92 protein-coding genes, 3 tRNA genes and 2 pseudogenes (1 of these 97 running past the window's edge) are annotated in these 115343 nt (G+C 58.7%); 58 read left to right on the plus strand and 39 right to left on the minus strand.

The features are described from left to right. Together ALQ04_RS04125 and ALQ04_RS04130 are read right to left on the minus strand one after the other, a co-directional pair. On the minus strand, positions 1-1302 hold a 1302-nt coding region (locus ALQ04_RS04125), incomplete at its 3' end, for a toxin VasX (protein WP_409077236.1). Continuing rightward, positions 1299-2168, minus strand: coding sequence for a DUF4123 domain-containing protein (locus ALQ04_RS04130; protein ID WP_122314592.1), 870 nt, complete (start codon positions 2166-2168; stop codon positions 1299-1301). The genes ALQ04_RS04125 and ALQ04_RS04130, both read right to left, overlap by 4 nt. 408 nt (positions 2169-2576) lie before the next feature. On the opposite strand from ALQ04_RS04130, the gene ALQ04_RS04135 reads away from it, so the two are divergent. Together ALQ04_RS04135 and ALQ04_RS04140 are read left to right on the plus strand one after the other, a co-directional pair. Continuing rightward, complete coding sequence (locus ALQ04_RS04135; protein WP_122314593.1) at positions 2577-2894, plus strand: SelT/SelW/SelH family protein; 318 nt, start codon at positions 2577-2579, stop codon at positions 2892-2894. A 108-nt stretch (positions 2895-3002) separates the two neighbouring features. Beyond that, complete coding sequence (locus tag ALQ04_RS04140) at positions 3003-3830, plus strand: UDP-2,3-diacylglucosamine diphosphatase (protein ID WP_122314594.1); 828 nt, start codon at positions 3003-3005, stop codon at positions 3828-3830. Between the two features lie 6 nt (positions 3831-3836). Here the strand turns inward: ALQ04_RS04140 and ALQ04_RS04145 are convergent, their stop codons facing one another. Both ALQ04_RS04145 and ALQ04_RS04150 read right to left on the minus strand, forming a co-directional pair. After that, a complete protein-coding gene (locus tag ALQ04_RS04145) occupies positions 3837-4148 on the minus strand; it encodes a DUF962 domain-containing protein (protein ID WP_122314595.1) in 312 nt (103 codons plus the stop codon). Positions 4149-4205: 57 nt separating this feature from the next. Then, positions 4206-5660 carry a TrkH family potassium uptake protein gene (locus ALQ04_RS04150; RefSeq protein WP_122314596.1) on the minus strand — a complete coding sequence of 485 codons (1455 nt, stop codon included), beginning with the start codon at positions 5658-5660 and terminating at the stop codon, positions 4206-4208. 153 nt (positions 5661-5813) lie between these two features. On the opposite strand from ALQ04_RS04150, the gene ALQ04_RS04155 reads away from it, so the two are divergent. Further along, on the plus strand, positions 5814-6374 hold the full coding sequence (locus tag ALQ04_RS04155) for a nitroreductase family protein (RefSeq protein WP_122314597.1): 561 nt from the start codon (positions 5814-5816) through the stop codon (positions 6372-6374). A gap of 33 nt (positions 6375-6407) precedes the next feature. Here ALQ04_RS04155 and ALQ04_RS04160 read toward each other — a convergent pair whose 3' ends face one another. From ALQ04_RS04160 to ALQ04_RS04185, 6 genes are all read right to left on the minus strand, one after another. Beyond that, on the minus strand, positions 6408-7748 hold the full coding sequence (locus ALQ04_RS04160; protein WP_122314598.1) for a HAMP domain-containing sensor histidine kinase: 1341 nt from the start codon (positions 7746-7748) through the stop codon (positions 6408-6410). An 80-nt stretch (positions 7749-7828) separates the two neighbouring features. Beyond that, a complete protein-coding gene (locus tag ALQ04_RS04165) occupies positions 7829-8293 on the minus strand; it encodes a Spy/CpxP family protein refolding chaperone (protein WP_122314599.1) in 465 nt (154 codons plus the stop codon). A 141-nt stretch (positions 8294-8434) separates the two neighbouring features. After that, a complete protein-coding gene (locus tag ALQ04_RS04170) occupies positions 8435-9112 on the minus strand; it encodes a response regulator transcription factor (RefSeq protein ID WP_122314600.1) in 678 nt (225 codons plus the stop codon). 7 nt (positions 9113-9119) lie between these two features. Continuing rightward, positions 9120-9533 carry a translation initiation factor 2 gene (locus ALQ04_RS04175; RefSeq protein WP_122314601.1) on the minus strand — a complete coding sequence of 138 codons (414 nt, stop codon included), beginning with the start codon at positions 9531-9533 and terminating at the stop codon, positions 9120-9122. Between the two features lie 144 nt (positions 9534-9677). Beyond that, entirely contained in the window at positions 9678-9977 is a 300-nt protein-coding gene (locus tag ALQ04_RS04180; protein WP_122314602.1) for a YciI family protein, read from the minus strand. A gap of 1 nt (position 9978) precedes the next feature. Beyond that, positions 9979-10578, minus strand: a complete 600-nt coding sequence (locus ALQ04_RS04185) for a septation protein A (RefSeq protein ID WP_122314603.1) — start codon at positions 10576-10578, stop codon at positions 9979-9981. A gap of 67 nt (positions 10579-10645) precedes the next feature. Here ALQ04_RS04185 and ALQ04_RS04190 point away from each other — a divergent pair, with 67 nt between their 5' ends. The 7 genes from ALQ04_RS04190 to nadA all read left to right on the plus strand — a co-directional run bounded on the left by ALQ04_RS04190 (position 10646) and on the right by nadA (position 16727). Continuing rightward, entirely contained in the window at positions 10646-11509 is an 864-nt protein-coding gene (locus tag ALQ04_RS04190) for a PHP domain-containing protein (protein WP_122314604.1), read from the plus strand. 13 nt (positions 11510-11522) lie between these two features. Next, positions 11523-12152 carry an L-threonylcarbamoyladenylate synthase gene (locus ALQ04_RS04195; protein ID WP_122314605.1) on the plus strand — a complete coding sequence of 210 codons (630 nt, stop codon included), beginning with the start codon at positions 11523-11525 and terminating at the stop codon, positions 12150-12152. A gap of 119 nt (positions 12153-12271) precedes the next feature. Continuing rightward, positions 12272-12970 carry a ScpA family protein gene (locus ALQ04_RS04200; protein WP_176767540.1) on the plus strand — a complete coding sequence of 233 codons (699 nt, stop codon included), beginning with the start codon at positions 12272-12274 and terminating at the stop codon, positions 12968-12970. A gap of 15 nt (positions 12971-12985) precedes the next feature. After that, a complete protein-coding gene (gene scpB, locus ALQ04_RS04205; protein WP_122314606.1) occupies positions 12986-13747 on the plus strand; it encodes an SMC-Scp complex subunit ScpB in 762 nt (253 codons plus the stop codon). Between the two features lie 101 nt (positions 13748-13848). Continuing rightward, positions 13849-14040, plus strand: a complete 192-nt coding sequence (locus ALQ04_RS04210; protein WP_122314607.1) for a DUF1289 domain-containing protein — start codon at positions 13849-13851, stop codon at positions 14038-14040. A gap of 185 nt (positions 14041-14225) precedes the next feature. Beyond that, positions 14226-15449, plus strand: a complete 1224-nt coding sequence (rluB, locus tag ALQ04_RS04215; RefSeq protein WP_122314608.1) for a 23S rRNA pseudouridine(2605) synthase RluB — start codon at positions 14226-14228, stop codon at positions 15447-15449. 219 nt (positions 15450-15668) lie between these two features. After that, on the plus strand, positions 15669-16727 hold the full coding sequence (nadA, locus tag ALQ04_RS04220; protein WP_122314609.1) for a quinolinate synthase NadA: 1059 nt from the start codon (positions 15669-15671) through the stop codon (positions 16725-16727). 64 nt (positions 16728-16791) lie between these two features. Here the strand turns inward: nadA and ALQ04_RS04225 are convergent, their stop codons facing one another. Then, entirely contained in the window at positions 16792-18225 is a 1434-nt protein-coding gene (locus tag ALQ04_RS04225) for a M48 family metalloprotease (RefSeq protein WP_122314610.1), read from the minus strand. 147 nt (positions 18226-18372) lie between these two features. On the opposite strand from ALQ04_RS04225, the gene ALQ04_RS04230 reads away from it, so the two are divergent. Further along, positions 18373-18624 (plus strand): sulfurtransferase TusA family protein, encoded by a 252-nt coding sequence (locus ALQ04_RS04230; protein WP_122314611.1) that lies wholly within the window; start codon positions 18373-18375, stop codon positions 18622-18624. Between the two features lie 22 nt (positions 18625-18646). Then, positions 18647-19717 carry an AI-2E family transporter gene (locus ALQ04_RS04235; RefSeq protein WP_122314612.1) on the plus strand — a complete coding sequence of 357 codons (1071 nt, stop codon included), beginning with the start codon at positions 18647-18649 and terminating at the stop codon, positions 19715-19717. A gap of 59 nt (positions 19718-19776) precedes the next feature. On the opposite strand, the gene ALQ04_RS04240 is transcribed toward ALQ04_RS04235, so the two are convergent. Then, on the minus strand, positions 19777-20250 hold the full coding sequence (locus tag ALQ04_RS04240) for a peroxiredoxin (protein ID WP_122314613.1): 474 nt from the start codon (positions 20248-20250) through the stop codon (positions 19777-19779). A gap of 9 nt (positions 20251-20259) precedes the next feature. Then, entirely contained in the window at positions 20260-20823 is a 564-nt protein-coding gene (locus tag ALQ04_RS04245) for a glycine cleavage system protein R (protein ID WP_122314614.1), read from the minus strand. 326 nt (positions 20824-21149) lie between these two features. On the opposite strand from ALQ04_RS04245, the gene dapA reads away from it, so the two are divergent. The 5 genes from dapA (at position 21150) to ALQ04_RS04270 (ending at position 24842) form a co-directional block, all read left to right on the plus strand. Next, on the plus strand, positions 21150-22028 hold the full coding sequence (gene dapA / locus ALQ04_RS04250; protein WP_122314615.1) for a 4-hydroxy-tetrahydrodipicolinate synthase: 879 nt from the start codon (positions 21150-21152) through the stop codon (positions 22026-22028). Between the two features lie 18 nt (positions 22029-22046). Next, positions 22047-23162, plus strand: coding sequence for an outer membrane protein assembly factor BamC (gene bamC, locus ALQ04_RS04255; protein WP_122314616.1), 1116 nt, complete (start codon positions 22047-22049; stop codon positions 23160-23162). After that, positions 23163-23921, plus strand: a complete 759-nt coding sequence (locus ALQ04_RS04260; protein WP_122314617.1) for an MBL fold metallo-hydrolase — start codon at positions 23163-23165, stop codon at positions 23919-23921. A 28-nt stretch (positions 23922-23949) separates the two neighbouring features. After that, positions 23950-24660 carry a phosphoribosylaminoimidazolesuccinocarboxamide synthase gene (gene purC, locus ALQ04_RS04265; protein ID WP_025261201.1) on the plus strand — a complete coding sequence of 237 codons (711 nt, stop codon included), beginning with the start codon at positions 23950-23952 and terminating at the stop codon, positions 24658-24660. Between the two features lie 92 nt (positions 24661-24752). Continuing rightward, positions 24753-24842 (plus strand) — tRNA-Ser (locus tag ALQ04_RS04270). Between the two features lie 154 nt (positions 24843-24996). Here ALQ04_RS04270 and ALQ04_RS04275 read toward each other — a convergent pair. After that, on the minus strand, positions 24997-26205 hold the full coding sequence (locus tag ALQ04_RS04275; protein WP_122314618.1) for an MFS transporter: 1209 nt from the start codon (positions 26203-26205) through the stop codon (positions 24997-24999). A 603-nt stretch (positions 26206-26808) separates the two neighbouring features. Here ALQ04_RS04275 and ALQ04_RS04280 point away from each other — a divergent pair. The 9 genes from ALQ04_RS04280 (at position 26809) to gvpU (ending at position 39731) form a co-directional block, all read left to right on the plus strand. Next, entirely contained in the window at positions 26809-27789 is a 981-nt protein-coding gene (locus ALQ04_RS04280) for a helix-turn-helix domain-containing protein (RefSeq protein WP_122314619.1), read from the plus strand. A gap of 196 nt (positions 27790-27985) precedes the next feature. Then, positions 27986-29617: a DUF1302 domain-containing protein gene (locus ALQ04_RS04285; protein WP_122314620.1), complete on the plus strand. Its 1632-nt coding sequence runs from the start codon at positions 27986-27988 to the stop codon at positions 29615-29617. 15 nt (positions 29618-29632) lie between these two features. After that, complete coding sequence (locus ALQ04_RS04290) at positions 29633-30985, plus strand: DUF1329 domain-containing protein (protein ID WP_122314621.1); 1353 nt, start codon at positions 29633-29635, stop codon at positions 30983-30985. Between the two features lie 35 nt (positions 30986-31020). After that, positions 31021-32091, plus strand: coding sequence for a YCF48-related protein (locus tag ALQ04_RS04295; RefSeq protein ID WP_122314622.1), 1071 nt, complete (start codon positions 31021-31023; stop codon positions 32089-32091). An 11-nt stretch (positions 32092-32102) separates the two neighbouring features. Next, positions 32103-34484 (plus strand): RND family transporter, encoded by a 2382-nt coding sequence (locus tag ALQ04_RS04300; RefSeq protein WP_122314623.1) that lies wholly within the window; start codon positions 32103-32105, stop codon positions 34482-34484. Positions 34485-34558: 74 nt separating this feature from the next. Beyond that, complete coding sequence (locus ALQ04_RS04305; protein ID WP_122314624.1) at positions 34559-36217, plus strand: amidohydrolase; 1659 nt, start codon at positions 34559-34561, stop codon at positions 36215-36217. Beyond that, positions 36214-37269 carry a GTP-binding protein gene (locus ALQ04_RS04310; protein ID WP_122314625.1) on the plus strand — a complete coding sequence of 352 codons (1056 nt, stop codon included), beginning with the start codon at positions 36214-36216 and terminating at the stop codon, positions 37267-37269. The genes ALQ04_RS04305 and ALQ04_RS04310 overlap by 4 nt, the downstream gene beginning before the upstream one ends. Before the next feature lie 56 nt (positions 37270-37325). Further along, positions 37326-38948: a methyl-accepting chemotaxis protein gene (locus ALQ04_RS04315; RefSeq protein WP_122314626.1), complete on the plus strand. Its 1623-nt coding sequence runs from the start codon at positions 37326-37328 to the stop codon at positions 38946-38948. A gap of 312 nt (positions 38949-39260) precedes the next feature. Continuing rightward, a complete protein-coding gene (gene gvpU, locus ALQ04_RS04320; RefSeq protein WP_122314627.1) occupies positions 39261-39731 on the plus strand; it encodes a gas vesicle accessory protein GvpU in 471 nt (156 codons plus the stop codon). A gap of 61 nt (positions 39732-39792) precedes the next feature. Here the strand turns inward: gvpU and ALQ04_RS04325 are convergent, their stop codons facing one another. Next, positions 39793-40440, minus strand: coding sequence for an HAD-IA family hydrolase (locus ALQ04_RS04325; protein ID WP_122314721.1), 648 nt, complete (start codon positions 40438-40440; stop codon positions 39793-39795). A 271-nt stretch (positions 40441-40711) separates the two neighbouring features. Between ALQ04_RS04325 and ALQ04_RS04330 the strand changes: the two genes are divergently transcribed. The 5 genes from ALQ04_RS04330 to ALQ04_RS04350 all read left to right on the plus strand — a co-directional run bounded on the left by ALQ04_RS04330 (position 40712) and on the right by ALQ04_RS04350 (position 46982). After that, positions 40712-42403, plus strand: coding sequence for an NAD-dependent malic enzyme (locus ALQ04_RS04330; RefSeq protein ID WP_122314628.1), 1692 nt, complete (start codon positions 40712-40714; stop codon positions 42401-42403). Between the two features lie 245 nt (positions 42404-42648). Continuing rightward, positions 42649-44301, plus strand: a complete 1653-nt coding sequence (locus ALQ04_RS04335) for a phosphoethanolamine transferase (protein WP_122314629.1) — start codon at positions 42649-42651, stop codon at positions 44299-44301. 215 nt (positions 44302-44516) lie between these two features. Beyond that, entirely contained in the window at positions 44517-45650 is a 1134-nt protein-coding gene (gene rnd, locus ALQ04_RS04340; RefSeq protein WP_122314630.1) for a ribonuclease D, read from the plus strand. Continuing rightward, positions 45647-45940 (plus strand): YcgL domain-containing protein, encoded by a 294-nt coding sequence (locus ALQ04_RS04345; protein WP_122314631.1) that lies wholly within the window; start codon positions 45647-45649, stop codon positions 45938-45940. The genes rnd and ALQ04_RS04345 overlap by 4 nt, the downstream gene beginning before the upstream one ends. 109 nt (positions 45941-46049) lie before the next feature. After that, positions 46050-46982 (plus strand): D-2-hydroxyacid dehydrogenase, encoded by a 933-nt coding sequence (locus ALQ04_RS04350; protein WP_122314632.1) that lies wholly within the window; start codon positions 46050-46052, stop codon positions 46980-46982. Between the two features lie 68 nt (positions 46983-47050). Here the strand turns inward: ALQ04_RS04350 and ALQ04_RS04355 are convergent, their stop codons facing one another. Next, positions 47051-47644 (minus strand): nitroreductase family protein, encoded by a 594-nt coding sequence (locus ALQ04_RS04355; protein ID WP_122314633.1) that lies wholly within the window; start codon positions 47642-47644, stop codon positions 47051-47053. 210 nt (positions 47645-47854) lie between these two features. Here ALQ04_RS04355 and ALQ04_RS04360 point away from each other — a divergent pair, with 210 nt between their 5' ends. Next, positions 47855-48304, plus strand: a complete 450-nt coding sequence (locus tag ALQ04_RS04360; RefSeq protein ID WP_122314634.1) for a YcgN family cysteine cluster protein — start codon at positions 47855-47857, stop codon at positions 48302-48304. A gap of 6 nt (positions 48305-48310) precedes the next feature. On the opposite strand, the gene ALQ04_RS04365 is transcribed toward ALQ04_RS04360, so the two are convergent. The 7 genes from ALQ04_RS04365 to ALQ04_RS04395 form a co-directional block, all read right to left on the minus strand. After that, entirely contained in the window at positions 48311-48688 is a 378-nt protein-coding gene (locus tag ALQ04_RS04365; RefSeq protein WP_122314635.1) for a DUF2892 domain-containing protein, read from the minus strand. 75 nt (positions 48689-48763) lie between these two features. Further along, the gene (locus ALQ04_RS04370) at positions 48764-49252 is read right to left on the minus strand and encodes an RNA methyltransferase (protein WP_122314722.1); all 489 of its coding nucleotides are present in this window, start codon (positions 49250-49252) and stop codon (positions 48764-48766) included. Positions 49253-49308: 56 nt separating this feature from the next. Continuing rightward, positions 49309-50151 carry a copper resistance protein B gene (locus ALQ04_RS04375; RefSeq protein ID WP_147466565.1) on the minus strand — a complete coding sequence of 281 codons (843 nt, stop codon included), beginning with the start codon at positions 50149-50151 and terminating at the stop codon, positions 49309-49311. Between the two features lie 43 nt (positions 50152-50194). Continuing rightward, entirely contained in the window at positions 50195-51910 is a 1716-nt protein-coding gene (locus ALQ04_RS04380) for a copper resistance system multicopper oxidase (protein ID WP_122314637.1), read from the minus strand. Between the two features lie 194 nt (positions 51911-52104). Then, a complete protein-coding gene (locus tag ALQ04_RS04385; RefSeq protein WP_122314638.1) occupies positions 52105-52476 on the minus strand; it encodes a YajD family HNH nuclease in 372 nt (123 codons plus the stop codon). Positions 52477-52544: 68 nt separating this feature from the next. Further along, entirely contained in the window at positions 52545-53021 is a 477-nt protein-coding gene (locus ALQ04_RS04390) for a cyclic nucleotide-binding domain-containing protein (RefSeq protein ID WP_122314639.1), read from the minus strand. 80 nt (positions 53022-53101) lie between these two features. Further along, the gene (locus tag ALQ04_RS04395; protein WP_122314640.1) at positions 53102-55159 is read right to left on the minus strand and encodes a S9 family peptidase; all 2058 of its coding nucleotides are present in this window, start codon (positions 55157-55159) and stop codon (positions 53102-53104) included. Positions 55160-55288: 129 nt separating this feature from the next. Here ALQ04_RS04395 and ALQ04_RS04400 point away from each other — a divergent pair, with 129 nt between their 5' ends. The 4 genes from ALQ04_RS04400 to ALQ04_RS04415 all read left to right on the plus strand — a co-directional run bounded on the left by ALQ04_RS04400 (position 55289) and on the right by ALQ04_RS04415 (position 57978). After that, entirely contained in the window at positions 55289-55759 is a 471-nt protein-coding gene (locus ALQ04_RS04400; protein ID WP_122314723.1) for an MFS transporter, read from the plus strand. A gap of 107 nt (positions 55760-55866) precedes the next feature. After that, complete coding sequence (locus ALQ04_RS04405) at positions 55867-56652, plus strand: class II glutamine amidotransferase (protein WP_122314641.1); 786 nt, start codon at positions 55867-55869, stop codon at positions 56650-56652. 29 nt (positions 56653-56681) lie between these two features. Continuing rightward, a complete protein-coding gene (locus ALQ04_RS04410) occupies positions 56682-57206 on the plus strand; it encodes a DUF2937 family protein (RefSeq protein WP_122314642.1) in 525 nt (174 codons plus the stop codon). A 181-nt stretch (positions 57207-57387) separates the two neighbouring features. Continuing rightward, entirely contained in the window at positions 57388-57978 is a 591-nt protein-coding gene (locus ALQ04_RS04415; RefSeq protein ID WP_147466561.1) for a hypothetical protein, read from the plus strand. Positions 57979-58000: 22 nt separating this feature from the next. Here the strand turns inward: ALQ04_RS04415 and ALQ04_RS04420 are convergent, their stop codons facing one another. The 4 genes from ALQ04_RS04420 to ALQ04_RS04435 all read right to left on the minus strand — a co-directional run bounded on the left by ALQ04_RS04420 (position 58001) and on the right by ALQ04_RS04435 (position 62366). Continuing rightward, positions 58001-58720, minus strand: coding sequence for a WbqC family protein (locus ALQ04_RS04420; RefSeq protein WP_122314644.1), 720 nt, complete (start codon positions 58718-58720; stop codon positions 58001-58003). Positions 58721-58912: 192 nt separating this feature from the next. Continuing rightward, complete coding sequence (locus ALQ04_RS04425) at positions 58913-60091, minus strand: VWA domain-containing protein (protein ID WP_122314645.1); 1179 nt, start codon at positions 60089-60091, stop codon at positions 58913-58915. A 39-nt stretch (positions 60092-60130) separates the two neighbouring features. After that, on the minus strand, positions 60131-60976 hold the full coding sequence (locus tag ALQ04_RS04430; RefSeq protein ID WP_122314646.1) for a MoxR family ATPase: 846 nt from the start codon (positions 60974-60976) through the stop codon (positions 60131-60133). A 319-nt stretch (positions 60977-61295) separates the two neighbouring features. Further along, positions 61296-62366: a DUF748 domain-containing protein gene (locus ALQ04_RS04435; RefSeq protein ID WP_122314647.1), complete on the minus strand. Its 1071-nt coding sequence runs from the start codon at positions 62364-62366 to the stop codon at positions 61296-61298. A 126-nt stretch (positions 62367-62492) separates the two neighbouring features. On the opposite strand from ALQ04_RS04435, the gene cysK reads away from it, so the two are divergent. Together cysK and ALQ04_RS04445 are read left to right on the plus strand one after the other, a co-directional pair. Further along, positions 62493-63467: a cysteine synthase A gene (gene cysK, locus ALQ04_RS04440; RefSeq protein ID WP_122314648.1), complete on the plus strand. Its 975-nt coding sequence runs from the start codon at positions 62493-62495 to the stop codon at positions 63465-63467. Positions 63468-63643: 176 nt separating this feature from the next. Then, the gene (locus tag ALQ04_RS04445) at positions 63644-64582 is read left to right on the plus strand and encodes an aspartyl/asparaginyl beta-hydroxylase domain-containing protein (protein WP_122314649.1); all 939 of its coding nucleotides are present in this window, start codon (positions 63644-63646) and stop codon (positions 64580-64582) included. Positions 64583-64712: 130 nt separating this feature from the next. On the opposite strand, the gene ALQ04_RS04450 is transcribed toward ALQ04_RS04445, so the two are convergent. Continuing rightward, positions 64713-66338, minus strand: coding sequence for a methyl-accepting chemotaxis protein (locus ALQ04_RS04450; protein ID WP_122314650.1), 1626 nt, complete (start codon positions 66336-66338; stop codon positions 64713-64715). A 209-nt stretch (positions 66339-66547) separates the two neighbouring features. On the opposite strand from ALQ04_RS04450, the gene aceK reads away from it, so the two are divergent. Next, positions 66548-68260, plus strand: coding sequence for a bifunctional isocitrate dehydrogenase kinase/phosphatase (aceK, locus tag ALQ04_RS04455; protein WP_122314651.1), 1713 nt, complete (start codon positions 66548-66550; stop codon positions 68258-68260). Between the two features lie 27 nt (positions 68261-68287). On the opposite strand, the gene ALQ04_RS04460 is transcribed toward aceK, so the two are convergent. Beyond that, a complete protein-coding gene (locus tag ALQ04_RS04460) occupies positions 68288-71761 on the minus strand; it encodes a PAS domain-containing hybrid sensor histidine kinase/response regulator (protein WP_122314652.1) in 3474 nt (1157 codons plus the stop codon). 198 nt (positions 71762-71959) lie between these two features. Here ALQ04_RS04460 and ALQ04_RS04465 point away from each other — a divergent pair, with 198 nt between their 5' ends. Together ALQ04_RS04465 and ALQ04_RS04470 are read left to right on the plus strand one after the other, a co-directional pair. Next, the gene (locus tag ALQ04_RS04465) at positions 71960-73837 is read left to right on the plus strand and encodes a membrane-associated oxidoreductase (RefSeq protein WP_259644897.1); all 1878 of its coding nucleotides are present in this window, start codon (positions 71960-71962) and stop codon (positions 73835-73837) included. 148 nt (positions 73838-73985) lie between these two features. After that, positions 73986-75860, plus strand: a complete 1875-nt coding sequence (locus tag ALQ04_RS04470) for an MFS transporter (RefSeq protein WP_122314653.1) — start codon at positions 73986-73988, stop codon at positions 75858-75860. Between the two features lie 49 nt (positions 75861-75909). On the opposite strand, the pseudogene ALQ04_RS27590 reads toward ALQ04_RS04470, so the two are convergent. From ALQ04_RS27590 to rdgC, 4 genes and pseudogenes are all read right to left on the minus strand, one after another. Further along, a pseudogene (locus tag ALQ04_RS27590) lies at positions 75910-76419 on the minus strand (methyl-accepting chemotaxis protein); the annotation flags it as partial. Between the two features lie 351 nt (positions 76420-76770). Beyond that, positions 76771-77871, minus strand: a pseudogene (locus ALQ04_RS27595) (nitrate- and nitrite sensing domain-containing protein); the annotation flags it as partial. Positions 77872-78148: 277 nt separating this feature from the next. Continuing rightward, the gene (locus ALQ04_RS04480) at positions 78149-79114 is read right to left on the minus strand and encodes a bile acid:sodium symporter family protein (protein WP_122314655.1); all 966 of its coding nucleotides are present in this window, start codon (positions 79112-79114) and stop codon (positions 78149-78151) included. An 88-nt stretch (positions 79115-79202) separates the two neighbouring features. Continuing rightward, positions 79203-80123 carry a recombination-associated protein RdgC gene (gene rdgC, locus ALQ04_RS04485; protein ID WP_122314656.1) on the minus strand — a complete coding sequence of 307 codons (921 nt, stop codon included), beginning with the start codon at positions 80121-80123 and terminating at the stop codon, positions 79203-79205. A gap of 161 nt (positions 80124-80284) precedes the next feature. Here rdgC and ALQ04_RS04490 point away from each other — a divergent pair. The 13 genes from ALQ04_RS04490 (at position 80285) to ALQ04_RS04550 (ending at position 92561) form a co-directional block, all read left to right on the plus strand. Next, positions 80285-80360: transfer RNA gene (locus tag ALQ04_RS04490), tRNA-Val, on the plus strand. Positions 80361-80379: 19 nt separating this feature from the next. Next, positions 80380-80456, plus strand: a tRNA-Asp gene (locus ALQ04_RS04495). A gap of 842 nt (positions 80457-81298) precedes the next feature. Next, positions 81299-83662, plus strand: coding sequence for a TonB-dependent siderophore receptor (locus ALQ04_RS04500; RefSeq protein ID WP_259644902.1), 2364 nt, complete (start codon positions 81299-81301; stop codon positions 83660-83662). 77 nt (positions 83663-83739) lie between these two features. Then, positions 83740-84711, plus strand: coding sequence for an amino acid ABC transporter permease (locus ALQ04_RS04505; protein ID WP_122314657.1), 972 nt, complete (start codon positions 83740-83742; stop codon positions 84709-84711). Beyond that, a complete protein-coding gene (locus ALQ04_RS04510; RefSeq protein WP_122314658.1) occupies positions 84704-85489 on the plus strand; it encodes an amino acid ABC transporter ATP-binding protein in 786 nt (261 codons plus the stop codon). Before ALQ04_RS04505 ends, ALQ04_RS04510 begins: the two co-directional genes overlap by 8 nt. Positions 85490-85517: 28 nt before the next feature. After that, positions 85518-86465 (plus strand): ABC transporter substrate-binding protein, encoded by a 948-nt coding sequence (locus ALQ04_RS04515; RefSeq protein ID WP_122314659.1) that lies wholly within the window; start codon positions 85518-85520, stop codon positions 86463-86465. Positions 86466-86487: 22 nt separating this feature from the next. After that, positions 86488-88071 (plus strand): FAD-dependent oxidoreductase, encoded by a 1584-nt coding sequence (locus ALQ04_RS04520; protein ID WP_122314660.1) that lies wholly within the window; start codon positions 86488-86490, stop codon positions 88069-88071. 24 nt (positions 88072-88095) lie between these two features. Continuing rightward, the gene (locus ALQ04_RS04525; protein WP_122314661.1) at positions 88096-88530 is read left to right on the plus strand and encodes a RidA family protein; all 435 of its coding nucleotides are present in this window, start codon (positions 88096-88098) and stop codon (positions 88528-88530) included. A gap of 95 nt (positions 88531-88625) precedes the next feature. Then, positions 88626-90014, plus strand: coding sequence for a DUF4329 domain-containing protein (locus ALQ04_RS04530; protein WP_122314662.1), 1389 nt, complete (start codon positions 88626-88628; stop codon positions 90012-90014). A gap of 177 nt (positions 90015-90191) precedes the next feature. Continuing rightward, positions 90192-90944, plus strand: a complete 753-nt coding sequence (locus tag ALQ04_RS04535; protein ID WP_122314663.1) for an FKBP-type peptidyl-prolyl cis-trans isomerase — start codon at positions 90192-90194, stop codon at positions 90942-90944. Between the two features lie 359 nt (positions 90945-91303). Beyond that, positions 91304-91756: a YkvA family protein gene (locus ALQ04_RS04540; protein WP_122314664.1), complete on the plus strand. Its 453-nt coding sequence runs from the start codon at positions 91304-91306 to the stop codon at positions 91754-91756. Positions 91757-91860: 104 nt separating this feature from the next. After that, positions 91861-92202, plus strand: coding sequence for a helix-turn-helix transcriptional regulator (locus tag ALQ04_RS04545; RefSeq protein WP_122314665.1), 342 nt, complete (start codon positions 91861-91863; stop codon positions 92200-92202). After that, a complete protein-coding gene (locus tag ALQ04_RS04550; RefSeq protein ID WP_122314666.1) occupies positions 92199-92561 on the plus strand; it encodes a hypothetical protein in 363 nt (120 codons plus the stop codon). The genes ALQ04_RS04545 and ALQ04_RS04550 overlap by 4 nt, the downstream gene beginning before the upstream one ends. An 89-nt stretch (positions 92562-92650) precedes the next feature. On the opposite strand, the gene ALQ04_RS04555 is transcribed toward ALQ04_RS04550, so the two are convergent. From ALQ04_RS04555 to ALQ04_RS04565, 3 genes are all read right to left on the minus strand, one after another. After that, on the minus strand, positions 92651-94423 hold the full coding sequence (locus tag ALQ04_RS04555) for a bifunctional diguanylate cyclase/phosphodiesterase (protein WP_122314667.1): 1773 nt from the start codon (positions 94421-94423) through the stop codon (positions 92651-92653). 116 nt (positions 94424-94539) lie between these two features. Continuing rightward, complete coding sequence (locus ALQ04_RS04560; protein WP_183142110.1) at positions 94540-96621, minus strand: carboxy terminal-processing peptidase; 2082 nt, start codon at positions 96619-96621, stop codon at positions 94540-94542. A gap of 455 nt (positions 96622-97076) precedes the next feature. Beyond that, positions 97077-98918, minus strand: a complete 1842-nt coding sequence (locus ALQ04_RS04565) for a hypothetical protein (protein WP_147466563.1) — start codon at positions 98916-98918, stop codon at positions 97077-97079. A 289-nt stretch (positions 98919-99207) separates the two neighbouring features. On the opposite strand from ALQ04_RS04565, the gene ALQ04_RS04570 reads away from it, so the two are divergent. The 4 genes from ALQ04_RS04570 to ALQ04_RS04585 all read left to right on the plus strand — a co-directional run bounded on the left by ALQ04_RS04570 (position 99208) and on the right by ALQ04_RS04585 (position 106895). After that, on the plus strand, positions 99208-100170 hold the full coding sequence (locus tag ALQ04_RS04570; RefSeq protein WP_122314670.1) for an NAD(P)H-quinone oxidoreductase: 963 nt from the start codon (positions 99208-99210) through the stop codon (positions 100168-100170). A 264-nt stretch (positions 100171-100434) separates the two neighbouring features. Beyond that, positions 100435-102354 carry a hypothetical protein gene (locus tag ALQ04_RS04575; RefSeq protein WP_122314726.1) on the plus strand — a complete coding sequence of 640 codons (1920 nt, stop codon included), beginning with the start codon at positions 100435-100437 and terminating at the stop codon, positions 102352-102354. Positions 102355-102436: 82 nt separating this feature from the next. Further along, entirely contained in the window at positions 102437-104365 is a 1929-nt protein-coding gene (locus ALQ04_RS04580; protein ID WP_147466564.1) for a hypothetical protein, read from the plus strand. A gap of 286 nt (positions 104366-104651) precedes the next feature. Next, positions 104652-106895: an autotransporter outer membrane beta-barrel domain-containing protein gene (locus tag ALQ04_RS04585; protein WP_409077237.1), complete on the plus strand. Its 2244-nt coding sequence runs from the start codon at positions 104652-104654 to the stop codon at positions 106893-106895. Between the two features lie 74 nt (positions 106896-106969). On the opposite strand, the gene ALQ04_RS04590 is transcribed toward ALQ04_RS04585, so the two are convergent. The 3 genes from ALQ04_RS04590 to ALQ04_RS04600 form a co-directional block, all read right to left on the minus strand. Continuing rightward, positions 106970-110344, minus strand: a complete 3375-nt coding sequence (locus ALQ04_RS04590) for an Ig-like domain repeat protein (protein ID WP_122314673.1) — start codon at positions 110342-110344, stop codon at positions 106970-106972. 61 nt (positions 110345-110405) lie between these two features. Continuing rightward, positions 110406-112034, minus strand: a complete 1629-nt coding sequence (locus tag ALQ04_RS04595) for a hypothetical protein (protein ID WP_122314674.1) — start codon at positions 112032-112034, stop codon at positions 110406-110408. Between the two features lie 30 nt (positions 112035-112064). Then, positions 112065-115343: the 3' portion of an Ig-like domain-containing protein gene (locus ALQ04_RS04600; RefSeq protein WP_122314675.1), read on the minus strand. The gene runs 2118 nt beyond the window's last position; 3279 of the gene's 5397 nt are visible here — the last part of the coding sequence; its start codon lies beyond the right edge, outside the window; it ends in the stop codon at positions 112065-112067.

A 115343-nucleotide genomic window follows, 5' to 3' on the forward strand; every position in this document is an offset into this window, starting at 1 on the left:
ATGGGTCATGACCGTTTGCAAGTACAGCAGATTGCTCGGGTTACAGGTATCGACAAACAACCTGAGTGGATCGTTGCCCAAATGCTCGGCCAAGGTCTGCAGGTCAGCCTGAGTGTCGCGTACCTGTTGCAGCAGGGTTTCGCTGGTGGGCAGGTGTTGGCGCAGATGGTCGCGGGCGCCCTTGAGGTCGACTTCACGACGCCATTTCTCGCGGGCTTGCCAGTCTTTTATGTCCTCAGCAGAGGGAGTCTGACCGTATCGAGCCTGCAGGCTCCGACGCATTTCTGCGCTCTGGAGGATGTGCAGCGTGGCCGGGGAGCTGCCCTGCGCATTGCCGTGCATGAGCAGCATTTCTTCCTGGTCAAGCTGCTCGAAATAGGCCTCAAGATCGCTCAGGTACTTCTGAGTGCCGGCGCTATCGTCGCGTACAGCCGCAGGCAGTGGGTGGGTTTCAGTCCTGGCGCCGCATAGCTGGGTCACGGTCTGGGCGATCTGCAGTTTGTGCTCATGTTCCTGTTGCCAGACCCGAAGCGCGGCCTGATCACCCGCCAGTTGCAGGCCCAGGTCGTTGAGAACACGCAGGTGATCGTCGAGGGCGATCAGCAGCGAACTGGCTTTGTCTGGAACGCTGCCCAGCCAGTACGCTTCCTCCACGACCGGAATGGCCGAATCGGCAAAGCGGTTGTCATCGACAGCCGTGCCCTGATCGATATCGGCGACTGCCGTGGCCAGTTCCAGAAGGTGCAAGGTATCTGGTTTATTGAATTCAGCGCGAGCGCGCGTCAGGTCCAGAGACTTCATCCAGCGGGCGCGGCTCTCGGCATGGGAGCGCATGTGTTCGCAGATTCGCCAGGTCCACTGCACGGAGGAATAGGCCAGATGCAGGTGGTTCTTGCGAGGGTAAAGCAGGTAAGGCCGGGTCTCGCCGCTGCCGGTGCGGACATCCTGGCCCCGATGTGCCTCAGTCCAGACGATGCGCTTCAGGCTGGTGTCGGACGCCGACACGACATACTCATGCAGGGTGCCTGCCGTTTCGTCGAACACGTAGACATAGCCGTCGTCGAGTTGACGCAGGGTATAGCTGCGGGTCTTGAGTGCGGGCAGTGCGCTCCACTTGCCGTGGGCGGGCAATGGCGTGAGCCGGGCGGGATCGACATCGTAGCGCGAGCGGTCCAGGGCGTAGCGCACCGGGACAATCGCAATGTCCGAGCCCTTGAAGGGGCAGACGCTGGTATCGCTGGCCGGTGTCTTGTCGAAGCGTGCGGCACGGCGTTGCTGGAGAGTTGCGCTTTTAGCGGTCATTGGCCGCGTCCGTTGCAAAACTCATCGAGCACTTCGACGCGCAGCTCGGCAGGCAGGCGCGCCTTGTCGGGAAATTGTGTCAACCAGCGTTGATAGGGGCCGTCAGTCTGCTCCATGAAGTCGAGGCCCCAGGTCTGGCAGATATCTGCCCATGCCACGAAGGCATAATCACTGGTCAGCCCCCAGGCGCGGCCTTTTTCCAGAGCCTGTTGCAGCCAGTTCTGTATCTGTTCGCCGGTTTGCCCGGCGAACGCCAGTGGATTTTTTCTGATCAGCCAGTCATGCAGTTGCTGCATGAACAGCCAGTCATAAGCCTGCTCGAATGCCTTCAACTGCGGTTCACCCAACAGCGCAAACCGTTGGTCCCAATCCTGAGCCGGACTGCTGCGGGTAAAGTGACTGAAAGGGAGTTCAGGTTCGGGTTGCCAGCGCTGAACCGGTGTCTGGGTCCATAAATCCGTGATCGGTCCCAGCACCGAATCCAGATGTTCCCGGCAATAACTCGATAACCAGAAGTGCATGACGAGCGGATCGGCAAAGCGCAGCAGGCTGTTATTGCCCAGATAGTCCGCTGGCTGAATGAAATGGCGCAGATGACTGGCGACTGTGCGCAGTGGTGCCGGGCTGGCGAAGACGCTGGCATACAGGTGCTGGGCTGGGGTCTGCTGCCATTCGGCAATCAGCGCGGTGCCGACCGCTGCATGGACCAGAATCGGCCCCTGTTCCATGAGTGTCGAAAGATGGGTGCCGAGGTAAAGCGGCTCTATTTCCAGAGCTTCACCGCGTTGATGCAGATGGCGAATGGCGTTCGGGTGCAAGGCACCGTCGAGCAGCATGTAATTGGCCTGATGGCTTGAGGTGAACATCCCTTGTTCCTTTGTGCTGATGAGCGAGACTGCCTCTTGAGTGGCAATTCAGGAGTCAAGAGTTGTGCCTGATTTGAGTTTTTATATTTAAATCAAATGGTTGAGGTTTTCAGGGATGGAAATTGCCTGTTTTTCGAGCAAAAACACCCGCTGAACTGCGCATAAGGCTGCATGCCTGCGCAATATCTTGCGTAGCTGGCCTGAGGCTTTATTCATAAGGGCTTTAGCGGTTTTTTGGGCGTTTTGACGATGAGCAGGATGCGCAAATACTTGCGCATCAAGGCTTGTGGCTACTATTGATGGACGGCAGGTAAAAATTGGAGCGTCTCAACCGTCATGAGAAACAAGGAATGTTTATCATGTGCCCCATTTTGGGGTTCCCGTTGATTTGTCTTGAAGAGTCCGTCCATGTCAGTCGAAAAAGCTGAAGTCGTCATTACCTATTGCACTCAATGCCAGTGGTTGTTGCGCGCGGCCTGGCTGGCTCAGGAATTGTTGAGTACGTTTTCCGGCGATCTTGGCAAAGTCTCCCTCGAACCGGGCACGGGCGGGGTGTTTCGCATCACCTGCGCCGGCGTGCAGATCTGGGAGCGCAAGGCCGATGGCGGATTCCCGGAAGCCAAGGTTCTCAAGCAGCGGGTGCGCGACCAGATCGATCCTCTGCGCGACCTGGGGCATAACGACAGGTCGGCACCGTCCGATACTCCACAAGCCGATACCCCATAAACATTGAAGGGTGTCGAGGCCGGTCATGTCACTACACGGTCATATCGGCGTCACATTCAGTTAACCCGCATGCCGCACTCTCTTGGAAAACCTGCCGGAGGTCTTCCCATGAGCAGTGCTCAGCGTGCTAAACCCAGCCATAAGCAACGTGTGCGGACCTTGTGGATTTCAGATGTGCATCTGGGCACTCGTGATTGTCAGGCTGAACATCTGTCGGCGTTCCTCAAGCGCTATCAGGCCGACAAGGTGTACCTGGTGGGCGACATCATCGACGGCTGGAAGCTGCGCAGCGGCATGTACTGGCCCCAGGCGCATACCAATGTCATCCGCCGCCTGCTGACCATGAGCAAGCGCGGCACCGAAGTGATTTACATCACCGGCAACCACGATGAATTCCTGCGCCGTTACTCGAAGCTGATTCTGGGCAATATCCAGCTTGTGGACGAGGTCGAGCACGTCACCGCAGACGGGCGCCGCTTGCTGGTGATTCATGGCGATCAGTTCGATGTCATCACCCGCTATCATCGCTGGCTGGCGTTTCTCGGCGATTCAGCCTATGAGTTCACCCTGACCCTCAATCGCTGGCTCAATCACTGGCGGGCCAGATACGGCTACGGTTACTGGTCGTTGTCGGCGTACCTGAAGCACAAGGTCAAGACAGCGGTGAATTTCATCAGTGACTTCGAGGAAGCGATTGCCCACGAATGCGTGAAGCGCGGGCTCGATGGTGTGGTGTGCGGCCATATCCACCATGCGGAAATTCGCATGGTGGGCGAAGTGGAATACCTCAATTGCGGCGACTGGGTGGAATCCTGCACCGCCTTGATCGAGCATCTGGACGGCACTATCGAGCTGTTTCGTCTGGCCGAAGCCCAGCTTCAGCAAAAGAGCGCCGCACAGCCGGAGCCGGAAGCTGTCGGTGAATCGGTCATCTGACCTGCTTCAGAACGGTACTTTGCCCAGCAGCATGTCCCGGTACATGACGAAGTCGCCGAGCAAACTGTAGAACGGATGCCGAAACGTGGCGGGCCGGTTCTTCTCGAAGAAGAAATGCCCCGCCCAGGCAAAGCCGTAACCGGCCACGGGCAATAGCCATAACAGCCACCATCTGCCACTGCCGACCCCGAACGCCAGCAGAAAGATCACCAGACTGGTGCCGATGAAGTGCAGGCGCCGGCTGGTACTGTTGCTGTGTTCCTGCAGATAGAAAGGATAGAACTCGGCGAAGCTGGTGAAGCGTTTGACCTGTTCCATGATGCTCACCCTCATGTCAGCTTGCAGCAGTCTAGCCGAGAGCGGGTGAGCGTTGCATCAGTGCCGCCAGAACGCCGGTACGCAAAGCACCAGAACGGTAATGATTTCCAGACGGCCGAGCAGCATGCCGGCGGACAGAATCCATTTCGCGGCATCGGGCAGTGTGGAGAAGTTGCCTGCTGGCCCGATGATTTCACCGAGGCCCGGTCCCACGCCGGAAACCGTGCTGGCCGCGCCGGTCAGCGCCGTCATCCAGTCCAGCCCCAGCAGTGAAAGCAGCAGCGCGATCACGCAGATGGTGATGGTGAAGAAGAACGAAAAGGTCAGGATCGAGCGCACGATCTCGTCGTCCAGCCGGTGGCCGTTGTACTTCTGCTTGATGACGGCGCGTGGATGGATCAACTGATTGAGGTTGGCCTTGAGCAGGATATAGGCGACCTGGAAGCGGAAGATCTTCACCCCGCCAGCGGTCGAGCCGGAACAGCCGCCAATGAAACCCAGATAGAAAAACAGCATCAGCGAGAAATTGCCCCAGAGGCTGTAATCGCCGAGGGCGAAACCGGTGGTGGTAACGACCGAGGTCACGTTCAGGGCGACATGACGCAGTGCGTCGCTCCACGGCAGATCGGTGGTCGCGCCGTACCAGAGGGTCATCATCAGCCAGGTTACCAACAGCAGCCCCAGCAGGCCCTGCACCTGTTCATCCTTGATCAGCGCCTTGCGATTACCGCGCAGGGTTGCCACGTACAGGGTAAACGGCAGGCTGCCGAGGATCATCACCACGATCGCCACCCAATGCACTGCCGGTTGCGGCCACTTGGCCAGCGACAGGTCGGAAGTGGAGAAACCGCCGGTGGAAATCGCCGACATTGCGTGGTTGATCGCGTCGAACAGGCTCATGCCTGCTGCCCAGAACGCCAGGCTGCCCAGAGCGGTAAAGCCGACGTAGGCCAGGACAATGTACTTGGCCACCATGTGCGAGCGCGGCATGACCTTTTCCGAGCGGTCGGAAGATTCGGTCTGGAACAGGCGCATGCCACCGATGCGCAGCAGCGGCAGGATCGCGACCGCCATGCCGATGAAGCCGATGCCGCCCAGCCAGTGCAGCATCGAGCGCCAGATGAGAATCCCCGGCGACATGCTGTCTAGATGGCTGAGCACGGTCGAGCCGGTGGCGGTAATCCCTGACATGCTCTCGAAGAACGAGTCGGTGTAGCTGATGTGCTGGGTCAGCAGGAACGGCAGGGCGGCGAAGATGCAGACGATGATCCAGCTGGAAACCGTAAGCATGTACATGTCCCGCGGGCGCAGATGCACATGTTCCGGACGTCCTGGCACGACCAGCGTCAGGCCGGCGATGAAGGTAATGGCGCTGGCCCACAGAAAGGAACGCAGGTCTTCAAAACGGTCGTAGATCACCAGTGTTGCCATGGGCACGATCATGGCGACCGCCAGAGTGATCAGGAATATGCCGATGATGAAACCGATGATGCGAAGGGTCGGCAACGCCATGAACTGCTCTGACTGAGATAGGGAGTGGCGGCCATTTTACCTGTGCCTGAAGGATAGGCAACGGTACAGGTTGTGTAAGTAATTGCTTGCGGTGCTCGTTATTGACTCTGAACACACTCTAGAATGCCCGATCAATTCTCAAGGAGGTCGCCCATGGAGGCTCTCGACGTTTTGCTCAATCGTGTTTCGGTACCGCGATTGGTCGATCCCGCCCCGGATGCTGCACAGCGGGAAATCCTGTTTGGTGCAGCCTTGCGCTCACCCGATCATGGCCAGTTGCGGCCGTATCGTTTCATCACGGTCGAAGGTGCGGCCCGCGAGCGCATGGGCGAGTTGCTGGTCGAGGCCCTGCAGCAAGGCGGCGGTGAAATCACGCCGCAGGCGCTGGACAAGGCGCGTCTCGGACCGCTGCGGGCACCATTGGTGGTCGTGGTGGTTGCGCGTTTGCAGGATCACTTCAAGGTGCCACGCAAGGAGCAACTGATCACCGCTGGCTGTGCCGCTCATGCAGTATTGCTGGCGGCCTATGCGCAGGGTGTCGGAGCGGTATGGCGTACCGGTGATCTGTCGTATTCGCCGCATGTTGCCAAAGGCTTCGGGCTGGCCGATGACGAAGAGGTGATCGCCTTCCTGTACCTGGGCACGCCACAGAATCCGCCACGTGAAGCACCGAAAGTGGATGTGGGCGGTTTTGTCAGTGAATGGCAGGGCTGATTGCCGGTCGCCCGGATGAGCGGCCCGGCTTGATCAGTTTGTCTGTGGGTTGACCGGCACCAGCGGGATTTCCAGCGTGGCCAGGAAACCGCCTTGTGGATGGTTGCCCAGCGTCAGGCTGCCACCGTGCCGTTCCGCCGCTCGTTTGGCGATGGCAAGTCCCAGGCCATGACCGGCAGCGGTCTGGCCCGGCGCGCGATAGAACGGCTCGCCCAGTTGTGACAAGTGTTCTTCAGCGACGCCCGGGCCATGGTCGCGCACGCTCAGTTGCACATGATTCTCCACGCGCACGGCCTGCAAATCGATGGGCTGGCCGGGCGGATTGAAGCGCAGGGCGTTGCGCAGCAGGTTGTCCACGGCTCGTTCGAGCATGTCCGGCCAGCCTTGCAGTTGCAGGTTGTCCTGCACCTGAACCTTGATACTTTGCTGGGCATCGTCCAGTTGCGTGTCGTTTTTCAGACGATGCAGCATGCTGCCCAGATCCACAGGCTCCGGGCTGCCGAAGTCGGCATCCAGGCGTGCCAGGGCCAGAATTTCACTGATCAGCGCTTCCAGGCGGTCGCATTCGCGGCTCAGGCGCGGCCAGAGTTTTTCCCGTTCGGCCGGTTCTGCACGCTCGGCCAGCGCCAGGGCAATGCGCAGCCGCGCCAGGGGCGAGCGAAGCTCATGGGACACGTCGCGCAGCAACTGGCGCTGGCTGCCGATCAGGCTTTGCAGGCGTGCGCCCATGCGGTTGAAGTCGGTCGCCAGTACGCCGAACTCGTCGCGCCGGTTGGCCAGTTGCGCCAGGCTGTGCTGCTGATAACTGGTTTGTCCCAGATCATGTACGGCTCCACGCAAGCGACTTAGCGGTCGGGTGATGGACAGCGTCACCAGCAGGCTGAACAGGGTCAGCACCACCAGCGCGATGCCCAGTGCGCTCAAGGGCCACATCAGGCTCTGGCGGTGCCATTCCTCGATTTCGGGATGCGGGATACGGAAGATAAGCAGGTAAGTGATGCCGGTACTGGCGCTGGTGTATTCAGTGGTCAGGCGGCGCCATGGCAACTGGCGTGAATCGTCCTGCTGACGGGCTTCAAAGGCCGCCGCGCGTGGGGGAAAGGTTCCCAGTACCACGGGCTCGCCGTTGTCATTGAGCACCTGGACGTCGATACGATGGCGACGTTTTACATTCTGCAGATAATCCTGGGCCGTAGCGGCGCCTTGCTCTTCATAGATCTGCACCCATTTTTGCGGCAGATCGTTGAGGACCGGATGACGGCTGAGAATCCACGCGTCCTGATTGAGCATATGCCCAAGCAGAATCGACAGGCCTGCAACCAGAGCTATGGCTAACCAGAAGCTGGCCAGGATTCGCCAGAACAATGAACGCACGGGATGACCTCAATGTAGAAACCCGACATGCGCTGGCATGTCGGGTCTTGGCTAAGTGAGCGGGCTCACAGTCGCGGCGATTATTGCGCCTTTTTTGCCTTTTCTGCTTTCCAGGCTTTGAATTCCGCCCATTCGGCGCGGCGCTCTTCCTGTTTCTTGCGAATCTCGTCGAACTGCTTCTGCTGATCAGGCTTGAGCAGGGCGCGGATCTCGCTCTCGGTCTTGGCCTTCTTGGCGTCCAGTTCATCCTTCATGGCTTTCTGGTCGGCGGCTGGCAGCTTGGCCAGATAGCGTTGGGTGACTTCGCGACGGTCGTGCATCTTTTCGCCCATCAGTTTGCCGATCTGATGGCGCTGTTCGCGGCTCAGGTCCAGTTCGGCGAAAGGACCGGGACCACGTTTCATGTCGAAGCCCGGGCCGCGATGATCACGTTCCTGATGCAGGGCTGGAGGAGCATCGGCGTCTGGGCCGCCCGGTGGTGGCACTGCCATCGCAACGGTAGGCAGGGCAGTGGCGAACATCAAAGCGATCAGGGTCTTGCGCATGGTGTATCTCCTTGTCTCTAGGCCGGCTCGATGCCGTTGGTGCCCAGTTTAGGGAGATCAAGGTCAAGGGCGGTCAGCCTTGGGTAAAGCTTGTGTAAAGCAAATCGGCACCTGAATTTACCAGGCGCCGGGCTTGCCGGTTCACAGGCTGTAGAAATAACCGCGGCTGCGCAGCGCCACGATGCGTGGCCGACCATCGGGGTGCGGGCCGATCTTCTTGCGCAGGTTGCTGACGTGCATGTCCAGGCTGCGGTCATAAAGGGTCAGCTTGCGGCCCAGCGCCAGTTGCGCGAGCTCCTGCTTGTCCAGCGGTTCGCCGGGTTGGCGCAGCAGCGCTTCGAGCAGGCGGCTTTCGGAAATGGTCAGGGTCAGCTCTTTTTCGTCGATGCTGACAACGCCGCGCACCGGGCTGAAACACAGGTCACCCAGTTCAAGCTGGCTGGGAGTGGCCACCGGATGGCTACGGCGCAGCACGGCCCGCAGTCTGGCCGTCAGCTCGCGTGGATCGCAGGGTTTGGCCAGATAGTCGTCGGCACCCAGCTCAAGGCCGAGAATCCGGTCCAGGGGTTCGCCGCGTGCGGAGAGCATCACGACCGGCAGGTCGGGGTGGTCGGTACGCAGTTGCTTGAGCAGTTCAAGGCCGCTGCCATCAGGCAGCATCACGTCCAGAACCACCGCGGACGGAGCGGTTTCAGCCAGTGCCCGGCGTGCGCTATGGCCGTCGTGGCAGGCGCGAACCTGAAAGCCTTCCTGGCTCAGCCAACTGCTCAGAAGCTCGCACAGCTCCTGATCATCATCAATTAGTAACAGCTCGCTCATGACTCACTCAATTTAGCCATTGCTGACGTCGCTTACGTCGGCCGCCGACAAATATACCGCACACCAGGGCAATCACCGCAACGCCACCGCCTGCGATGAACCATTGTTGCTGTTCTGTCAGAAGCCGCGAAGAGGCGACCGATTGAGCTTCTTTGAGCTGTAACTTGAGTCTTTGGTTCTCTTGCCGCAAACGCGCCAGTTGCGCGCTTTCCCGCTCGGCATCGGCACTCTGCGCCTGCTTGAGCTGTTCTTCACGCAACCGCTCGCTTTCCTTGAGTCGCTGCTGCAGTTCGGCAATCTGGGTGGCGGAACTGGGCAGATGCAAAGCCTGCACCGTACCGGAACCGCTGGTTTCCTCGGCCTGAACCTGACTGCTTGCCGCCAACACCATCATCAACAGACACAACGCACCTGAACGCATCTGAACTCCCTTGATAGAGCCGTATAAATTCAAAACATTGCGCAGGTTATCGGCAGGGGAGCGGGAATGATGAGCATTTGTGTGTGGCGGATTCATCCGCGAAGGGGTTGTCAAAAACCGTCTTCGCGGATGTACACAGTTTGTTTATGGCAGGACTTGCTTGAACGGCTTGACCACAACATTGGCATAAACGCCGGCTGCCACGAACGGATCGGCCTTGGCCCAGGTTTCGGCTGCGTTCAGTGACTCGAACTCGGCGACGATCAGGCTCCCGCTGAAACCGGCTGGACCCGGATCGTTGCTGTCCACGGCCGGATGTGGACCGGCCAGCACCAGACGCCCGGCATCCTTGAGCGCATTGAGACGTTCAAGATGCGCAGGACGTACGCTCAGGCGTTTTTCCAGCGAGTCGGCAACATCGGTGGCAATGATGGCGTAGAGCATGTCAGTCCTCGGTTTTAGTGGTGGAAGAAGGCGCGGGTTCACGCAGATGGCGGCTCAGGTAGATACCCTGAGCGACCAGGAACACCAGAGTCATGCCCAGGCTGCCGAAGACTTTGAAGTCGACCCAGAAGTCCTGATAGGTAAAGGCTACATACAGGTTGGCGGCACCGCAGAATACGAAGAACAGGATCCAGGCGATATTGAGCCTGGTCCAGACCGCTGCTGGCAGATTCAGGGCATGGCCCATGACCCGCTGGATCAATGGACGATCGCCAATGAAATGGCTGCCGGCAAAAGCCAGGGCAAACAGCCAGTTGACCACCGGCGCCTTCCATTTGAGGAAGGTTTCACTGTGGAAGGCCAGGGTCAGGCTACCGAACACCAGGCAGGCGATCAGGGTCAGCCACTGGCTCTTTTCCAGCTTGCGCTGCTTGACGTAAAGGATGCCGTAGACCACCACGGAGCTGATGATCAGCATGGCGGTGGCACTGAAAATCCCGCCTAGCATGTAACTGTGGCCCAGAATGTCGACGGCGCGAGGTTCGGTTTTATAGACGGCGAAAAACAGGAGCAGCGGGATGAAGTCTAGGAATTGTTTCACAATGGCAGCCAGAAGCAGGATGTGACGGCATAATAACAAACATCAAAGACAGCGAAAGCACCCCGATATGAATGTTGACCTGCACTGCCACAGCACCGCGTCGGATGGCTCGCTTGCGCCAGCGGCCGTGGTTGCTCGTGCCTATGAAAACGGCGTGCGCGTCCTTTCACTGACCGACCATGACACCGTCGAAGGCCTCGAAGAAGCCCGCGCCGCCGCGCATTCACTGGGTATGCAACTGGTCAATGGCGTTGAGTTGTCCTGCACCTGGGGCGGCGCAACCATTCATATTCTCGGCTACGGGTTCGATGTAAAGGCCCAGGCGCTGGTCGATGCAATCCACCGGTTGCACGAAGGCCGCTGGCTGCGCGCCGAAGAAATCAGCCGGAAATTGGCGATCAAAGGTATGCCTGGCGCGCTGGAAGGTGCCCGGGCGATCCAGAAAGAGCTGGGTGACAGCGGCAATGCGCCGGCCCGGCCACACTTCGCCGATTTTCTGGTGCGGGCCGGTTTCGTCAAGGACCGCGCCGAGGCTTTCCGCAAATGGCTGGGGGCGGGCAAGCTGGGTGATGTGAAGCAGCATTGGCCGACCCTGGAGGAAACGGTCGCTACTTTGCGGGCTTCCGGGGCCTGGATCAGCCTGGCGCATCCGTCGCATTATGACTTCACGCGCAGTAAACGGCGTAAACTGGTCGCCGATTTCATCCAGGCAGGTGGCCATGCCATCGAAGTGGTCAACGGCATGCAGCCTGCCGATCAGGTCGGGACCCTGGCCATACTGGCCCGCGAGTTCGGTCTGCTGGTCACTGCCGGCAGCGATTTCCATGGTCCTGGCGCCTGGTCCGAGATCGGTATATACCGGCCATTGCCCGAGGATCTGCCGCCCCTCTGGAGCAGATTCAAATATGAACAGCCTACAGTCTCCGTCTGAACAGGAAGTTACCGTGAGTCAATTTTTCCAGGTCCACCCGGAGAACCCGCAGCCGCGCCTGATCAAACAGGCGGCGGAAATCATCAAAGCCGGCGGGCTGGTGGTGTACCCGACCGATTCGTCCTACGCGCTGGGTTGCCAGATCGGCGACAAGAGCGCCATCGAGCGCATTCGTCGCCTGCGCCAGCTGGACGACAAGCACAACTTCACCCTGATGTGCTGCGACCTGTCGCAACTGGGCCTGTTCGCCAAGGTCGATACCGGCGCCTTTCGAGCGCTCAAGGCGCATACGCCGGGGCCTTACACCTTCATTCTCAATGCCACCCGTGAAGTGCCGCGCCTGATCCTGCACCCCAAGCGCCGCACCATCGGCCTGCGCGTGCCCAGCCATCCGATTGCCCAGGCCTTGCTGGAGCAACTGGGCGAACCGCTGATGAGCGTCAGCCTGATCATGCCGGGTGACAGCGTACCGCTGAGCGATCCTTATGAAATGCGCCAGGTTCTGGAGCATCAGGTCGACCTGATCATCGATGGCGGCATGGGCGGCATTTCGGCTTCCACCGTCATCAGCCTGGCGGAGGGTGAGCCGCAGATCATCCGTGTAGGTTGCGGCGATCCGACGCCGTTCGGTGAAGAAGCGTAATGACCAACCTGGAAACGGTCGACAGTCAGGCCGATGCCCAGCAGGAATTGCCGTTCGCTCTGGTCTACGGCCAGGCGGTCACGCAAATGCCACTGGACCTCTATATTCCGCCGGATGCCCTGGAAGTCTTTCTGGAAGCTTTTGAGGGCCCGCTCGACCTGCTGCTGTACCTGATCCGCAAACAGAACATCGACATCCTCGACATCCCGGTAGCGGAAATCACCCGTCAGTACATGGGTTACGTCGAATTGATGAAGACCGTGCGCCTGGAGCTGGCGGCCGAATATCTGGTCATGGCGGCGATGCTGGCCGAGATCAAGTCGCGGATGCTGCTGCCGCGCTCGGCAGAAGTGGAGGAGGACGAAGAGGATCCGCGTGCAGAGCTTATTCGTCGCCTGCAGGAGTATGAACGCTTCAAGGCTGCCGCCGAAGGGATCGATGGCTTGCTGCGGGTTGGGCGCGATGTGATTGTACCCAAACTCGATGCGCCCGAGGCCAGAGCCCGCAAGCTGTTGCCGGACGTCAGCCTGGAAGAGGTGTTGATGTCCATGGCCGAGGTGTTGCACCGCGGCGACATGTTTGAAAGCCATCAGGTCAGCCGTGAGGCATTATCCACCCGCGAGCGCATGAGCGATGTGCTGGAGCGGCTCAAGGGCGGCGGCTTTGTGCCTTTTGCCGAGTTGTTCACCGCCGAAGAAGGGCGTCTCGGTGTGGTAGTGACTTTCATGGCCGTGCTTGAGCTGGTCAAGGAATCCCTGGTCGAGCTGGTCCAAAACGAGCCCTTTGCGGCGATCCATGTCCGGGCGCGAGCCGAGTAGAGCAAGAACTGAATCATGAACCTCAATGAACCCCGCGAGCTGGCCCCGTTGCTTGAAGCGTTTCTGCTGGCGTCCGGAAAACCGCAAACGCTGGAGCGCCTGTACGAGCTGTTCGAGGAAGGCGAGCGCCCAGAACCGCCAGTTTTCAAGAAGGCCCTGGAGGTGCTGCGCAAGTCTTGTGAAGGCCGGGCCTTCGAACTCAAGGAAGTCGCTTCGGGTTATCGCCTGCAGATTCGCGAGCGTTTTTCGCCGTGGGTCGGACGCTTGTGGGAAGAGCGACCGCAGCGTTATTCCCGCGCCATGCTGGAAACCCTGGCGCTGATTGCCTATCGCCAGCCGATTACCCGTGGCGAAATCGAGGATGTGCGTGGCGTGGCGGTCAACAGCCATATCGTCAAGACGCTGCTGGAGCGCGAGTGGATCAGAGTCGTGGGTTACCGCGACGTGCCCGGCAAGCCGGCGATGTTTGCGACCACCAAAGGCTTTCTCGACCACTTCAACCTCAAGAGCCTCGAAGAGTTGCCGCCGCTGGCCGACCTGCGCGAGATGGAAACCGAGCCGGTACTGGAATTCGACGATGCCCCGGTTCCTGCGCATCTGCAGGCGCTGGCCGATGCCAGCCTGGAAGTCGACACAGAAGAACCCGAAGCGCCACGCGACGAAACCAGTTTCCGCAGCCTGTTGGTCGAACTCGACTCCATGGAACAGGGTCTGAAGATCGATTTCGACGATCTGCTGATCGATCAGCCGGATAAAGAGCCTGAAGAGGACGTATAACTGCCTTTCGCGAATGAATTCGCTACATAGGCCGCGCAGGAGCCAATTCATTCGCGAACTGTCCCCGGCGCAAATACGCAAAACCGTGAGAGCCAAGCCCGATGAGCAGCACCAGGAATCCCTGCATCAGTCTCTGCAAGTTTGACGACGATATCTGCCTGGGCTGTGGCCGCAGCAAGCGGGAAATCAAGGCCTGGAAGAAACTCGACAAGGATGACAAGCGTGCGGTGCTGGCCGAGTCGGCCATGCGTCTGGCCAAATTGAAGACCACCGGTCGCAAAAAGAAGCGGTGAACCGTAGATTTTCAACTAGCCTTGGATGCGCAACAGGCGGCATGAGCGTATGATTCGCGACCCTTTGGCGAATCAGCTTCGCCCAGGCTCAAAGTATTTCGCCTTGCGGCTATCCACAGCGCGCACGGCAGCAGGTCTTGCCGGTCCTCGGCAAGCCCTGATTCGACACACCGGGAGGTGCCCAGATGAGTGAAAAAGACACGCAGGACAGCCAGGAAATCGGACCCGCAGGTGAAAAACTGCAGAAGGTTCTGGCACGTATTGGCGTCGGTTCGCGCCGTGACGTCGAGGCCTGGATTAGCCAGGGCCGGATCAAGGTGAATGGCAGAGACGCCACCCTTGGCCAGCGCGTCGACCTGCACGACGCCATTACCGTTGACGGTCGCGTCATCAAGCGCGAAGAGGCGGCCGAAACGGTACGCCGCGTCATCATGTACAACAAGCCGGACGGCGAGATCTGCACCCGTGACGACCCGGAAGGCCGTCCAACGGTGTTCGACCGTCTGCCGCGTCCGAAAGAAGGCCGCTGGATCAATATCGGTCGCCTGGACATCAACACCACCGGTCTGCTGATGTTCACCACCGACGGTGAGCTGGCCAACCGCCTGATGCACCCGTCCTTCGAGATGGACCGCGAGTATGCGGTGCGCGTCCGTGGCGAAGTCGATGACGACATGCTGCTGCGCCTGAAGAACGGCGTGATCCTCGAAGACGGTCCGGCACGTTTCACCGATATCCAGCAGGCGCCGGGCGGTGAAGGTTTCAACCACTGGTATCACTGCGTGGTGATGGAAGGCCGTAACCGTGAAGTGCGTCGTCTCTGGGAATCCCAGGGCCTGGTGGTCAGCCGCCTCAAGCGCGTTCGTTACGGACCGGTGTTTCTCAACTCGGACCTGCCGATGGGCCGCTGGCGCGAAATGAGCCAGCACGAAGTCGACATCCTGGCTGGCGAAGTCGGCCTGACACCTGTGGCCCAGCCGCAGATGAACGCCAAGACCAAGGACAAACTGGAGCGTCTGCAGCGCCAGTCGTCCCGCCCGTTGGGCAAGGGCGAGCGCGTTCGGACCTTGCGTCCTGCCAATGGCGCACCGGCCAGTGGCGAACGTGCCCAGCGTCAGCCGCAGATCACCGGCAGCGATCGGGATCGCGCACGTGGCGATTCCACTCAGCGCCCAGCGCCGCGCAAGGACTCGGGCAAACCAGGCTCGCGCTCGCCGCGTCCTGCCGACAACAGCCGTGGTACGCCAGTGGCCGAGCGTCCAAGTGACATGAACAAGCGTCCAGCCAAGCCAGCGCCAAAGCGCGCAGGTATCAAGCTGGTCGACGACGATGCTCCATCGGGCAAGCGTCGTGGCCCTCCGGCCGGTTCGGGCCAGCGTCCAGGTTTCGGGCGTCGCAAGCCGCAGTAAGGGTAGCATGACCATGAAAACGCCAGCTTCGACTGGCGTTTTTTATGGGCATTGCTGACGGATTACCGGGCGGCTGACAAACGAATGATTCTCGTTATGTCGTTTATCGGCTAAATCGACGAAAAATCAGTCTCTTGCGACTCATGTCGGCTTTTTTCTTCGTTGCCTTTCCGGTGTAAACTGGCCGCTCGCGCTCACGTGCATTCAGGTCCAGCTAAAATGACGCAGATTTCCGAACGCTTTCTGGTGCAGGCTCACCTTGATGCCAAGCAACCCAAAGCGTTGAGTATTGAAGAACAGGCCCATTACCGCGCCGAAATCGCTGCCGAGCTCAAGGCCCGGGACGCGGTGCTGGTTGCCCACTATTACTGTGATCCGGTGATTCAGGCCCTGGCCGAGGAAACCGGTGGCTGCGTGGCCGACTCACTGGAAATGGCGCGCTTCAGCAATAACCATTCAGCATCGACCGTGCTGGTGGCTGGCGTTCGCTTCATGGGTGAAACCGCCAAGATCCTCAATCCGGAAAAACGGGTCTTCATGCCGACGCTTGAAGCCACCTGTTCCCTGGATGTCGGCTGTCCTGTCGACGAGTTTTCCGCTTTCTGCGACCAGCACCCGGACCGGACCGTGGTGGTCTACGCCAACACCTCGGCGGCGGTCAAGGCCCGCGCCGACTGGGTGGTAACTTCCGGCTGTGCGCTGGAAATCGTCGAAAGCCTGATGGATAACGGCGAGAAAATCATCTGGGCGCCGGACAAGCACCTGGGGCGCTATATCCAGCGTGAAACCGGTGCCGACATGTTGCTCTGGGACGGTGCCTGCATCGTTCACGAAGAGTTCAAGTCCAAGCAACTGGAAGACATGAAAGCGCTGTACCCGGAAGCCGCCGTTCTGGTCCACCCGGAGTCACCGGAAGCGGTGATAGCCCTGGCCGATGCGGTGGGCTCCACCAGCCAGATGATTGCCGCTGCGCAGCGCATGCCGAACAAGATGTTCATCGTCGCTACTGATCGCGGCATTTTCTACAAGATGCAGCAGTTGTGCCCGGACAAGATCTTCATTGAGGCCCCGACCGCCGGTAATGGCGCGGCTTGCCGCAGTTGCGCGCATTGCCCATGGATGGCGATGAACACTCTGGAGCGCACCTTGCAGTGCCTGCGTGAGGGCAGTAACGAGATCTTTGTCGATCCAGCACTGATCCCGCATGCCGTGCGGCCCTTGCAGCGGATGCTGGACTTCACCCAGGCGGCTCGTCTGAAACAGGCCGGCAATGCCTGACAGCAGCTCCTGAAATGAAAAATCCCGGCTATCAAGCCGGGATTTTTCATGGTGCGGCGAACGGTCAGTTCATCATGCCCTTGACCATTCGTTCCTGCTCGATCAGATCTTTCTGGCGGGCATCGATCCGTGAAGCCAGCTGAAAATTGTTGCTGGCGCGGCGTTTGGCGAACTCCAGTTGCTGAATGGCCTGACGGAAGTCGCCAACCAGGGCGAAGTATTCGGCGCGGGCCTGATGCAGACCGATGGTGTTGCCGTTCAAGCCGCGGGTTTCGGCCACGACATACCAGATGTCCGGATCGTCGGATCGGGTCTTGAGCAGCGTTTCCAGGGCTTTTTCCGCTTCTGCCGTGCGGTTCTGCTTGAGCAGCACATCGACGCGCACATCGTTCAGCGGATAGTTGCCCGGATACAGCGTGAGCATCCGGTCAACCCGCTGCTGGGCATCGGCCAGACGATTGTTGGTGATGTCCAGGTCGATCTGCGTCAGGTTGTAGGTGATGTCGTTGGGTGCCTTGGTCAGCAAGGGCTTGAGGCTTTCACGGGCTTCGTTGAGTTGCCCGCCCTTGATCTGCGCGATGGCCAGGCCGTAGCGGGCAGAGTCGGAGTTGGGGTTTTCCACCAGTTGCGCACGGAAGCGCTTGGCCGAGATTCCCGGGGTTTCTTCATAGATCAACGCGACGCGGGCACGCATCAGTTGATAGAGCAGGCTGTCTTCCCGGCCTCCCGGTCTGGCCTGTTCGGCACGGTTACGGGTGTCGGCGATCCGCGACTCGCTGACCGGGTGGGTCAGGAGGAATTCCGGTGGCTTGGCGTCGAAGCGGTACTGGCGCATCAGGCGCTCGAACATGGTCGGCATGTTACGCGGGTCATAACCGGCCTTTTCCAGGTTGAGGATGCCGATGCGGTCGGCTTCCTGCTCGTTCTGCCGCGAGAAGCGGCGCTGCTCCTGGATCGCGGCGGCCTGTGAACCGGCGATGGCTGCGATACCGGCATCACCGGCACCGGCGGCGGCCATGACGATGCCGGCCAGCATGGCGGCCATGACCGGAACCTGCATGCGCTGCTGGGCTTCGACGCCGCGAGCGAAGTGACGCTGCGACAGGTGAGCCAGTTCGTGGGCCATTACCGAGGCGTATTCGCCTTCGGTCTGGGCGTTGAGAAACAGCCCGCCGTTGACCCCGATAATCCCGCCGGGCGCGGCAAAGGCGTTCAGTTGCGGACTGTTGATGAGAATGAATTCAAGGCGCCGGTCCTGGACCTGGCTGGTTTCGGCAAGGCGATAGACCGAAGTTTCGACGAAATCCTTGAGTTGCGGGTCGGACAATTGACCCACCTGGGCGCGCAGCAGGCCCAGCCAGGCGCGGCCCAGCTGGTGTTCCTGTTCGGGCGATACGATGGCAGAGCTGGCGTCACCAAGCGACGGCAGATCATCGGCCATACTCGGTGTGGCGAGCAGGCAGGCAAGCGTGAGCAGTGTAGGACGCAGAAAATTCATGCACGAGGCTCTGAGCTGGAGAACGCTTACTGTAGCTGGCTCAATGGCGTGCTGACCAGAGTGAGGTATTCTTGCGGCCTGTCTGAAATGTCTGAAAACATTTTTGCGGGTACTTTTCAATTCAATGTGTCCACCCGGAGAGAAACGATGTCTGACGCTGTAATGCGGCCCGAGGTGTGTGATGCCGAACTCGATGCTTGCGGTCTCAATTGCCCGTTGCCGTTGCTCAAGGCCAAGATGGAACTCAACCGTCTGCCCAGTGGCGCTGTACTGAAAGTCATGGCGACCGATGCCGGATCGCAGCGGGATTTCCGAACCTTTGCCAGGCTGGCCGGGCATACGTTGCTGCATGAAGAGGCCGATGCCGGCGTCTACAGCTACTGGCTGCGCAAGGTTTAGTGTTCTCTAAAAAGGATGTTTGATGTTCAAGGTGCTTCGCAATTGGGTGCAACTGTATTTCTCCGATGAGGAAGCGGTAGTACTGGCGGTTCTGCTGTTCCTGGCGTTCACCGTCGTCCTGACGTTGGGCGGAATGCTGGCTCCGGTACTGGCCGGGTTGGTGCTGGCCTTTCTGATGCAGGGTGTCGTCAACTTTCTGGAGCGCTTGCGCATGCCGGAAGTCGGGGCGGTTGGTCTGGTTTTCACCCTGTTCATGGGCGTGTTGCTGGTCTTCCTGCTGGTTCTGGTCCCGCTGCTCTGGCATCAGTTGATTACCCTGTTCAACGAGCTGCCGGGCATGCTCGCCAAATGGCAGTCGCTGCTGTTGTTGCTGCCGGAGCGTTACCCGCATCTGGTTTCCGACGAGCAGGTCCTGCAAGCCATCGAAGTGGCCCGCGGCGAGATCGGCAAATTCGGCCAGTTGGCGCTGACCTTTTCCCTGTCCAGCCTGCCTTTGCTGGTCAACCTGATGATCTATCTGGTGCTGGTGCCGATCCTGGTGTTCTTCTTCCTCAAGGACCGGCAGATGATCGGTCGCTGGGTGCGGGGCTATCTGCCTCGTGAGCGGGCCTTGCTGACGCGGGTCGCCGAGGAGATGAACCGACAGATCGCCAACTACATCCGTGGTAAGGTCATCGAAATCTTCATCTGTGGCGGGGTGACCTACGTTGCCTTCGTGGCGCTGGGGCTCAACTACGCGGCGTTGCTGGCGATGCTGGTGGGTGTGTCGGTGGTCGTGCCGTATGTCGGCGCGGTGGTGGTCACGGTGCCGGTTGCGCTGATCGGCCTGTTCCAGTGGGGCTGGGGCGACCAGTTCATTTATCTGATGATGGTGCACGGCATCATTCAGGCGCTGGATGGCAACGTGCTGGTGCCGCTGCTGTTCTCGGAGGCGGTCAATCTGCATCCGGTCGCGATCATCTGCGCGGTGCTGCTGTTTGGCGGGTTGTGGGGCTTCTGGGGGATATTCTTTGCGATTCCGCTGGCGACCCTGTTCAAGGCCGTTCTGGATGCCTGGCCGCGCCATGCGCCGAGTGTGGCGCCGATGTTATAGGCCCTGGCATCAGGCCTTCGCTGCGGCACCTTGCGCGCCGCAGCGAAGTGTCCGGGCAATCAGGCCTTGTTCAGGGCCTGCGCCTGGGCCAGTACTTCGTCCACGTGACCGGGGACCTTGACCCCACGCCATTCCTTGCGCAGTACACCGTCCTTGTCGATCAGGAAGGTGCTGCGATCAACGCCCAGATATTCCTTGCCATACAGCTTCTTGAGCTTGATGACGTCGAACAGCTGGCACAGGGCTTCATCCTTGTCCGAAATCAGCTCGAACGGGAACTCCTGCTTGGCCTTGAAGTTCTCGTGGGCCTTGAGGCTGTCGCGCGAGACGCCGAAGACCACGGTATTGGCGGCCTGGAACTGCGCGATGCTGTCACGGAAGTTCTGGCCTTCGGTGGTACAGCCCGGCGTGTTGTCCTTGGGGTAGAAATAAATCACGACCTGCTGGCCCTTGAGCCCGGACAGGCTGACCGCCTGACCGCTGGTGGCTGGTGCCTGGAAGTCGGCAACGGGTTGATCTACTGCAACTGCCATGAGAACTCCTTACATGGGGGCTTGCGGGCGCCATGGTTCGATCAGCGCATCGAGGTTCAGTGCATCGGCGAAATCCAGGAACTGGTCGCGCAACCAGCTGATCTGCGTGCCTGCCGGCAAGGTGACCGTGAAGGTTGCGTTGAGCATGGTGCCACCGGTCTGCGGAGCCAGGTAGGTATCGCAGATCAGGTTTTCCAGTTCGACGTTGTGGTCGATGAAGAACTGGCACAGCTCATTGATGATGTCCGGACGATAGGCCGAGCTTACGTAAGCCACATAGGGCAGGGCTTCGGGACGGCTCTCGAGCGTGGCGCTGCGCACGACGCTGATGGTGAAGGCGTGTTTTTTCGACAGCCCCGGCAGGCCGGTTTCAAGACGGGCCAGGGCATCCCAGCTACCAGAGACCTGAATGATCAGCGCGCTGCACTCGCCGTGACGGGTCAGGCGTGAGCTGACGACCGAACAGCGGTTTTCGTGGCTGGCGCGGCACAGGACGTTGGTCAGCTCCATAGGGTTTGCGCCAAGGGCACTGATAACAAGGAATTGTTCGCGAACTGTGGGGGTGGACGACATGCAGCATTCCTAGGCGATGAGCGGTCGGTACTTTTTGGGCTCTGCAAGGCTGTTTCGACTATCGAGAGCGCGAAACGCCAATCCGGGCAGCGTCGTCGTTCACCTGCATGACTGGGCCATGACAGGGCTGCAACGCGCTGGCACAAGGGGATTGGCGACAAAAAACGATCAATTGAACGAGGTGCGCAGATGACCAGTACCGATCAAAGGATGAAGGGTAGCGAAAACCATCGCTCAGGGGAATGCTCACAGTGCGGTACTTCGCTTGTACAAGGCTGATGGCGCCAGTACCATTACGGCTCTCTTTTTCCGGCAGGAGCGGTTGCATGATTGCGGGCAGTATGGTGGCACTGGTCACACCCATGGATGCACAAGGTCGTCTGGACTGGGACAGCCTGAGCAAACTGGTGGACTTCCACTTGCAAGAGGGCACCAACGCCATTGTTGCCGTCGGCACTACAGGTGAGTCTGCGACCCTCGATGTGAACGAACACATCGAAGTCATTCGTCGTGTGGTAACCCAGGTTGCAGGGCGTATCCCTGTCATTGCAGGTACCGGCGCCAACTCCACGCGCGAAGCCGTCGAACTGACGACCAACGCCAGGACCGCAGGTGCCGATGCATGCCTGCTGGTAACGCCGTACTACAACAAGCCGACCCAGGAAGGCCTGTTCCAGCATTTCAGCCACATCGCCAACGCTGTCGACATCCCGCAGATCCTCTACAACGTGCCGGGGCGTACCGCCTGCGACATGTTGCCGGAGACGGTCGTGCGCCTGTCCAAAGTGCATAACATCATCGGTATCAAGGAAGCCACGGGCAACCTGCAGCGCGCCAAGGACATCCTGGCAGGCGTCAGCAGCGATTTCCTGTTGTACTCCGGCGATGACGCAACGGCCGTAGAACTGATGCTGCTGGGTGGCAAGGGCAACATTTCCGTGACCGCCAACATCGCACCGCGCGCCATGAGCGACCTGTGCGCTGCCGCGATGCGTGGCGATGCCGAAACAGCCCGTGCCATCCACGAAAAGCTGATGCCGGTCAATAACACCCTGTTTATCGAATCCAACCCTATTCCCGTGAAATGGGCTCTGCATGAAATGGGTCTGATGCCGGACGGTATCCGTCTGCCGCTCACCTGGCTCAGCGAAGCCTGCCACGAACCGCTGCGTCAGGCCATGCGCCAGTCCGGCGTATTGGTTTAATTGAGGAAGCATTACGCAATGAAGCGACTGGCCGGACTTTCCGCACTAGCCTTGATTATCTCCAGCACCAGTGGTTGCGGTTGGCTATGGGGGCAAGATGGTTACTTCCGCGATCGCGGTAGCGACTACCTTGAAGCCTCCCAGACAGCACCGATGCAGGTGCCTGCCGACATCTCCAGCGCCAAGCGCCTGGACCCGCTGCTGCCGATCCCGCGTAACGTGGCTGACAGCACCGTAAAGGGCGAATACAAGGTGCCTCGTCCCTTGCCGCTGTCGGTAGCTGCCGAATCCAGCGATTTCAGCCTGCAGAAGAGCGGCGATGCGCGCTGGATTCTGGCTCAGCGTCCGCCTGCCGAAGTCTGGCCGGTGGCGCATCAGTATTTTGAAGACAATGGCTTCCGTATTGCCGAAGAACGTCCCCAGACTGGCGAGTTCAGCTCCGGTTGGCAGCGTCTGGACGAACTGTCCGCCTCGGTCGCCAGACGCCTGACGGCCAGCGGCGTAGCAGCCGACTCCGAAACCCGCGTGCGGGTTCGCATCGAGCCGGGCGTGCAGCGCAACACCAGTGAAATCTATGTGGTCAGCGTCGAGCGTCCGGCGGGCAGCACTGCCGACGTCGGTTTCCCGGCACGCACCACCAACCTGGGGCTCGATTCCGCGCTGACCGACGATCTGCTGGCCAGCATGAGCCGCAATGCCGAGAAGGGCGGTTCCGTCTCCCTGCTGGCAGCGCGTGACTACGATACGCCAAGCCGTGTTGCGCTGAGCGAAGATGGCAGCGGCAACCCGGTGCTGAGCGTGGGTGCCGATCTGGACCGCGCCTGGTCGAGTGTCGGTCGTGCGCTGGATCAGGGTGAATGGCGGGTTGAAGACATCAACCGCAGCCTCGGTCTGTATTACATCAACCTGGCAGAAAAGGCCAAAACGCCCGAGAACGAGCCTGGTTTCTTCGGTCGCCTGTTTGGCAGCAAGTCAAGCAAGGAAGAAGTCGAAGCCCGTGCCGAGCGCTATCAGGTCCGCTTGAGCAAAGTGGGTGACAGCGTGCAGGTGACTGTCGAGAAGAACATCAATACCGTTGCGCCGGCCGACGTCGCTCGCAGGGTCTTGAGTGTCATTCAAGACAACCTGGGTTAAGTGCGTTTCGCTGTTCTGGGCAGCGGCAGCCGTGGCAACGGCACGCTGGTCGCAAGCAACGATACGTATGTGCTGGTCGATTGCGGTTTCTCCCTGCGGGAAACCGAACGGCGCCTGGCACGACTGGGCGTAAGCCCCCGGCAGTTGAGTGCAATTCTGGTGACCCACGAACATGCCGATCATGTGCATGGCGTGGGTTTGCTGTCTCGGCAGTACAATCTGCCGGTCTATCTCAGCAGCGGGACCTTGCGCGGGATGCGCAAGCCGGTGCAGGCCACCGGAGTCGTGGCGGGCGGGCAAAGGTTGCAGGTGGGAGCGCTGGACATCGATGTGGTGTCCGTCTCTCACGATGCGCTGGAGCCAACCCAGTTTGTCTTCAATGACGGACAACGCCGTTTCGGCCTGTTGACCGACCTTGGGACTTATTGCCCGAACGTGCTGCACAGCTATCAAGGCCTGGATGCCTTGATGATTGAAGCCAACCACTGCCGCGACATGCTTGCCCGAGGCCGTTATCCGGTCTTTCTCAAGCAGCGGGTGGGAGGCGAAACAGGACATTTGAACAATCATCAGGCCGCAAACCTGGTGAGCGAACTGGGATGGAAGGATCTGCAGCACCTGGTGCTGGCCCATCTCAGCAGCAAGAACAACCTGCCGTTCCTGGCCCGGCAATGTTTTGCCGATACGCTCGGGTGTGACCCGGACTGGCTGGAACTGGCCGATCAAGATTCAGGGCTCGACTGGCGACATATCGCCTAGCCCAACTACTTAGCAAGCGGAGCCCATCATGGAAAAACGTGAAGAACTCTACCGCGGCAAAGCCAAATCGGTTTACAAGACCGACGACGCTGACCGCTTGATCCTGCTGTTTCGCAACGACACCTCGGCGTTCGACGGCAAGCGCATCGAACAACTGGACCGTAAAGGCATGGTGAACAACAAGTTCAACGCCTTCATCATGCAGAAGCTGGAAGAGGCGGGCGTTCCGACCCAATTCGACAAGCTGCTGGGCGACAACGAGTGCCTGGTCAAGAAGCTCGACATGATCCCGGTCGAATGCGTCGTGCGTAACTACGCTGCCGGCAGCCTGGTCAAGCGCCTGGGCATCGAAGAGGGCACGAAGCTCGATCCGTACACCTTCGAGCTGTTCCTCAAGGACGACGCCAAGGGCGACCCGTTCATCAACGAATCCCACGTCGTGGCATTCGGCTGGGGCACTGCCGAGCAACTGGTTCGCATGAAAGAACTGTCGCTCAAGGTCAACGAAGTGCTCAGCAAGCTGTTCGACGACGCTGGCCTGCTGCTGGTCGACTTCAAGCTCGAATTCGGCGTATTCCACGGCCAGATCGTCCTGGGCGACGAATTCAGCCCTGACGGCTGCCGCCTGTGGGACAAGGACACCCGCAAGAAGATGGACAAGGACCGCTTCCGCCAGGGCCTGGGTGACGTCATCGAAGCCTACGAAGAAGTCGCAAACCGCCTGGGCGTACCGCTTTAAGGCAAAAAGTTACGCAAGCGCTTGATAGCACGAAAAAAATTAGCGTAAAAGGCTTCGCCTTACGCGCCGATGCTGTTATCATGCGCGCCGTTGGAGAGATGCCAGAGTGGCCGAATGGGACGGATTCGAAATCCGTTGTACCTTCACCGGTACCTAGGGTTCGAATCCCTATCTCTCCGCCATACATTGAAAAGCCCCGTAGATTTTGTCTACGGGGCTTTTTTGTGCGCTGGACATATAGCGCCTTGCACATTAACGCCACCAGCCTGCCCATCACAGCCAAACCGGTGACTTGAATCGGAACCCCCTCTACACCCGCCCATCGAGGTAAAACTATCAGCCCGAAGTAACCACCACCCCCCGCTTCTGCTGAAGTATCTGTGCAACAAGCCACACAAACGCTGCGCATCCGGCGGCAATCCCGACCACCAGGATGGCTTCGCGCAGGCTGTGGCCAAAGGACGCGACCATGACTACTAGCAGTGGGCTGGCGAATTGGCCCAGGCACAGGCAGGCGGTGAATCCGCCTATTCCGCGTCCGCGTGAGCGGGCATTGAGTGCGTTCATTACCGGAGCAATTGCGTTGGGCACGAGCATGCCGGCGCCGAAGCCGTGAATAACCACCGCGACGAGTACGTGTTCGTAAGTCTGTGCCTGGCTCAGCAACCAGAGGCCCAGGCCGCCGAGGCTGAGAAGGAGTGCGTTGCAACCAGCGATTCCCAGTTTCCGGCGTGCCAGCGGCCAGAGAATGGAGCCTCCCAGGGTGGCCAGCAGGCCCAGACCTGCTGAAAGGCCAATCATGGTGCTGGAGGTCACGCCGATGCTTACCAGCAACGCCGGTGTCTGAACCGGGACGATGAAGTTCAGCAGCATCCCGCCAAAGACCAGCACGTAGCCGATCACCAGCGTTGGGATCGATACCGGTTTCTCTTCTTCCTGTATCAACTGGATGATTTGCTTTGGCTCCCAGAGGATCTTGATCATGAGGGGGATCAGCAGCAGGGGCAGCAGGTATAGAAAGAACGGTGTCCGCCAGGAGTGTTCGCCAGCGATTCCGCCCAGGACGAAAAACGAGGCGCCAATTACGGCGATGGTAATGACCTGCAGATTGATCATGCGCAGGCGGCTGTCTCCCTCCCAATAGTCGGCGATCAGGGTGGTGCAACAGGTCAGGACAGCAGCTTCGGCGAAGCCGAACAGCAGGCGCGTGCCAACGATGCTGGGAAGGCTGTCAAGAAAGGCGGGGGCGGCGCCAATCAATGCATAGCAAAGCGTGGCAATGATCAACAGTGCCTTGCGGCCCAGCTTGTCTGCAAGCCAGCCTGCGAAGGGGGCGAACAGGGCGATTGCCAGTGCTGGCCCGGTCATCGTCAGGGGCACGAGTATGTCGGCGTGGGGTGTGTTCGAGCCGAATTCGGCGAACAGTTTGGGCAGGACCGGGGCGATCATCACTGAGCCCATGATGGTCAGGCTGCTTCCGAGCAGCACAACGATCCCCTCACGACTGACGCTTGCTCTGCGTGGGCTATGTAGGTGCGTGTTCATGCTGGCATCCTCGGATGGCGGGGGAGCTTGGATTGGCGTCCACTGAAGCAACTCCACAAAATGTAGTGTGTCCGGAGCCAGCCTACGCAGCCACGCCGCAGGGGCGATATCCAAAATCAGCAGACTTTCGGATTCCTGTTTGAGTGGTTGCGGTCTCCTTTTGCCTGTCCGACGAGCAGTGATGCAATGTCACTGTCGTACAAGTGTCATGCAGGCTTGATCAAGACATTCCTGCTGACCTACTCTCTAATGGAGTCACTTGGCCTTCTTCTAGTCCGCCGATTGACCCGCGCACTGCCCTCAAGGCGCGTTCGAGACAAGCCTTTTTAGCGCTCAGATGCATGCGCAAAGGCTGTTTTCGGTCCTGTGACACGCCGAACCGGAAGGTTGCTCATTTGAAAAACCGTATAAAAACAAATACAGAAGTTTGACAAGCAGTCTTGGTATCTACGGTGTGTGCGATACACCGCTGGATGGTTTGGTATTGATTGCGCAATTTTCTACCGGGTGACTGTTTTCCGCGCTGGCATGTCTGACGGCTGTTGGCTGCTATCTCGCGGGTTCTGTCGTTACGGAGAGGCTGCGCGCACAGGGATTTAATTTATGAGTGCGCAAATTGATTCGACGGCGCCCGTTTGCAACACCGACCCTGGGCCGGGTGTGTTTTTTCGCAAGTCCATATCCGCCGATATTGATGAACATGCCGCAAAAATGAGTGGCTGGCGCCTGACCTACAATCAGGTAAGCGCAGGCGCGTTTCGCGGCGAGCTGGTTGAGCTGGATCTGGGCTGGATGCAGGTTTTCCATGATCGAACCAACCAGGTCATTATCAAGCAGGGCGATGCGAGGCCGGGCACGATTTCCTTCAGTATCCCGGTGAGCTGCAACGGTAATGTTTATTGTGCCGGCAGCCAGGTGCCTGAAGGCATGGCGCTGGTAACCAAGGCCGACTCGCTGCCGCAATTGCGTGCGCCGCAGGCGGTCGAGATTGTCGTTGTTTCAGTCGAACAATCGGTGCTGGAGCGCGAGCTGGAGCTGCACGGCATACCGTTTTCCCTTCTTGATTCCCCGCAGATATATCGACTCCAGGAACTCGCGGTCCGCCATAACCTGCAGGCGCTCTGCAATGATCTGGCCCGTGAAGAATTCCAGACCCACGAACTTTTAAGTCAGGATGCGGGACGTCACCAGATACGCGATGTGGTGATGAGCCAATTGCTGGATTTATTACCTTGCGATCAGGTCGTGTCACTTGCCACCTCGGTGCGCAAGCGCATTGTTGACCGCGCTTGCGAATACGCCATGACTCATCTTGATGAGCCATTCACGATTCTGGATATGTGTCGGCACATAGGCGCCAGTCGACGCAAGCTTCAGTACTGTTTTCAGGAAACCCTGGAAATAAATCCTGTCGCTTATCTGCGCGCCTTGCGCCTCAATGCAGCGCGGCGAGAACTTCGAGAACGTTCGGTGTCCTGTGTTCAGGATGTTGCCACCCGCTGGGGATTCTGGCATCTGAGTCGCTTTTCCAGCGAGTACCGCGAACTCTTTGGCGAGCTGCCGTCGCAGACGCTGAACCGCTGATATCGGGCTTGCGGTGCAATGCCGCAAGCCGGTTTTGATTACCCTTCAAGTTTGCCAATTTCGGCTAACGCGCCTTTCCAGCCCCTCGTAATCTGACTCTCAAGGGTGCCCTGCCAAGTTCTCCATGCCTGCCATCTTGCGGCAGGCATTTGCTCCCTGTTGACCAATAAAAATCATAGCAACGGAGGTTTGAGAAATGGCCAGAAAACTAGCCTTGTGTCCGCTCGCCGTGTCCATTATGGCGTTGATGTCCAACAGTTCGCAGGCGCTTGAGATCAATACGGGCGATCCCGATCTCAAGTTGCGCTGGGACAATACGATCAAGTACAGCAACTCCACCCGGCTCAAAGGTGCGTCGAATCAGTTGACCGAAAAGGTCAACCACGACGATGGTGACCGCAACTTCAGTCGCGGTCTGATCTCGAACCGTTTCGATGTGCTTTCCGAGGCAGACCTGACTTATAAGAATGTCGGTGTCAGGGTATCGGGCGCTACCTGGTACGACAGCGTTTATAACCGCAGAAACGACAATAACTCTCCGGCTACCGCTAACTCGCTGTCGGTCGACAACGATGAGTTCACCAGCGATACCCGACAACTTCACGGGCGTGACGCTGAACTGCTGGATGCCTTTGTCTTCGCTCGTTTCAATGTGGGCGATTCAAAAGCCACGGTACGTGCCGGTCGACATGCATTGGTCTGGGGTGAAAGTCTGTTCTTCGGGGCCAACGGCATCGCCGGGGGCATGGCGCCGATTGATGCGGTCAAGGCAGCTTCTGTGCCCAATACCCAGTTCAAGGAGCTGATCCGGCCGACCGAGCAGTTGTCCGGCCAATGGCAACTGACGCCGGATGTTTCGGTCGGGGCGTTTTATCAATTGCGCTGGGAAGAAACCCGGCTGCCTGCCGCAGGCAGCTATTTCTCGGTTCTCGATACCATCGGCGATGGCGCAGAGCGCCTGATCGCCGGTGCCAACCCGGTGGTGCCGGGCGGTCCGCCGCTGGCGTTCTTTCGCCAGCAAGACATGAAGGCCAAGGACTCCGGGCAGGGCGGTGTGCAGATTCGCTTCCGGGCGGCCGAAACCGATTTCGGTCTGTATGCCATTCGTTATCACGACAAGACCCCACAGATCTATATTCGCCCGAGCGCCGGTGCGCCTGACTTTGCCAGCGGTCAGCTCGGCAATTACCAGTGGGTATACCCGGAAAACATCCGCGCGTTTGGTGCCAGCGCCAGCCACACCTTTGGCGACTACAACCTGGCCGCCGAAGTCTCGACGCGGCGTAACACTCCGCTGATCAGCAACGGCGTGAATATCCTCGATGGCAGCGGTGACAACGACGGCGATGCACGTTACGCCGTGGGTAACTCCCTGCATGCGCAGATTTCCTGGCTGGCGTCTCTCGGTCCGTCATTTATCGCCAACGAGGCAGATTTCCTCGGTGAGATTGCCTGGAACCGTTTGCTCAGCGTGACCAAGAACCCGGAGGCCCTTGATCCTCTGGCGGATCGGGATGCTGCCAACATCCGCGTCAGTTACGAACCGCGTTATCGCCAGGTGTTCCCGGGGATCGACCTGTCCGTGCCGCTGGGGCTGGGCTTCGGCATCGGCAACTCGTCGGTGGTCGGTGCCTTCAACGGTGACAAGGTCGGTGACATGAGCATCGGCCTGACCGCCCTGTACCTCAATGAGTGGCGTGCAAGCGCTACCTACACCCACTACTTCGGGCCTTCCGGTACATCGCTCGATGACCAGAACCAGATCTCGTTCAAGCAATCGCTCAAGGACCGTGACTTCATTGCACTGTCCTTGCAGCGTTCGTTCTAAGCCAGGGAGCCTTTTATGAACCGTTTTTCGATGTCCTTGCTGAGCGTTGCGCTGCTGTTCGCACAACAAGCCGTAGCTGCCGTCAGTGCCGATCAGGCAGCCAGACTCAATACCGAATTGACCCCCTTGGGCGCAGAGAAAGCGGGCAATGCCGATGGCAGCATTCCTGCCTGGACGGGTGGCCTGGTGACTCCAACCCCAGGCGACAAACCTGGCGGTCGCCGTGGCGATCCGTTCCAGAACGAGAAGCCGCTGTTCTCGATCAACTCGGCTAACGCCGCTCAATATGCCGACAAACTCAGCGATGGCACCAAGGCGCTGCTGGCCAAGTATCCGGACAGCTACCGCGTCGATATCTACCCGACTCACCGTACTGCGGCGGCGCCACAGTGGGTGTACGACAACACAAAGCTCAACGCCACGCGCGCCAGTCTCAAGGGCGATATCGTTGAAAATGCGTTCGGTGGCATCCCTTTCCCGGTTCCGCAAAACGGTGCCGAGGTCATGTGGAACCACTTGCTGCGCTGGCGTGCGCCAAGCGCCACGTTCTATGCAACGGCGTATCAGTTGACTGCAGACGGTAAGGCGGTACTGGCCAGTGATACCCAGTCCACTCAGCAGACGCCTTACTATTTCAAAGGCAGCAGCCTGGAAGAGTTCTCAAAATCCGGGATTTATTTCACCGTTCGTAACCGCGTATCGGCGCCTTCCATTCGTGCTGGAGAAGGGATCGTAGGCCGGCAGAACCTGGATGCTTCCAAGGATCAGGCATGGGTCTATCTGGTCGGTCAGCGCCGGGTACGCAAGTTGCCTAACACCTGCTGCGACACGCCGAGCCCGACCATGGCCGGGGTAATGAGTTTTGATGAAATCGAAGTGTTCACCGGTCGTCTCGATCGCTTCGACTGGAAGCTGGTTGGCAAACAGGAAATGTACATTCCCTACAACGCCAACCGCCTGATGCAGCCAACGTCTGACAAGGCGATTCTCGGCGCGCATCACATCAATCCCGATTACGCCCGCTGGGAGCTGCACCGCGTCTGGGTGGTGGACGCCACTCTGCGTGCCGGCCAGCGTCACCAGGCGGCCCGCAGTCGTTATTACTGCGACGAAGATACCTGGACCTGTGTGCTCGGCGACCGCTGGGATGCCAACGGTCAGCTCTGGAAGACCACGTGGGGCTACGTGAATCTTTTGCCTGAACTGCCGGGCAACTTCATGTCCATCTTCGGCTTCAACGATCTGCTCTCGGGGGCAGCGTTCATGGCGGGCCTGTTCAATGAAAAACCGGTTCACTTCCAACTGCTCGATCAGATCCCGGACGGCGAGTTCACGCCTGATGCCTTGGCTTCCGACGGTATTCGATAAGAACAGAAGCCAATCACAGGCTTAGAGAATCGATCATGAAAACTACTCGACAACACGCCCCCGTGAGCGGGGCGCGTGGCCTGCTGAGCGTACTTTGTCTGTTGCTTGCCGGTGCGGCCGTTGCCGCGCCGGTCGGCTCACCGCTGCAGCGCCCGGCATTGCCCGCTGTGCAGGCTGAACGCAGTTACATGCTGGGTATCGCCCAGGCCGGGGAACGTCTGGTCGCGGTGGGGGAGCGCGGCATCATCGTGCTCTCGAATGACAAGGGTGCCCATTGGCGTCAGGTGCAGACGCCCGTCAGTGTCACGCTGACGGGTGTACGGTTTGCTGACCAGAACCGGGGATATGCGGTCGGTCATGGCGGTAGCGTGCTGATCACCGCTGATGGTGGCGAGACCTGGGCGCTGAGCCTCGATGGCGACCGTGCTGCGCAGATTATCCTGGCAGCGGCTCAGGCCAGAGGCGATGCCCGGAGCATTGCAGCCGCCAAGCGCCTGGTCGCGGAGGGGGCCGACAAGCCCTTGCTCGACGTGCTGGTCCGCGATGCACAGCATGTATTCGTGGTCGGAGGTTACGGGCTGGCGTTGTACACCGCCGATGGCGGACAAAGCTGGAACGCCTGGCTCTCACCCGACGACAACCCGGGTGGCATGCATCTCAACGCCATCCGTGGTGATGGCGATCGAATCCTGATTGTCGGGGAGCAGGGGCTGGTACTGCTTTCCGACAATGGCGGGAGCACCTTCCGCACACTGGAACCTCCTTACAGCGGCAGTTTTTTCACGGCCGAGCTGCTCGCCAATGACGGGCTGATGGTGGCCGGACTGCGCGGCAATACGTTGCGCAGTGACGATGCCGGCAGCACCTGGACATCTCTGCAATCCCCGGTCGAAGCCTCGATCACTGCCTCGGCGATCCAGCCCGACGGCCAGATCCTGCTCGCCAATCAGGCAGGCATGCTTTTGCGGGAGCAGGGTGGACGCCTGATACCCGTCAACAAGCAGCCATTGCCGCCTGTGAACAACCTGCTGCCAACCACAAGTGCTGGCATTTACGTACTCAGCGATCAAGGCGTCAGCTCGCTGACTGTTGGAGACAAGCAGTGAATAGTCCGCCGATGGGGCTCCCGGAGTCCACCGTTGATTTTGATCCTCGCAGTGGTTCGTTTCTCGAGCGTGCTCTGTTCAACCACCGTGTGCTGGTGGTTGTGCTGTGCGCAATCATTACGGTGCTGCTCGCCTGGCAGACCACCAAGCTGGAGCTCAATGCCAGTTTTGAAAAGACCATTCCCACCCAGCACCCTTATATCCAGGTCTTTCATCAATATCAGAACCAGTTGACCGGCCTGGGCAACTCCGTACGAATCGCTGTGCAAAGCCCTTCCGGCAGCATCTACGAGCCGCAGTATCTGGACGCTCTGCGGCGTCTGTCTGATCAAGTGTTTCTGCTGCCCGGTGTCGACCGGGTCAACATGAAGTCGCTGTGGACGCCTTCCACCCGCTGGACAGGAGTAACCGAGGACGGCCTGGAAGGCGGATCAGTGATTCCCAACGGCTACGACGGCAGCCCGGCCAGCCTCGATCAACTGCGCGCCAACGTTGCCCGTTCAGGCGAAGTCGGCCAGTTGGTTGCCGCCAATGGTAAATCCACAGTGATTTACGTGCCCTTGCTGACCCGGGATGCCCAGGGCCAGCCGCTCGATTACAAGAATCTGGCAGATCGGCTGGAGCAGCTTCGCCAGCATTACGAAGCCGAAGGCTTGCAGGTGCACATCACCGGGTTTGCGAAAATCATCGGTGACCTGATTGATGGCGTGAAGTCGGTGCTGGCCTTCTTTGCCATCGCGGTATTGATCGCGACCATCACCGTGTTCTGGTACACCCGTTGCGTGCGCTCCACATCACTGGTGGTGATTGCGTCCCTGATCGCCGTGGTCTGGCAGCTCGGCTTGCTACCGACGCTGGGGTATTCGCTGGACCCTTACTCGATTCTGGTGCCGTTTCTGGTGTTCGCGATTGGCATGAGCCATGGCGCACAGAAGATGAACGGCATCATGCAGGATATCGGCCGCGGCGTGCCCAAGCTGCTTGCTGCGCGGTTCACGTTTCGCCGGTTGTTCCTCGCCGGTATGACGGCGTTGCTCGCGGATGCCGTTGGCTTCGCAGTATTGCTGGTCATCGACATTCAGGTCATTCGTGAACTGGCCATTGCGGCATCCATTGGTGTCGCCGTGCTGATTTTCACCAACCTGATACTGCTACCGATTCTGCTTTCCTATACGGGCGTCAGCAGCAGCGCCGCCAAACGCAGTTTGCGTTCGGAAGAGGGTGCAGATGGCAATCGTCATGATAGCCAGGGGTTGTGGTCGTTCCTGGATCGCTTTACCCGCCGTCCCATGGCCAGCGTCGCGGTAGTCGGCGCCTTGATTCTCGGGGGGATTGGTTTTGCCACCAGCACCCATCTGAAGATCGGTGATCTCGATCCCGGCGCGCCGGAGTTGCGTCCCGACAGCCGTTATAACCGTGATGTGGCATTCATGAACGGTAACTACGGTGCGTCGAGTGACGTGCTGGCAGTGATGATCACCAGTCCCGAAGGCCAGTGTTCGCTGTACGACACGCTAAACAAGGTCGATGCGCTGGAGTGGCAATTGCGCCAGTTGCCGGGTGTCGAATCGACGAATTCACTGTCGCTTTTGAACCGTCGCATGCTGGTGGGGCTCAGCGAAGCGAACCCCAAGTGGTACGAGTTCATGCCCAACCAGGGGATGCTCAATACCGTGACGGCCGGAGCACCGCGTGGTCTGTACAACGACAGTTGCAGCTTGCTGACGCTGTATATCTACCTGCGGGACCACAAGGCCGACACGCTCAACACGATCGTCAAACACGTTGAAGCTTTTGCCCGCGAAAACGATACCAGCGACGCCAGATTTCTCCTCGCCGCCGGCAATGCCGGTATCGAGGCAGCCACCAATATCGTGGTCAAGGAAGCCTGGTGGCAGATGCTGTTCCTTGTCTACGCCGCAGTGGCATTGCTCAGTCTGGTCACCTTTCGTTCCTGGCGTGCGGTGCTGGTGGCAGTGCTGCCGCTGATGCTCACCTCGGTGCTGGCCGAAGCGCTGATGGTCGCGCTGGGGATGGGCGTCAAGGTTGCCACCCTGCCGGTTATCGCCCTGGGTGTGGGGATCGGCATCGATTACGCGCTGTACATCCTCTCTGTCACGTTGGCACAGATGCGGGCCGGGAAGAGCCTTTCCGAAGCCTATTACCGTGCCCTGCTGTTCACCGGCAAGGTGGTGATGCTGACGGGAGTCACCCTGGCTATCGGCGTGGTCACCTGGGTGCTGAGCCCAATCAAGTTTCAGGCGGATATGGGGCTTCTGCTGGCGTTCATGTTCCTGTGGAACATGTTGGGTGCCCTGATCCTGTTACCTGCGCTCGCGCATTTCCTGCTCAAACCGGAACAGCTTGCCGCCGCGAAGGTAGCCGCAACGTAAATATCCAGCGCAGGTTTGCCACTGACAATCAGGGCAAGCCTGTACTCCCCGAGCTAACAAGAAAGGTGGACGTAATGGCTGAACATGCAAAAGAACTGGTGCTGTTCAATGCAGCGATTTATACCCTCGACACCCTTCAGCCCTGGGCCGATGCAATGGCTGTGCGTGACGGGCGCATCGTGGCGGTGGGTAGCGAGCAGCAGGCGCGTGCTGCAGTCAGTAGCGCTGCGCAAATCATCGATCTGGAGGGCCGGATGGTGATGCCCGGCCTGGCGGATATTCACAACCACTTCCTGATCGCTGGCCGCACCGAGCTTTACGAAATCAGTTTTCCCCCCAATACGTCCCTTGACGACATCATCGAGCGCGTTCGCGAAGCTGCCAGGGATGCACCGATGGATCGCTGGATTACTGGCGGCATATGGGGCAGCAACATGCTCGACCAGCTTACCTACGAAGCGCGGTTGCGCCTGGATGAAGCGGCAGGCGGGCGTCCGGTCATGCTGACCGATGACTCGCACCACAACCGCTGGTTGAACGATGCCGGGCTTGAAGCCTGCGGTATCGACAACGATACGCCTGACCCGCCGAACGGCACGGTTGTGCGGCGCCCTGAAAATGGCGAGGCTACTGGCCTGTTGCTCGAAGCGGCAGTTTCACTGGCCGAAGGCCCTGTGGGCCGGGCGTTGGCCGCCGAGCCGGAGCGCGATGTCGCCGCGGGTGTGCATGCACTGAAAAAACTCAATTCGGTCGGCATTACGGCATTGCAGGAGCCACTGAGTGCTCGCTTCGTCATGGACGCGATCAAGAGCATGGCGGAACGCGATCTGCTGACCTCCTGGGTAGTCGGGACCATGCCCGTGCAATCCGGGCCGTTCTCCACTGATGCCTGGGGAGAGGAGCTGTTTGCCCTGCGCGACGAGTACCGTAGTCAGTATTTCCGTCCTGAATTCGGCAAGCTGTTCATGGATGGCGTACCGACCACCCACACCTCGGCCTTGCTGGAACCCTATGTCGAAACCGAAACCTATGGCTGCTGTTTCCGGGGTACGAACTTCATGACCGTGCCGCAGTTGGCCAAAGTGATTGCCGACTGTGAAAAGGCCGATATCAGCGTAAAGATTCACTGCACCGGTGACGGTTCGGTGCGTGCAGCACTGGATGCATTCGAGGTCGTGCGCACGTTCAATGGTGGCAGTCGTCGTCATCAGATCGCCCATGCCGGTTACGTTCACCCTGACGACGTGCCGCGTTTCGTCGAACTGGACATCGTGGCCGACCTGTCACCCATGCTCTGGTTCCCGGGCATCATCGTCGAGCAGCTCAAGGTGGTGTTGTCCGAGGAACGGGTGGACAAGTCACACCGGCATGTCGATATGGAGAAGGCCGGTGTACTGATGGCAGCCGGTTCCGACTGGCCTGTAGTGCCTGACCCCAACCCGTTCATCGGGCTGCAGGGGATCATTACCCGTCGCGACCCGACCGGTCAGTTTCCGGGAGCGATTGGCGCCGATCAGGGACTGGATCTGGCCACTGCCTTGCGCGTCTACACTCTGGATCCGGTCAGGGCCATGGGCCTGGAAAAGGAAACCGGCTCGCTGGTAACAGGCAAGTCTGCCGACTTTATCGTGCTGGACCGCAATCTGTTTCAGATCCCGGCAGAGCAACTGATAGAAACCCGGGTCCTGCAGACGTACTTCGCTGGCCAGCGGGTGTATGAGGCACAGGCATGAGCGAGGGCGTTGACGGTCGCACCCCGGTCACGTTGCTGACCGGGTTTCTCGGCAGTGGCAAGACCACCATTCTCAATCATTTGCTGCAACAGCCGGAGCTGGCTGATACAGCGGTGATCATCAACGAGTTTGGCGAGATCGGGCTGGACCATCTTCTGGTGGAGCAGGTCAGCGAGAACCTGCGCCTGCTGCAGAGCGGTTGTCTGTGCTGCACCGTGCGTGGCGATCTGGTGGACACACTGGTCGATCTGCATGCGCGACGTGCACAGGCGCAACTGCCTTCGTTCAATCGGGTGATGATTGAAACCACCGGGCTGGCGGACCCGACTGCAATCCTGCAGACGTTCATGGTCGACCCCCAGGTGATCGCGCTTTATCGCCTGGATCAAGTGGTGACGGCCATCGATGCTGTAAACGCGGCGCGCACACTGGATCGGCATGGCGAAGCGCTCAGGCAGGTCTCGCTGGCTGATCGCATATTGCTGACCAAGACCGATCTTGCGAGTGAGGAGACGATCCGCTCCTTGCGAGAGCGCCTGCTGGACCTGAATCCCGACGCCAGGATTGTTCCGGTCATCAATGGATCGGTATCGGCAGAAGACGTTTTGCAAACAGCCCCGTGGGATACGTTCAAGGCCGAGCAGCATCTGGCCCGTCTCGATGGCGGGCAGCGCGGTAACAGTCATCGCGACGGCAATGTGCAGTCCCACTGCCTGGTATTCAGCCAGCCGGTTTCAGAGGCTCGATTGGCCAACTGGCTGGAACTGATGGCAATGGTGCGCGGTGAAAGCCTGTTGCGGGTCAAGGGGCTTGTTCAGCTCGTCGAGCATCCTGAACAGCCGACCGTGATACACGGCGTGCAGCAAATCTTTCACCCTTTGCGGCAATTGCCTGCCTGGCCTGCGGATGACCGGCGCTCGCGGATTGTGCTGATCGTGCAGGACCTGGATTTTGCAGAAATCACGCGCACGTTCGAGAAGTTCGTCGGTGTCGCGTTACCGAAATTCCAACCGCTGTCATTACTCAAGGCGCTGGACCGGGCTGCGGGCTGACTGTGCTCGACTGATTCGACGCGATTGTCGACAGGCGTACATTTTGCGAGGTTGAAGTGTTGAGATATCTAACGATTGGCAAGCGTGCCGGTGCAATTTTTACGCTGTTGGCGTTACTGACGATTTTCACGGGTTTCATCAACCTTTATGAAATGAGGCAGATGAACAGTGCGACGGAAGAGGTGCGTAATCAGTGGTTGCCAGCCGTTGTTGCACTGAGCGAAATCGGCGCGCAGATCGCAGAGGCGCGTGCGCTCACACTCAATGGCGTGATTGTCGAAGACAGTGACAATCAAATGAATGCAGCCGAGATGGCGAGGGATATTCTCACTGTCTTGCCGTCGAAGTTCAGCGCCTACGAGAAGTTCGCGGTTAGCCCCGAGAGTCGAGAATTGTTCGACGGGTTTGTGGTTGCCTACAAGGCTTATCAAAACTATCAGGAACAGGTGTTGAAGGGTATTGAAGCCGGGGATCGGGCTGAGGCCAATAGCCTGGTGAACGGTCCTTTCGGTGACTATGCGAGCATGATGTTCGATGCCCTGGGGCGTCTGATTCTGTACAACTCCACCTCGGCCGATGAAGCGGCCATACGCAGTGCCCAGGCTGCAGAGCAGGCGTCCATGGTTTCGCTTGCTTCTCTGGGCGTTTTTCTGGTCTTGATCATTCTCTCGGCGGTATTGCTGACCCGCAGCATCGTGTCGCCGCTGCGTCAGGCTCTGCTGGTCGCCGAGCGGGTGGCCAACGGAAAACTGACCGACGAAATTGTCGTTAGCGGTCGCGACGAGCCGGCATTGCTTTTGGCTTCCCTGAGCAAGATGCAGAACAGTCTACGCATGACGATTCATCAGATCGCCAGTTCCTCGGAGCAACTGGCATCGGCTTCCGAACAGCTACACACCGTGACTGAAAACGCCAACCGCAGCCTGCATCAGCAAAACGATGAGATCGAACAGGCGGCCACGGCAGTCAACGAGATGACTGCCGCGGTGGAAGAGGTCGCCAGAAACGCCGCCAATACTGCGCACACCTCGCACGATACCGACAGAGACGGGCGCGAAGGCCAGCGTCAGGTGCGTCAGACCATCGAGTCCATCGATGCACTTGCCGCGCTGGTCACCCGTGCGGCCGGGCAGGCTGTGGCACTGGCCAGCCAGACCGGCCAGATCAGCAAGGTGCTGGATGTGATTCGAGGCATTGCCAGGCAAACCAACCTGCTGGCATTGAACGCGGCAATCGAAGCAGCACGAGCCGGCGAGGCGGGGCGTGGGTTTGCCGTGGTAGCCGATGAAGTCCGCTCGCTGGCTCAGCGGACCCAGAACTCAACTGAAGAAATCGAGATCATGATCGAAAATATTCAGTCAGGTACCGACAGCACCGTGCAGGCTTTGCAGGTCAGCGCCGAGCAGGCTCAGTTGACGCTTCAGGCGGCGGGCAGCACTGGCATTGCGCTGGAAAGGATCACGCTGTCGATTTCGCGTATCAACGAGCTGAATCTGGTCATTGCCAGTGCTTCGCAAGAGCAGGCGCATGTTGCCCATGAGGTTGACCGCAATCTGGTGAACATTCGCGATCTGTCCCTGCAAACGGCAGTTGGAGCCAACCAGACCAGCTCGTCCAGTCAGGAACTGTCGCGCCTGGCTGCCGAGCTGAATACGTTGATTGCGAGGTTCGCTATCTGAGGAATCAGGCAGCAGTCCGCTATCGTGGGTGTCTCGTCGAAGCAGTAAGAGCCCGCACCATGGCGCAGCATCTCTTGCAGCACGAGAATCCCGCAAGCAACTGAATCGCTGCTGAAAACAAGGAGATGTGTTGTCTCACAGGTTCCTGGTGTGCAGTTTTCTCTGCGGTGGCATACAGAGCCCAAGTGGCTTGGGGAGTGTGCTACGTCACGCTCTCCAAAAAATCCCGCCCGCCCACCGTTCCTTTTTTTCGTTTTCAGCTAAGGTGTTGTAAAGCTGAATCTCACGTTCTGTGATGCAAGGAGCTATCTGATGTCGGACGTAAACCAGGCGCAACATACACAACCGTCTCCCAGCCAGAGTCATGATGATGTCATCGCCCAGTTCAAGTGGCAGGGCAAGCAGATCGACTGGCTGCTGCAATGGTTGGTCAAGTTCGTGGCAAACACCAAGGTCGAATTGGGGATTACCCTGTCGGTAGGCGGAAACCTCGTTTCCGGTCACCTGATTTCCCACGACACCTACTTTGAACAGCTGGCTGCCGATATCTCGGCTCCCTTCAGCAAGTTCAACAACGGTACCGACGAGTCGATGAAGGAGATGATTCTCTCGTTCCGTCCGGGCGAGTCCACTGAAGATACTCCAGCGTTCCACTTCATCCACCTGAAGGACTGCCGCACCTACTCCACGGATGAAAGTCCGATCTGCGAAGCAGGCGTGCTGTGGCGTGGCAGAATCGCAGCGGTCGATGGCTTCACGATCGGGCTGATTGCCCGCAAGTGAGAGCCTGAGCTGTTCAATGGCCCCGGTACTTGCCGGGGCTTTTGATTTATGGCGGCTGTGGCTACTGGCGCAGTTTCAGCCACGGCGCTTGTGTTTCAACACGTAATCCCGTGTAACTCGCCAGGGTCGCATCTTCACTTTCAAAAGGATGCAGGTGAGCGGCTGTTATTACCACCACACTGGCTCCGGCTGCCTTGGCCGCTGCGATACCTGCGGGCGCGTCTTCAAAAACCAGGCAGTCCTGTGCGGCCACGCCGAGCCGTCTGGCGGCCAGCAGAAAACCATCAGGTGCAGGTTTACCCTGGGTGACGTCTTCGGCAGTAATGACGATTTCGGGTAGCGACAGCCCGGCGGCGTGCATGCGGGCCCTGGCCAGTGCAAGCGGTGCGGAAGTGACCATGGCCCAGCGATCGGCAGGCAGTGAAGCCAGGAAGGCCGCAACGCCTTCAATCGCCTGAACACCCTCGACATCGTCGATCTCGGCCTGGGAAATGGCTGCCGCTTCCTGTTCGGCATCCACATTCGGCAGGTTTTGCCGGCGGACCGTATCGATACAGCGTACGCCATGAATGGTCGGTAGAAAGGTTTCTACGTCGATACCGTGCTGCTGCGCCCATTGCGCCCAGACACGTTCGGCGGCAATTACAGAGTTGAGCAAAGTCCCGTCCATATCGAACAGGAATGCTGCAAATCGCTTCTCTTCAAGCATGCATGCTCCCTTGGTAATGGCGCTGATGACGGGCAAATATGCTCCTGCATAGCTTGCATCTGCAAGGCGACAGGCGAGGTTTGTTTTTACAAGGGGACATCATTTGGCCATGTTTTGCGCGACAAAATGTCGCAACTCGCTCTATCGAGAGTAATATGTGGCATCCGATTTTTATGTCCGGAATGGCCTGATAGAGAACTGGCAACGCCAGGCTGCCCGCCCCGGTCGATACCCAGAACCAATGAGTAGACGAAAAAGGCGATTAGAAAAAATGACCAACACTTCGCGACCTTTATACATTTCCTATGCCGGCCCCTCGCTGCTGGAAATGCCCCTGCTGAACAAGGGCAGTGCTTTTACCCCGCAAGAGCGGGTCGAATTCAACCTCATCGGGCTGCTGCCGCAGAACGTAGAGACGATCGAAGAGCAAGTGACTCGCGTGTACAGCCAGTACAAGCAGTGCGCTACCGATCTGGACAAGCATATTTATCTGCGCTCAATCCAGGACAACAACGAGACATTGTTCTTCCGCCTGCTGGACTCGCATCTCGACGAGATGCTGCCGATCATTTACACGCCAACGGTCGGCCAGGCGTGCCAGGAATTCTCGAAGATCTACCGTACGCACCGTGGGCTGTTCATTTCCTACCCCGAGCGCGACCGCATCGACGACATTCTGCGCAGCGCCACCAAGGACCGGATCAAGATCATCGTGGTCACCGACAGCGAGCGCATTCTGGGTCTGGGCGACCAGGGCATCGGCGGCATGGGCATCCCGATTGGCAAGCTGTCGCTGTACACCGCCTGTGGCGGCATCAGCCCGGCCTACACACTGCCGATCGTGCTCGATGTCGGCACCAACAACCGCGAACTGCTCGACGACCCGATGTACATGGGCTGGCGTCATGAGCGGGTCAGCGGCAAGGAATATGACGACTTCATCGCGTCCTTCATCGATGCCGTTCAGCGTCGCTGGCCGGATGTGCTACTGCAGTTCGAGGATTTCGCCCAGTCCAACGCCATGCCGTTGCTGGAGAAATATCGCGACGAGCTGTGCTGTTTCAACGATGACATCCAGGGCACGGCATCGGTTGCCGTGGGCACCTTGCTGGCTGCCTGCAAGGCCAAGAATGAGACGCTGGGCCAGCAGAAGGTGGTGTTCCTGGGCGCCGGTTCTGCCGGTTGCGGCATTGCCGAACACATCATCGCGGCCATGAAGATCGAAGGGCTGAGCGAAAGCGAGGCGCGTAAGCGTATTTTCATGGTCGACCGGTTCGGCTTGCTGACCGAAGGCATGGATAACCTGCTGGACTTCCAGCAGCGTCTGGCCCAGAAGGCGGGTGATGTGGCCGGTTGGGCGGCGGGCGGTGACGCCTTCCCGCAATTGCTCGATGTGGTGAGCAATGCCGGGGCCACGGTTCTGATCGGCGTCTCGGGGCAGCGTGGCCTGTTCACCGAGCAAGTGATCCGTGAGCTGCACAAGCATTGTGCCAAGCCGCTGGTCATGCCGCTGTCGAACCCGACCTCGAAAGTCGAAGCCACGCCGGAAGAGATACTGCGCTGGACGGACGGCAATGCCCTGGTTGCCACCGGCAGCCCGTTTGCGCCGGTCGAGATCAATGGCCGCACGATTCATATCGCGCAGTGCAACAACTCCTATATTTTCCCGGGCATCGGCCTGGGTGTGGTGGCTTGCAAGGCTTCGCGCATCACCGACCGGATGCTGATGGCGGCTTCCAATGCGCTGGCGGAGTGTTCACCGATGGTGTCCGGACTTGGCGACGCTGTGTTGCCGCCGCTCAAGGACATCCAGCAGGTCAGTCGCAAGATCGCCCTGGCCGTTGCCAGGGAGGCCCAGGCTGAAGGTCTGGCCCTTGAAACCTCGGATGAGGTATTGCAGGCGGCCATCGAGCGTAACTTCTGGTTGCCTGAGTATCGTGCCTATCGTCGTCGCTCGGTCTGATTAACCGGCGCTGTTGATAAAAGCCCCTTCACGAGCCGATTGTGAAGGGGCTTTTTTATTGGGGATTCTGCTTTTAAAAAGCCGAGGTTGCCTGAGGGTTTTTTCCTACGATGAAATAAGTTTAATCCGACCTGTTGTTTGCATTCTTTTCACAAAAAATTGATAGAATCCCGCCTAAAGTCTGCGCATGGATGGGCCGCCTGGTTTAATCCGTACATAATGAAAATTACCTAAGCAGACTGTAAATGCTGAAGATAAAAGCCGTTCGTCCCGAAGTTGTCACGCTGTTTGCCAGTGCCTTTTTATTGTTCGGTTTTAATGTCAATTTCTGGCAGCATCTTTTTGAAATTACCGGAGGCAGCACCCAGGGTGTCGCCATACGCATTGCCTTCGGGGTGATGGTCTTCTGTGTATTCAATATCGTTCTGACCCTGCTTTCCTTCAAACGGGTGCTCAAGCCCGTATTGATCTTACTGTTTCTTGCCAGTGCCGGCGTTGCTTACTTCATGAATGAATATGGCGTCATGATCGATGCCGGCATGTTTCGCAACTTTGCGGAAACCAACCCTACTGAAGTTCAAGGCTTGCTGTCCTTGAAACTCGCCCTGTACATCCTCTTGCTGGGTGTGCTGCCGTCTTTGCTGCTGTGGAAAACCCCGATCAACTATCGTCGCTGGCACCGTGAGCTGTTCAGCAAGGTGCTGGTCTGCCTGATCTGTTCCGTGTCGATGGGCGGGGTGGCGTTGGCGAATTATCAAGGGTTGTCGTCACTGTTCCGCAATCACCATGAGCTGCGACTGATGGTTGTGCCGAGCAATTACATCGGTGCATCGGTTGGTTATCTGAGCGAGCAGATCATCTCGTCCCAGCGCCCGTTTCTGGCGATTGGACAAGACGCCAAACGCTCGCCGGACTGGTCAACCCATACCCGTAAATCCCTGACCGTACTGGTCGTTGGTGAAAGTGCGCGGGCAGAGAACTTCGGCATTCTGGGTTATGGGCGCAACACTACGCCAAAGCTCAATAAGCAAAGCGGTCTGGTGGCCTTTACCGATGTGTATTCCTGTGGCACTGAAACAGCCGTGTCGGTGCCCTGCATGTTTTCCAATATGGGCCGCAAGGACTACAACGCGACCAGGGCCCGCAATCAGGAAGGCTTGCTGGATGTGCTCAAGCGCGCCGGTCTTGAAGTGATATGGCGCGATAACCAGTCCGGCTGCAAGGGCACCTGTGATCGCGTGGCTTTCCAGGATGTCAGCAACCTCAAGGATCCGTTGTTGTGCGCCAATAACGAATGCCATGACGAGATTCTGCTGCAAGGCCTGGATGCGTTTATCGACAGCCTGGATAAGGACACCGTGCTGGTATTGCACCAGATGGGCAGTCACGGGCCTGAGTATTTCAAGCGCTATCCCAAGGCCTTTGAAAAGTTTACCCCGGTCTGTGAAAGCAATGCGCTGAACAACTGCAGCCGGGAAGCCATTATCAATGGTTATGACAATACGCTGCTTTATACCGATCATGTCCTGTCTACATTGATCGATGTATTGCGCAGTCATCAGGATAAAGTCGATACCGCCATGTTGTATCTGTCGGATCATGGCGAGTCACTGGGTGAATATAATCTGTTCCTGCATGGTACGCCTTACATGTTGGCGCCTGATCAACAGAAGCATGTACCGATGATGGTGTGGTTGTCCGATAGTTATCAGAAGTCTTTTGCCGTCAATCCGGAGTGTCTGGCCAAAGAGCGCAATGCGCCGCTGAGTCAGGACAACCTGTTTCATTCCATGCTCGGGTTGTTGAAGGTCGATACCAAGGCTTATGTCCCCGGCCTGGATATGTTTTCCGGCTGCCGAAGCATGATGGACAAGACTGATGTGGCGGCCAGTAAATAACCGATCATTTTTTCCGGTGATGGTGTGGACGCCATGTTGCGCCTCGCAAGCCCGTCATGGCGCATGAATGCGCCGTTTCGGGCCAGGTTCTGTACGGATTGTCGGCCTGCTGTCTGTCGCCTGTTGCCATGAAGATATTCAAGAGTTGCAGCACAGACGCGCGATAACCTCCTATGGCGATATATACTGCGCGCCATTGATAAAGGGAGAGCCGTGTGGCCATCGATATTCATTGGATTCGCGACGACGACAGCCTCGCCCGACAGTGCGCGCAGTGGCAGTCGCTGCCATTTGTCGCGCTCGATACCGAGTTCATGCGGGTCGACACCTTTTACCCGATTGCTGCGCTGCTGCAGATTGGCGACGGCTCCAGCGCCTGGTTGATCGATCCGCTGCTCATCAGCGATTGGCGACCTTTGTCCGCATTGCTGGAAAACCCCGACGTCATCAAGGTTGTGCATGCCTGCAGCGAAGACCTGGAAGTGCTGTTGCGTCTGACGGGCAGCCTGCCGGTTCCGCTGTTCGACACGCAACTGGCCGCCGCATACCTGAACATCGGGTTTTCCATGGGCTATTCGCGTCTGGTGCAGGAGGTGCTGAACATCGACCTGCCCAAGGGCGAAACCCGCTCCGATTGGCTGCAACGTCCGTTGTCGGAAACCCAGATCAGCTATGCGGCCGAAGATGCAGTGCACCTGGCCGAGCTGTTCGGTCTGTTGCGACCACGTCTGTCAGACGAAAAATACCTCTGGGTGCTGGATGACGGGGCGGAACTGGTCGCCAACCTGCGCCGTGAAGTTGATCCCTACGAGGCGTACCGTGACGCCAAGCTGGCCTGGAAGCTGTCGCGGGCGCAACTGGCGGTATTGCGCGAGCTGTGTGCCTGGCGCGAGATTCAGGCGCGTTCGCGCAACCTGCCGCGCAACCGGATTGTGCGTGAGCACTCCCTCTGGCCGCTGGCCAGAACGCAGCCGGACAACCTGGCAGCACTGGCGCGTATCGAAGACATGCATCCACGCACCGTGCGCCAGGATGGTGAGTTCCTGCTGGAGCTGATCAGGAAGTCCGGCAGCCTGCCGCCAGAGCAGTGGCCACCTGCGTTGCCCGAACCGCTGCCGATCGATGCCGCCGGTATCCTCAAGGGCCTGCGTGCTATCGGCCAGCGATACGCCGAGGAACTGGACATGGCTCCAGAGCTGATGCTGCGCAAGAAGACGCTCGAATTGCTGCTCAAGAGCGGTTATCCCGATGGTCCCTATACATTGCCCGATTCGCTGCGTGGCTGGCGTCGCGAATTAATGGGTCAGGCGCTGCTCGACAGCCTGGCCAATGCAGGAGAACAGCCTTGAAACGTATCTGCTCCATTTACCGCAGCACGAAAAAGAACGAAATGTACCTGTACGTGCTCAAGAGCGATGTGCTCAAGCGTGTACCGGTAGAGTTGCTGGCTGCGTTCGGCACGCCTCATCATGCTTTCGATCTGGTGCTCAGCCCCGAGCGGCCACTGGCTCGTGAAGATATCAACAAGGTGCTGGAGAACCTCGACACGCAGGGCTATCACTTGCAGATGCCGCCTGCCGAAGAGGAATACATCCAGCACTTGCCCGAAGAGTTGTTGCGTCGCAACGATCCTGTCTGATCCGTTGTGCCGCAATCCGCCGCCGCTCTCGTCCGCCTGCTTTCGCAGCAGGGTTGAGCGGCCCGGCTCTGTTGTGGGTTGTTTGTCCCGTCTCTAAGGTTTTTGAAACATGCGCGTTCTGATTGCCGAACACGATTACCCCATCTACACCCAATTGTTGCGCAAGGCAGCGCCTGAAGTGGAAGTCATGAGCAGCGGCGATTCTGCCGAGCTGTCTCGCATGGCCAGCGAATGCCCGGTCTGGCTAGGACAGCCTGATCTGCTGGCCAATCTGTTACGTCAGGGACACAAGCCACAATGGTTGCAATCGACCTGGGCGGGGGTGACTCCGTTGCTGGTGGAAGGCGTATCCAGGGATTATCGGTTGACCCGGGCCGTCGGCATTTTCGGTCAGGTCATGGCCGAGTTCCTGTTGACCTACATGCTCGGTCACGAACGTGAAGTCCTGGCTCGTCTGATGAGCCAGGTCGAGCGGAAATGGGATAATCGTCCGGGCAACAGCCTGTCCGGTCGCAAGGCGTTGATTGTTGGCGCGGGTGATATCGGCCAGTGTGTGGCGCAGTTTCTGCGGCCCTTTGGCGTGCAGGTCTACGGTGTGGCCTCGCAGGCACGCACCCAGGAGCCTTTCGTTGAAGTCGGCGCGCTGGCGGACCTGGAGCAGATGGTCGCTGACATGGACTACGTCATCAACCTGCTGCCCAATACCCCGCAAACCCACGATCTGTACGACGCGAAACTGTTCGCCAGCTTCAAGCCGTCGGCGTTGTTCATCAACGTCGGGCGTGGTGTAGCGGTGGTCGATGCGGATCTGGTCGAAGCCTTGAAGGAAGGGCACCTGGCCGGGGCGGTGATTGACGTCTGCCGTCAGGAGCCGCTGCCGCAGCGCCATCCATTCTGGACCGCCTATGGCCTGCTGTTGACCGGGCACAGTTCGGCACCCACCTCACCGGTGGCCATGACCGAATTGTTCGTCGACAACCTGAAGGCTTTTGAGGCAGGTGAGCCGTTGCGCGGGGAAGTGGATTTTTCTCGGGGTTATTGAGCCGGTTTGGCTACAAGCCTCAAGCTATAAGTCTGAGGCTTGGGGCTTGCAGCTTTTCGCTCTAAAACCTACAGCGAAAAATCGCCTTCGGCAGCCAGCTCGGCCAACGGTTTGCGCGGGCTTGGCACTTCGCGGTTTTGCAGGTATTCCGGCAGGGTCGATTTGTCGCCCAGTTTGCCGATGGCAACGGCTGCATGCAGCACATAACCTTCCGGAATGTTCAGCTCCTTGCGGGTCAGGTCCTGATCGAAGCCTGCCATACCGTGGGTGTACCAGCCGCTCAGGCTCGCTTGCAGAGCCAGGTAACCCCAGGCCGAACCGGTATCGAAGGTGTGCCACAGCGCCGGGCTTTCTTCAGTTGCGCCCGGGGCGATGAAGGTGGTTTTGGAGATGACGATCACCAGCGCCGAAGCGTGCTGTGCCCAGTTGCGGTTGAACTCATTGAGCAGACCCAGGTAGCGCTCCCAGTTTGGCGTGTCGCGACGCGCATAAAGGAAACGCCATGGCTGCGAGTTGTAGGCCGAGGGCGCCCAGCGTGCGGCTTCAAAGAAGCTCAGCAGGGTCTCCTGTGGAATGCTTTCGCCGGTGAAGGCGCGAGGTGACCAGCGATTGGTGAATTGTGGGTCAATGGCGTGGTCGGCAATACGTTCGTTGATACTCATGAAAGTCCTGTCACAGCAAAGGGAAAGTGAGCTTGAGGTGATGGGCCGTGGTCGGCAGGCATCGTCTGGAGCTGGCAAAAAAGTGTCCTAACGCTACTGCCTTGCCTGGTTTCTGACAAGTGAAGATACCGGCAGTCGCAAGTGCTTGGCCCGCACCCGATGTGCCACTAGACTGGCGGCCTTTTCATTGCTGATACCGTTGTCCGAACCATGGCCGCTAAAGTTGAACCCTTCTGGATACGCAAACCTCTCGAACAACTGGACAAGGACGAGTGGGAGTCGTTGTGCGATGGCTGCGGCCTGTGCTGCCTGCAAAAGCTGGAAGATGAAGACGACAACAGCGTTTACTACACGCGCATTGCCTGCAAGCTGCTGGACCTGAAAACCTGCCAGTGTTCCGATTACAGCAATCGTCGCGCTTCGGTGCCGGACTGCATCCAGCTCACGCCCGGTCAGGCCGACGAATTCAGATGGCTGCCGCCCACCTGCGGATATCGCCTAGTCAGTGAGGGCAAGGATCTACCGCTCTGGCACCATCTGGTGTGCGGTGATCGCGAAGCGGTGCATCACGAACGAATTTCCCAGTCGGGACGCATGCTCAGCGAGAACAGCGTGCCCGAGGACGACTGGGAGGATTATCTGATCTTTCGCGCCGGCTAGCGGTTTTCAGATGCCGGTTTTTGGATCTTTAAGCGCATCGATGCCGTTGATGGCCGCAGTCCTGGCGGCTTGCTCGGCATTTTCCTTGAGCTGCTTCAATTCGGCGCCCGCACGCTCGATATCCGAACGCGCTCCGTGAAGGTGGCTGCGGCTTTTTTCGATCAGGCTCTTGGCTGAGCAGTGTCCGGTGATGCCACGCGCCAGCACCGCGCCACCGACTGCCAGTTGCACAAGGCCCAGCAGGCCGCCGCGGCGCAGCCCTTTGCCCATCAGCGTTACACCGCCAGCCAGAGAGCCGATGCGCTCCCAGCCCTGGACGTTCTGTTGCGGCTGATTGGTCAAGCGGGGGGTGTCGATTCTTTCAATGATTGGGGTGTCGCGCATGATGGCTCTCCATGATTGATAAGTCGCTTCAACGAAACTGACTACCCATCCGTGAAACTGTTCACTGCATTGTCATCAACGGTCGGGTTTTTCGCGGCCGAATTGTGGGCCGGAGCGGGTGTTTACACCCTTGGCCATGCGGTCATAGAGCACGACATTGACGGTCGCTGCCAGATTCATGCAACCCTCGGTGGGGATGTAGACCACGTCTTCGCACCAGTCGCGGATCTCCTGATCCAGCGAGCCGTCTTCCGGGCCGAAGATGTACAGGGCGCGATCCGGGTGGGTGTATTCGGGCAGGGCGCGAGCGCCGTCCACCAGTTCCACAGCAACCGGAATGCAGCCCAGCGGCAGGATGCTTTTGAGGTCTTCGATACCGATCAGCGGAATGTCCTGATGGATCTTCTTGGTGTCGGTGATGAAGTCCCGGGCGCGCTCATAGCGTTTGCCGGTATAGAAGACCGACGCCACGCCATAACAACCCGCGGCACGCATGACCGAACCGACGTTTTCCGGGGATTTTGGGTTGTAAAGGCCGATGCAGGCGTACCGTTTGTTTGCCACGTGAAGGGTGCTCTGGGTAAAAGGCGCGATTATACGGCAGAACGCACGCCTGCCGGTCAGAACCACATCCGCACGCCCAACACCAGCCTGGCTTCACTGCGCTCGTCACCTTCTTCACGGGCATACTCGGCGGTCTTGCCGTAAGTCCGCTTCCAGCTCACGCCAATGTAAGGCGCAAACTCCCTGCGGATTTCATAGCGCAGCCGCAGGCCGACTTCGGTATTGGCCAGGCCCGAGCCAATCCCGCGTTGAGGATCATTCTTGCCGTACAGGTTGAGTTCGGCGCTGGGTTGCAGGATCAGCCGGTTGGTCAGCAACAGGTCGTAGTCACCTTCAAGGCGTGCGGCGCTCTGGCCCGCCTCGCCGATGAAGGCAGTGGCCTGGGCCTCGAAATTGGACAGCGCCATGCCCTGGATGCCGAAGGCTGCCCAGGTCTGCGGATCGCCGGGTTTGAAATCCTGGCGTGCACCGGCGACCAGATCCCACCAAGGGCTGATCGAGTGTCCCCACAAGGCCTGGACCTCGGCGCTTTCGGTCTTGCCTGAGGTCCGTTCGCCTTCGGAGCGCAGCCACAGACGATCGATATCACCACCCACCCAGCCCTTGAGATCCCAGGCCAGGCTGCTGCCCTGATCGGCGTCCTGCCATTCCAGCTTGTCGGCCAGCAAGAAGGTGTTGATGGCGTCATCGTGGACCTTGTGGCCTGCATGACTGGTATAGACGGCGGCTCGGTCCGCATCGGTCAGCTCGGGAATCGGCGTGCGGCTCTGGCCAGCAGTGGATCCGACGGGCTCTGGACTGCCATGATGGATGGCGTGCTGGCTGTGATCCATGCCGTGCATGTCGGCAGCCATGACTGGCGTAGCGATCAATGGTCCGAGCGCCATGCCCAGGCCCATGAGCAGGCGGGCAGGGTGAGGGAGTCTGTTCATGATGAGGTTCTCATTCTTCCACACGCACTTCACGGAACATGCCCGTTTCCATGTGGTAGAGCAGATGGCAGTGATAGGCCCAGCGCCCGAGGGCATCGGCGGTGACGCGATAACTGCGCCTCGATCCTGGCGGCATGTCGATGGTGTGTTTGCGGACCATGAATTGCCCGTGCTCGTCTTCAAGATCACTCCACATGCCATGCAGGTGAATCGGGTGCGTCATCATGGTGTCGTTGACCAGCACGATCCTGATGCGCTCGCCATACTTGAGCTTCAATGGCTCGGCATCCGCGAACTTCACGCCGTTGAAGGACCAGGCGAACTTTTCCATGTGGCCGGTGAGGTGCAGTTCGATGGTGCGCCCCGGTTCGCGTCCGTCCGGGTCCTCGAAAGTGCTGCGCAGGTCTGCATAGGTCAGGACCCGGCGACCGTTATTTCGCAGGCCGATACCCGGATCATCCAGTTTCGGGGCGGTTTTCATGGCTTGCATGTCCACCAGCGGATTGTCGTTTTCCGTGTCCGGATGGGACTGCATGGCGTCTGTTGCGCTGTGCTTCATGCCTGACATGTCATGCATGGCGTGATGATTCATGCCAGCCATGTTGCCGTGGTCCATGCCCATATCGCCCATGCCCAGCAAGGGTCGCGGATCGAGAGGCGGCACCGGCGCTGTTGCCCCTGCCTTGCGGGTCAGTGTGCCGCGCGCAAAACCTGTGCGGTCCATGGATTGCGCGAATAGCGTGTAGGCCTCGGCATCAGGCTCGACGATGACGTCGAACGTCTCGGCCACGGCAATGCGCAACTCATCGACACTGACCGGTTTGACGTGCAGGCCGTCGGCGGCGACCACGGTCATTTTCAGGCCGGGAATCCGCACATCGAAGTAGGTCATGGACGAGCCATTGATCAAGCGCAGCCGAATCCGTTCGCCGGCGCGAAACACGCCGGTCCAGTTCATGTCCGGGGCCTTGCCGTTCATCAGGTAGGTGTAGGTCGCCGCGCTGACGTCGGCCAGATCGGTCGGGTTCATCTTCATCCCGGCCCACATCGTGCGGTCGGCAACTGTCGCGTCCCAGCCTTTCTCGCTGACGTCGTGGATGAAATCACCCACGGTACGCTTGTTGTAGTTGTAGTAATCCGCCTGCTTCTTGAGGTTCTTCATCAGGCTGGCAGGATCTTCGTCGGTCCAGTCCGTGAGCATCACCACGTAGTCGCGTTCGTACTCGAAGGGCTCGGGCTCTTTGGCATCGATCACCAGCGGGCCGTATACCCCGGACTGCTCCTGGAAGCCGGAATGGCTGTGATACCAGTAAGTGCCGTTCTGCCGGACCTTGAACCGATAGACATACATGCCATCAGGCTCGATGCCCTCAAAGCTCAGGCCCGGAACACCGTCCATGTTGACGGGCAGCAGGATGCCGTGCCAATGAATGGACGTGGCTTCCTTGAGCCGGTTCCTGACGCGCAGCGTTACCGTATCGCCTTCGCGCCAGCGCAGCAGAGGGCCGGGAATGCCGCCGTTGATGGTCATGGCCATTTTCGGCTTGCCGGTGATATTGGCCGGGCTTTGTTCGATGGACAGATCGAACTCGGTGCCTGCCAGCATCCCTGGCTCACTGGAGTCAGTACCGGCCCGGAGCGGAGCGTGCCAAAGCCCCATACCGCCCAGCAGACTGCCAGCGGTAAGTCCTTTCACAAAGCTTCGTCTTGATGTCTTGGAGTGCATGCAGAGGGTGTATCCAGTCAGTTGCGTGCTTGTCTGACGGGAAGATGCCATAACAGGGAAGGGCGGGTGATTACATTTCAGTCAGGTTCATGGTGCTTGGGCAGGAGCGAATTCATTCGCGAAAAGGCCAGGACATCCATAAAGGATAGGGTGTCTGGAATACCGTCTTCGCGACTGAATCCGCTCCTGCGCCTTCAGTCTTTCTTCATCAACCCGGCCAGCGCCGCGAACGGGTTATGGGTGGCCTTGGCGGCTTTCGGGGTGCTGAGCGAGCTGTCGGAGAAATACTGCTGGTCGGTGTAGCGCGAGTGCTCGTTGTCGTGGCAATACAGGCACAGCAATTCCCAGTTCGAGCCGTCCTGCGGATTGTTGTCGTGGTTGTGGTCACGATGGTGCACGGTCAGTTCGCTCAGGCGCTTGCCTGCGAACTCACGTGCGCAACGTCCGCAGACGTGGGGATACATGCGCAGGGCCTTGTCGCGATAACCCATTTCGCGGTCGCGCTGAGCGTCGGCCAGGATGCGGTCCAGCTTGGACGTGTTGGATGGAGGGTTGGCCGTGCTCATGGTGTCACCTGTGTCGTGTGCGCATTGATAGCGGGAATGCGCACAAGTTTAGCGCCAGATGAGGAAACTCACACCTGCTGAGAAAGCAATTGACCGTCAACCATGCGCAAGCGTTTGGACAGGGAGATGGCCAGCGCGCGGATGATCTTTGCTGCGATCTTTGGCGCTTCTTCCAGCATCTTGTCCAGCGAGTCGCGTCCCAGATTCAGCAACTGGCAATCCGACGCTGCGATGCAACTGGCCGAACGACGCTCGCCATCCAGCACCGCCATTTCGCCAAATGCCCGGCCGCGACGCAGCGTGGCGATTTCCACCTGCTGGCCTTCGGGATTGAGTTTCTGTACCGAAACCGTGCCGCGATCGATGATGCACATGAAGGTCCCGGCATCGCCTTCATTGAAAATACTCTGACCTTCCTGGATATCGCTGATGCTGAAATAGCCCGCGACGGTCAGGTAGTCGGCGGGCAGCAAGGTATCGAACAGGCCGCAGTCCAGCAGCATGTCGCGTATGGCATTGTTCAGGTGTGACGGTTGTTCTGACATGGTTCGGTCTTGTATGGGTAAGAAGAGGGAGCAACTCCGTGCTCCCCAACTCCTACTAAGACAGACTTTTCAGTCCAAGTTCAGTCCAGTTGCAAAACCTTGAAGATAAAGCCGTATTCCAGCGCCACATCGCGCAGGCCCTGATAGCGGCCGCTCATGCCGCCATGGCCGGCACCCAGTTCGGTCTTGAGCAGCAACAGATTGTCGTCGGTGCGGGTATCGCGCAACCTGGCAACCCACTTGGCGGCTTCCCAATACTGCACGCGGCTGTCGTTGTAGCCGGCGATCACCAGCGTGGCCGGATAGGCCTGGGCTGTGACGTTCTCGTAAGGCGCATAGGCCCTGATGCGTTCATGGACTTGCGGATCCTGTGGGTTGCCCCATTCGTCGTACTCGGTGACGGTCAGCGGCAATTCAGGGTCGAGCATGGTATTGAGCACGTCCACGAACGGCACTTCGGCAATCGCCGCCTTGAACAGCTCTGGACGCTGGTTGAGGACCGCGCCGATCAACAGGCCGCCAGCACTGCCGCCACTGATCACCAATTGTTCGGCGCGGGTCAGGCCTTGCGCGATCAGGTGTTCGGCGCAGGCAATGAAATCACCAAAGGTGTTCTGCTTGTGTTCCTGTTTGCCGTTGCGGTACCAGGCTTCACCCAGCTCACCGCCGCCGCGCACATGGGCAATCGCAAAAGCCACGCCCCGGTCCAGCAGGCTCAGGCGGGCGTGGGAAAACCATGGGTCGAGGCTTTCGCCGTATGCGCCGTAGCCATACAGGTACAGTGGGGTGGCCTGGCCCAGCAACTCGCGCTTGATTACCAGACTGATCGGCACCTGAGTGCCATCGCTGGCGGTTGCCCAGAGGCGCTGGCTGACATAGGCATCGGCATCGAAAGTGCCAAGGACCGGGGTTTCCTTGAGAACCACCTGCGCGCCGCTGGCCAGCGTCAACTGGCGAACCTGTGGCGGGCGATTGAGGGACTGATAGCGCAGACGAATGCAGTCACTGTCGAATTCCAGTGAGTCCTGCACATAAAGGCTGTAGGCCGCGTCGGGCAATTGCACGCGATAGGCCGGCAGACCCTGTGGGCGAACCTCGATGATCGGCAGACCGCCTTCGCGCAGGCTCAGGGTAAGGCTTTTGGCATTGAGGCTCAGACCTTCAAGCATCACTGAATCGCTGTGCGCAACCAGGGTTTGCCAGTCAGTGCGGGCCGGAACGCCGCTGGCTGTTTCTGCCGCCTGATACAGCGCGAAGTTGATACCGCTCTGGTTGCTGCGAATAAACCAGCTCCAGACGCCATCGAGCTGGCCATGATCGGGAAAGTATTCATGGCCCTCGACTCGTTCGGCCATGCAGACAAAGGCCTGCTCGGGATGCTCGGCATCCAGCACCCAGGCTTCGCTGGTGGTCTTGCTGTTGAGCAACAGCACCAACTGGCGCTCCGAACTGCTTCGGAAGCAATGCAGGAAGAAACGCCCGTCCGGTTCGTTGAACACCAGGTCGGCCGAGTCGTTGCCCAGGCGATGGCGATAGAGCTTGTGCGGACGGTGGGTGTCGTCCAGTTCACCGAAGAACAGCGTCTGGCTGTCGTTGGCCCAGGTCATGCTGCCATCGCAATCCTCGAACGGCAGACTGCTGACCTGGTCGTTGTCCAGTTCCTTGACGTAAAGCCGGTAGACCTCTTCGCCCGTGGTGTCGAGGCTGTAGGCCAGGCGCTGATGGTCCGGGCTGATGCTGAAGGCACCCAGAGAGAAGAATCCGCCATTGGCCAGCACATTGGGGTCCAGCAGCAGTTGTTCATGGCTTTCGTCGACACTGTTCGAGCCATCCGCCGGACGCGGGCAGCGATAGTGACGGGCGTATTCGTCACCTTCAGTGGTGCGCGTGTAATACAGATACGGACCCCATGGCGAGGGCAGCGACAGGTCTGTCTCCAGAATCCGGCCCTTGATTTCCTGGAACAGGGTTTCGCGCAACGCCGCCTGATCGGCCAGTTGCTGCTCCTGGTAGTCGTTTTCGGCCTTGAGGTAATCGAGCACCTCATCGCTGTCGCGATTCTGGAGCCAGGCATACGGATCGCGGCCGTCGGCCTTGCGAGCGATCGGGGCACTGGAAGTGGCATTCGAGAAGGACATGCTGGGCTCTCTTTGAAGTGAAGTCGCGGTGGCTACAGGCATGAGGCACCGATTACTGAAGCCGGGCGAGCCGGGCCAGTGAAAAGCCGTTATCATAAGCGCCTATTTACCTGCCTTACCACGGACGACATGACTGAAAACGACTATCTGATCGGCTGGGGCCTCTATGCATTTGCAGCATTGGGCTGCCTGCTGGTGTGGTTTTTGATGACCGGCTGGATGTGGCGCTACCTGAAAGAGCCGCTGCGGGTGCTGGTTGCGGTGCTGCTGTTCACGCCGACCATCGTCGATCCGGCCAAGGAACTGTTCGCGCCTGCCGTGGCTGTCACGGCACTCGACCTGCTGTTCAAGGTCGGCAGCAATGTCTGGAGTGCGATCATCGATCTGGCTACCTATGGCATGTTTGCCTTTGTCGCCTATCTGGTGTTCGTGCTGGTGCGCTGGCCCATTGAAAAAAACCGCAAGACGAGCCAGCCCGCGCCGGTGGCCGAACCTGAAGAAGCGGATGACGAACCCTTTGCCCGTGATGAGCGCTATGCCCGCAAGCCAGCCGCACCGACCGGTACCGCGAGTCGTGGGCGAGTCGAGCCCCGGTTGTAGGCTCTGTACGAAAAGCCGCATGACCGAGCGCAGCCGCTTTATGTACAAAACCCGGTAACCCGCTTCGTTGGCAAGCGTGAAGCACGTATTGAAGCGAGAACCTGAGCATGTGTGAATTACTGGGCATGAGCGCCAATGTCCCGACCGATATCGTTTTCAGCTTTACCGGGCTGATGCAGAGGGGCGGGCGCACCGGTCCGCATCGCGATGGCTGGGGGATCGCGTTCTATGAAGGGCGTGGCCTGCGTCTGTTTCAGGACCCGGCGGCCAGCAGTGAATCGGAAGTCGCCCAACTGGTCCAGCGCTATCCGATCAAGAGCGAAGTGGTCATCGGCCATATTCGTCAGGCCAATGTCGGCAAGGTCTGCCTGTCCAACACTCATCCGTTCGTGCGTGAGCTGTGGGGACGTAACTGGTGCTTTGCCCACAACGGCCAACTGGCTGATTTCAACCCGCGTGCTACCTTTTATCGTCCTGTGGGCGATACCGACAGCGAGGCGGCTTTCTGTGACCTGCTCAACCGGGTGCGCGAAGCGTTTCCCGAGCCGGTGGAGATCGAACAACTGCTGCCTTCCCTGATCGAAGCCTGCGCCGAATACCGTGGCAAGGGTGTGTTCAACTGCCTGCTCAGTGATGGCGACTGGCTGTTCTGTTTCTGCAGTAGCAAACTGGTGCAGATCACCCGCCGCGCACCCTTTGGTCCGGCCCGCCTGAAAGATGTCGACATGATCGTCGACTTCCAGGCAGAAACCACGCCGCATGACGTCGTGACGGTGATTGCCACCGAACCGCTGACCGAGAACGAAACCTGGAATCGCTATGAGCCCGGTCAATGGGGTCTGTGGCGCAAGGGCGAATGCGTGACCCAGGGCTCAACCGACACCCCGATGTAAAACTCGCACAACCAACAAGAGGGATCTAAATGCTGCGAAGTTATCTGCGATTGGTCTTGTTCACCACTGGCCTGCTGGTGGGGGTTCAGGTTCCGGGGTTCATCAGTGACTACAGCAAGCGAGTCGAAGCGCATCTGATCGAGGCGCAGCAGGCCATCAAGGGTTACAACGCAACCGCACAGCAGTTCTTCAAGGGCGATGTGCAGGCCTTGATCCAGCACTATCGCAACAGTGAAGACCCGGTGTTTCGCAGCGATGCCGACAGCATCAGCTCGCTGTTGACCCGCACCCACGTGCTTGAACGCCAATGGCTCGGCCTGCAGGGCTCGTGGTATTCCCGAGCCTGGTATGTCGCGACCTCGGCCGATCCCGATATCCGCCGCGAAACCTTCAATGGCTACACCTGGCAAGTGCTGTTGGCGCCTGAAGTGATTGCCTGGGGCATCATTTCTGCATTGCTGCTGGCACTGCTGATTGAAAGTTTCTTCCTGCTGCTGGGCTGGGTAGTGACCGGCGGGCGACGCAAGCCCGCATTGAACCGGGATTGGCGCTGAAGAACTCTTCAGTTCTATCGATAAATAAAAAAACCGGCTGACCAGCCGGTTTTTTTATATAGGCATTTTGTAGCTGGTTTCACTCAACGTACTCGGCGTTTTCATGCAGTAGAGTCAGGTCGAATTTTTCTGTTGGCTGCCGTCATAAAAAGTGATGACAACAGCATGAAGGATTATGTACATGAATATCACGTTGATAGTTGACCAGCGCCTTACTTACAGAGAAGCGCTAAAGATCGCTTACGACAAGGCCAAGCTGGATGGCGAACTGGACGAACTGACGGAGGCCTCCTGCCAGGCTGAATTCAAAAAGCCACCTCCGGCTGCTATCTACCATGAATCAGATATGGTCAGTAGTGGGGGCACAAGTGATACTGGCGGTGTTTATTTCAAGATGTGGACTTTTCGAGAGGCCTATGAACAAGCAAAAATAAATGCAAGGGTCTGCGTCACTGAGTCGCTGTCAGACAAGATCAGTGATGTCGTTTTTGAGATCAAAAAAACACTACAGGAATCAAGGGCAGAGTTGACCGAGCAAGACTTGAAATTTTCGATAAATGAAGCTGGGGAGTTCAGGCCGGTGCTTTTGCCCGGAAAATCAAATCAAGTGCAGGAGAACTTTTTTACGAACCTGCTGAATGAAAACGAAAACTTGAGAACGCTGGCCCTGGAGTACGTCAGGATGGTGGCCAGTGTTATTGATTTTACTCTGGAAGGACGGAGTGCCTTTTACGCAAGATACTTTGCTCCCGAGAAAGCGGATTGTCATTGACACCACTTTATATGTCTACAGTTCAAACAACACACACCGTATTGTGCCGAATGTACTGCGCGACAACCTCAGGCTCATTCCACATCAGGACATCGAGAATGGAGAGGTTTTCCACGAAGCTGTAGGGCGCTGTCGGGTATTGCAGGGGTTCGGGTTGCAGGAAGCGCAGTTCTATTCCCCGGTCTTCCCATTCCCGGGGTATGAGTATCTCGCGTCCGCCCGGTGCGTTGATGTAGCGTCGGGCGCCCATCAGGCTGCTGATTTCCAGTGCCCATTGGCCGGCATGCTGGATGGGCGGCAGGTCCAGTTTCATTTCCGAGCAGGTTGTCCAGTTGAACTCCATTCCCAGGTAGTTGCATACGACTTCCAGAGAGCGGGCACTCAGTTCGCCAATGCTTTTCGAGCGTACCGAGTCGAAGGTCAGTTCGACCAGTTGCAGGGCCTGGCGATAGAAGGGGGCTTTGTCATGGTAGTGCTCGAGTTGACCCCGGATGCGTCGCAATGACGTGGCGTGATCGATGACTTCCGCGTCCTTGATCAGCATGCCGTCATAGGCTTTCACCGGCACAGTCATGTATTGCCAGCCGCCCTTGCCATCGAGCATTCGATTGCGGTTCATCCAGCTTTTGCGCTTGTATTTGACGATATCGAAGATGATCCCCTGTTCGACCGAGGCGATAAGCTGGAAGTAACCGAGGTAAGGAAAGAAATAGGGCTGCATGATGCCCAGAGTATTGGTCATGGGTACCCACGAAGTCTCGACGACGGCGTTAGCCGAAGGAGTAGTCAGGTCAGGAATACAACTGATTGGTTGTGATTACTGCTGGTGGGTGCCGCACATCTGAAGCCTAGCCGGGATGGCTGAAGGGGTACTGTTACTGGTCGCCTTCGACAAGCCAGTCGACGACTGGCTTTGACGAAAGGTGCAGATCAATCACTTGGCCAGATAGCGCATGCTTTCTTCCAGGCCGCGCAGGGTCAGCGGATACATCTGGTTTTCGATCAGGTCGCGAATGATGTGGGTCGAGGAGGTGTAGTCCCAGGCGTCCCTGGGATAAGGATTGATCCAGACAATCTTCTTGAATTTGGCCATGAAGCGCTGCATCCATACATAACCGGCTTCTTCGTTCCAGTGTTCGACACTGCCTCCCGGCTGGGTTATTTCATAGGGTGCCATGGCAGCGTCGCCGATAAAGATCACCTTGTAGTCCGCGCCATACTTGTGCAACAAGTCCTGGGTAGAGGTGCGTTCGGAGCCGCGCCGCAGGTTGTTCTTCCAGACGGATTCATAGATGAAATTATGGAAGTAGAAATACTCCATGTGCTTGAACTCGGTCTTGCAGGCCGAGAACAGCTCTTCGCAGACTTTCACATGGGCATCCATCGAGCCGCCGATATCGAATAACAGCAGCAGCTTGATGGTATTGCGTCGTTCCGGGCGCATCTGGATGTTCAGCAGGCCGGCATCGCGTGCGGTATGGTCGATGGTGCCGTCGATATCCAGTTCGTCGGCAGCGCCCTGGCGGGCGAATTTGCGCAGGCGACGCAGGGCGACCTTGATGTTGCGGGTGCCTAGTTCCACCTGATCGTCGAGGTTCTTGTACTCGCGCTGATCCCAGACCTTGACCGCCTTGCCCTTGCGCTCGCCGGCTTCACCGACGCGGATGCCTTCAGGGTTATAGCCACCCGAACCGAACGGGCTGGTTCCGCCGGTGCCGATCCACTTGTTGCCGCCGGCATGGCGTTCCTTCTGCTCTTCCAGGCGCTTCTTGAACTCTTCGATCAGTTTGTCCAGGCCGCCCAGCGACTGGATCTGGGCGCGCTCTTCATCTGTCAGCGAGCGCTCGAACTCCTTGCGCAGCCAGTCTTCCGGGATCAGCGCCTGCAAATGGTCGTCGAGCTTTTCCAGGCCGTTGAAGTAGGCACCGAAGGCCCGGTCGAACTTGTCGAAGTGGCGTTCGTCCTTGACCAGGATGGTACGCGCCAGAAAGTAGAACTCATCGATATCGGCAAAGATGACCCGCTGTTTCAGCGCGTTGATCAGGTCAAGCAATTCGCGCAACGACACCGGCACCTTGGCCGCACGCATTTCGTTGAACAGGTTGAGCAGCATGGCTGTCGGCCTTTTTCGTGGCAGAGTGGATAACGACGATCAGCGATTGCCGCGACGGCTCATGAACGCCAGGCGTTCGAGCAGTTGCACGTCCTGCTCGTTCTTGACCAGCGCACCGGCCAGCGGCGGGATTGCCTTGGTCGGGTCGCGCTCACGCAATACCGCTTCGCCGATATTGTCGGCCATCAACAGTTTCAGCCAGTCCACCAGTTCCGAGGTCGAAGGCTTTTTCTTCAGGCCTGGCACCTTGCGCACATCGAAAAATACATCCAGCGCTTCGCTGACCAGATCCTTCTTGATGTCGGGGTAATGCACATCGACGATCTTTTGCAGGGTGGTGCGATCCGGGAACGCGATGTAATGGAAGAAGCAGCGGCGCAGAAATGCATCCGGCAGTTCCTTCTCGTTGTTGGAGGTAATGATGATGATCGGGCGCTGTCTGGCCTTGATGGTTTCATCGATTTCGTAAACGTAGAACTCCATCTTGTCGAGTTCCTGCAACAGGTCGTTGGGGAACTCGATATCGGCCTTGTCGATTTCGTCGATCAGCAGAATCACCCGCTCTTCGGACTCGAACGCTTCCCAGAGCTTGCCTTTTTTCAGGTAGTTGCGCACGTCGTGGACTTTATCGACGCCCAGTTGCGAGTCGCGCAGGCGGCTGACCGCATCGTATTCGTACAGGCCCTGATGCGCCTTGGTAGTGGATTTGATGTGCCAGGTAATCAGTCGCGCACCGAAGGATTCGGCCAGTTGTTCGGCCAGCATGGTCTTGCCCGTGCCGGGTTCACCCTTGACCAGCAGCGGCCGCTCCAGAGTGATGGCAGCGTTGACTGCAAGCTTGAGATCGTCGGTGGCGACGTATGCGTGAGTACCTTCAAACTTCATGTATCAATCCTCTGGGCTCTGTACGAAATGCATCTGCGCTCGGTGATACTACGTTGAAAACAGGCTCGGAATGCTCATTTACAACACGTAAAGCCGAGCGTGACTCCGACCGTTCCTCGCCTGTTTTCGCCTTGTCTCACCGTCGCTCGAAAGCGTCTGGTACAGAGCCTGACGTGGGTAATGCGCGCAATCGCAGGCTGGCGCGGCTCAATGGGGGTAAAGAATGTGACGACTATAGCGCGCAGGATTACCGACTGTGAACGCAGATGCTTCATTCAGTCACTGAATGAAGGATTGCGTTCACAGGGTCGAGCAGCATTCAGGAGCTTTCATTGCTTTCATAGCGTGTATTGAACGCCTGGACAAAGGCATTGCGCAGCACTTGCAGGAAGGCCTGGAAGCCGCTGATGTCCTGCTGGCGAACGCTGCCGCTGAGTTCGACCCGAGTGGCGAACTGATTCTGCTTCTGGTTTTTCAGGACCGTTTCACTGCCGCCCACCAAGGCTTCCCAGATTGAACGGAAGAAGCCCTTGTTCTGGTTCTCGACATCCTGTTTCCAGTTGAAGACATCGACATTGCGCAGCAGCGGCTTGATATAGCCACTGAGCTGGCCATCGGTGGCCTGGGCCTCGATGACCAGATCGCCATTTCCGGCATTGAAATCGAACTTTGCATAAGCCGATGCAAAGTCATTGAGGCGTCGTAGATAAATGCCGGTGGCTCGCAGGCGGAAGTCGAAATCCTGGAAATCGCTGAGCGGGTCGAAGGTGGCGCTGCTTTCCACGGTCGCTCCGCCCAGCATCCGCGCCTTGCCTTCAAAGCGGGCATCGCGCTTGCCTTCGACATCGACCACGTTGGTCAGGTTATAGAGGCTGGCATTGACCCGGTCGGCCTCGATTTTGACCTTGGGAGTGGAGGTGAAGTTATTGAAGGTGATCCGCCCGTTTTCGATGCGTGCCTCATCAAGGGTGATGGGCAGCAGTTTGTTCAGTTGCGTGCGCCAGTCGGTGCCCTGACCGGTCTGTGAGGCCTGTTTGTCCGGGCCGCCGTCGACAAAGTTCAGCTCCGGCTCGATGACTACCATTCGGGCCACCACCGCATGGTTGTTCCACAGGGCAGGCCAGCTCACGGCAAGGTCGATGATCGGCACCTTGACGAACGGCACCGGCACCTTGCCGTCCACCTTGACGATATTCAGGCCGTTGATCTTGTAGGCTCCGCGCCACAGGGCGATATCCACATCGGTGATCTGGCCGCGGTAATCGCCCATGTCCGCGAGCTTGTCATTGAGGTAATTACGCACCAGATAGGGCAGGGCGGCATTGATGGCGATCAGCAATATGACGACAGTGGCCAGTATCCACAGCGGCCAGCGGTAGCGAGGTTTCATGGCCTGAGCCTCTGGAAGTGTTGAACGGTTGACTCCGGAGCTACGCATCCGTTCGCTGCAACTGGACGCGCAGTGGCGGTAAGCATAGGCTTTGAGTTTTTAACGCATGCGTACAAGGACACGATCATGAGCCGTATTTATGCTGATAACGCCCACTCAATCGGCAACACGCCGCTGGTGCAGATCAACCGCATCGCGCCTCGGGGCGTGACGATTCTGGCCAAGATCGAAGGGCGCAATCCGGGGTATTCGGTGAAGTGTCGGATTGGCGCCAACATGATCTGGGATGCCGAAAGCAGCGGCAAACTCAAGCCTGGCATGACCATTGTCGAGCCGACCTCGGGCAATACCGGGATCGGCCTGGCGTTCGTTGCTGCTGCCCGTGGTTACAAACTGACACTGACCATGCCGGCTTCCATGAGTATCGAGCGGCGCAAGGTGCTCAAGGCGCTGGGAGCCGAGCTGGTATTGACCGAGCCGGCCAAGGGCATGAAGGGCGCCATCGCCAAAGCCGAAGAACTGGTGGCCAGCGATCCTGAAAAATATTTCATGCCTGCGCAGTTCGATAACCCGGCCAACCCGGCGATCCATGAAAAGACCACCGGTCCTGAAATCTGGGAAGACACCGAAGGCGCCATCGATGTACTGGTGGCGGGTGTCGGCACCGGCGGCACGATCACCGGTATTTCGCGTTACATCAAGAACACTCAGGGCAAGCCCATCCAGTCGGTAGCGGTCGAGCCCGAGGTGTCGCCGATCATCACCCAGGCCCTGGCTGGCGAAGAGATCAAGCCCGGCCCGCACAAGATCCAGGGGATTGGCGCCGGTTTCATTCCAAAAAACCTGGACCTGTCGCTCATCGACCGGGTCGAGCGGGTCAGTGAGGATGAAGCCAAGGCCATGGCGCTGCGACTGATGCAGGAAGAAGGCATCCTGTGCGGGATTTCCTGTGGTGCGGCGATGGCTGCCGCCGCACGCCTGGCGGAAAAGCCCGAGATGCAAGGCAAGACCATTGTCGTGATCCTGCCGGACTCCGGTGAGCGTTATCTGTCGAGCATGCTGTTCAGCGATCTGTTTACCGAACAGGAATTGCAACAGTAAGCGTATCTTTGCCTTGTCGGCTTTGTACTGAATCGACAAGTGTTTATGATGGCCGGCTGCTGATGGCCGGATGTGTCATTGCGACCATCCGGCCATTGTGTTTTGTTCAAGAGCGCCCCTGACATGACGGCAGTATCTTCAACGTTCGGCTACTTGTCTGTTGCAAGGAGAGTTTCATGACCCTTTCATTTGTTGCCAAGGCATCGATCCTGATGCTGTTTCTGGGCAGCACGCTGTATGTGCATTTACGGGGCCGTGCGCGATTGCCGCTGTTGCGTCAGTTCGTCAACCATTCGGCGCTGTTCGCTCCTTATAACGCCTTGATGTACCTGTTTTCCGGTGTGCCGTCCAAACCGTATCTGGACCGCAGCAAGTTTCCCGAACTCGATGTGCTCAAGGACAACTGGGAAGAAATTCGCGAAGAAGCCATGCATCTGTTCGATGAAGGTTATATTCGCGCCGCCGAGAAGAACAACGACGCCGGTTTCGGTTCGTTCTTCAAGAAGGGCTGGAAGCGTTTCTATCTGAAGTGGTACGACAAGGCGCTGCCTTCTGCCGAAGCCCTGTGTCCGAAGACCGTGGCACTGGTCAACAGCATTCCGAATGTCAAAGGCGCGATGTTTGCCCTGCTGCCGGGCGACAGCCACCTCAATCCGCACCGCGATCCGTTTGCCGGTTCATTGCGCTATCACCTGGGCTTGTCGACGCCAAACTCCGATGCCTGCCGGATTTTCGTCGATGGCCAGGAATACTCCTGGCGTGATGGCGAAGACGTGATGTTCGATGAAACCTACGTGCATTGGGTCAAGAACGAAACGCAGACCACCCGCGTGATTCTGTTCTGTGATATCGAGCGTCCACTGACCAATGGCTTCATGACCCGCGTGAATCGCAGCGTCAGCGCCTTTCTTGGCCGCGCCACCGCGCCGCAGAACCTGGACGACGAGCGGGTTGGCGGCATCAACCGCGCCTATGCCTTCAGCAAGCGTTTCAGCGACAGCTTCAGTGGCAAGGTCAAACAGTTCAAGCGCCAGAACCCCAAGTCCTACCGGATTTTGCGTCCGGTGCTGGCAGTGATCGTCGCAGTTCTGTTGTGGAAGTGGTTGTTCGGATAAGCCCAATGGTTTGTGAACTGCCCCCCCAAGGGGTGGATTGGTGTCCAACTTCTTGGGGGCAGTTCATTTGTGTGGGAGCGGATTCATCCGCGAAGCCTGTTCGCGAATGAATGGCTCCTACAGGGTCCAGTTACAACGCGAAACGCGCCACCAACCCGTTCAGGCCGATGGCCAGACGTGACAGCTCATGGCTCGCAGCCGAGGTCTGGGTCGCTCCGGCGGCAGTCTGGGTCGACAGGTCGCGAATACTGACCAGACTGCGATCCACTTCCCGGGCTACCAGCGATTGCTGTTCGGCGGCGCTGGCGATAACCAGGTTGCGCTGGTTGATTTCGGAAATGGCCGCAGTGATCTTTTCCAGAGCCTGACCGGCGCTGCTGGCGCGCTTGAGAGTCTGGCCAGCCTGCTCGGCACTGTTCTGCATGGCACCGACCGTCTGGTGAGTACCGGTCTGAATGGTGCTGATCATCTGCTCGATTTCCTGCGTCGAGTCCTGAGTGCGCTTGGCCAGTGAGCGTACTTCATCGGCCACCACCGCAAACCCTCGCCCAGCCTCACCGGCACGTGCGGCCTCGATGGCGGCATTGAGCGCCAGCAGGTTGGTCTGGTCGGCGATACCGCGGATCACTTCCAGCACCTTGGTGATGTCCTGGGCCTGGGTCGCCAGTTCCTGTGCCTGTTCCGAGGCGCCCAAGACTTCGCTGACCAGCCCTTCGATCGACTCAATGGTTTCGGCTACCTGACGATGGCCATGCTGGCTGTCGGCATCCGAGGCCTTCGATGCCTGGGAGGTCGATACGGCGTTGCTGGCCACTTCATCCACGGCGGCGCTCATCTGGTTGACTGCCGTGGCCGCCAGTTCGATCTCGTCGTTCTGCGCCTGCAGGCCGCGCGTGCTCTGCTCCATGACCGAACTCATCTCTTCGGCTGCCGAGGCCAGTTGCGACGAGGATTCGCTGATGCTGTGGATGGTCGAGCGCAGGTTGTCCTGCATGGTTGCCAGCGCACTCAGCAACTGTGCCGGTTCATCCTGACCTTCATGGGTGATGGTTGCGCGCAGATTGCCCTGGGCGATGGTCTGCGCCACAGCCAGTGCTTCGTTGATCGGCTTGACGATGCTGCGGGTCAGCAGCCAGGCCAGCAATACCGTGCCGAGCAAGGCGGCGAAAATGATCAGGCTGACCAGGGTTTTCGTGGACTCATACAGACTGGCGGCTTCATTGGCGGCATTGTCGGCGCCTCGCTGGCTGAAGACGATTACAGCCTCCACGCTGGCATCGAGTATGCGCCCCTCGGGAGTGAGCTGTTCGGTAAGGATTTTCCGGGCGTCATCGAAATGCTGGCTTTCTATCTGCGCGACGATGTTGTCCACCAACGCCAGGTAGCGGGTTGCGTTGCTTTCAAGATCACCCAGCAGTTTGAGTTGCTGGCTGTCGCTGCTTTTGGCCTTCTGCTTTTGCAGGCGAGTGAACAGTTCGGTTCTCGCGTCGTTGATGACCTTCTTGCTGAGCGCCTGGCTGGCAGGCTCCGGCATGGCGATCAGGCGCAGTCCTTCCATGCGAATGGAAGCGATAGCGGCACCCGTATCGTGCATGTTCTCGATATCGGGCATCCAGGAATGTTCGATGACTTCTGCACTGGAACGCAACACGGCCATTTTCCCCAGGCAGAAAATCCCTACAACTGCCAGCAAGGCCGCGACCAATCCAAAGCCCAGACAGGCTCTGATCCCTATACGCATGTTCCTGATAAACATTGTTGCTCCTTGGTGTCGTGAAGCTCCCTGATTGTCTTTTTTGAGGGGGAGAGAAGGGTGAGTGATATCTTTGAGCTATCACTTTACTGACATGTGTTGGTCACCGGGCCATAAAAGATCCTGCATTACGTGGCCTGTCCCCGTTAAGTGGTGCCTGACGCTGGAGATTTCTGAACTAGGCTTTGAGTGTCTCAACCTGAGGCAAGCCCATGTCTGCCAATGCTATTGCCAGCCTGATCCTTGCCGGCTTCGATGATTATCGTGAGCACTTTCGGCAGATAACCGACGGTGCCCGGGAGCGTTTCGAGCGCGCACAATGGCAGTTGATCCAGAGTGCTTCGGCCGGGCGGATCAATCTTTATGAGCTGAAGGTCAGTGAAGTGATCGGCCATCTGCGAGCTGCCGCCGATGCCAGTGGACAGCCTCTGCACGTGCGCGAGTGGCCGATGGTCAAGAGCGCCTACATCGAGATGATCGAGCCGCGACTGGACGATGAGCTGGCCGAAACCTGGTTCAACTCGGTTTTCTTCGGTCTGTTCAGTCATGACCTGATCAGCGACGAGCGTATGTTCATCCACAGCACCCGGCCCGCAGTGCAGGCCCATGAACAGGTGGCGCAGGTTCGCAGTTACCGGCCACAGGAAGATATTGCCAGCATGTTCGCCTGCATCTTCCGCGATTACGGCTTCACGGTGCCTTATGCGGACCTGCCCGGCGATTTGCAGCGGGTCGCCGCGCAATTGCGGGAAAACCTGCCCGACTGGGTGTGCAAGGACCCGCAGCTGTGCGTCGAGCTGTTTTCATCGGTGTTCTATCGCAACAAGGGCGCCTATCTGGTGGGGCGCATCTACACCCCGGATGAACAATGGCCGCTGGTGATTGCCTTGCTGCACCGCGAAGGCAGCGGAATTGTCGTCGACACGCTGATTACCGACGAGGCCGAGGTGTCGATCATCTTTTCCTTCACCCGCTCGTATTTCATGGTCGATGTCCCGGTGCCTGCGGCGTTCGTGGGACTGCTGAAGAACATTCTGCCCGGTAAGCATATTGCCGAGTTGTACAGTTCCATCGGCTTTTACAAACAGGGTAAATCCGAATTCTACCGGGCCTTGATTCATCATCTGGCCCATACCGACGACCGTTTCACCATGGCACCGGGAGTGCGCGGCATGGTGATGAGCGTGTTTACGCTGCCGGGTTTCAATACCGTGTTCAAGATCATCAAGGATCGATTTTCGCCGTCGAAGAATGTTGACCGCCTGACCGTGATCGAAAAATACCGGCTGGTGAAAAGTGTCGATCGGGTAGGGCGCATGGCTGATACCCAGGAATTTGCCGATTTTCGCTTTCCGTTGGCCAGGTTCGAGCCCGAGTGCCTGGCCGAGCTATTGGAGCTTGCACCCTCGACAGTCGAAGTGGAAGAACAGGGCGCGGTGTTGATTCGCCACTGCTGGACCGAACGGCGCATGATTCCGTTGAATCTTTACCTGGAACAGGCCAGCCCGGCGCAGATGCGCGAGGTGCTGGATGATTATGGGTTGGCCATCAAGCAACTGGCGGCAGCCAACATTTTTCCAGGCGACATGTTGCTCAAGAACTTTGGTGTTACCCGTCATGGCCGCGTAGTGTTTTATGACTACGACGAAATCTGCTTGCTGACCGAGGCCAACTTCCGGCGTATCCCGCAACCGCGCACGCCTGAAGATGAAATGGCCTCCGAGCCCTGGTATTCCATTGGCCCGATGGATGTCTTTCCCGAAGAGTTTCCGCCTTTTCTGTTTGCCGATCTACAACAGCGCCGCCTGTTCGACAGCCTGCATGGCGAACTGTACGACGCTGATTACTGGAAAGGGCTACAGGCTGAGATCCGCGCAGGCAAGGTGATCGATGTGTTTCCGTATCGGCGTCCGGCAGCAGGCTGAGTTTTCCGCCAAAGCGGTATTTACTGTTCAGTTCAGACTCACATGCCGACTCAACAATGCCCGCAACGCCGCAGGCTTGACCGGCTTGGGCAGGTAATCGAGGCCGGCGGCATGTACCTGGGCAATCAGTTCCGGGCGGCCATCGGCGCTGATCAATACGCCCGGCACCGGCTGGCCCAGCCGGGTGCGTAGCCAGGCCATCAGCTCTGTGCCGATTTCACCTTCGTCCAGGTGATAGTCCACCAGTGCCAGTTCCGGGCGAATGCCGTCGTTGAGCAGGTTTTCACATTCCTGGCGATTGCGTGCGGTCCACACCTGACAGCCCCAGCGTGACAGCAGGCTGTTCATGCCGATCAGAATGCTGTCTTCATTGTCGACGCACAGCACCTGAATGCCGTTCAGCACCACACGGCTGGGTTCGGCCGGGGCGTTGGGTTTCACGAGCTGTGGCTGAGCCAGCGGCACCGTGACGCTGAACATGCTGCCTTTGCCCGGCCACGATTTGACCTGCAACGGGTGTTCAAGAACCCGGCACAGACCATCGGCAATCGCCAGACCGAGGCCCAGGCCTTTTGCGGCATGGGTCTGGTGGCTGTCCAGGCGTTTGAACTCCTCGAAAATCACTTTCTGCTTGTCTTCGGGAATGCCCGGCCCGCGGTCCCAGACTTCCAGGCTCAGAGAGTCGGCGTGGCGTCTGACACCCAGCAATATCGGGCCTTTGGCATAGCGAAAGGCATTGGTCAGGAAGTTCTGCAGAATACGGCGCAACAGCTTGATGTCACTGTCGACCCGCAGCTTGCTGCCGGTGACCCGGAATTTCAGGCCCTGCTCATGAGCCAGCGCCTTGAACTCCGCACCGAGAGTGTCGAACAGCGCATTCAGGGCGAAGGGTTGCCGGTCCGGCGTGACCTTGCCGTTCTCCAGGCGGGAAATATCCAGCAGGTCGCTGATCAGGTCTTCGGCAGAGCGCAGCGAACTGTCCAGATGCTGGATCAATTGCTGGGCCTCATTGGAAATACCGTCCTCCTGATGGGACAGCGCAGCGGAAAACAGCCGGGCGGCGTTCAGCGGTTGCATCAGGTCATGGCTGACCGCAGTGAGAAAACGGGTCTTGGATTCGTTGGCCGACTCGGCGGTGCCTTTGGCTTCGGTCAGGGCCTGATTGAGCTGCGACAGCTCGTGAGTCCGTTCGGCAACGCGCTGCTCCAGGCTTTCATTGGCGCCCTTGAGTGCATGCTCGGCATCGCGGAAGGCCGAGATATCGGTGAAGCTCATGACGAAGCCGCCGCCGGGCATCGGGTTGCCGATCAGCTCGATCACCCGGCCATTGGGGAACATCCGCTCCGAGGTGTGTGCCCGGCCCTGGCGCATCCAGTGCAGGCGGCGCGCAACGTGGACCTCGGCTTCGCCCGGCCCGCACAAGCCACGTTCGGCGTTGTAGCGAATGATGTCGGCAATCGGCCGTCCGACGCTGATCAAGCCGTCTGGGTAATTGAACAGCTCCAGATAACGATTGTTCCAGGCCACCAGCCTGAGCGACTGATCGACGACGCTGATGCCCTGGGTAATGTTCTCGATGGCGCCCTGTAGCAGGGCGCGGTTGAATTGCAGCACTTCCGAGGCTTCGTCGGCGATCCGCACCACGTCTTCGAGCTGCATGTCGCGGCCTTCGATGGCCGCTTTCACCACGGCGCGGGCCGATGAAGTGCCCAGAACCCCGGCCAGCAGCCGTTCGGTATGGGCGATCCATTCACCGTTGGCGTTCTGGTTGGGGTTGAAGGCCTTGCCCTGGTGATTGGCGAAACGAATGAAACTCTGTCTGGCCCGTTCTTCACCGACAAAGCGCGACGACAGACTCAGCAGGTCTTCGACCTGTACCGCCAGCAACGAGCGGCTGCCGGTGCGGACATAGGTTTCCTGACCGATGAAGCGCCCGGCCTGCCAGTGTTCCGAGACGCGGGTCCGCGACAGCATCGAGGCCCAGACGAACAGCGTGCAGTTACCGACCATCGACAGCACCACGCTCTGGGTCATGGGCGTGATTGGCAGGTCGAACGGGTTGCTGTGCAGCCAGCTCAGCAAGGGGAAGTTATCCAGCGACCAGTCCATACCGTGGGCTACCACCGGCAGCACCAGGGTGTAGAACCAGATGAAGATCCCGGCCGCCAGACCGGCGAATACTCCGCGACGGTTGGCCTGTTTCCAGTACAGTGCGCCAAACATGGCGGGGGCCAGTTGGGTGATGGCGGCAAAGGCAATCTGCCCGATCGTGGCCAGACTCGCCGTGGAGCCGAGCATGCGATAGCTGACATAGGCCAGCAGCAGAATCATCACAATGCTGATCCGGCGTACCGACAGCATCCAGTAGCGGAACGCCTCGAACGGTCGCTCGGTATTCTTGCGTCGCAGCAGCCAGGGCAGCAGCATGTCGTTGGAAATCATGGTCGACAGCGCAACGCTGGCGACAATCACCATGCCGGTGGCCGCCGAAGCGCCACCGATAAACGCCAGCAGCGCCAGCGACGGATGAGCATGGGCCAGCGGCAGGCTGATGACGAACGAGTCCGGCAGCATCGAACTCGGCAGCAGCATTTGCCCGGCCAGGGCGATGGGCACCACGAACAATGCGGCCAGAGCCAGATAGGCGGGGAATACCCATTTCGCCAGACGCAGATCCTGCGGCTCGATGTTTTCCACTACCGTGACATGGAACTGGCGGGGCAGGCAGACAATCGCCATCATCGCCACGCCGGTCTGCACGATCATGGCTGGCCAGTTGATGGTCTCCTTCCAGTATTCCTCAAGGCGCGGGGCAAGCATGGCCTGGTTGAACAGGTCATCGAAGCCGTCGTACAGGCTAAAGGTGACAAACACGCCGACCGCCATGAACGCCAGCAGCTTGACCAGCGCTTCAAAGGCAATCGCCAGCACCATGCCGCGATGGTGCTCGGTAACATCAAGGTTGCGAGCACCGAACACGATGGTGAACAGCGCCAGAATCACCGAGACCACCAGAGCGGTATCCTGGGCGCGCGTGCCGCTGGAGTCGGGGCCGGCCCCAATCAGGATATTGACCCCCAGCACGATGGCTTTTAGCTGCAGGGCAATATAAGGCAGCATCCCGATCAGGCAGATCAGCGTCACCATGATCGCCAGCGGTTGCGACTTGCCATAGCGCGCGGCAATGAAGTCGGCAATCGAGGTGATGTTCTCCTGCTTGCTGATCAGCACCATCTTCTGCAGCACCCAGGGCGCCAGCAGCATCAGCACGATCGGTCCCAGATAGATCGGCAGGAACGACCACAATTGCTCGGCAGCCTGGCCGACCGCGCCGAAAAAGGTCCAGCTGGTGCAGTAAACCGCCAGCGACAGGCTGTAGACCCAGGCGCGCATGGTCGGGCGCAGGGATGCGCTGTAGCGGTCGCCATAGAAGGCGATGGCAAACATGATTGCCATATAGGTCAGGGCAACGGCAGCAATCAGCCCGCTGGACAGCGACATATCAATTTCCAGAATGCACAGATAGTCGGCAGTCTCGCACGATGTCTGCTCGGCGTCTTGGTCGACCAAGGTCGAGCGTGGCAAGGCGTCGCAGGGCAGATAGTTATTCGTTGATGGCTATAAGCCTTACGCCTAATATCCCGTTTTTTCTAGCGGGCTCGCCGAAGTTGCGATCCCGTGAACGTGTAAGGATATGGCATGAAACCCTATGGACGTTCGCTGTCTGACTTTGGCTCGCTGTGGCCAGCTGAGCGGCAACTGCTAGAGCATTGTAAAGCCGGCACCGAAGCGAAAGTGGGCCTTAAACTTCCCGTTGAGCTGTCGAACAGTAACCGGGTGCGTGCCGAGTTCATCCGTTTTCTCGCTCTTGGAGGAGATGAGCAAGCACCTGTGCATGAGCATGGGGTGCAATTACGCGGTGCCTATGTCGAAGGCAGGCTGAATCTGCAAAGCACGGTGGTGCCCATGGCGCTATGGCTTCGGTTCTGCGCTTTCGAGCGCCCCTTGGTGCTGACTGATGCCACCCTGAGTAATTCGCTGCTTTTGTACGGTTCAAGCTTAAAAGGCGTAGAGGCTTCGCGCCTCAAGATTGTTGGTGTTCTATCACTCAAAAAGGTTACCTCAGTTGGAAAGGTGAACCTTGATGGTGGTGATATCAAAGGGCAGATCACCCTCTCAGAAGCCAGTCTTGACGGTAAGGGGAGCTGGGCGCTGTCGGCCGAAAATATGGTCTGCCAGGGAAGTCTGCACTTGGGGGGTGTCAAGACCAACGGAATGATAAGCCTGCTTGCAGCCCGGATTGGCGGCGAGATTGCGTGTGACGAGGCCTGTTTTAGCGTATCTGAAGGGCCTGCTTTTTCGGCTGATAGAGCTATTGTCGATGGCAGTGTTTTTATGCGCAATGGGTTCTCTGCCAAGGGGTGTGTACGATTCTTGGGGGCTAAGGTTCATGGGCAATTCAATTGTCTGGGTGGCCAGTTCGACGGTGGTGGGGCGGACGCGTTAAGGATGGATGGAGCATTCGTCGGCGGCTCTCTTTTTCTTGGGCGTGGATTCAAAGCTACAGGGACCGTTGTGTTACGTGGCGTCGTGCTAAAAGGCGATCTAGTGATCCGTGACGCAGGACAGATCACGGAGCTTAAAGCCCAGCGAATCAATATTGATGGCTCTTTGATTCTGCGAAACTTGGTCGATCCTATAGGGAAAGCTTCATTTACCGGGGGGCGCGCAGGGTCTTTGAATGACGATAGCAAGTCCTGGGGCGACGATCTTGATATCAATGGCTTCGTCTACAACTTTATTCATGTCAGTGAGCAGATGTCGACTGGAGATCGCTTGAACTGGCTCGATAAGCAACGTGCTCCCTCGATCAAGCCAAGCCAACTCCCAGAGTTCTACCCCCAACCCTGGCGGCAACTCCAGAAAGTCCTGGACGAAATGGGCCATGCCGAGGAAGCGCGGCAAGTGGGGATCGCATTTGAAGACCGACTACGTGACAAGGGATTGATCGGTCAGAGCCCCACTCATTGGCCAGAGCCACTGCGTAATGGTTATCGATGCTTGATGGTGTTCTTGCACTGGATGTATCGCCCGCTTAGTGGGTACGGCTATCGCCCGATGCTGTTGCTGCCGTGGTTTCTCGGTGTCTGGCTGCTGTGCGCCGCCTTCTATTGGTGGGCAGCTGATCACAAAGCCATCTTCGCCCCCAGCGATCCGCTGGTTTTCCAGAATGCCAGCTACAAGCACTGTTCGCCGCCGCTTGAGCCGACTGGAAACGAACCAGCAGGCAGCGCCAACTGGTATTTGTGTGACGCATTACCCCAAGAGTACACGGCCTTCAGCCCGATAGCCTTCTCGTTGGATTTGCTGCTCCCGTTAGTCAATCTGCATCAGGAAGACGATTGGGCGCCGGTGATCGAGACGCCTAAAGCCAACATCCTTGAAGAGTTTTTCAGCTTTTTCACCAGCGCCAAACGTTGGGTCAGGTTTGTGATGTGGTTCGAGATTCTCGCCGGTTGGGGCTTCAGCCTGCTGTTTGTCGCAGTGGTGTCCGGTTTGGCCCGTCGTAAGGAGTGACAGAAATGGATCGTTTCAGAACTGCGAAGCACGCAGTGATAGCGTTTGTACTTACATAGCTATCGACATCCTGAGGTGATCCGTCTTCAATGTGCTCCGCACTGGATTCAGACCTTCCAATTGCCACAGCCATTCAGGACCACGGACGATGAGCCAACAGTCACAATTCAGCCTGCTCGGGAAACGGCGCTTTCTGCCGTTTTTCATCACCCAGTCGCTTGGGGCGTTCAATGACAATATCTTCAAGCAGTCATTGATCCTCGCCATTCTGTACAAGCTGAGCATCGACGGTGACCGCTCGATCTACGTCAACCTGTGCGCGTTGCTGTTCATCCTGCCGTTCTTTCTGTTTTCGGCGCTGGCCGGGCAGTTCGGTGAGAAGTATCCCAAGGACGCGCTGATCCGGCTGATCAAGCTTGCCGAGATCGGGATCATGACGGTCGGAGCCGCCGGTTTCATCTTCAACCATCTGTGGATGATGCTGCTGGCGCTGTTTGCCATGGGCACGCATTCGGCGCTGTTCGGGCCGGTCAAGTATTCGATCCTGCCGCAGCATCTGCGCGAGCACGAACTGGTCGGCGGCAACGGGCTGGTGGAGATGGGCACGTTTCTGGCGATTCTGGCGGGCACCATCGGTGCCGGAATCATGATGTCTTCCAGTCATTACGCCTTCGTGGTTTCTGCCGCGATCATTCTGGTGGCGTGCCTGGGCTTCGTCGCCAGTTACGGCATCCCGAAAGCACCTGCCGCTTCCCCGGAAATGCGCCTGAACTGGAACATCTTTACCCAGTCCTGGGCGACCTTGCGCATGGGGCTTGGTCAGACGCCTGCAGTGTCGCGCTCGATTGTCGGCAATTCCTGGTTCTGGTTTGTCGGGGCGATTTACCTGACCCAGATCCCGGCCTACGCCAAGGAATGGATGTACGGCGACGAAACCGTGGTCACGCTGATTCTGACTGTGTTCTCCATCGGCATTGCCCTGGGTTCGCTGCTGTGCGAGCGGATGTCCGGGCACAAGGTCGAGATCGGTCTGGTGCCGTTCGGCTCCATGGGGCTGACGGTGTTTGGTCTGTTGCTGTGGTGGCATTCGGGCGATTTCCCGCAGAACGTGCAGGCCAACGACTGGCTGGCGGTGCTCTCCTACGGGCAGGGCTGGTGGATACTGCTGGATATTCTGGGGATCGGCATTTTCGGCGGTTTCTACATCGTGCCGCTGTATGCGCTGATCCAGTCGCGGACCGCCGAGAAGGAGCGCTCGCGGGTCATTGCTTCCAATAACATTCTCAATGCGCTGTTCATGGTGGTCTCGGCAATCGTTTCGATCCTGTTGCTCAGCGTTGCCAAGCTGTCGATCCCGCAGTTGTTCCTGGTGGTGTCGCTGATGAACATCGCGGTCAACACCTACATCTTCAAGATCGTCCCCGAGTTCACCATGCGCTTCATGATCTGGCTGCTCAGCCATTCCATGTATCGCGTCGAACACCGCAATCTGGATCTGATCCCGGAAGAAGGGCCAGCGTTGCTGGTCTGCAACCATGTGTCGTTTGTCGATGCGCTGCTGATTGGTGGTGCGGTGCGGCGGCCGATCCGTTTCGTCATGTACTACAAGATCTACCGTCTGCCGGTGCTGAACTTCATTTTCCGCACGGCCGGGACCATTCCGATTGCCGGGCGTAACGAAGATATGCAGGTCTACGACCAGGCCTTCAAACGGATTGCGCAGTACCTGGCAGACGGCGAGCTGGTCTGCATCTTCCCGGAAGGCAAGCTGACTCTCGATGGCGAAATCAACGGCTTCAAGGGCGGCATGAGCCGGATACTCGAAGAGACGGCGGTGCCTGTGATTCCGCTGGCGTTGCAGGGCTTGTGGGGAAGCTTGTTCAGTCGCGCGCCGGACAAGAAACTGTTTGGTCGCCTGTGGTCGCGGGTAGTGCTGGTTGCCGGACCTGCGATTGCCCACGATGCGGCGATGCCGGCCGATGTCCGTGAGCAGGTCAAGGCGTTGCGCGGGGCAGGGCGCTAGGAGTGGCTGAAGGGGCGGCGGTATGCGCCCCCCCCTTGTGCGCAGTCTGTCAGGCGACCTTGAAGCGGCTGACCAGACGCTGCTGGTGCTCGGCCAGTCGTGCCAGTTCCTGGCTGGTGATGGCTGTCTGCTCGGCACCGGCGCTGACCTGAATCACCAGGTCATTGATCTCGTTGACGTTGCGGTTGATATCTTCGGACACCGCACTCTGTTCTTCCGCCGCCGAGGCAATCTGAATATTGCGGTCGCTGATGCTGGAAATCCCTTCGGCGATCTCGCCCAGCAACTCGCCCGCCCGCTCGACCTTGCTCGCGCCGGACTGCGCCTTGCCCAGTGTCTCCTGCATCGAGGTGGTGGCGCGGTCCGAGCCGGTCTGCAGGTTGGTAATCATCTGCTGAATGTTGCCGGTGGATTCCTGGGTCCTTTGCGCCAGAGTGCGGACCTCTGAAGCCACCACTGCGAAGCCGCGGCCATGATCGCCGGCACGCGCCGCTTCGATGGCGGCATTCAAGGCCAGCAGGTTGGTTTGCTCGGCAATGCCGCGAATCACATCGAGTACCGAGGAAATGGCATCGCTCTCGTTTTTCAGCTCGCCGATGATCGACGCGGTTTCCTCGGCCTGTCCCGACAACTGACGAATCAGTTCGATGGTGCTTTCGATCTCGCCGCGTCCCTGCGCTGTGCTGGTATTCACTCGTTGCGACATCTGCGCGGCATCGCTGGTACTGCGCGCCACTTCCCGTACGGTTGCACTCATCTCGTTGATAGCGGTGGCCACCAGCTCGGTGCTTTGTCGCTGTTGCTCGATACTGTGGCTGGTCTCGGAGGTGACGGTGGAGCATTCCTCGGCTGCGGTGGCTACCTGGGCGGTGGCATTGCCGATTTCCTGGACGATGTCCTTGATCTCTTCCGCCATGCGGTTGAGGTTGCGCGAGATCTGGCCGAATTCGTCCTTGCTCTCGTAGGTCGCCCGCGAGGTGAGGTCGCGCCCGGCAAGGTCATCCAGAACCTTGTTCACGTTGCCTACCGCCAGATTGATATTGCGAATGATCAGGTACGACAGCGCCGCGACCGCCAGCAAGGCAACGATGGCCGAGCCGATGGTCAGCCACAGGGCGCGGCTGGCCTTGTCACGTTCATGCAGGGCGAGGGCGCTGACACTTTGCCCCAGGGCTTCTTCGACATCGCTCATCAGGTCGATACGACGGGTCGAAGTATCAAACCAGCTTTGCGGTTTGATACCCAGTGCCTGGCCCATCGGCACGTCAAAGGCCAGACGCTGTAACTTGCCGACTTCGATGGCCGCCGGAGTTTGCATTTTCTCGTTGAATTGTTCCAGCGAGGTTGCGGGTGCCTTGCGCCGGAATGCATCGGAGTAGGCAATGAACTCACCCAGATTGCGACTGAAGGATGATAGTAAGGTTTCGTCGAAGCGGTCCTGATTGAATACCAGTCCGAGCATTACACGCTCGCGTCCAGCGCGCTCTTTCATTTCAATGAACTGATTCAGTGCACTGAGAGCGTGAACAATGGCCGCATTATTGACGCTGGCTTCAAGAGAGTGCGTATATCCAATAAGTGTCTGAATGACTTCGGTATAGCGTGCGCCCGACTCTGTGCTTTTGATACTCAACTTGTCGACATTAGTGCGGGTCTGCTGCACGCCATCGAGTGCGCGCAAGACATTGTCGAGATCGGATGCACCACGGTTGGGCAAGTCGCGCACGGCGGCCATTGCCGTATCGGAGTCCTTGCGCATCTGGCCGAGGCGGTCGCCCATGCTGGTACCACGGCTTCCCAGAAACACACCGCTGGCACCGCGTTCGCGCTGCAGCGTGGTGATCAGATGGCTCAATTTCTGCGCCGTGGCACTGGCTGTCACGGTCTTGTTCATGTCGTTGAGCGTCTTGTAGTTATTTGAAACAAATACGCCTGCCAATATCAGGAATCCCAATAAGGGAAGTAACAGAATCAATAACAGCTTTATCCTTAGCGGTGCATTCTTGAGCATTTCCGAAAAACTCCTTGGATGTCTGAAGCCCTGACGTGCGCGATGGAAGTGGGTTTTTATTGTTTGCGCTGAATGTAGCGATGCATGTTACTGGGGTTTTGGGCAGGCGTGTCTTTTTGTTTTTGTTATCGGTCATGGACAGTCGTTGCGGTAAAAGACTATTCGGGATGTGTTGATCCCGATCAATGAAAGTGCTTTGTTTTGGTGCGGTGCGTACTTGCCCGGACGCTGTAAAACAGTCCGGGCAAGAGCAAGTTCATGGAAAGATAAACCGCTTTCAATGGGGGGCGGGTTTGTCGACCGGTTGTGGCGGGGTTTCTTCCGGCATCTTGCGGAAATATGTGGAGAGCAGGGCCCCCGAGATATTGTGCCAGACACTGAACAGCGCGCTGGGCACCGCAGCCAGCGGCGAGAAATGTGCACTGGCCAGTGCCGCGCCGAGCCCCGAGTTCTGCATGCCGACTTCCAGGGCCAGGGATTTGCGTTGCGGCAACGGCAGCTTGAACACCTTGCCGGTGAAGTAGCCGAGCAGGAAGCCAAAGGTGTTGTGCAGGATCACCACCGCCATGATCAACAGGCCGGACTCGGCGATCTTCGCCTGGCTGGCGGCCACCACGGCGCAGACGATCAGCACGATGCTGACCACGGAAACCAGCGGCAGCACATCCACGGCATGACTGACGCGGGCACCGAGCAGGCGCTGGGCGACGACGCCAAGGATGATCGGCAACATCACCAGTTGCAGGATCGACCAGAACATATCCAGGAAGGATACCGGCAGCCAGGCCGAGGCCAGGAACCAGATCAGGGTGGGCGTCAGCAGCGGGGCGAGCAGGGTGGTGACTGCAGCGATGGCCACGGCCAGCGCCAGATCACCCTTGGCCAGCCAGGCCATTACGTTGGATGAGGTGCCGCTCGGGCAGCAACCGACCAGAATCACGCCCACGGCGATTTCCGGCGGCAGATGAAATATCTGGCACAGCAACCAGGCCACGCCGGGCATGATCACGAAGTGAGCGACCACACCCAGCGCCACTCGCCATGGGTTGCGTGCCACTTCAGAGAAGTCTTCAAGCTTGAGGGTCAGGCCCATGCCGAACATGACCAGCCCCAGCAATGGAACAATCCAGCCCTTCAGGCCGATGAAAACCTGGGGAAACAGAAACGCCAGAATGGCGAATAACAGCACCCAGTATGCAAACGTGTTCCCTACAAAGCGGCTCAAGGCTACCAATGCCCGCATGGATTGCTCCTTTTCTTCTTCTATAAATAGAGGCGCCGCCTGTATAAGAGGCGGCGCCGTTCTGTCGCTGGGTCCTGCTAGGCAGATATCAGATGCCTTGCGGGATTTCCTCGCCGCCCAGTGCCTCGAACAGCTCAGGCAGGAATTCGCCGAAGGTCAGCATCATCAGCGTGAAGCTGGCGTCCAGTTGGCCCAGCGCCTCGTCGCCGCCGTCCTGTTCGGCCTGATCCTGCAGCAGGTCCTCGAACTTCAGGCGCTTGACCACCAGCTTGTCGTCGAGCACGAACGACAGCTTGTCCTGCCAGGCCAGCGAAAGCTGGGTGACGACCTTGCCGGTGTTCAGGTGCAGCTGGATTTCATCGCTGGTCAGATCCTGACGCTTGCAGCGCACGATGCCGCCATCTTCGTGGGTATCGCGCAGCTCGCATTCGTCCAGCACGAAGAAGTTGTCGGCAGCTTTCTGGGTCTTGACCCAGTCGGTCATGATTGCGCTTGGCGCGGTCTTGACGGTCAGCGGACGTACCGGCAGCGAGCCGATCACTTCACGCAGGGTCGACAGCAGGTCTTCGGCACGTTTCGGGCTGGAGGCGTTGACCAGAATCAGGCCCTGTTTCGGCGCGATGGCGGCGAAGGTTGCCGAACGGCGGATAAAGGCGCGGGGCAGGAAGGCCTGGATGATTTCATCCTTGAGCTGATCGCGCTCCTTCTTGTAGACCTTGCGCATCTGTTCGGCTTCGATCTCGTCGACCTTTTCCTTCAGTGCGTCACGTACCACGCTGCCAGGCAGGATGCGTTCTTCCTTGCGCGCAGCAATCAGCAGGAAGTCCTGGCTGATGTGGACCAGAGGTGCGTCCTCACCCTTGCCGAATGGCGCAACGAAACCGTAAGTGGTCAACTCCTGGCTGGCACAGGCGCGGGCAGGCTTGGTCGCGAGTGCAGTTTCCAGCGCCTCGGCGTCAAAAGGTACATCCTGGGTCAGGCGATAGATAAGCAGGTTTTTGAACCACATGAGGTGAATCTCTCCTTCCATACAAAGGAGGGCATTATTCGCTCCTTGGACTGCGCGGCCAACCCTGCGCTAAGCCTTTGGAAGGATTATAAAAATTATTTAAAAAAGTGCTTGCCAGACTATGGGTCGCTCCGTAGAATGCGCGCCACACCGAGAGTGAAGGGTGATTAGCTCAGCTGGGAGAGCAGCTGCCTTACAAGCAGCGGGTCGGCGGTTCGATCCCGTCATCACCCACCAATCTCTCTTAGTGTTACGCGCAGCGGTAGTTCAGTCGGTTAGAATACCGGCCTGTCACGCCGGGGGTCGCGGGTTCGAGTCCCGTCCGCTGCGCCATATTAAGCTTCAAGGCCCTTGAACTCCTTGAAGCAAACAGAAAAGCGACCTTAGGGTCGCTTTTTTGCTTTCCGGTGTCTGTAAATTTACCCAGCCCGGGCAAGAGCGCAACTCCATGAGTTGAAACGCTCAGGTGGGACCGGATTTATCCGGGAAGACATTCTTTCTGACGACGCAGATTCTGTGAATGTACGGGCCTCTTCCCTGATGAGTCCGGTCCCACATGCTCTCTGTTTGCGGAGTGACAGCGCAGTGTCAGGAACACTGCCGGACCTCCTGCTATCTTGTATCCGCACCTGCATCTCCCTGCTTATATTCATTTTTTGGATTAAGTACTCTTGCGTAAATCAATATTTTTCATATTAGCTTATAGCGAAATAGAATTTTTTTTGCGCCATTGATTCCGTTATGTTTGGTCTCAACAGCCTACCCCTCACCGCGGATGGTACCGATCGTGATCCAGGTTCTGCGCGCATGCCAGCGCAACCGTTGGAAGGGAGTTCGATGCATGTTGCCACTTCAATCCCGTGTTCCGGGTGCTTCTCGTCCTGTCGCTGACAGACGCTCTTCAGTATTCCAGCCTCCTTCCTGTCCGGCCTTGCACCGCTAGTGCTGCCTGGTCCCGGCCGCTTTCAAGCGCCGGGGCCGCAAATCGCTATCAACCCGCAAGTGCATGGCTCGCTGTCTCGATGACGGCGTGCATGCCCGACCGCGCGATCTGGATGAGTGGGCTGCAATGACGGCCCTTTGGAGTAGATGTGCAGAGAGTCTTACAGGATGTTCATGCCCCAGGGCGCATCGTGTTCCTGAGCCCGCTGGCCTTGGCCATGGGCAGTGTGCTGATGAGCGGGTCGCTTCAGGCTCAGGAAAGTGCCGCCCAGAATGGCGGTACCTTGTCGACGGTGGTCGTGACCGGTAACCGTGGTGCCGAGCAGCGCACCGTGACCAGCAGCCCGGTGCCGATCGATGTGGTCAGCGCCAGACAATTGCAGAGCACCGGCAAGCCGGGCCTGATGGAAGCCTTGAGTGCGGTGATTCCATCGCTGACCCTGCCGGAAAAAACCGGTTGGGACGCCAGTGGCATGGCCCGGGCGCCGAATCTGCGCGGCCTGAGTGCCGCCGAAGTGCTGGTACTGGTCAATGGCAAGCGTCGTCATACCAGTGCGACCCTTAATATCAACGGTATCAATACCGGCGCCGCACCTGCAGATCTCGACCTGATTCCCATCAGCGCCATCGATCATGTCGAAGTGCTGCGCGACGGCGCCGCTGCGCAATATGGTTCCGATGCGATTGCCGGGGTGATCAACGTCATTCTCAAGGCCGACACCAGCGGCACCGCCGTGACCCATGCCGGGCTGGGCTATGACGGCAAGAAGCAGACGGTGCAGCAGAGCCTGAACAAGGGCTTCGAGATTGGCGATGGCGGCATCGTGCAACTGGCGCTCGATGCGCGCAGCCAGAACGATGACAACAAGGCCAGCGCCAACGGCTACAGCTACGAGCAGGCTCTGGATCGGGCCGGCAAGTCGACCTACGGTGGTTACGGCACACCCAGGATCAACCTGCTGACCCTCGGCTATAACGCGGAACTGCCGGTCAGCGACGATCTGAGCCTTTACTCGTTCACCACCTATTCGCGGCGCAAGGCCGAGCAGGGCCAGAACTTTCGGCTGCCGACCATTACCAACACCATCACCACCGGCCCCAATGGTTATCCGGGCGGCTATGTGCCGGTGTGGTACATCGAAGAGGAAGATTTCCAGGCGGCATTCGGTGCCAGGGGCCAGCTTGGTGAATGGGACTGGGATCTGTCTTCGACCTACGGTCGCAACAAGGCCGAGCAGGGCACCGAGCGCAACCAGAACCCGTCGCTGGGCGAAGCCACGCCCAACAATTTCACGTCCGGAACCTGGATTGCCAACGAGCTGACCACCAATCTGGATTTCAAGCGGGATTTCGATATCGGCCTGCAGAAACCTCTGGACCTGTCTTACGGTTTCGAGCACCGGCGCGAGGGATATGAAGTCGAAGAGGGCGACTGGGCTTCCTACGCCAACGGTGGATATTGCGTTGCACCGGGTAATTGCGCGTCTTCCGGCGCGCAGGTCACCAACGGTATTTCTCCCGACGAAGCCGAGAGTGCCAGCCGCAACAGCGTCGCCAGTTATGTCGATGTCGGGTTCAACCCGGTCCCGCAGTGGTATCTGGGCACGGCATTGCGTTATGAGCATTACAACCAGGGCGTGGGCGCCACCCGCAGCGGCAAGCTGACCACCCGCTATGACTTCACACCGCAATTTGCCGTGCGGGCGACCGTGAGCAACGGTTTCCGCGCACCTTCGCTGGCCAACAGTCTGTTCAGTGCCCGTTCGACCACTTATGGCGTGGTGGACGGCGTCTATCAGTCGATCAACTACGGCGTACTGCCGGTTGCCTCGGAAGCGGCCAGAGCGCTGGGTGCCGAAGACCTGAAACCGGAGCGCTCCACCAACTTCAGCCTGGGTTTCACCCTGACGCCGACCGAGCGCCTGAGCCTGACCACCGATGCCTATGTGATCAATATCCGTGACCGCATCACCCTGACCGGCACGCTGTTGGGCGATGAAGTCACTCAGGTGCTGCAGAACAACGGCGTCAATTCCACCTCGGGCGGCCAGTACTTCATCAATGGTGCCGACACCCGGACCAAGGGCGTGGATGTGGTCGGCAACTACAGCCAGGATCTGGGCGCGTACGGCTCGCTGAAATGGACGGCGGCGTTCAACTGGAACCAGACCGAGATCCTCAACTACAAGGCTTCCACGAACATTCTCGGTACGCCTTATGAATTGATGGATCGTGAAGCGCGCAACCTGATCACCGGCATCCAGCCGCGGACCAAGTTGATTCTGGGCGGCGACTGGCGCATCGACAGGTTCAATATCAATCTGGCCCTTACCCGCTATGGCTCCTACAAGGAGGTCAATGATTCCGGCGACCGCTCGCTGGATCGTATCTACGCCGCCAAATGGATTACCGACCTGGACGTCGGCTACGACCTCAGCAAAGACCTGAACATTGCCGTGGGTGCCAAGAATCTGTTCGACGTCTATCCCAGGAAACAAGGCGTCCCCAGCAGCACCATGACCAGCAGCTATGGCACCTATTCGCCATTCGGATTTACCGGTGGCTACTACTACACCCGTTTGACCTATGCCTTTTAAGTCGGGGCGGCGCAGCCGTGCCCGACAGCAACATCAATAAAACACCATCACCTGTGATTGCGTGCGAGGAATCCGAGATGCCGATTGTCGCCAAACCGTTCGACCTCCGCGATGAGGAGATTCATTACAAGGTCTCCGAAGTACGGACTGCCACACCTGCCGGGGCCTTGCAGATTGTTCCGGCGCGTCATCCGTGGCGCTGGGTGGGTTCAGTGTTCGCCGCTCTGGTGCTGTTTGCCATTGTCCATTCGCTGGCCACCAACCCGCGCTGGGAGTGGGAGGTATTTGCCAAGTGGTTCTTCTCGCCGTCAGTGCTGCGAGGGCTGGGACAGACCTTGCTGCTCACGGTGCTGAGCACGGTATTCAGTATTCTGCTCGGCACGGGATTGGCCCTGGCGCGGCTGTCGACATCGTCGTTGCTGGCGTCGCTGGCCTGGGGTTACATCTGGTTTTTCCGCTCGATGCCGGCCTTGCTGGTGCTGATCATCCTCTACAACTTTGCCTACCTCTACGATCACATCGTGCTGGGCATTCCGTTCACCGGGATCGTGCTGGCCGAGTGGTCGACTGTCGATGTACTGAGCCAGTTCACTGTGGCGGTACTGGGCCTGAGCCTGATGCAGGCGGCCTACACGGCGGAAATCATTCGCGGCGGGATCATCAGCGTCGACAACGGCCAGCATGAAGCGGCGGCAGCATTGGGCCTGCCGGCCCGGCGGCGCATTTTTCGCATCATCCTGCCCCAGGCCCTGCGTTCGATCCTGCCTTCGGGGTTCAACGAAATCATCGGTCTGGTCAAAGGTACTTCGATTGTCTATGTGCTGGCGCTGCCAGACCTGTTCTACACCGTGCAGGTGATCTACAACCGCACCCAGGCGGTGATTCCGCTGCTGATTGTCGCCACGGTCTGGTACCTGATCATTACCACGCTGCTGACCAGCGCCCAGTACTACATCGAGCGCCATTTTGCCCGCGGCACGGCCCGGGTTCTGCCGCCCACGCCCTTGCAGCGCCTGCGTCACTGGTTCAGGGAGAAAACCCATGGCTGAGTCGGCAATGGCGGTGCGCGCAGGACGTATCCAGATCCAGAACGTGGGCAAGCGTTTCGGTAATCAGGAAGTGCTCAGGAATATCGACCTGAGTATCGAGCCGGGCAAGGTCACGGTGATTCTCGGGCCGTCCGGTTCCGGCAAGTCGACCTTGCTCAGAACCATCAATCACCTGGAGAAAATCGACAGCGGGCACATCACCATCGACGGTGAATATGTCGGCTATCGACGCAAGGGCAACCTGCTCTACGAACTCAAGGAGAGCGAGATTCTCAAGCAGCGGGTCGATGTCGGTTTCGTATTCCAGAACTTCAACCTGTTCCCGCATCTCACGGCCTGGGAAAACATTGCCGAAGCGCCTCTGGCCCATAAGCGCTGGAGCAAATCCGAGGCACGCAGCAAGGCGCTGGAACTGTTGGCCAAGGTCGGCCTGCAAGACAAGGCCGACGCCTATCCACGGCAATTGTCCGGTGGCCAGCAACAGCGGGTGGCCATTGCCCGGGCGCTGGCGCTCGATCCGAAAGTGCTGCTGTTCGATGAGCCGACTTCCGCGCTGGATCCCGAGCTGGTCGGTGAGGTGCTGGACGTCATCAAGGGCCTGACCCGGCTGGGTGTGACGCTGGTGGTCGTGACCCATGAAATCGGCTTTGCCAGGGAAGTGGCCGACCACGTGGTGTTTCTCTGCGAGGGTCAGTTGATCGAGCAAGGTCCTCCCGAACAGCTATTTCGTCAACCCCGCCATCCTCGCACCATCGCCTTTCTGGGCAAGGTGCTGTGAATTTCGAGCGTTAAAGGAGTGACTTCACATGCTTGCAAACACCGCGCGCCTGGCCTTGCTGACGATTGCCGTCGGCCTTGGCCAGCCGCTGATGGCCGCCGAAAGCGCCACCTCGCCGACCGTGCACAGGATCAACCTGAGCCCTGACCAGCAACGTATTCGTGCGCCGCGCAACGAGGCGGCCATCGCGCAGATACCGACGGGCTTCAAGTTCGCCCAGCCCGGCAAGTTCACCGTGGCAGTTTCCGGAACCGCCGGGCCGCCGCTGGCGCTGCTGGCCTCGGATGACAAGACCACCATCGGCAGCGAAGCCGACACCGCGCAACTGGTGGCCGACAGCCTTGGCCTGCAATTGAACGTGGTGCAGGCCAGTTGGGAAGACTGGCCGCTGGGTGTCAGCTCGGGCAAGTACGACGCGGTGATCAGCAATGTGACGGTGACCGAGGCGCGCAAGAAACGCTTCGATTTCGCGACCTATCGTCAGGACGTGCTGGGCTTTTATGTGAAGGCCAACAGCAGGATCACCTCGATCAAGCAAGCCAGCGACATTGCCGGGTTGAAGATCATTGTCGGCTCGGGCACCAATCAGGAGAAAGTCCTGCTGGCCTGGAACGAGGAAAACGAGAAGGCCGGTATCAAGCCGGCTTTGCTCCAGTACTACGACGACGTGGCTGCCGCGCAACTGGCGGTGCAGTCCGGGCGCGTCGACGCCACTTTCGGCCCCAATGCCCTTTCGGCTTATTCGCAGGCCTTGACCAACGGTATCAGGCTGGTCGGCATCGTCAACGGTGGCTGGCCGCGGCGCGCCGATATCGCCGTGACCACGCGCAAGGACAACGGGCTGATCCAGCCGATCCACACCGCGTTGCAAGGCGTGATTGCCGGCGGGCAGTACGACCAGGTGCTCCAGCGTTGGGGGCTGGATGTGGAGCGCATCGATCAATCGCAGATCAATCCACCGGGTTTGCCGGATTGAGCCATTCAGGGAGGAACACAACATGGGACTGACACGACGTGAAGCGCTGTCGAGTATCGCGGCGGTAGGCGGCGAGCCGGCACTCAAGAGCGCACTGGCGGCATTGGGCCTCGGACCTTCGTCGCATCGACGCCCGCAAGCCTTGAAGCTGGCTGCCGATGTGGGGCAGGGCAGCAGCGTGCTGGTGCTCGGGGCCGGGATTGCCGGGCTGGTCACGGCGCTGGAGCTGACCCGTGCCGGCTTCAAGGTGCAAGTGCTGGAGGCCCGCGAACGTGTGGGCGGGCGTACCTGGACGTTACGCAATGGCGACCGGGTCGATTATCGCGATGGCCGCAGCCAGACTGCACGGTTCGATAAAGGTGTGTATTTCAATGCCGGTCCGGCCCGGATTCCCAGCCAGCATCGGACCTTGCTCGACTACTGCAGCGAGCTGGGCGTACCGCTCGAAGTGCTGGTCAACAGCAGCCATGGCGCGCAAGTGCGTCCTGATCTCCAGCAGCCGGCATTTTCGGTAGGGCAGGCGATCAACGATGCTCGCGGGCATTTGTCCGGGTTGCTGGCCACAGCGGTAAAGCGCGATGCGCTGGACGATCTGTTGAGCGCCGAGGAGCGTACCCGTCTGCTGGCGTTCCTGCAGGTCTATGGCGACCTGTCGCAGGAACTGGCCTATGAAGGCAGCATTCGCTCCGGGCATCAGGATTCTCCCAGCCATCCTGGAGCCTTGCCGGGAAGCCTGACGCCGGTGAGCCTCGAGCGGCTGCTGCATCCCGAATTGTGGGGCGCCTTGTTGCATTCGGAGTTTCCCGAGTTCTCGGCCACCATGTTTCAGCCGGTAGGTGGCATGGATCGCATCACCGATGCTTTCCACCGTCGCCTGACCGATCAGGTGCAACTTGGGGCGCAGGTACGGCGCATCCGTCAGCTTGAGGATGGCGTGGCGGTCACTTACCACGATCAGCGCAGTGGCCGCGAGCAAGTGGTGCGTGCCGACTATCTGGTGTCCACCTTGCCGTTGCCGTTGCTGGCAAGGCTCGACACCGACTTCAGCGATCCGGTCAAGGCTGCGCTGCTCAGCACGCACAACGGTCATGCAACCAAGGTGGCCTGGCAGTCGCCGCGCTTCTGGGAAACCGATTACCGCATCTATGGCGGCCTTTCCTGGATCGAGCATCAGGCGCGACTGCTCTGGTATCCGAGCAACGATCTCAACACCCGCGAAGGCCTGCTGGTGGCGGGCTACGTCACGGGCGATGACGCCGAAGCCTTTGGCAGGCAGTCCTTCGACAGCCAGTTTTCTACGTCCAAGGAAGCGGTTGAGTTACTTCATCCGGGCTACTCGCAGAAGCTGCGTCATCCCCTGGCCGTTTCCTGGGAACAGATTCCCTACAGCGAAGGCCCGTGGTTGCGGCGCGAACTGTTTCCCGCCCAGGCCAGCGCCTTGCTGGAGCAACCCCATGGCCGCGTGTATTTCGCCGGCGACGGCCTGGTGCAAAGCGGGGTCGGCATCTGGCAGGAGTCGGCTGCCAACTCCGCACGGCATGTGGTGGGGCAACTGGGCGAACGGGTTATCGAACAGCGACAGCAAGCCGCCATCGGCGCGCTATGACCATCCATTAGAGGAGAAACAACCATGACTGAATCGATCAAACGCACGGGTGTCGGCAATTTTCCCATTTCGCAGACCGTGACTGTTCCGGCGTCGGCCAGCCTGGTGTTCGTCAGCGGTACCCTGCCGGATGTCGCCGACCCGCAAGCGCCGCAGGGCACGCCAGCGGCCTATGGCAATACCGAAATCCAGACGGTTTCGGTCTTCAACAAGTTGCGCTCTATCCTCCGCCAACAGGATCTGGACCTGGGCGATATCGTGCAGTTGCGGGTGTTCCTGGTCGGCGCCGAGGAAACCGGTGGCAAGCTGGATTTTGCCGGGTTGCAGGCCGGTTATACGCAGTTCTTCGGCACGCCCGAGCAGCCCAACAAACCGGCGCGTACCGCGCTGCAAGTCGTTGCCCTGCCGTTGCCGGGCGCGCTGGTGGAAATCGAGGCTGTCGCTGCCAGAACGGCGTGACTCGCCGGGCAATGTCATATCCCCATATGTCATTTTTCTCTTGAGAGCTCCTTACGCTTGGACTCATTCAATCCAGGCGCTCAAGGAGTTCTCATATGCAGCCCAGATCATTGCGGACCAGGCGGTCCGTGCCTCATGCCAGTTATCCGCGCATGCCCGCGCTCAGCCTGCCTTTCGATCATCCCGATGAGGTCGCGCGTTATGTGCACAAAGTCATCGGCAACCGACGTGACCGTGAGTACGGCGGCTTCATTCTGGTACGCGGGGATGGCAAATACGTCGCCACCGAACCGATGGCCGGCAAGACTTTCCAGTTCGATCCCAACGAGGTATTTCCCCGTCACGAAGAGGAGGGCTACGTGTTTTATCCGGCGGGGCACTCCGATTATGCGATCTACCATTCCCACCCCTCGTTTTCTGCCGGCCTCGATGACTGGTCCGAGGCTGAAAAGGCCTCCTACCAGAACAGCCTGTCGGTGGCCGATATCCATGCGGTGATCGATGATTACGAGTACTGCTCGGTGACCTATCTGTCCGGTCCGGACGGCTCGTTGATCCGCTATACGCTGTCCGGCTCCGATGCCGAGAAAGCCCTGTTCACGCGAGTCTCCGGTCCTGTGGACAGGCCTCACCGCTGCGATCTCAGCGAAGTACACATGGGCCTGCGGGCGAAAACCCTCATGCCCAGCGATCTGGTCCGCATGCTGGCCCAGGCCGGTGAGCTGCACGTCATCGTGACCAGTCGCCTGTGGGGCTGGCCGGGCAGGGTAGCGAATGACTGGCGGCCTTACCCGGACATGACCCCGCCGGTTTTCTGCGACACGGCCTGGCCTCCCGAGCCATTGAGCCTGAGCCCGGAATTTACCAGTGCCGATGAGGCTGCCCTTTATATGCATGGCCTGATCGATGCCCGGACGCATGCACCGGCCGTTGGCTTTCTGCTGGTCGACCCTGATCGTGGCGTGTACCGGGTGGCCGAACCGGTTCTGGACGATGGCAGCATGGTCTACGCACCCTGTTCGGTGTTTCATCCCGATGACTATTACCGGCCGGCATTGCCTGAGGGTTATCGCATCGACGGGATGTATTTTGCTCCGGATACCGTGCTGCCCGAAGGCGTGAGCCAGGAAAGGCACAATTTCTTCCAGCCGGACGATCTGCACCGCATGTTCGAGTATCGCTACCGACCGGCGCGGCCCTCGAAACTGATTCCGGTCCGTTATGGTTTCACCATGTCAGAGGTTTATTTCTCGTCGCCTGACGGTGCCTTGCTGGGCTATACGCCGAGCCATTCGGTCGAGGAATATCAACTGCTCAGGCAGGTTTCGCGGATCTATTCGGGAAGCGAGTCAGTGCAGGCCCGGCTGGCGGCGGGCACACTCGATTCGGCCGGTTTCGTGCGCATGGTGGCGCAGGCGGGGCGTCTGCGGGTGATACGCAGCAGTCGTAACTGGCCGCAAACAGGTGTGGTTGAACGTTCCTGATCCGGATCGGCTAGCTGAACTGTGACTGAACAGTGCAGCGCAAACCAGAGAAAACCTTTGTTTACCTGAACTTATCGAGCTTGAGCGCCTCTCATGCCGGTAGCCATTGATCGCGGCGGCCTGATAAGCTCGCGGCTTTACTCGTTTGCCCTATTGGCGCATGGACAAGGAATTAGCATGAAACAGCATCGGTTGGCAGCGGCGATTGCCCTGGTCGGTCTGGTACTCGCAGGTTGTGACAAGCAAGCCAGCACTGTAGAGCTGAAAACCCCGGCACAAAAAGCGTCGTATGGTATTGGTCTGAACATGGGCAAAAGCCTGGCTCAGGAAGGTATGGACGATCTCGATTCCAAGGCTGTGGCCCTGGGTATCGAAGATGCCGTCGGCAAGAAAGATCAAAAACTCAAGGACGAAGAGCTGGTTGAAGCCTTCGCCGCCCTGCAGAAGCGTGCCGAAGAGCGCATGGCCAAGCTGAGCGAAGAGTCGGCGGCAGCTGGCAAGAAGTTCCTTGAGGAAAACGGCAAGAAAGCAGGCGTGGTTACTACTGCTTCCGGCCTGCAGTATGAAATCGTCAAGAAAGCCGATGGCCCTCAGCCAAAGCCGACTGACGTGGTAACCGTTCACTACGAAGGCAAACTGACCGACGGCAAGGTGTTCGACAGCTCCGTCGAGCGCGGCAGCCCGATCGATCTGCCGGTTGGCGGCGTGATCCCGGGTTGGGTCGAAGGTTTGCAACTGATGCACGTTGGCGAGAAGATCAAGCTCTTCATCCCTAGCGATCTGGCTTATGGCGCCCAGAGCCCGAGCCCGATGATCCCTGCCAACTCGGTATTGGTCTTCGACCTGGAACTGATCGGCATCAAGGATCCGGCTGCTGCTCCGGCACCTGAAGCCGAAGAAGAACCGGCACCGGCCAAGGCCAAGAAGTAAGTCTTCGCCCGGTTGTCCGAAAACGCCCTGTCCCGACAGGGCGTTTTTGTATCTGGCGTATTTCCCGAACGCTTTATTGTCCGTACAGTCCCATTATCATGCTGCGGTGAAGATTGTCTGACAGTCTGTATGACTACAGCCCGATTAGCCGCGCCAAGCCTGTAAGTCAACGATTTTATGGGGATTTTTTATGTGAGTAAAAAATGCCCGATTTAACCTGGACCCCCGTAGAACGGGGCATGCAGGCATGAAAACTGATGCTGTTCACAAGGTTATCCACAGCTTATGTGGATAACCTCGTGAACGGGACGCGGGTTGGCACTTGTTTACTGACACCACCTTTTTAAACGGGAGTGAACATGAAAGCACCTTGGAGTTTCCTTCGTTATCTGCCCGGAGCCCGGCGTCTGCTCGCTGCGGGTCGGCTACCGGGCCTGCTGTTTGCCGTCGCGCGCAAAGGCGCCACCGAAGGCAGCCGGCTCGGACGCATCAAGGAAGATCTGCGCCTGCTGCAGGCCTTGTGCCTTGCCTACTGGCGCGGTGAGTACCGTGACATCAGTCCCAAGGCCATCCTGTCCATCGTGGCGGGCCTGATGTACTTCCTGAGCCCGCTGGATGCGATTCCCGACTGGATTCCGGGTCTGGGCATGTTCGATGATATTGCCGTCCTGGCCTGGATCATGAAGCACCTGACCGATGAACTGGATGCCTTCCGCGCCTGGCGCGAGCAGCAGCCGCCGGAGAAACTGGTGGTCGTCGAGCGCTTGCCGGAGACTCAGACATTGCTGGAGCGGGAAGGAGGTAAACACTGAAGCGTTTCAGGTCTATTACACAAGCCGGGTTAATCCACTGTTAAGATGCGGGGACTGGGAGTAAGCCTACTCGAAATGTGTTTTTGTCCTACAGGGGGGTGTGTATGGATCTTCAAGTGATTTCTCGTGATGGAGAGCCTGAATATGCAGTTCTGCCGTGGGCTCAATATCAGGCGCTCTTGCGCGCTGCGGGCCTGACGGGCAAGACACCTCAGGAACCTGTGCAGACACCGTCCGCAGCCGCCAATGCGGATTATCCAGCTTTTGACCAGTTGGCGGCCCTGCGCGCAGCCAAGGGGCTTGAGGTTGCCAGTCTGGCGCGCTCCGTGGGTATCAGTCCGTCGTATCTGGAACTGATCGAGAATGGCACCCGGGAACCGGATGCCGCGATCAAGCGCAGTCTGGCGTGGGAACTCGGGGTTCCCGGCTGGAGAAGTCAGCCATGAGTGTCCGTATCAGCCGTGAGCACTGGGATGGATTGTTGAGTGAGCTGGATAATGCGCGTCGTCAGCGTCATCTGGTGACTTACCGGGCCTTGCTTGAGCGCCTGCAACTGCCCAGTCCGGCGATGCAGACGCTTACTGCCGCCCTTGAGCATCTGGCCGCTCTGGATGTGCGGGCCGAACAGCCGTTGCGCAGCTCGCTGGTGATCAGCCAGGGCGCGAGCCGCTTGCCGCGCACCGGTTTTTTCGAGTGCGTCGAGCGGCTGGGCCGTTTTTCCGGACCTTCCGATGGCGTCGCCGCTGCTGCCTGGCATGCTTCGGAAGTGGTTCGGGTATTCGAGTTCGCTTATTCCGCGGAGTAGCGTCGCCATCGGCGGTGCCTGGACTTGCTGTGCTCAAGCCCCCTGTAGGAGCCAATTCATTCGCGAAGGGCCAATGAATCCTGATGAGTTCAGGCCCCCGACAGCAGGTCCATCCGCAACGAATCGATCACATGCACGCTGGCGCCCGCCACGTCCTTGGCGAAGTGTTTGGCTTGTGAGGCCAGGTCGGCCAGTTGGCTGGCGTCCATTTGCGAGCAGCTTTCCTGACGCAGGTGCACGACGCCGATGGACAGCGACAACAGCGGAAACTCCTGGCGCTGGCCCTGGCGATTGAGTGCGGTGAAGCAGCCGGATTCCAGGTGTTCGGCGCGGTAGAAGCGCCGGCACTGGTTCTGGAAGTCGTCGAGCAGCGCCTGCAGGCGTTTTTCCCAGTCCTCGAAACCCAGCACCATCAGAAAGTCATCGCCACCGATATGCCCGACAAAATCCCGGCTCGGGTCGACCCGATCGTTCAGGCACTGCGCCAGACAGAGCAACACTTCGTCGCCACGGGCGTAGCCATAGATATCGTTGAATGGTTTGAAGCTGTCGATATCGACGTAGCAGATCATCGATTCGCGCCCTTGTTGCAGCAGGCGCGTCAGGCATTGCTGGATCGGCACATTGCCGGGCAGCAGGGTCAGCGGGTTGGCGTAGCGAGCCTGCTGGATTTTCAGCTCGGTAATCAGTTTCAGGACATCGATCACCCGGCCCAGGCCAATGTAGGCACCGTTGCTGGTAATGATGAAATCTTCTTCGATGCGCTGGCGGGCCCGGCTGGTCAGCAGCCGACTGACCTGTTGCAGGGACTGGCTGACTTCCACGGCCAGGAAGTCATCGCTCATCAGGCGGCTGATCGGCTTGCGCGCAAACAGTTCGGTGCCGAACGGCTTGAGCAGCACTTCGGACAGGGAGTGGCGATGAACGATGCCGCAGGGCCTGCCTTGCTGATCCAGCACAGCCAGTGAGTTGAGGTTTGCCTGCTTGCGGAAAGCCTCAAGGACATCGGCGGTCGGGGTTTCCTGATTGACCGAAGGTTGCGGGTTGAGCAGCGCGCTGAGGTCCGAGGCGTCTTCGTTGAGTGGAACGATGGCCACTTCGCTTTTGGGCAGCATGACGCGCACGTCGCGGGGCGGGCGCTCCTGTGGGCGGGCCAGCAGGTAGCCCTGCACCAGATCCACGCCCATATCGGTCAGCGCGGCGAGTTCTTCCGGCAATTCAATGCCTTCGGCAATCACTGTGGCCCTGGAGGCCTTGGCCATTTGCAGCATGGAGCCGACGAACTCGCGCTTGACCGCATCCTGATGAATGCCATCGATGAAGTGCCGGTCGATCTTCACGTAATCGGGGCGCAGCTCCGACCAGAGTCGCAGGCTGGAGTAACCGGCGCCCAGATCATCCAGGGCGATGGAAAAACCCATGTCGCGATAATGATGCAAGGCGTTGTAGAGCAGCTCGAAATCATCGGTGGGCATCTGCTCGGTCAGCTCGATCACCACGTCTTTCGGAGCGATGCCGTAGCGTTGCAGCATTTCCAGCGTGCGTCCTGGCGGGTGGGAGGCTTCCAGCAGCGATTCGGGGGAGACATTGAGAAACAGCTTGCCCGGCAGTTTTTGCTGGCTGAAGCGGCGACAGGCTCCGTCGCGGCAGGTCAGTTCCAGCTCGCTGAGACGACCGGCCTGGCGTGCCACGGAAAACAGATTGATGGGGGAGTGCAGCTTGCTGTTGGACGGGCCGCGGCTCAGCGCTTCATAACCGAGGATGCTGCGCCCCGACAGCGATACGATGGGCTGGAACAAGCTGTGCAAATTACTACGAGCCAGAATTGAACTCAGTGCACTCAACTGCTCAGTCATCGTCATGGCGGTCTCTGGATATAAAAAGGGGCTGAACGCGCTTACGCTCAGCCCCTTATTACACTACAAATCCATGACGGTTTAGTGACGCATGCCACTAGTTCGCCACTAACGATAAGTAATTACTTTTTTGCCACCGAAGCGCTCAAGCCCAAGTAATCGATGAGAATACGCCCGGTTTCTGCCAGGTAGGCATCATCCTCGGGTTTGGTTTTCTCGTCTTCCACCGGCAGCGCGTCCTCGTCGACCTTTTTCAGCTCCTTGAGCGGCTCTTCGCCCTTGGCCTTGCGGCGGGTGTTTTCCAGGGCCAGTTGCTTGCTTTCGATCGCGCTGTGTTCGGCGCGGCGATCCACCTCATTGAGGCTGACGGTTTTTTCGCTCATCAGCTTCCTGGCCAGTGCCAGACGGTCTTCGATGAAGACAAACTCGGCGTTCTTGGCCGTGCGCGCTTCATGTCGGGTCTGCAGTTGCGCCAGGAATGGCTTGAACGGATCGATTGCAGGCTTGATCGCCGGCCTGATGCTGTCCCATGGCATGGCCTCGGGCAGCGCGCTCTCGCCGATTTCCTTGGTGTCGATCAGCGACGGGTAAGTGATGTCCGGCACCACGCCCTGATGCTGGGTGCTCTGGCCGGATACCCGGTAGAACTTGGCCAGGGTCAGTTTCAGTTCGCCATGGTTGAGCGGTTGAATGGTCTGTACGGTGCCTTTGCCGAAGGTCTGCCCGCCGATCACCAGTGCACGGTGATAATCCTGCATGGCGCCTGCGAAAATCTCCGACGCCGAGGCCGAGAGGCGGTTGACCAGCAACGCCATCGGGCCTTTGTAGAAGGCGCCCTTGGCTTCGTCTTCGAGCACATCGACCTTGCCGTCGGCATTACGCACCAGCACGGTCGGGCCCTGTTCGATGAACAGGCTGGTCAGTTCGGTGGCTTCCTGCAGCGAGCCACCGCCGTTGTTGCGCAAGTCCAGCACGACGCCATCGACGTTTTCGGCCTTGAGTTCGGTCAGCAGTTTCTTGACGTCGCGCGTGGTGCTCTTGTATTGCGGATCGCCGGCACGGTAGGCCTTGAAGTCCAGATAGAAGGCCGGAATCTCGATGACGCCGAGCTTGTAGTCCTTGCCATCCTGATTCAGGTGCAGAATCGACTTCTTCGCCGCCTGCTCTTCAAGCTTGACCGCTTCGCGGGTAATGGACACGATCTTGCTGGTCTGGTCGTTTGGCGCGTTGCTGGCAGGGATGACCTCCAGACGTACCACCGAGCCTTTGGGGCCGCGAATCAGTTTGACCACTTCGTCCAGGCGCCAGCCGATCACATCGACCATTTCCTTGTCGCCCTGGGCGACACCGACGATCTTGTCGGCCGGAGCGACCTGCTTGGTCTTGGCTGCCGGGCCTGCCGGCACCAGACGCACAATCTTCACGTTGTCGCTGTCGCTCTGCAACACGGCACCGATGCCTTCCAGCGACAGGCTCATGTTGATGTCGAAGTTTTCCGCACTGTCAGGCGACAGATAGTTGGTATGCGGATCGTAGGACATGGCGAAAGTGTTGATGTACGCCTGGAAGATATCCTCGGCGCGGGTCTGGCCCAGACGTGCCAGTTGATTCTTGTAACGCTTGGTCAGGGTTTCCTGGATCTTGGACGGATCCTTGCCGGCGATCTTCAGGCGCAGGACTTCATCCTTGACGCGCTTGCGCCACAGTTCGTCCAGCTCGGCTTCATTCTTCGGCCATGCGGCGTCCTTGCGGTCGACCAGCAGGGTTTCCTTGGCATTGAAGTCGAGCTTGTCGACGCCCTTGTTCAGTTCTGCCAGTACGAAGTCCATGCGTGCTTTCACGCGGTCCAGATAGCGCTTGTAGATGATGAAGCCGGGGTTCAGGTCGCCGCTCTTGAGAAAGTCGTCGAACTGGGTCTGCCACTTGTCGAACTCGGTGATATCGCTGGCCGTGAAATAGCTGCGAGCCGGGTCGAGAAGCTTGAGGTAGCTTTGGTAGATGATGACCGAGCGTTTGTCGTCCAGCGGTGGTTTGCTGTAGTGATGGCGCTTGAGCAACTCGACTACATTGAGACTGGCAACCACTTCGTCGCGGTCCGGCTGAAGGTTGTCCCAGCTGTTGGCGGCAAAAGTGCTGGCCGACATCGGTAACAGGCTCAGGCCGATAGACAGTGCAAGGGCGGTGCTTGGGAGTAAATGCTTCATGCTGATTCGACGTGTGGACAATTGATCACGCATATTAGGCCGTCTTTGAGGTCGCCGGTTCCTTCGGACCCGGCCGCATAATGCAAAAGCCCGGGCAAACGGCCTCGGGCTCAGTCTGGACTCACTATGGAGGCACTGTGAAGGCATTGCAAGGCGTCGAAGCATATGTCCGAAGCCTGAAGGCATCAGGCCCGGTGCTGAATATGGAGTGCATTCTTGGCCAGATGACGGCGCCTGTCGCGGCACACGATGCGATAGGTGAGCAGTTGGGAGCTTGACGAGCAGCGATGCCAAACAGGGTTGATTCAGCCAGCATTCAGCTTTTGCCCAATGCATGCGCAGCGAAAGCTGGGTCAGGCGGGACGGTTGCAGGCCATCAGGGTCCCGCCTGATTCCGGTAGAGAGCCGCCCCTGAATGCATCTGCTGTATCAGCGGTTCAGGGACGGGTGCACGCTCAAGGGGTCCATGCCGTCCAGCTCAGGTTGTCCAGGAGTAGTGGGTGTTGGCCTACATATACCCGGCAGTAAAAGCATGCCTGACTAAGGTGAACTTCCTGGGAAACGATGCCAGCCCCGGATTCTAATGGTGCATCAACGACAAGCTTGTCATAAATGTCGTAAAAGCTGATGTGATCCCTGGCGGGGTTCGCGCCAAAGTGAGACAGCTTCAGTGTCTTGATTAAACCGTAAAACCTGATTGTAAACTGGTTCTCTTCTTTGGCTTCAAGGGTACGATTGCCGAAGATTGGATGAGCCGTGCCGACGTTTACAATCGAGAGCGGCCTTAACTCGATGAAAAGCGACATGTCATCCGAGAACGGCAAGGTTTGTTGGATCGGCAACAACTGTGTGGGAAAGCTTTCCCAGTCCTCGGAGCCTCTTACCGGATAATAAGCGACAATACTCAGGGTGTTGATCGGAAACGGTATCCGGGTCAGCCCACCGTCGAACGATACCTCCATGATCAGTTGCAAGTTGCTATATAGCTTGAGTTTTTGCAGTTCACTCAACGCCACTGTGGTGCTCTGGGCTGTATTGTTGGTGATAGAGAAGTCCTGCCAGACCGGGTGATTCCAGCTATAGGCCGAGCCATCGCGGGCGGTGCCCTTGAAACGCAGCCAGATGCGCTGACCAGTTGCTATTAACGGCCAGGCCGCGACGGTCAGATCGGCATCGCCGTTTAATTCGTCGACTTTAAGTACCTTGTTGGATTGAGCCTGTGTGATTTGCGGTGTCGGCAGAGACGAGCTGGGTAATGCCTGTACCGTCAGAGAAAGCGTATCTGACTCCAGCTCGTTCGCGTGACGGGTCACGACATAGCTGACTTCCAGTGTTCTCCCAAGGACGGAGGCAATGGCTGCTGGGGTAACGGTAAACTCGACACTTCCGGTCTGGTTGCCGGGCTGCGAAACCGGGTCGGTGGCATCCTTTTGGCCGTCCCAACGTACGCGGATATTATCAGTGTCAAGCATGCCCGGGTACGCCGCCAGCAGTGTTGCGCCTGCCGCTGCCTGGACTGGATCAAGTACCCCTTCAGGCGCTTCACTCACGCTTGGAGCAGACAACACCAAGATATCGACACTTGTGAACGCGGCCAGTGAATAGCCCGACCAGTTGCTCACCTGGTCGCGGATTTCATAATAAACCGTCAGGTTTTCACCGTTGCCGGCAGCCGTTTGCAACGCGGCGTTCACGATGATGGTTTGCTGTTTGCCGACCTGGTCCGCAGGCAACGGCGGATTCTCGACGGGGAATTCGCTGCTCGTCCAGAATAGACGCAGGACATCGCCTTCCTGCATGTTGTCCCAGGCGGCAATGCTCAGCGGCAGGTCGGCCAGTGTCTCGATATTCGCAGGCAGGTTTTCTACAGGCGCCAGATTGTCATTGATGTAGGGCGTGTGGTTATCCGTATCAAGGCCGCCGGGCACGCTGCGTTTGACCCGCACCTTGCGTACCGGAGAATCAGCAGGCGTACCACCCGCAGCGGGGGTGATCCGGTAGAACACCTCGGACACTTGCGGTTCGTCGGGAATATCCTGGGGCAGTACTGAAAAGTCGATGGAGGGCCGCTCAGGATGCGCGAGCAGGCTCTGGACGACCTTGCCGTTCCATAACAATTCGATGAGATCGCCTTTGACCGTATCGGGCGGGGTGACTGCAAACAGCGCCACGCCCTTGTGCGGGACTTTCAGGTCGTCCCATCCCAGCCCGTTGTTGCCGCTGAGGTCGATTGACGGTATCTGCAGCGCAGTCAAATGGCCGGATTGCTGGCTTATTGGGTTTGATGATGTCTTCACGAATGGCTCCTTGCCAGGTTGTGATTCCCTTGAGGGCGAGTGCACCGCCGATGGAGTGGCGGCTGGTAAATGTTGGCCATGACTTGAACTCTCCAAAATCCTTTCCGGAGTTCTGCGATGCGGCAGTGTCAGGGGAGTATTTAGCCGATGAATCTGCTTGTCACTGGCAGAAATGACAGTGCCGGACAGTCGGGTAGATTAAAGGTCGCCCGTTCGTGGACCCGGCCGCATAATGCAAAAGTCCGGGGCGACTGCCTTGGGCTCAGTCTTGACTCACGATGGAGGCACTGTGAAGGCATTACTAGGCGTTGAAGGACATGTGGAATGGGTCGAAGAGCCAAGTCCGGCTCTCGATGTAGGACAGGTGCGTATCAAAGTGGCAGCTGCAGGCCTGAATCGGGCCGATTTGCTGCAGCGTGCCGGGCTGTATCCACCACCGCCGGGCGTCACGCCGATCATTGGCCTGGAGTGTTCGGGGGTGATCGACGAAGTTGGTCCGGGCACCTCATGGCAGGTCGGAGACCGTGTCTGTGCGCTGTTGGCGGGCGGTGCGATGGCCGAAGAAGTGGTGGTCGATGCGCGGCATGTGCTGCCGGTCCCCGAAGGTCTGTCGCTGCATGAAGCGGCGGCGATCCCGGAAGTCTATGCCACGGCATGGCTGAATCTGTTCCAGCTGGCGGGCGTGAAGCCCGGTGAAAAAGTCTTGCTGCACGCTGGAGCAAGTGGAGTCGGCTCGGCCGGCATTCAGCTCTGCAAGGCGTTCGGCAGCCCGGTGTGGGTCAGTGTCGGTTCGACCGAGCGCCTGGCGTATTGCGTCGAGCTGGGTGCACAAGGCGGCGTGGTACGCAGCGACAGTCTGGAAAGCCTGAACGATTTTGCTCCGTTCGATGTGATTCTCGATCCGGTCGGGGCCAATTACGCGGCGTTGAACGTCAAGCTGCTGGGGCTCGATGGCCGTTGGGTGCTGATCGGCCTGATGGGCGGGCGCGAGGCGCAAGTGGACCTGGCGCAAGTGCTGGGCAAGCGCATCCAGGTGCTCGGCTCGACCCTGCGCAGTCGCGACGACCAGTTCAAGGCGGACCTGCTCAGCGATCTGGGCCAGCATGTATGGCCGCTGTTCACCGAAGGGCGCCTCAAGCCACAACTGGCCAGGAGCTTCCCGATCAAGGACGCCGAGGCCGCGTTCGCGGAACTGGCGACCAATCAGGTCTCGGGCAAGATCGTGCTGGTGATCGACGAGAGTCTGAGCTGACACATTGCGGATAGTACTTCCCCGGTCAGTCGACAAGTGCCGCCCTGCATTTGTCGACTGTTGCCTGTAGCCCTACCTCCCGTTGAGCTGACGACCGGCCACCGAAACTGTCATAAGTGACAGTTTGCAGTGCTCGATAACTGGCGCTCAATAAACGCTTGTCGAATATTCACAGCCGCCGGCGACTGCCACGCCCGCACTCTGTGGATTCAACTGCGGGGGCTTGAAATGGCCAAGGGCAGCCACTTACTTTCAGCACGTCAAATGGCTCGGCGCAGCAACAAGCGGCAGGCCGAGTTACCGGCACCGAATGTGCCGGTCATCATCAAGGATGAGAATGGCATTGAGCACCCGCTGGGGCTGCTGTCGCGCAAGGATCTGAACCGGGATCTGGAGCTTGTGGTATCGCCCTGGGATTTCAACGACGAGTTGAGCACTTTTGTCGAGGTCGGCTGGCGTGTGGCGGGAGCGCCCTTTGCAGCGGTGCAACGCTACCGCTTCGAGCCGCCGATTGATCCTGGTCCCAAGTCTCTGGCAGTACCGTTGCGCAATCTTGAACACGGAACTCATGACCTGTCCTATCGGATCATTGTCGGTGGCAATGGAATCGAATCACTGAAGAAAACCGTGACGGTCGACCGGGTGGCGCCCAATGACAATCAGCGCCCGGATGCGGTTTTATTTCCCGATGAACTCAATGGAGTCATTACCAACGAGTATCTGAGCGGGCAGGGCGAAGTGCAGGTCAAGGTGCCTCTTTATACGGACCTGATGGCCAGGGACCGGGCGCTGTATGACTGGACAGACTCCAATCCTCCGGCCGAAAGCGAGCAGCCGCTGGCGGAGCAGGAATTCAGCCAGGAAGACATTGATAATGATCGCCTGCTCCTCACCTTCAGCGAGGCGCAGATTCGTGGCAGCGGGCAGGGGATACGCTATGCGTACTACCGGCTGTGTGATCTTGCTGGCAACCAGGGCCCCTTTTCCTTCCTGGCCAACATTCTGGTGCAACTGACCCCGGCGCCCGCCAACCTCAAGCCACCACGCATTCCTCTATCGAGCAGAGGCCTGATAGATCGCGAACATGCGCGTGAAGGCGCCACCGGCCAAGGGGGTGTAACGGTTGAAATCGACGCCTACGACAACCCGGAGGCCAGCCAGAAAATTCTTGTCGATTGGGATGGGACGCCCCTGGCGGAACTGAATGTCGACCCGCTGGGCTTTCCGTTGCAGGCTTATGTGCCCTGGTCGACCTTGAGGGCCAAGGGCCTGGGGGCACTGACGGCAACAGTCGATTACAAGGTGCGCTATGGCGCATTGTTGAGCGAGCCATCCGAACCCGCCACGGCGCCCGTCGACCTGACCATCGCCGGACAGGATCACGCCAATGCCCCAGCCTTGCTCAACGTCAATCTGGCCATGCTCGAAGTCCGTGGCGAGAAGTCCGACACTCCCAATACCCTGACTGTCGAGGATCACGGCCTTGATGCAAAAGTGCTGCTGGCGCTCTACGACGATCCGCATCCCGGGGAATCGATTGCAGTTTATTGGGGCGCCATTCCTGAAGCCGTGGCCAGCTATGAGGTGAAAACCGGTGATGTCGCCGGGCAACTGCTAACGCTGGTCATTCCCTGGGGAGTTATTGAGGAAGATCTCGATAATCTGGCACTGCCGGTATTTTATATAACCCATAACAACATTAACGAGCAGCAGTCCCGGATAACGGATGTTCATGTTTCCATCGTGCTTATCGAAGGACTCAAAGAACCTTCGTTCCCCCATGCCAACTTGTACGGGTACTTGAATTGTTGTGCGGTGCCCAGGTTGTGGAAAGGCGTAACGGTCAGGATAGAAGGCGATCCGCGCTTTGCGGCAGGCGACAAAATTGAATTGGCCTGGCAAGGCTGCGATTCACTGAACGGTACCCGACCGATTCCCGGTGTAGCGCAAACGTTTGAAAAAACACTAAGTGCCGATGAGGCACTTAATGGATTCGAGACCGTGGTACTGCCTTACGACACCCTGATTGCACCCATGGCCAACAATGGTTCTGCCCTGGTCGAATATACCCTGACCAAAACCGCTGGTGGGTTCGGGCGTTCGGCAGCGGACTTCGTGAAAATCACCCGAACACTGCCCAGCGGTAAAGTGTGTTCTCCCGAGGAGGACATATGCGAAGAGTGATCCAGCAAGAGTGCAGTGTTGAGGGATGAACACCCTATTTCCTTGAGCGTCAGGTTCAAGGAATTCTCAGGAGAGAAATATAATGACCGTCACAAAAGCGATGACCGATAAAGAGTCACGAGCCGCCTATCGCAGATTATTGAGAAGCTTTGCCCGTACCCTGCCTGCGCAACCGAATATGGGCGCAGAGAATCCACTGTTAGCCGACACTGCCGACGATGCCGTCAATCAGTTGCCCTTGGCGTTTCAGGGTAAAAACCTGGTAGTTGAAGTTCCCGCGTTTACCGTAGCCGAGCCACCGGATTTTGATGGCAGTGTAAAGCTGTTGTGGCGAGGGAGTCCGGTAGGAACGGCAGTCGTGATCAAGTTTCCATTGGACCCGAGTATATTTCCTCTGAAACTGACTTTACCGGCTGCGCAGACCATCGTTGCCGGTACCTATGAGCTGAAATACAGGGTGTTCACGGGCAACAGTGAAGAGTCGTCACCGTTGCTGGTCAGTATCGATACGATGGCGCCGAACGCCGGCAGTCCCGGTAAACAGATTGAACTGCCCGCCGAAGTGGAGAGCGGTGGGATAACCAAGGAGTATCTGGATGCCAATGGTTCCGTTCTGCTGACCATCCCGGACTATGGGGATGCCAAGATCAATGATGAGATCACGGTGTATTTTGGCAGTACGCTGCCCGGTATAAAAGTGGGGACCATTGTGCGTGCAGATCTGTCCACGCCCACCACTCTAGAGCTGACGGCAGCTCAGGTGGGGACGCAGGAAGGAGCGATGTTCATCGGTTATACCCTCATGGATCGGGTCGGCAACATAGGTCAACCCTCCTACAAGACCGTCGAGGTTGTACTCAAGCCTGCCCCGGCCAATCTGCAGCCACCGACCGTTCCGCAAGACGCCGATACTGACAGAATCACCCTGCAGGATGCCTATGATGGCGTCGGTGTGTTCATAGAGCAGTACGATAACTTTACTGCTGGCGATCAGGTCAGAGTGATCTGGGAGGGAGCACCGCAGCCATTGATTGCAATTGCCGAGTTCCCGGCGGTCGTTACCCTGGGGTATGCGGCGTTAAAAGGGAGTAGCGACGGGCCCAAGACCGTTCACGTGACTTATGAGATTGTCCGGGGTAACCGGACATATCCCGAACCTACTGGCGTGGATGTCGAAGTCGACTTGAGAAAACCCGGCCCTCCAAATCCAGATCCCGATCCGGGAGATATCAATCCTGATCTGGCGCTGGTCACCGTACAGGCGCGTGTGACAACCAGCCCCAACAAGATAGCTGTGGCCGATGCCGGTGAGGATGCCGATGCCAGCGTCGAGCTCTATAAGCAGTCCAAGGCTGACGATGTCATGCAGTTATATTGGAAGGGGGTAGCGGTTCCCGGCGGTGTCTATAACGTAACCGGTTCGGAAGCTGCCGATTTTGTCGTTGACTTTGTCATACCCTGGGCATCGATTGAAGCCGGTGGTAATGATCCCGCATTGCCTGTGCATTACACCATTGCCCATCCTTCCGTGAACGCTAATGTCGACACCTCTGGTCCTCAACCGGTTGAAGTACTGGTGCTTGAACACAAAATCCCCGTACCGGCTTTCCAGCATCTTTTCGACGGGGCTACGGACTGGATCAACTGTGATTCCCTGCGACTGATTACGGGTCAGGGATGGAATGCCGAAGTGCTGATTCCTGGCGGCGAGCCACAACTGGCAGGTCAGGAGTTGTCCTTCAAGTATATTGGCTGGGCCGATAACGGTGGAACAACGGCTATTCCCAATAATGAGCATGACTTCAAGTATACGCCGAGCCTTCAGGAAACAGTCGATGGTTTCATCGTACTCGTGCCCTATGCACCCCTGCTGGAAACTTATAATCGTTGGGGAAGTATCGAATATTCCGCGGTCATTGATGGATTTCCAGCGACTTCAGGCCGACATCTGGTGCGGGTATTCATGCAGTTGACCGGAAACGCATCGTGCCGATTTGATCAGGTTCCATAAGTAAAAGTTCTATAAAAGGGAGGCGCTATTGGCTTCCTTTTTATATGTAAAGTCGGTGATACAGTTTGTCTCTCCCGCAAAGCCGTTGGTCAGCGCGCTTTAAGATCAGGTTGCATTTGAAGTCGCGTGCAATCTAACTAATGCACATAATCCCGGGCGGAAAGTCCTGCATTATTTAAAGAGTTTTTCTTTATCGATTCCTACATCAAACATTGCGTATCTCATGCGGTGGTTTTCAGGAGTTCGACGATATATGAGAAGTGTTTCTTTTGGCTTGTCGGCTGTGATGTTGTTACGTCATGCCGCAGTGGGAGGATTATTGCCAGTCCTGTTACTGAGCCCTCCAGCCTGGGCCCTGACTATTGTCGAGGGAAGCGACCCGCCCTTGAATATCGATTCCTCCTCTGTGCGGGACAGTTACTTCGTTAATAGCGGCGGCCAACTGAATGTCAATGGTGCCGTCACCGACGACATCCTGGTGGACAATGGATCGAATGTGAATGTCATTGCAGGCAGCGTCAGTGGAGGTGGCAATAATGGCATCGAAGTCACCAACAGCACGGCTTCCCTTTCCGCTAATGCCAGTATCTCCAGCGACTTCATCGGGCTGGTCCTCAACAAGCAGATCGGAGTCGCTGGTGGTTCCTCGGCAACCGCGACTGACAGTCTCTTCAGTGGTGCCGTAAGCGCTATCCTGATCACCGGTCCAAGCAGACTCGACCTGATCAACAGCACGCTCAACGGTACCGGACAGAGCAGTTCCGGAATGCTGATTCAAGGCGGCACGGTCAAGGTGAGCGCAGGCAGCATAACCGGAGGTCGAAACGGGATTACCCTGGGCCGCGACCCCGTCAACGAACAGGACAGCTCACTGGTTCTCAGCGGTACGCAGGTGATTGGCAAGACCGGCCCGGCGCTGGCCGTAACTTCCGGCCCGACAGATATCGTGCTCGAGGGCGGCGCTTCGCTCAACGGCGGTAATGGCAATATTCTGGATGTCGCCGGAGCGTCGAACGTAGCGATGAGGGTCGGCCAGAGTACGCTTGCGGGCAACGTTCAGGCCCGTGCAAACAGTACAGCCAATCTGACTTTCGATCAGGGCCGGATGACCGGCGACTTCACGGTCGAGCCCGGCAGTACGGGTAATCTGGTTCTCGACAATGGTTCGGTGCTCAATGGCAACCTGAGCAATCTGAACAGTGTTGCCATCAATCGTCAGTCGCAATGGAACATGAGCGCCGACAATACCGTCGCCAGCCTGGCGATGGATGGCGGCCAGGTGAGGTTCGGTGAGCCGCAGGCATTCCATCGGCTGGATGTCGGCAACCTGTCCGGGAACGGCTTTTTGCTGATGGATGTCGACTTTGCAACCAATCAGCACGACGTGCTGAACGTTTCTGGCAATGCCAGCGGAAATTTCGATCTGTTGATCGCAGGTTCCGGTGTCGACCCACTGGACCCGCAACGGCTGAACGTTGTGAATACGGCCGCCGGCGATGCACGGTTCGCGCTGGCCGGTGGTGTGGTCGATGTGGGGACATGGTCTTACGGGCTGTCTTCGGCAACGGATGCTTCCGGTGCAACCGGGTGGTATCTGGACCCCTCGAAAAAAACCGTCAGCCCTGGAACCCGCTCGGTACTGGCGTTGTTCAATACCGCACCGACGGTCTGGTATGGCGAACTCACTTCCCTGCGCAGTCGCATGGGCGAGCTGCGTTTCAATGGCGGCAAGGCGGGAGGCTGGGCTCGCACCTATGGCAACAAATATGATGTGGCCGATGCTTCCGGTGTTGGATACCAGCAAACCCAGCGAGGCTTTTCACTGGGGGCCGATGCGCCGTTACCGATTGGCGACGGACAATGGCTGGTGGGGATCATGGCGGGTTACAGCAAGTCCGATCTGGACCTCAATCGCGGCACTTCCGGTACGGTCAAGAGTTACTACCTGGGCTCTTATGCGACCTGGCTGGATCAGGGCAGTGGCTATTATTTCGATGCTGTCATCAAGTTCAACCGCTTCTATAACGACGCTCGGGTGGGGATGAGCGACGGTGTTCGCTCCAAGGGTGATTACGACACTCCGGGCGCCGGTGGCTCGGTGGAATTCGGACGCCATATCAAGCTGGATGATGGCTATTTCGTGGAGCCATTCACGCAACTGTCGGGCGTGGTGATTCAGGGCCGGGATTACGACCTGAACAATGGAATGCAGGCTGAAGGTGATCGCACCCGGTCCTTGCTGGGCAAGCTGGGCATGACCGCCGGACGCAACTTCACGCTGCACAGCGGTGCTGTCATGCAGCCTTATGTACGAGTGGCGGGTGCCCACGAGTTTGCCAAAAACAATGAAGTGCAGGTCAACAACAACGTCTTCAACAATGATCTGTCCGGTTCTCGTGGTGAATTGGGCGCGGGCCTCGCCGTTGCCTTCTCCGAAAGCCTGCAGGTGCACGCCGATTTCGACTATGCCAAGGGTGAAAATATCGAGCAGCCATTCGGTGCCAATGTGGGATTACGCTATTCGTGGTAATCCGTGCCCTCCCTGCCGGTCGCAGGGAGAACAGGTTCAGGTTTGCACTAGTGTGGTGTTTCAGAAGTACCACACTAGATGGCGACGATATTGCCGTATGCCCCAAAGAACTCATATTTGATGGTGGCTTTGGCTTCGCTGCCGGTGACCAGGTTTTTTACATAGTTCAACCATAGTCCCGGTGCCGGGGTGGACGACCAGTAGGTGTTATTGCCCATGGGGAAATTCACTCCATACATGGCATGTATTCCTCGCAGCAAATCCAGTGAAGGAATATTCAGGCCGTGGGATTGAGCAATCTTTTTGGCGGCGATGAATGTGTTGTTACCGAGCCCGTAAACCATGACGACGTTCGACACGGTCACGTTGTAGGAGGCCGAGCGTCCGGCCGCGTCTCTTACGGTAATCGTTGAAGTGCCATTGGCCACCGAGATGATCCAGCCATCACCCTGAACCAACGCTCTGCTCGGGTCGCTGGAAGTGTAGGTGTAAGGTGCGACACCACTGCTGGGCATCCGTTGGTAAACGGTATTGGCTGGCCAGTTGAGTGGGGTATGACCCGGATAGCCGGCCAGCCCGTACAATCCGCCGTTCAAATGGACCGGCGATGTGTCGAGCACGAAATCCGGTATTGGCGAGCGCACGGTAAAGCTTCGGATATTGGACTCTGTACCCTCGCCATAAAGCGCCTTTGCCTTGAGCGTGTGCACGCCCAGGGCCAGCGCATTGATATTCAGGCTCCAGTCTTCGCTGGTGTTGACCGCTGCGGTGCCTTTGGCGGTTGCGTCATCGAATATCTGCACTTGCTGGCTGGCCGTGGCCTTGCCCGCCAGGGTCACTGCGGTATCGATGGTCGAGCTGCCGTTTTCGACCTCACCCCTGGAATCCCTGACGCTGATAATGACCGGCGTGACCCAGTCGTGGTGTTGCTTGACGGTGTAGTCGGTGCGCGGGAATGGCACGGCATTGCTTTCAGAGGAAGAGCCGTCGAAGACCACATTGCAGAGGACGCTCAGTTCGCTGTCCTGGCCGAACTTCTCCAGTTCGGTACGCGAAAGCCTTTCCGAAAGTCCGGCACTGGCCTGGGCTGCGGTCAGGCTGGCGTTCTCCAGCAACACGATGGAGTGCGGGCCGCCGTTCTCGGTTTCTCCTGTAAGCCTTAGCCATACCCGCTGACCTTGCGCACTGAAAGGCCACTTGCCAACGGTCAAGGTGGCGTCACCGGAGAACGTGGCCAGATTCAGGATGCCTGTCGCGCTGTCTGCCTGCGGGATTCGCGGCTGAGGTAACTGTTTGTCGGGGTCGCTGAATGGCAGGACCGTCAACGGCAAGGGTTCGGAATCCTTTTGCGTGCTGTTGCGTTTGACTCCGTACTGGATGCTGACCTCGAGATCAATGTTGGCGCCGACCACGGCTGCCGCAACGCTGAAGTCGACCTGGCCGCTTTGATTACCGGGCCTCTGCTGGTCAGCAGGCGAGCCGCTGCCAACGCTTCCCTTCCAGCTCATGGTGATCACGTCCTGGACCGCCATGCCGTCGTATTTCACGCGCACGGTTGCGCCATCCACGGCCTGCATAGGATCAAGCTGGCCAGCATTGGCTTCCAGGACGACCGGCGCTGGTAACTCGCCGAGAATCTTGCCGATGGTCAGTTCCAGCACATGGGAGTATCGATACTGTCCGGTACTGGCAAGTTTGAGGCTATAGGTGATCCTCACCAGGCTGTCGATACTGGGCTCGATCAGTGAGGCATGGATATTGAAAGTCACGGGTTTGCCAGCGATGGGACTGGTGATGGGGATCCAGTCGCTTGCGCTGCCATCGGGTGTCTCGGCCTGCCAGTACCAGGTCAGGATGTCGCCGGTGACTGTGGCGGTATAGGGCACACGCAATGTGGCGTGATAGGGCACCGTTTCCGGGTCCAGTTGATTGTCCTGGGCTTCGTCGACCGAAGGCGCGGGCAATTCGGCATAGGGGCTGGCGACGAGCAACTTCAGGTGCTCCGAGACACGAATGTCCATGGGCGCCAAGGCATCGCTGGCAACCCGGTAACTGACATCCAGCGTGCCATTGTTCAACGGGGCGATGTGTTGAGACGGCACCGGGATCTGTACGGGTTTGTCCACTTCATTGCCGGTCACGATGTGCTCGGCTTCATGTGTATAAGGGCTGCCGTTCTGAAGGGTTCCGACCCAGAGCACTACGATCAGGTCGCCACTGTCCATGACCGGATAGACCGGAATCTCGACATGGGCACGTTCCAGGTCCGGATCGAGCAGGTTGCCCACTGTTTCCAGAACCAATGGCATGGGCAAGGGCACCCGGCCAGAGATGCGGGCAAAGGCCCGTTTCGAGGACTGCGGTGGCGTATCGTTGAGCTTGTTCAATACATAGGAGGCTTCAGCGTTGCCATCGCGAATGGCGCGAATATCGGCGTTGGCAACCCTGGGTTCGAGAATGGCCGGGATATTGTTCAGCGTGATGTCTTGGGTACGGCTCAAGGGCGCACCGGTCACCGGGGTTCCGGTCCAGGTCAGGGTGACGGTATCGCCCAAGGCGAACGGCGCGCCCATGACGTATATCTGCACAACTGCATCACGGTCTTCCAACTGCTCAAGGTCGATGACATCGTTATTGGCATCCTTGAAAATCGGTGCATCCAGCCGGTGAGCGCCGGCATCCACCCTCACGTAGGCCGGTAACGACCAGTCGGTAGAGTAATTCCCGACCTCATCGAAGACCTGGTAGTGCACCAGCAGATGGGTAGAGTCGCCACCGGCGAGTATGGTTGCCTGATCGATCAGCAACTCAATCGGCTCGCTGCCGCTGGCCTCATCCGGCGTGACCCTGTGGGTCAGGTAGGTCGCGCCCCATTTCAACTCGATCGTATCGCGGGCCGCGCGCCCGGGGTAGGCGGCAATGAGCACCGGCACGCCTTTGGCTGCCCAGTCGGCATCTATTCCGTTGTCGATGACATCCTGTGGCAACAGCGGCGCGGCGAGTTCGGAGTGGCCTGGCAGATGCGGGTCCTTGTCCGCTCCGCCGGGACGGTCGAGCTTGACCCTGATGCGCAGCGGTACTGATTCTTCGGCTGTGACGGCGCCTTTGCGTGTCAGGCTGTAAAACACCTTTTCGGCCCAGTCCGGCTTGATCGGCGTTGTCGAGAGGTACAGGAACACCCTCTGGTTGAGGTCGTCGTCGGTGATGTCATATTCGGCGACCAGCGTCTGGTCCCAGTAAATTCCGAGGTGATCGCCAGCCTGCATGGGTTGGTAGGGATCGACCGCACTCAGCACGCCACTGGGGTTATCGCCGAGGATGTCGATGTTGACGGCTCCATCACCGCCCTCGACCTGTGTGACCATCCCGCCAATCAACAAGGGACGCAACGCCATTGCGCCAGCGTCGCGGCCCGGAGAGCGGAGCAAAAGACGTAAGTCGCGTTTCATGTGGGCACTTCCTGTGTGCGTGAACGACCGGGCCAGCCTTGATTGGCCTGCGTCGTGCGGATCAGTTGGGTGGGGTTTCCGGGCTGGACTGCATTGAGCGGGACGGTGGCGAAGGCGCTCCCGGAGCCAGTTGGCTGGCCGGATCGTAGGAAAATACCTGGCCGTCGGTAGCGCCCAGATTCATTTCCACGATGGGCAAAAAACGCTGGGTCTGCTGGAAGTAATCGTTCTGGATGAACTGGGCCTGGAGCAGCCCGCCGCTGTTTTTCTCATAAAAGAACGCTTCCAGAGGCAAGTCCTTGGGAATGTTGCGCGGCCAGGCCGCCATCATTATTTCGTTCCAGTAAAGATTGGCGGGAAGGCTTTGGCGTACGTCGATGCTCAGTTGAAACTGCTCCGGGCCCGGCCCGAATGCACAACTGCTGTACGGATATGCCTGATAGCGTGCCGCCCATGCCGCTACAGTGGTGACGCCCATTGCCTCGCACTGGCCGCGGAAAGTGCAGGGATCGGGGCTGCCGCTGGTGGCGGCATCGTACGGATAGGCACAGCGCAAGGTTGGCGGGTAAGTGGCGGGAGCGTTGAGTGCCTTGAAGGTGAAACCGTAGGGGCGGTTATAAGCCAGCATATTGATAATGATGTCGCTGCGGGCATAGGAAAACGAAACCCCGTTGTTGGCGATCGATCCGGGGCTCGCGTCCCAGGCGTGGAAAGCGCTGGTCGCCTGATTGGAGCGGAACAACACGCCGTTGCAGTAGTAGGATGCCCGCGCATCGGGGCATTGCGGTCTTGCATCGGCATAGCGTTTGTTCATGGCCTGCGCTACGCCATAACCAACATACAACTGATCCGCAAGATTGAAGCCGAACACCTTGCCGGAGCTGTCCTGCAGATCCATGCGAACGGTGGGCAGCCATTCGCCAGTGGCATTGAAGTAATCACGCTGATCCTTCTGGGCTTCGGACAGCGAGCCGTTCTGGTGAGTGTCGTAGAACAGCGCCTGCACCGGGACCTCCTGCGGGAGGGTCGGGTCCCAGTTGCGCAGTTGCAACTGGTTGGCCCTGGCCGACCATTCGCTGCCCAGCAGTTCGTGAGCCTCAAGGCTGGCCTTGAACTGCAGCGGCTCAAGGCTGCTCAACGAGCATTGCTGTTCTGGCTGGTTGCCCTGCTGCTCAAAGTGCGTCAGCCAGGCCGAGACACCGGTGATGCCCAGCGCCTTGCATGAGCTGGCATCGCTGGTCGCTGACGGGCTTGCCGGTGAGGCGGGCAGGGCGCAGCCATAATTGCCGCGAGCGCTGTTCAGCCCAGAGGCGAAAGGGTAAGCGCAGAGTACTTCCAGGGTCTTGCCATTGCCGACAGCGGTGAACAGGTCACTGAAAATCACGCCGTTCGGCTGCTCCAGTTGCCGGATGCCGAGATCGCGGCGCAGGTAGACCAGCTCTTCGGCACCCAGCGCGACGGCATCGGTGTCATGCTGCCAGAACTTCTGGCCGGCCTCTCGCGTAGCCGGCTGCACCAATACGCCATTGCATTGCCAGGCGGGTTTGTCGGACCCGCATGTGGTGGCAGTACTCTGATAGCGATTGTTGAGCAACTGCACGGTTTGCGGACCACTGATGGCCTGCGCCTGGGTGCAGGCGAAAAACAGCAGCGATGCGATGGCGTTGATGAATAGCGCCGTGGTCTTCATGACCTTCTAGCCTCCTTATGGCAAACACCGTTACGAGCTGGTTTTCTCCCGGTTCCTGAAGCTGGCAAGTTGCTCGGCAGTCGAGGTAATCCCAACTGCCTGAAGAGGCAGGGAAGCTTCGCTACTGCTGGCGTTTTCCTCGACATCGCTACCGCTGAGGTCATAAGTCCAGCAGGTGTCGCTGCCGAGTTCATCGGCTGTCCAGAACGGATAATCCAGCCAGCCCAGATAGGAAGTCACCGGCAGATTGTCGGAGTATTGCCGCCACAGTTGCTTGAGCTCGGCGAGCGAAACGGGATCGACTCCGGCCGTCATGCACACGCTCTGCATGCCAGCCCAGTCGGTACTGCCGGTCAGGAAGTGCACGACCTTTATTCCACTGACGGTCAGCGAGTAGCTGCGTGTTTCCCCGGCACTGTCCTGGGCCGTGATGTTGCTGTTGCCATTGAGCCTGGCCGTCACGGTGCCGTTCTCGTCGACGGTCGCCACGCGGTCGTCGCTGCTGCTGTAGGTGTAAGGCGCGTTTCCCCAGTCGGCCGGGCGGGTGAGTTGCGCGAAGGCCGGAGGGCTTGCCGGGGCCTTGTGTTCCGCCACGACGTAGTTTCGACTGCCCAGGTCCAGGGTCGCATCAGCCTCGAACCCGGCGCTGATGTTCAGTAGCAACAGTTGCGAAGGGGTTTCGTGGGTGCTGTCCGCGACAATCACGCCGTACCAGACATTGACGGTGGTTTGCGCACTGGCCTGAAATACCGAAGCCAGCACTTCAAAGTCGACGCCCGGCCCCGGTCCGTTGCGGCCAATGAGGATGTAGTCGATCAGTTCTTCGCCAACATACAGGTTGACCCGATCGCGATACATCAAGGCTCCCGGCGGGATGTGGACCACAATGGGACGCTCCGGATCGCTGCCAGGGTCCAGCACATCGTTTTCGGCTTCTTCGATGATCGGCTTGTCCCAGGTGTCTGGTGCCTGCAAGGCACTGAAGCCGGAAACCGCATTGGCCTGCTGCTCGCTGGAGCGCCGGGCTGTCAGCGCCCGACCTCTGGACGCTGCTGTTGCCAGGTAGGAGAGTTGGCCACGCAACAGGGATTGCACACTGCTGCTGTCACCCCCGCCACCGGCAACCCCCCAGGTAACCACCCGACCATCGGAGGTCAGGGCCACGAAACTCTGGCTATTGGCATATACGGCCTGGACGTTGGTCAGTTCCGCGACCACGCTGCTGGTGTCGCCTCCCACGGCGGCATCGCCCCAGGCTACAACTGTCCCGTTGCGGCGCAAGGCGGCAAAGGCCTTGGCGGTACCCACCACTTGCACGATGTCATTGAGCGTGGCGATGTCTTGCGAAACGGTGCCGCCATGCGTCGCTGCGCCCCAGGCCACGACATGGCCGTTGCCGCGTCGTGCGGCGAATGCCTGCCAGGTGGAGCTGACTTCCTGAATGTCGGTCAGCGAGGCGATATCGGCAGGGACGGTGCCGCCATGCTCGGCGCTTCCCCAGGCCCTGACCTGGCCGTTGTTCCTGAGCAGCGAGAAGGCTTGCGCGCTGGAGGCGCCCAGTTCGCGGATATCGGTCAAGGCGGCGATATCGGCGGGAACGCTGCCGCCACTCGCCGGATTTCCCCAGGCGACGACCCTGCGGTTCGCGCGGATGGCCGCAAAGGCGTTGTAGTTACCGGAAACCTCGACGATATCGGTCAGTGCCTTGATATCGTCCGGCACCACTCCTCCTGTGGTTGCATAACCCCACGCAACTATTTGGCCGGTACGCCTGAGAGCGGCGAAGGCAAGACCGGCGCCCACCACCATGCTGATATCGCTGAGGCTGGCAATGTCTGGCGGTACGGCGCCTCCGTAATTGACATCGCCCCAGGCAACCACATTCCCTGAACTCTTGATCCCGGCAAAGGCCATGGCATTGCTGGTGATGCTGACGAAACTGTCTGATGGCACGCCGCCCAGTGCACCGCCTTCGGCAGCGTTGCCCCACACCACTACATGGCTGTTGGTACGGCGTGCGACATAGGCGCTGCGCGTGCAACTGACTTCGACGATATCGTCCATGGTGATGATCGTGGAAGGAATGTTTGCCCCGTAGGCCACATGGCCCCAGCCAATCACATCTCCGGTATCGCGATGGGCGACCAGCGCTGCGTCACCGTTGGTGTAGGTATCGTTGCCATTGCCAATGATATTGGCCGGATTGAGGGTAAGCAGATCACCCTGGCTGCGCACCCGCAGGGTAAGGTCGGGGCGTGTATCGCGCAGGCTGGTTCCCTGAGTCCAGTTCGAGTCGCCATCGTATTGCCAGTCGGCATTCAGCGGAGTACCGGTTGTGGCGTGGAATGCACTGATCCGGCGTGGTGTCCCCGAACTTCGATAGCAGCTTCTGTTGAAACGTGCGCCCAGGACCCTCAAGAGGCCGGCCCCGAGGGTGGTTTCGACATCATAGGTGGCGACCGGCGAAGGCCCGTCGGTGCTGTTGTCGATGCGCTTGATCGTATAGCTGAGGTCGACACTGTGCCCGTCGTTGGCCAGCACTGTGGCGTGAGCGATGTCGATCAGCAATACGCCATCGGCGCTGGCCGTTTTGCTCGGCTTCACGCTGCCTTCGCCCGGCTGGCCGGCCCAGGTGAGGGTCACCGATTCTCCGGCTTTCAGCTTCGCTTCGACACCAATACGCACGTGGGCGCCATTGAGCGCATTGTTGGGGTCCAGCAGCATGCCCTTTGCCTCATCGATGAGCGGGGCGGGCAGTGGTGCTGCCTTGACCTCGAAGGCGTGAGTCAGGGAAGGCCTGTCATCGCCGATCAGTGGTGTGACCACATAGCTGACCGTAACCGTGGCATCCATGCTTTTACGCACTTCATCAAGAGTCACCGCAAACAGCACATCCTTGTCGACCATGCTTCCAGTAATGTTTCTCCCGGCGCTGTAAGGGGGCGTGGATCTGTCGTTCTGCCAGGTGATATTCACGGCATCCCCGGCCACCATGTCTGACCAGTGCGGGACGACGATTTTTGCCCCGCCGGGGATTTCATCCAGGCTCAGGAAGTTATCTTCACTGCCGGGTACCAGCGGTGCAGCCAGTTGATCCTGCTGCCCGGCCTCGACACTGAAAGAGTGCGCCAGAGAAGGCATTTCCAGGCCTGAGGGCGTGGTCACCACATAGCTGACCATCACTGTGCCGCCGATGCTTTTGCTGACTTCCGCCCGCGGCACCGGCAGCGTCACATCCTTGTCGACCATGCCCGCGTCGATATCTTTTTCAGTCACGTAAGTCGGCGTGCCCTTGTTGTCCTGCCAGGT

Source organism: Pseudomonas cichorii (assembly GCF_003700275.1).
Lineage (GTDB): Bacteria > Pseudomonadota > Gammaproteobacteria > Pseudomonadales > Pseudomonadaceae > Aquipseudomonas > Aquipseudomonas cichorii_B.

Excerpts from the sequence above, each read along its gene's own strand:
- ALQ04_RS04335 (WP_122314629.1), top strand. The coding sequence starts at position 42,649 with ATGCTGAAGATAAAAGCCGTTCGTCCCGAAGTTGTCACGCTGTTTGCC.
- ALQ04_RS04535 (WP_122314663.1), top strand. The coding sequence starts at position 90,192 with ATGAAACAGCATCGGTTGGCAGCGGCGATTGCCCTGGTCGGTCTGGTA.
- ALQ04_RS04290 (WP_122314621.1), top strand. The coding sequence starts at position 29,633 with ATGAACCGTTTTTCGATGTCCTTGCTGAGCGTTGCGCTGCTGTTCGCA.
- ALQ04_RS04390 (WP_122314639.1), bottom strand. The coding sequence starts at position 53,021 with ATGTCAGAACAACCGTCACACCTGAACAATGCCATACGCGACATGCTG.
- ALQ04_RS04275 (WP_122314618.1), bottom strand. The coding sequence starts at position 26,205 with ATGAACACGCACCTACATAGCCCACGCAGAGCAAGCGTCAGTCGTGAG.
- ALQ04_RS04385 (WP_122314638.1), bottom strand. The coding sequence starts at position 52,476 with ATGAGCACGGCCAACCCTCCATCCAACACGTCCAAGCTGGACCGCATC.
- ALQ04_RS04550 (WP_122314666.1), top strand. The coding sequence starts at position 92,199 with ATGAGTGTCCGTATCAGCCGTGAGCACTGGGATGGATTGTTGAGTGAG.
- ALQ04_RS04280 (WP_122314619.1), top strand. The coding sequence starts at position 26,809 with ATGAGTGCGCAAATTGATTCGACGGCGCCCGTTTGCAACACCGACCCT.
- ALQ04_RS04470 (WP_122314653.1), top strand. The coding sequence starts at position 73,986 with ATGAGCCAACAGTCACAATTCAGCCTGCTCGGGAAACGGCGCTTTCTG.
- ALQ04_RS04155 (WP_122314597.1), top strand. The coding sequence starts at position 5,814 with ATGGAGGCTCTCGACGTTTTGCTCAATCGTGTTTCGGTACCGCGATTG.
- ALQ04_RS04170 (WP_122314600.1), bottom strand. The coding sequence starts at position 9,112 with ATGAGCGAGCTGTTACTAATTGATGATGATCAGGAGCTGTGCGAGCTT.
- ALQ04_RS04505 (WP_122314657.1), top strand. The coding sequence starts at position 83,740 with ATGCCGATTGTCGCCAAACCGTTCGACCTCCGCGATGAGGAGATTCAT.
- ALQ04_RS04165 (WP_122314599.1), bottom strand. The coding sequence starts at position 8,293 with ATGCGCAAGACCCTGATCGCTTTGATGTTCGCCACTGCCCTGCCTACC.
- ALQ04_RS04395 (WP_122314640.1), bottom strand. The coding sequence starts at position 55,159 with ATGTCCTTCTCGAATGCCACTTCCAGTGCCCCGATCGCTCGCAAGGCC.
- ALQ04_RS04175 (WP_122314601.1), bottom strand. The coding sequence starts at position 9,533 with ATGCGTTCAGGTGCGTTGTGTCTGTTGATGATGGTGTTGGCGGCAAGC.
- ALQ04_RS04190 (WP_122314604.1), top strand. The coding sequence starts at position 10,646 with ATGAATGTTGACCTGCACTGCCACAGCACCGCGTCGGATGGCTCGCTT.
- rdgC (WP_122314656.1), bottom strand. The coding sequence starts at position 80,123 with ATGTGGTTCAAAAACCTGCTTATCTATCGCCTGACCCAGGATGTACCT.
- ALQ04_RS04375 (WP_147466565.1), bottom strand. The coding sequence starts at position 50,151 with ATGGGCCTGGGCATGGCGCTCGGACCATTGATCGCTACGCCAGTCATG.
- ALQ04_RS04235 (WP_122314612.1), top strand. The coding sequence starts at position 18,647 with ATGTTCAAGGTGCTTCGCAATTGGGTGCAACTGTATTTCTCCGATGAG.
- ALQ04_RS04540 (WP_122314664.1), top strand. The coding sequence starts at position 91,304 with ATGAAAGCACCTTGGAGTTTCCTTCGTTATCTGCCCGGAGCCCGGCGT.
- ALQ04_RS04325 (WP_122314721.1), bottom strand. The coding sequence starts at position 40,440 with ATGCTTGAAGAGAAGCGATTTGCAGCATTCCTGTTCGATATGGACGGG.
- ALQ04_RS04425 (WP_122314645.1), bottom strand. The coding sequence starts at position 60,091 with ATGCTGCTCAACCTGTTCAACGAAATGCGTGCGGCCAAGGTGCCGGTG.
- ALQ04_RS04245 (WP_122314614.1), bottom strand. The coding sequence starts at position 20,823 with ATGTCGTCCACCCCCACAGTTCGCGAACAATTCCTTGTTATCAGTGCC.
- ALQ04_RS04405 (WP_122314641.1), top strand. The coding sequence starts at position 55,867 with ATGTGTGAATTACTGGGCATGAGCGCCAATGTCCCGACCGATATCGTT.
- ALQ04_RS04545 (WP_122314665.1), top strand. The coding sequence starts at position 91,861 with ATGGATCTTCAAGTGATTTCTCGTGATGGAGAGCCTGAATATGCAGTT.
- dapA (WP_122314615.1), top strand. The coding sequence starts at position 21,150 with ATGATTGCGGGCAGTATGGTGGCACTGGTCACACCCATGGATGCACAA.
- ALQ04_RS04355 (WP_122314633.1), bottom strand. The coding sequence starts at position 47,644 with ATGAGTATCAACGAACGTATTGCCGACCACGCCATTGACCCACAATTC.
- ALQ04_RS04580 (WP_147466564.1), top strand. The coding sequence starts at position 102,437 with ATGACCGTCACAAAAGCGATGACCGATAAAGAGTCACGAGCCGCCTAT.
- purC (WP_025261201.1), top strand. The coding sequence starts at position 23,950 with ATGGAAAAACGTGAAGAACTCTACCGCGGCAAAGCCAAATCGGTTTAC.
- ALQ04_RS04465 (WP_259644897.1), top strand. The coding sequence starts at position 71,960 with ATGAAACCCTATGGACGTTCGCTGTCTGACTTTGGCTCGCTGTGGCCA.
- ALQ04_RS04285 (WP_122314620.1), top strand. The coding sequence starts at position 27,986 with ATGGCCAGAAAACTAGCCTTGTGTCCGCTCGCCGTGTCCATTATGGCG.
- ALQ04_RS04400 (WP_122314723.1), top strand. The coding sequence starts at position 55,289 with ATGACTGAAAACGACTATCTGATCGGCTGGGGCCTCTATGCATTTGCA.
- ALQ04_RS04590 (WP_122314673.1), bottom strand. The coding sequence starts at position 110,344 with ATGAAACGCGACTTACGTCTTTTGCTCCGCTCTCCGGGCCGCGACGCT.
- ALQ04_RS04240 (WP_122314613.1), bottom strand. The coding sequence starts at position 20,250 with ATGGCAGTTGCAGTAGATCAACCCGTTGCCGACTTCCAGGCACCAGCC.
- ALQ04_RS04585 (WP_409077237.1), top strand. The coding sequence starts at position 104,652 with ATGTTGTTACGTCATGCCGCAGTGGGAGGATTATTGCCAGTCCTGTTA.
- ALQ04_RS04300 (WP_122314623.1), top strand. The coding sequence starts at position 32,103 with ATGGGGCTCCCGGAGTCCACCGTTGATTTTGATCCTCGCAGTGGTTCG.
- ALQ04_RS04210 (WP_122314607.1), top strand. The coding sequence starts at position 13,849 with ATGAGCAGCACCAGGAATCCCTGCATCAGTCTCTGCAAGTTTGACGAC.
- ALQ04_RS04510 (WP_122314658.1), top strand. The coding sequence starts at position 84,704 with ATGGCTGAGTCGGCAATGGCGGTGCGCGCAGGACGTATCCAGATCCAG.
- ALQ04_RS04410 (WP_122314642.1), top strand. The coding sequence starts at position 56,682 with ATGCTGCGAAGTTATCTGCGATTGGTCTTGTTCACCACTGGCCTGCTG.
- ALQ04_RS04135 (WP_122314593.1), top strand. The coding sequence starts at position 2,577 with ATGTCAGTCGAAAAAGCTGAAGTCGTCATTACCTATTGCACTCAATGC.
- nadA (WP_122314609.1), top strand. The coding sequence starts at position 15,669 with ATGACGCAGATTTCCGAACGCTTTCTGGTGCAGGCTCACCTTGATGCC.
- ALQ04_RS04525 (WP_122314661.1), top strand. The coding sequence starts at position 88,096 with ATGACTGAATCGATCAAACGCACGGGTGTCGGCAATTTTCCCATTTCG.
- ALQ04_RS04295 (WP_122314622.1), top strand. The coding sequence starts at position 31,021 with ATGAAAACTACTCGACAACACGCCCCCGTGAGCGGGGCGCGTGGCCTG.
- ALQ04_RS04445 (WP_122314649.1), top strand. The coding sequence starts at position 63,644 with ATGACCCTTTCATTTGTTGCCAAGGCATCGATCCTGATGCTGTTTCTG.
- ALQ04_RS04225 (WP_122314610.1), bottom strand. The coding sequence starts at position 18,225 with ATGAATTTTCTGCGTCCTACACTGCTCACGCTTGCCTGCCTGCTCGCC.
- ALQ04_RS04500 (WP_259644902.1), top strand. The coding sequence starts at position 81,299 with ATGAGCGGGTCGCTTCAGGCTCAGGAAAGTGCCGCCCAGAATGGCGGT.
- ALQ04_RS04140 (WP_122314594.1), top strand. The coding sequence starts at position 3,003 with ATGAGCAGTGCTCAGCGTGCTAAACCCAGCCATAAGCAACGTGTGCGG.
- ALQ04_RS04595 (WP_122314674.1), bottom strand. The coding sequence starts at position 112,034 with ATGAAGACCACGGCGCTATTCATCAACGCCATCGCATCGCTGCTGTTT.
- ALQ04_RS04555 (WP_122314667.1), bottom strand. The coding sequence starts at position 94,423 with ATGACGATGACTGAGCAGTTGAGTGCACTGAGTTCAATTCTGGCTCGT.
- ALQ04_RS04560 (WP_183142110.1), bottom strand. The coding sequence starts at position 96,621 with ATGAAGCATTTACTCCCAAGCACCGCCCTTGCACTGTCTATCGGCCTG.
- ALQ04_RS04415 (WP_147466561.1), top strand. The coding sequence starts at position 57,388 with ATGAATATCACGTTGATAGTTGACCAGCGCCTTACTTACAGAGAAGCG.
- ALQ04_RS04420 (WP_122314644.1), bottom strand. The coding sequence starts at position 58,720 with ATGACCAATACTCTGGGCATCATGCAGCCCTATTTCTTTCCTTACCTC.
- ALQ04_RS04145 (WP_122314595.1), bottom strand. The coding sequence starts at position 4,148 with ATGGAACAGGTCAAACGCTTCACCAGCTTCGCCGAGTTCTATCCTTTC.
- ALQ04_RS04350 (WP_122314632.1), top strand. The coding sequence starts at position 46,050 with ATGCGCGTTCTGATTGCCGAACACGATTACCCCATCTACACCCAATTG.
- ALQ04_RS04575 (WP_122314726.1), top strand. The coding sequence starts at position 100,435 with ATGGCTCGGCGCAGCAACAAGCGGCAGGCCGAGTTACCGGCACCGAAT.
- gvpU (WP_122314627.1), top strand. The coding sequence starts at position 39,261 with ATGTCGGACGTAAACCAGGCGCAACATACACAACCGTCTCCCAGCCAG.
- ALQ04_RS04515 (WP_122314659.1), top strand. The coding sequence starts at position 85,518 with ATGCTTGCAAACACCGCGCGCCTGGCCTTGCTGACGATTGCCGTCGGC.
- aceK (WP_122314651.1), top strand. The coding sequence starts at position 66,548 with ATGTCTGCCAATGCTATTGCCAGCCTGATCCTTGCCGGCTTCGATGAT.
- bamC (WP_122314616.1), top strand. The coding sequence starts at position 22,047 with ATGAAGCGACTGGCCGGACTTTCCGCACTAGCCTTGATTATCTCCAGC.
- ALQ04_RS04380 (WP_122314637.1), bottom strand. The coding sequence starts at position 51,910 with ATGCACTCCAAGACATCAAGACGAAGCTTTGTGAAAGGACTTACCGCT.
- ALQ04_RS04305 (WP_122314624.1), top strand. The coding sequence starts at position 34,559 with ATGGCTGAACATGCAAAAGAACTGGTGCTGTTCAATGCAGCGATTTAT.
- ALQ04_RS04450 (WP_122314650.1), bottom strand. The coding sequence starts at position 66,338 with ATGTTTATCAGGAACATGCGTATAGGGATCAGAGCCTGTCTGGGCTTT.
- scpB (WP_122314606.1), top strand. The coding sequence starts at position 12,986 with ATGAACCTCAATGAACCCCGCGAGCTGGCCCCGTTGCTTGAAGCGTTT.
- ALQ04_RS04230 (WP_122314611.1), top strand. The coding sequence starts at position 18,373 with ATGTCTGACGCTGTAATGCGGCCCGAGGTGTGTGATGCCGAACTCGAT.
- ALQ04_RS04480 (WP_122314655.1), bottom strand. The coding sequence starts at position 79,114 with ATGCGGGCATTGGTAGCCTTGAGCCGCTTTGTAGGGAACACGTTTGCA.
- ALQ04_RS04530 (WP_122314662.1), top strand. The coding sequence starts at position 88,626 with ATGCAGCCCAGATCATTGCGGACCAGGCGGTCCGTGCCTCATGCCAGT.
- ALQ04_RS04150 (WP_122314596.1), bottom strand. The coding sequence starts at position 5,660 with ATGGCGTTGCCGACCCTTCGCATCATCGGTTTCATCATCGGCATATTC.
- ALQ04_RS04180 (WP_122314602.1), bottom strand. The coding sequence starts at position 9,977 with ATGCTCTACGCCATCATTGCCACCGATGTTGCCGACTCGCTGGAAAAA.
- ALQ04_RS04460 (WP_122314652.1), bottom strand. The coding sequence starts at position 71,761 with ATGTCGCTGTCCAGCGGGCTGATTGCTGCCGTTGCCCTGACCTATATG.
- ALQ04_RS04360 (WP_122314634.1), top strand. The coding sequence starts at position 47,855 with ATGGCCGCTAAAGTTGAACCCTTCTGGATACGCAAACCTCTCGAACAA.
- ALQ04_RS04520 (WP_122314660.1), top strand. The coding sequence starts at position 86,488 with ATGGGACTGACACGACGTGAAGCGCTGTCGAGTATCGCGGCGGTAGGC.
- cysK (WP_122314648.1), top strand. The coding sequence starts at position 62,493 with ATGAGCCGTATTTATGCTGATAACGCCCACTCAATCGGCAACACGCCG.
- ALQ04_RS04330 (WP_122314628.1), top strand. The coding sequence starts at position 40,712 with ATGACCAACACTTCGCGACCTTTATACATTTCCTATGCCGGCCCCTCG.
- rluB (WP_122314608.1), top strand. The coding sequence starts at position 14,226 with ATGAGTGAAAAAGACACGCAGGACAGCCAGGAAATCGGACCCGCAGGT.
- ALQ04_RS04365 (WP_122314635.1), bottom strand. The coding sequence starts at position 48,688 with ATGCGCGACACCCCAATCATTGAAAGAATCGACACCCCCCGCTTGACC.
- ALQ04_RS04430 (WP_122314646.1), bottom strand. The coding sequence starts at position 60,976 with ATGAAGTTTGAAGGTACTCACGCATACGTCGCCACCGACGATCTCAAG.
- ALQ04_RS04435 (WP_122314647.1), bottom strand. The coding sequence starts at position 62,366 with ATGAAACCTCGCTACCGCTGGCCGCTGTGGATACTGGCCACTGTCGTC.
- ALQ04_RS04310 (WP_122314625.1), top strand. The coding sequence starts at position 36,214 with ATGAGCGAGGGCGTTGACGGTCGCACCCCGGTCACGTTGCTGACCGGG.
- ALQ04_RS04130 (WP_122314592.1), bottom strand. The coding sequence starts at position 2,168 with ATGTTCACCTCAAGCCATCAGGCCAATTACATGCTGCTCGACGGTGCC.